At 65.5% G+C, this 113,010-nt stretch carries 105 protein-coding genes and 2 pseudogenes (2 of these 107 only partly in view); 58 read left to right on the top strand and 49 right to left on the bottom strand.

All coding sequences use genetic code 11. From position 1 onward, the window contains the following. The 9 genes in view from QX124_RS15125 to QX124_RS15165 are tightly spaced (at most 39 nt apart) and all read left to right on the top strand, a layout consistent with a single transcriptional unit that may run on beyond the window. On the top strand, positions 1-275 hold the 3' portion of the coding sequence (locus tag QX124_RS15125; RefSeq protein WP_315776971.1) for a (2Fe-2S)-binding protein. Its footprint begins 205 nt before the window's first position; only the last 275 of its 480 coding nucleotides appear in the window; its start codon lies beyond the left edge, outside the window; the stop codon is at positions 273-275. Positions 276-287: 12 nt separating this feature from the next. Next, a complete protein-coding gene (locus QX124_RS15130; protein WP_315776969.1) occupies positions 288-1,862 on the top strand; it encodes a xanthine dehydrogenase family protein molybdopterin-binding subunit in 1,575 nt (524 codons plus the stop codon). Between the two features lies 1 nt (position 1,863). Beyond that, positions 1,864-2,886, top strand: coding sequence for a xanthine dehydrogenase family protein molybdopterin-binding subunit (locus QX124_RS15135; protein WP_315776968.1), 1,023 nt, complete (start codon positions 1,864-1,866; stop codon positions 2,884-2,886). 6 nt (positions 2,887-2,892) lie between these two features. Continuing rightward, complete coding sequence (locus QX124_RS15140; RefSeq protein ID WP_315739539.1) at positions 2,893-3,774, top strand: MoxR family ATPase; 882 nt, start codon at positions 2,893-2,895, stop codon at positions 3,772-3,774. Further along, positions 3,771-4,889 carry a VWA domain-containing protein gene (locus QX124_RS15145; protein WP_315797588.1) on the top strand — a complete coding sequence of 373 codons (1,119 nt, stop codon included), beginning with the start codon at positions 3,771-3,773 and terminating at the stop codon, positions 4,887-4,889. Before QX124_RS15140 ends, QX124_RS15145 begins: the two co-directional genes overlap by 4 nt. Beyond that, a complete protein-coding gene (locus tag QX124_RS15150) occupies positions 4,886-5,773 on the top strand; it encodes an amidohydrolase family protein (protein ID WP_315797589.1) in 888 nt (295 codons plus the stop codon). Before QX124_RS15145 ends, QX124_RS15150 begins: the two co-directional genes overlap by 4 nt. A gap of 39 nt (positions 5,774-5,812) precedes the next feature. Next, on the top strand, positions 5,813-6,661 hold the full coding sequence (locus QX124_RS15155; protein ID WP_315758239.1) for an MBL fold metallo-hydrolase: 849 nt from the start codon (positions 5,813-5,815) through the stop codon (positions 6,659-6,661). 18 nt (positions 6,662-6,679) lie between these two features. Then, complete coding sequence (locus QX124_RS15160) at positions 6,680-8,278, top strand: isochorismatase family protein (protein WP_315797590.1); 1,599 nt, start codon at positions 6,680-6,682, stop codon at positions 8,276-8,278. A gap of 3 nt (positions 8,279-8,281) precedes the next feature. Further along, a complete protein-coding gene (locus tag QX124_RS15165; RefSeq protein WP_315797591.1) occupies positions 8,282-8,908 on the top strand; it encodes an NAD(P)H-dependent oxidoreductase in 627 nt (208 codons plus the stop codon). A 112-nt stretch (positions 8,909-9,020) separates the two neighbouring features. On the opposite strand, the gene QX124_RS15170 is transcribed toward QX124_RS15165, so the two are convergent. The 7 genes from QX124_RS15170 to QX124_RS15200 are packed head-to-tail and all read right to left on the bottom strand — an operon-like array spanning position 9,021 to position 17,912. Beyond that, a complete protein-coding gene (locus QX124_RS15170) occupies positions 9,021-10,019 on the bottom strand; it encodes an FAD:protein FMN transferase (protein ID WP_315797592.1) in 999 nt (332 codons plus the stop codon). Then, on the bottom strand, positions 10,016-10,573 hold the full coding sequence (locus QX124_RS15175) for a nitrous oxide reductase accessory protein NosL (RefSeq protein ID WP_315776964.1): 558 nt from the start codon (positions 10,571-10,573) through the stop codon (positions 10,016-10,018). The genes QX124_RS15170 and QX124_RS15175 overlap by 4 nt, the downstream gene beginning before the upstream one ends. Continuing rightward, on the bottom strand, positions 10,570-11,400 hold the full coding sequence (locus QX124_RS15180; protein WP_315739548.1) for an ABC transporter permease: 831 nt from the start codon (positions 11,398-11,400) through the stop codon (positions 10,570-10,572). The genes QX124_RS15175 and QX124_RS15180 overlap by 4 nt, the downstream gene beginning before the upstream one ends. Beyond that, positions 11,397-12,317: an ABC transporter ATP-binding protein gene (locus tag QX124_RS15185; RefSeq protein WP_315797593.1), complete on the bottom strand. Its 921-nt coding sequence runs from the start codon at positions 12,315-12,317 to the stop codon at positions 11,397-11,399. Before QX124_RS15185 ends, QX124_RS15180 begins: the two co-directional genes overlap by 4 nt. After that, positions 12,314-13,702, bottom strand: a complete 1,389-nt coding sequence (locus QX124_RS15190) for a nitrous oxide reductase family maturation protein NosD (RefSeq protein ID WP_315797594.1) — start codon at positions 13,700-13,702, stop codon at positions 12,314-12,316. The genes QX124_RS15185 and QX124_RS15190 overlap by 4 nt, the downstream gene beginning before the upstream one ends. Positions 13,703-13,705: 3 nt before the next feature. After that, complete coding sequence (nosZ, locus tag QX124_RS15195; RefSeq protein WP_315739552.1) at positions 13,706-15,631, bottom strand: TAT-dependent nitrous-oxide reductase; 1,926 nt, start codon at positions 15,629-15,631, stop codon at positions 13,706-13,708. A gap of 10 nt (positions 15,632-15,641) precedes the next feature. Continuing rightward, positions 15,642-17,912 (bottom strand): 4Fe-4S binding protein, encoded by a 2,271-nt coding sequence (locus tag QX124_RS15200; protein ID WP_315797595.1) that lies wholly within the window; start codon positions 17,910-17,912, stop codon positions 15,642-15,644. A 245-nt stretch (positions 17,913-18,157) separates the two neighbouring features. Between QX124_RS15200 and QX124_RS15205 the strand changes: the two genes are divergently transcribed. Next, the gene (locus tag QX124_RS15205; RefSeq protein ID WP_315797596.1) at positions 18,158-19,027 is read left to right on the top strand and encodes a ferritin family protein; all 870 of its coding nucleotides are present in this window, start codon (positions 18,158-18,160) and stop codon (positions 19,025-19,027) included. Positions 19,028-19,100: 73 nt separating this feature from the next. Here QX124_RS15205 and QX124_RS15210 read toward each other — a convergent pair whose 3' ends face one another. From QX124_RS15210 to gspD, 4 genes are all read right to left on the bottom strand, one after another. Further along, the gene (locus QX124_RS15210; protein ID WP_315739555.1) at positions 19,101-20,222 is read right to left on the bottom strand and encodes a hypothetical protein; all 1,122 of its coding nucleotides are present in this window, start codon (positions 20,220-20,222) and stop codon (positions 19,101-19,103) included. Between the two features lie 230 nt (positions 20,223-20,452). Next, a complete protein-coding gene (locus tag QX124_RS15215; RefSeq protein WP_315797597.1) occupies positions 20,453-22,330 on the bottom strand; it encodes an alkaline phosphatase family protein in 1,878 nt (625 codons plus the stop codon). Between the two features lie 268 nt (positions 22,331-22,598). Next, the gene (locus tag QX124_RS15220; RefSeq protein WP_315781162.1) at positions 22,599-23,147 is read right to left on the bottom strand and encodes a tetratricopeptide repeat protein; all 549 of its coding nucleotides are present in this window, start codon (positions 23,145-23,147) and stop codon (positions 22,599-22,601) included. Then, a complete protein-coding gene (gene gspD / locus QX124_RS15225; protein ID WP_315739559.1) occupies positions 23,119-25,422 on the bottom strand; it encodes a type II secretion system secretin GspD in 2,304 nt (767 codons plus the stop codon). Before gspD ends, QX124_RS15220 begins: the two co-directional genes overlap by 29 nt. A gap of 253 nt (positions 25,423-25,675) precedes the next feature. Between gspD and QX124_RS15230 the strand changes: the two genes are divergently transcribed. From QX124_RS15230 to QX124_RS15275, 10 genes are read left to right on the top strand one after another with little or no spacing between them, the layout of a single operon-like run. Next, positions 25,676-27,331: a GspE/PulE family protein gene (locus QX124_RS15230; RefSeq protein ID WP_315776955.1), complete on the top strand. Its 1,656-nt coding sequence runs from the start codon at positions 25,676-25,678 to the stop codon at positions 27,329-27,331. An 8-nt stretch (positions 27,332-27,339) separates the two neighbouring features. Beyond that, positions 27,340-28,551 carry a type II secretion system F family protein gene (locus QX124_RS15235; protein ID WP_315781160.1) on the top strand — a complete coding sequence of 404 codons (1,212 nt, stop codon included), beginning with the start codon at positions 27,340-27,342 and terminating at the stop codon, positions 28,549-28,551. Between the two features lie 20 nt (positions 28,552-28,571). Beyond that, positions 28,572-29,048, top strand: a complete 477-nt coding sequence (gspG, locus tag QX124_RS15240) for a type II secretion system major pseudopilin GspG (RefSeq protein ID WP_315781158.1) — start codon at positions 28,572-28,574, stop codon at positions 29,046-29,048. Continuing rightward, complete coding sequence (locus tag QX124_RS15245; RefSeq protein WP_315717469.1) at positions 29,041-29,505, top strand: prepilin-type N-terminal cleavage/methylation domain-containing protein; 465 nt, start codon at positions 29,041-29,043, stop codon at positions 29,503-29,505. Before gspG ends, QX124_RS15245 begins: the two co-directional genes overlap by 8 nt. Further along, positions 29,498-29,896 carry a type II secretion system protein gene (locus QX124_RS15250; protein WP_315739564.1) on the top strand — a complete coding sequence of 133 codons (399 nt, stop codon included), beginning with the start codon at positions 29,498-29,500 and terminating at the stop codon, positions 29,894-29,896. The genes QX124_RS15245 and QX124_RS15250 overlap by 8 nt, the downstream gene beginning before the upstream one ends. Beyond that, positions 29,896-30,615 (top strand): type II secretion system protein, encoded by a 720-nt coding sequence (locus QX124_RS15255; RefSeq protein ID WP_315797598.1) that lies wholly within the window; start codon positions 29,896-29,898, stop codon positions 30,613-30,615. Before QX124_RS15250 ends, QX124_RS15255 begins: the two co-directional genes overlap by 1 nt. Then, positions 30,615-31,559, top strand: a complete 945-nt coding sequence (locus QX124_RS15260; protein WP_315797599.1) for a type II secretion system protein GspK — start codon at positions 30,615-30,617, stop codon at positions 31,557-31,559. The genes QX124_RS15255 and QX124_RS15260 overlap by 1 nt, the downstream gene beginning before the upstream one ends. Further along, positions 31,556-32,626, top strand: coding sequence for a PilN domain-containing protein (locus QX124_RS15265; RefSeq protein WP_315797600.1), 1,071 nt, complete (start codon positions 31,556-31,558; stop codon positions 32,624-32,626). The genes QX124_RS15260 and QX124_RS15265 overlap by 4 nt, the downstream gene beginning before the upstream one ends. Beyond that, positions 32,623-33,192, top strand: a complete 570-nt coding sequence (gspM, locus tag QX124_RS15270; RefSeq protein WP_315797601.1) for a type II secretion system protein GspM — start codon at positions 32,623-32,625, stop codon at positions 33,190-33,192. The genes QX124_RS15265 and gspM overlap by 4 nt, the downstream gene beginning before the upstream one ends. Beyond that, positions 33,192-33,815, top strand: a complete 624-nt coding sequence (locus QX124_RS15275) for a hypothetical protein (RefSeq protein ID WP_315797602.1) — start codon at positions 33,192-33,194, stop codon at positions 33,813-33,815. The genes gspM and QX124_RS15275 overlap by 1 nt, the downstream gene beginning before the upstream one ends. A gap of 19 nt (positions 33,816-33,834) precedes the next feature. Here QX124_RS15275 and QX124_RS15280 read toward each other — a convergent pair whose 3' ends face one another. Genes QX124_RS15280 through QX124_RS15300 form a run of 5 tightly spaced genes read right to left on the bottom strand, consistent with a single transcriptional unit; the run spans position 33,835 to position 37,476 of the window. After that, positions 33,835-34,323 (bottom strand): A24 family peptidase, encoded by a 489-nt coding sequence (locus QX124_RS15280; protein ID WP_315797603.1) that lies wholly within the window; start codon positions 34,321-34,323, stop codon positions 33,835-33,837. Between the two features lie 45 nt (positions 34,324-34,368). Beyond that, positions 34,369-34,989, bottom strand: coding sequence for a HupE/UreJ family protein (locus QX124_RS15285; protein ID WP_315797604.1), 621 nt, complete (start codon positions 34,987-34,989; stop codon positions 34,369-34,371). Next, entirely contained in the window at positions 34,986-35,597 is a 612-nt protein-coding gene (locus tag QX124_RS15290) for a HupE/UreJ family protein (RefSeq protein WP_315739574.1), read from the bottom strand. The genes QX124_RS15285 and QX124_RS15290 overlap by 4 nt, the downstream gene beginning before the upstream one ends. Before the next feature lie 17 nt (positions 35,598-35,614). Continuing rightward, positions 35,615-36,595: a HupE/UreJ family protein gene (locus QX124_RS15295; RefSeq protein ID WP_315781140.1), complete on the bottom strand. Its 981-nt coding sequence runs from the start codon at positions 36,593-36,595 to the stop codon at positions 35,615-35,617. After that, the gene (locus tag QX124_RS15300) at positions 36,592-37,476 is read right to left on the bottom strand and encodes a peptidylprolyl isomerase (RefSeq protein ID WP_315797701.1); all 885 of its coding nucleotides are present in this window, start codon (positions 37,474-37,476) and stop codon (positions 36,592-36,594) included. Before QX124_RS15300 ends, QX124_RS15295 begins: the two co-directional genes overlap by 4 nt. 281 nt (positions 37,477-37,757) lie before the next feature. Here QX124_RS15300 and QX124_RS15305 point away from each other — a divergent pair, with 281 nt between their 5' ends. The 3 genes from QX124_RS15305 to QX124_RS15315 all read left to right on the top strand — a co-directional run bounded on the left by QX124_RS15305 (position 37,758) and on the right by QX124_RS15315 (position 40,947). Continuing rightward, positions 37,758-39,782: a hypothetical protein gene (locus tag QX124_RS15305; protein WP_315797605.1), complete on the top strand. Its 2,025-nt coding sequence runs from the start codon at positions 37,758-37,760 to the stop codon at positions 39,780-39,782. A 118-nt stretch (positions 39,783-39,900) separates the two neighbouring features. Beyond that, positions 39,901-40,230, top strand: a complete 330-nt coding sequence (locus QX124_RS15310; RefSeq protein WP_315797606.1) for a hypothetical protein — start codon at positions 39,901-39,903, stop codon at positions 40,228-40,230. 93 nt (positions 40,231-40,323) lie between these two features. Further along, positions 40,324-40,947: a 2OG-Fe(II) oxygenase family protein gene (locus QX124_RS15315; RefSeq protein WP_315739580.1), complete on the top strand. Its 624-nt coding sequence runs from the start codon at positions 40,324-40,326 to the stop codon at positions 40,945-40,947. A 4-nt stretch (positions 40,948-40,951) separates the two neighbouring features. On the opposite strand, the gene QX124_RS15320 is transcribed toward QX124_RS15315, so the two are convergent. Continuing rightward, positions 40,952-43,579 (bottom strand): spermidine synthase, encoded by a 2,628-nt coding sequence (locus QX124_RS15320; RefSeq protein WP_315797607.1) that lies wholly within the window; start codon positions 43,577-43,579, stop codon positions 40,952-40,954. 372 nt (positions 43,580-43,951) lie between these two features. Between QX124_RS15320 and QX124_RS15325 the strand changes: the two are divergent. Beyond that, positions 43,952-44,312, top strand: a pseudogene (locus QX124_RS15325) (Ku protein); the annotation flags it as partial. Between the two features lie 129 nt (positions 44,313-44,441). Here the strand turns inward: QX124_RS15325 and QX124_RS15330 are convergent. Then, positions 44,442-45,140 (bottom strand): helix-turn-helix domain-containing protein, encoded by a 699-nt coding sequence (locus QX124_RS15330; RefSeq protein WP_315797608.1) that lies wholly within the window; start codon positions 45,138-45,140, stop codon positions 44,442-44,444. Positions 45,141-45,337: 197 nt separating this feature from the next. Here QX124_RS15330 and QX124_RS15335 point away from each other — a divergent pair, with 197 nt between their 5' ends. The 11 genes from QX124_RS15335 (at position 45,338) to QX124_RS15385 (ending at position 59,096) form a co-directional block, all read left to right on the top strand. Then, complete coding sequence (locus QX124_RS15335; RefSeq protein ID WP_315797609.1) at positions 45,338-48,082, top strand: MFS transporter; 2,745 nt, start codon at positions 45,338-45,340, stop codon at positions 48,080-48,082. Between the two features lie 11 nt (positions 48,083-48,093). Beyond that, positions 48,094-51,846, top strand: a complete 3,753-nt coding sequence (locus QX124_RS15340; RefSeq protein ID WP_315797610.1) for a nitrate reductase subunit alpha — start codon at positions 48,094-48,096, stop codon at positions 51,844-51,846. After that, entirely contained in the window at positions 51,843-53,363 is a 1,521-nt protein-coding gene (gene narH / locus QX124_RS15345) for a nitrate reductase subunit beta (RefSeq protein ID WP_315797611.1), read from the top strand. Before QX124_RS15340 ends, narH begins: the two co-directional genes overlap by 4 nt. After that, a complete protein-coding gene (gene narJ / locus QX124_RS15350) occupies positions 53,363-54,073 on the top strand; it encodes a nitrate reductase molybdenum cofactor assembly chaperone (RefSeq protein WP_315797612.1) in 711 nt (236 codons plus the stop codon). The genes narH and narJ overlap by 1 nt, the downstream gene beginning before the upstream one ends. A 10-nt stretch (positions 54,074-54,083) precedes the next feature. Then, complete coding sequence (gene narI / locus QX124_RS15355) at positions 54,084-54,806, top strand: respiratory nitrate reductase subunit gamma (protein ID WP_315714236.1); 723 nt, start codon at positions 54,084-54,086, stop codon at positions 54,804-54,806. Between the two features lie 3 nt (positions 54,807-54,809). Next, positions 54,810-55,634: a peptidylprolyl isomerase gene (locus QX124_RS15360; RefSeq protein ID WP_315797613.1), complete on the top strand. Its 825-nt coding sequence runs from the start codon at positions 54,810-54,812 to the stop codon at positions 55,632-55,634. Positions 55,635-55,645: 11 nt separating this feature from the next. Continuing rightward, a complete protein-coding gene (locus QX124_RS15365; RefSeq protein ID WP_315797614.1) occupies positions 55,646-55,939 on the top strand; it encodes a hypothetical protein in 294 nt (97 codons plus the stop codon). Positions 55,940-56,018: 79 nt separating this feature from the next. After that, positions 56,019-56,591 (top strand): DUF2478 domain-containing protein, encoded by a 573-nt coding sequence (locus tag QX124_RS15370; RefSeq protein ID WP_315797615.1) that lies wholly within the window; start codon positions 56,019-56,021, stop codon positions 56,589-56,591. A 336-nt stretch (positions 56,592-56,927) separates the two neighbouring features. Further along, a complete protein-coding gene (locus QX124_RS15375) occupies positions 56,928-58,265 on the top strand; it encodes a hypothetical protein (RefSeq protein ID WP_315797616.1) in 1,338 nt (445 codons plus the stop codon). A 10-nt stretch (positions 58,266-58,275) separates the two neighbouring features. Continuing rightward, complete coding sequence (locus QX124_RS15380; protein ID WP_315776929.1) at positions 58,276-58,785, top strand: DUF2249 domain-containing protein; 510 nt, start codon at positions 58,276-58,278, stop codon at positions 58,783-58,785. Beyond that, a complete protein-coding gene (locus tag QX124_RS15385; RefSeq protein ID WP_315797617.1) occupies positions 58,782-59,096 on the top strand; it encodes a metal-sulfur cluster assembly factor in 315 nt (104 codons plus the stop codon). Before QX124_RS15380 ends, QX124_RS15385 begins: the two co-directional genes overlap by 4 nt. Before the next feature lie 139 nt (positions 59,097-59,235). Here QX124_RS15385 and QX124_RS15390 read toward each other — a convergent pair whose 3' ends face one another. After that, on the bottom strand, positions 59,236-59,868 hold the full coding sequence (locus QX124_RS15390) for a UbiX family flavin prenyltransferase (protein ID WP_315772865.1): 633 nt from the start codon (positions 59,866-59,868) through the stop codon (positions 59,236-59,238). Next, positions 59,865-61,391, bottom strand: coding sequence for a UbiD family decarboxylase (locus QX124_RS15395; protein WP_315797618.1), 1,527 nt, complete (start codon positions 61,389-61,391; stop codon positions 59,865-59,867). Before QX124_RS15395 ends, QX124_RS15390 begins: the two co-directional genes overlap by 4 nt. 143 nt (positions 61,392-61,534) lie before the next feature. Between QX124_RS15395 and QX124_RS15400 the strand changes: the two genes are divergently transcribed. From QX124_RS15400 to QX124_RS15410, 3 genes are read left to right on the top strand one after another with little or no spacing between them, the layout of a single operon-like run. Beyond that, a complete protein-coding gene (locus tag QX124_RS15400) occupies positions 61,535-62,053 on the top strand; it encodes an SCP2 domain-containing protein (RefSeq protein ID WP_315797619.1) in 519 nt (172 codons plus the stop codon). Beyond that, positions 62,044-63,021, top strand: a complete 978-nt coding sequence (locus tag QX124_RS15405) for a peptidase U32 family protein (RefSeq protein ID WP_315797620.1) — start codon at positions 62,044-62,046, stop codon at positions 63,019-63,021. Before QX124_RS15400 ends, QX124_RS15405 begins: the two co-directional genes overlap by 10 nt. 36 nt (positions 63,022-63,057) lie before the next feature. After that, the gene (locus QX124_RS15410) at positions 63,058-63,948 is read left to right on the top strand and encodes a U32 family peptidase (protein WP_315772870.1); all 891 of its coding nucleotides are present in this window, start codon (positions 63,058-63,060) and stop codon (positions 63,946-63,948) included. 243 nt (positions 63,949-64,191) lie between these two features. Here the strand turns inward: QX124_RS15410 and QX124_RS15415 are convergent, their stop codons facing one another. Continuing rightward, positions 64,192-65,127, bottom strand: a complete 936-nt coding sequence (locus tag QX124_RS15415; RefSeq protein ID WP_315772872.1) for a LysR family transcriptional regulator — start codon at positions 65,125-65,127, stop codon at positions 64,192-64,194. Between the two features lie 108 nt (positions 65,128-65,235). On the opposite strand from QX124_RS15415, the gene QX124_RS15420 reads away from it, so the two are divergent. Next, positions 65,236-65,649, top strand: a complete 414-nt coding sequence (locus tag QX124_RS15420) for a hypothetical protein (RefSeq protein ID WP_315797621.1) — start codon at positions 65,236-65,238, stop codon at positions 65,647-65,649. A gap of 538 nt (positions 65,650-66,187) precedes the next feature. Continuing rightward, a protein-coding gene (locus tag QX124_RS15425) for an IS3 family transposase (protein WP_315797622.1) occupies positions 66,188-67,341 on the top strand; the annotation gives its coding sequence in 2 pieces (ribosomal slippage) (positions 66,188-66,437 and positions 66,437-67,341; 1,155 coding nt in all). Between the two features lie 52 nt (positions 67,342-67,393). Here the strand turns inward: QX124_RS15425 and QX124_RS15430 are convergent. Continuing rightward, positions 67,394-68,469, bottom strand: a pseudogene (locus tag QX124_RS15430) (tyrosine-type recombinase/integrase). Between the two features lie 9 nt (positions 68,470-68,478). Here QX124_RS15430 and dusA point away from each other — a divergent pair. Then, complete coding sequence (gene dusA / locus QX124_RS15435) at positions 68,479-69,477, top strand: tRNA dihydrouridine(20/20a) synthase DusA (RefSeq protein ID WP_315776919.1); 999 nt, start codon at positions 68,479-68,481, stop codon at positions 69,475-69,477. Between the two features lie 87 nt (positions 69,478-69,564). On the opposite strand, the gene QX124_RS15440 is transcribed toward dusA, so the two are convergent. The 6 genes from QX124_RS15440 to QX124_RS15465 form a co-directional block, all read right to left on the bottom strand. Continuing rightward, positions 69,565-70,101: a TIGR02281 family clan AA aspartic protease gene (locus tag QX124_RS15440; RefSeq protein WP_315739607.1), complete on the bottom strand. Its 537-nt coding sequence runs from the start codon at positions 70,099-70,101 to the stop codon at positions 69,565-69,567. Positions 70,102-70,129: 28 nt separating this feature from the next. Then, positions 70,130-70,327: a DUF1289 domain-containing protein gene (locus QX124_RS15445; protein WP_315776917.1), complete on the bottom strand. Its 198-nt coding sequence runs from the start codon at positions 70,325-70,327 to the stop codon at positions 70,130-70,132. Between the two features lie 47 nt (positions 70,328-70,374). Then, positions 70,375-71,970 (bottom strand): HAMP domain-containing sensor histidine kinase, encoded by a 1,596-nt coding sequence (locus QX124_RS15450; RefSeq protein ID WP_315739609.1) that lies wholly within the window; start codon positions 71,968-71,970, stop codon positions 70,375-70,377. Between the two features lie 136 nt (positions 71,971-72,106). Further along, a complete protein-coding gene (locus QX124_RS15455) occupies positions 72,107-73,537 on the bottom strand; it encodes a PepSY domain-containing protein (protein ID WP_315797624.1) in 1,431 nt (476 codons plus the stop codon). A gap of 7 nt (positions 73,538-73,544) precedes the next feature. Next, positions 73,545-75,944, bottom strand: coding sequence for a TonB-dependent receptor (locus tag QX124_RS15460; RefSeq protein ID WP_315797625.1), 2,400 nt, complete (start codon positions 75,942-75,944; stop codon positions 73,545-73,547). A 351-nt stretch (positions 75,945-76,295) separates the two neighbouring features. Beyond that, positions 76,296-77,165, bottom strand: a complete 870-nt coding sequence (locus tag QX124_RS15465) for an NAD(P)-dependent oxidoreductase (RefSeq protein WP_315739612.1) — start codon at positions 77,163-77,165, stop codon at positions 76,296-76,298. Between the two features lie 261 nt (positions 77,166-77,426). Here QX124_RS15465 and QX124_RS15470 point away from each other — a divergent pair, with 261 nt between their 5' ends. From QX124_RS15470 to QX124_RS15485, 4 genes are all read left to right on the top strand, one after another. Further along, positions 77,427-77,873: a VOC family protein gene (locus QX124_RS15470; RefSeq protein ID WP_315739613.1), complete on the top strand. Its 447-nt coding sequence runs from the start codon at positions 77,427-77,429 to the stop codon at positions 77,871-77,873. 132 nt (positions 77,874-78,005) lie between these two features. Beyond that, positions 78,006-79,136, top strand: coding sequence for an Mrp/NBP35 family ATP-binding protein (locus tag QX124_RS15475; protein ID WP_315797626.1), 1,131 nt, complete (start codon positions 78,006-78,008; stop codon positions 79,134-79,136). 134 nt (positions 79,137-79,270) lie between these two features. After that, entirely contained in the window at positions 79,271-80,407 is a 1,137-nt protein-coding gene (locus tag QX124_RS15480; protein ID WP_409997703.1) for a TRAP transporter substrate-binding protein, read from the top strand. A gap of 182 nt (positions 80,408-80,589) precedes the next feature. Then, positions 80,590-81,678 (top strand): ABC transporter substrate-binding protein, encoded by a 1,089-nt coding sequence (locus QX124_RS15485; protein WP_315781107.1) that lies wholly within the window; start codon positions 80,590-80,592, stop codon positions 81,676-81,678. 200 nt (positions 81,679-81,878) lie between these two features. On the opposite strand, the gene QX124_RS15490 is transcribed toward QX124_RS15485, so the two are convergent. Both QX124_RS15490 and QX124_RS15495 read right to left on the bottom strand, forming a co-directional pair. Beyond that, complete coding sequence (locus QX124_RS15490; protein ID WP_315739619.1) at positions 81,879-83,480, bottom strand: TRAP transporter large permease subunit; 1,602 nt, start codon at positions 83,478-83,480, stop codon at positions 81,879-81,881. Next, the gene (locus QX124_RS15495) at positions 83,477-84,016 is read right to left on the bottom strand and encodes a TRAP transporter small permease subunit (protein WP_315739620.1); all 540 of its coding nucleotides are present in this window, start codon (positions 84,014-84,016) and stop codon (positions 83,477-83,479) included. Before QX124_RS15495 ends, QX124_RS15490 begins: the two co-directional genes overlap by 4 nt. A gap of 534 nt (positions 84,017-84,550) precedes the next feature. Here QX124_RS15495 and QX124_RS15500 point away from each other — a divergent pair. Continuing rightward, complete coding sequence (locus tag QX124_RS15500; protein WP_315776912.1) at positions 84,551-84,790, top strand: hypothetical protein; 240 nt, start codon at positions 84,551-84,553, stop codon at positions 84,788-84,790. Between the two features lie 138 nt (positions 84,791-84,928). On the opposite strand, the gene QX124_RS15505 is transcribed toward QX124_RS15500, so the two are convergent. The 10 genes from QX124_RS15505 to QX124_RS15550 all read right to left on the bottom strand — a co-directional run bounded on the left by QX124_RS15505 (position 84,929) and on the right by QX124_RS15550 (position 94,742). After that, positions 84,929-85,819, bottom strand: coding sequence for a cation diffusion facilitator family transporter (locus QX124_RS15505; protein WP_315739622.1), 891 nt, complete (start codon positions 85,817-85,819; stop codon positions 84,929-84,931). A 233-nt stretch (positions 85,820-86,052) separates the two neighbouring features. Further along, positions 86,053-86,325, bottom strand: coding sequence for a hypothetical protein (locus QX124_RS15510; RefSeq protein WP_315717640.1), 273 nt, complete (start codon positions 86,323-86,325; stop codon positions 86,053-86,055). A gap of 336 nt (positions 86,326-86,661) precedes the next feature. Next, positions 86,662-88,923, bottom strand: coding sequence for a DUF2235 domain-containing protein (locus QX124_RS15515; RefSeq protein ID WP_315797627.1), 2,262 nt, complete (start codon positions 88,921-88,923; stop codon positions 86,662-86,664). Positions 88,924-89,078: 155 nt separating this feature from the next. Then, positions 89,079-89,468 carry a nuclear transport factor 2 family protein gene (locus tag QX124_RS15520; RefSeq protein ID WP_315781103.1) on the bottom strand — a complete coding sequence of 130 codons (390 nt, stop codon included), beginning with the start codon at positions 89,466-89,468 and terminating at the stop codon, positions 89,079-89,081. Positions 89,469-89,721: 253 nt separating this feature from the next. Further along, positions 89,722-90,402, bottom strand: coding sequence for a spermidine synthase (locus tag QX124_RS15525; RefSeq protein ID WP_315797628.1), 681 nt, complete (start codon positions 90,400-90,402; stop codon positions 89,722-89,724). A gap of 137 nt (positions 90,403-90,539) precedes the next feature. Beyond that, on the bottom strand, positions 90,540-91,361 hold the full coding sequence (locus tag QX124_RS15530) for a DUF2182 domain-containing protein (protein WP_315776908.1): 822 nt from the start codon (positions 91,359-91,361) through the stop codon (positions 90,540-90,542). Between the two features lie 36 nt (positions 91,362-91,397). Next, positions 91,398-92,030 carry a DUF1326 domain-containing protein gene (locus QX124_RS15535; protein WP_315797629.1) on the bottom strand — a complete coding sequence of 211 codons (633 nt, stop codon included), beginning with the start codon at positions 92,028-92,030 and terminating at the stop codon, positions 91,398-91,400. Positions 92,031-92,180: 150 nt separating this feature from the next. After that, positions 92,181-93,212, bottom strand: coding sequence for a GTP 3',8-cyclase MoaA (moaA, locus tag QX124_RS15540; RefSeq protein ID WP_315758957.1), 1,032 nt, complete (start codon positions 93,210-93,212; stop codon positions 92,181-92,183). A gap of 184 nt (positions 93,213-93,396) precedes the next feature. Continuing rightward, entirely contained in the window at positions 93,397-93,789 is a 393-nt protein-coding gene (locus tag QX124_RS15545) for a hypothetical protein (protein ID WP_315739633.1), read from the bottom strand. Positions 93,790-94,055: 266 nt separating this feature from the next. Further along, a complete protein-coding gene (locus QX124_RS15550; RefSeq protein ID WP_315758956.1) occupies positions 94,056-94,742 on the bottom strand; it encodes an HAD family hydrolase in 687 nt (228 codons plus the stop codon). Between the two features lie 175 nt (positions 94,743-94,917). Between QX124_RS15550 and rpiA the strand changes: the two genes are divergently transcribed. The 4 genes from rpiA (at position 94,918) to QX124_RS15570 (ending at position 98,503) form a co-directional block, all read left to right on the top strand. Beyond that, positions 94,918-95,610: a ribose-5-phosphate isomerase RpiA gene (gene rpiA / locus QX124_RS15555; RefSeq protein WP_315797702.1), complete on the top strand. Its 693-nt coding sequence runs from the start codon at positions 94,918-94,920 to the stop codon at positions 95,608-95,610. A 48-nt stretch (positions 95,611-95,658) separates the two neighbouring features. Next, positions 95,659-96,180, top strand: coding sequence for a DUF2059 domain-containing protein (locus QX124_RS15560; RefSeq protein WP_315739635.1), 522 nt, complete (start codon positions 95,659-95,661; stop codon positions 96,178-96,180). Positions 96,181-96,213: 33 nt separating this feature from the next. Continuing rightward, positions 96,214-97,599, top strand: a complete 1,386-nt coding sequence (gor, locus tag QX124_RS15565) for a glutathione-disulfide reductase (RefSeq protein ID WP_315797630.1) — start codon at positions 96,214-96,216, stop codon at positions 97,597-97,599. Positions 97,600-97,744: 145 nt separating this feature from the next. After that, complete coding sequence (locus tag QX124_RS15570; protein ID WP_315797631.1) at positions 97,745-98,503, top strand: DUF4336 domain-containing protein; 759 nt, start codon at positions 97,745-97,747, stop codon at positions 98,501-98,503. 199 nt (positions 98,504-98,702) lie between these two features. Here QX124_RS15570 and QX124_RS15575 read toward each other — a convergent pair whose 3' ends face one another. The 5 genes from QX124_RS15575 to QX124_RS15595 form a co-directional block, all read right to left on the bottom strand. Beyond that, a complete protein-coding gene (locus tag QX124_RS15575; protein WP_315797632.1) occupies positions 98,703-99,338 on the bottom strand; it encodes a LysE family translocator in 636 nt (211 codons plus the stop codon). 173 nt (positions 99,339-99,511) lie between these two features. After that, positions 99,512-99,733: a hypothetical protein gene (locus QX124_RS15580; protein ID WP_315739639.1), complete on the bottom strand. Its 222-nt coding sequence runs from the start codon at positions 99,731-99,733 to the stop codon at positions 99,512-99,514. A 36-nt stretch (positions 99,734-99,769) separates the two neighbouring features. Next, a complete protein-coding gene (locus QX124_RS15585) occupies positions 99,770-100,180 on the bottom strand; it encodes an SRPBCC domain-containing protein (protein WP_315758950.1) in 411 nt (136 codons plus the stop codon). After that, on the bottom strand, positions 100,177-100,500 hold the full coding sequence (locus QX124_RS15590) for a metalloregulator ArsR/SmtB family transcription factor (protein ID WP_315772894.1): 324 nt from the start codon (positions 100,498-100,500) through the stop codon (positions 100,177-100,179). The genes QX124_RS15585 and QX124_RS15590 overlap by 4 nt, the downstream gene beginning before the upstream one ends. Before the next feature lie 138 nt (positions 100,501-100,638). Next, a complete protein-coding gene (locus QX124_RS15595) occupies positions 100,639-102,345 on the bottom strand; it encodes a jacalin-like lectin (protein ID WP_315797633.1) in 1,707 nt (568 codons plus the stop codon). A gap of 194 nt (positions 102,346-102,539) precedes the next feature. Between QX124_RS15595 and QX124_RS15600 the strand changes: the two genes are divergently transcribed. After that, the gene (locus tag QX124_RS15600; protein WP_315739645.1) at positions 102,540-102,680 is read left to right on the top strand and encodes a hypothetical protein; all 141 of its coding nucleotides are present in this window, start codon (positions 102,540-102,542) and stop codon (positions 102,678-102,680) included. A 45-nt stretch (positions 102,681-102,725) separates the two neighbouring features. Here the strand turns inward: QX124_RS15600 and QX124_RS15605 are convergent, their stop codons facing one another. Both QX124_RS15605 and QX124_RS15610 read right to left on the bottom strand, forming a co-directional pair. Then, on the bottom strand, positions 102,726-103,460 hold the full coding sequence (locus QX124_RS15605) for a metallophosphoesterase family protein (RefSeq protein ID WP_315739646.1): 735 nt from the start codon (positions 103,458-103,460) through the stop codon (positions 102,726-102,728). A 699-nt stretch (positions 103,461-104,159) separates the two neighbouring features. Further along, a complete protein-coding gene (locus QX124_RS15610; RefSeq protein ID WP_315739647.1) occupies positions 104,160-105,032 on the bottom strand; it encodes an alpha/beta fold hydrolase in 873 nt (290 codons plus the stop codon). A 170-nt stretch (positions 105,033-105,202) separates the two neighbouring features. Here QX124_RS15610 and QX124_RS15615 point away from each other — a divergent pair, with 170 nt between their 5' ends. From QX124_RS15615 to QX124_RS15625, 3 genes are read left to right on the top strand one after another with little or no spacing between them, the layout of a single operon-like run. Next, positions 105,203-106,591 (top strand): class II 3-deoxy-7-phosphoheptulonate synthase, encoded by a 1,389-nt coding sequence (locus QX124_RS15615; protein WP_315758944.1) that lies wholly within the window; start codon positions 105,203-105,205, stop codon positions 106,589-106,591. Next, the gene (locus tag QX124_RS15620; RefSeq protein ID WP_315739649.1) at positions 106,591-106,944 is read left to right on the top strand and encodes a diacylglycerol kinase; all 354 of its coding nucleotides are present in this window, start codon (positions 106,591-106,593) and stop codon (positions 106,942-106,944) included. The genes QX124_RS15615 and QX124_RS15620 overlap by 1 nt, the downstream gene beginning before the upstream one ends. A 12-nt stretch (positions 106,945-106,956) precedes the next feature. After that, the gene (locus tag QX124_RS15625; protein ID WP_315797634.1) at positions 106,957-108,345 is read left to right on the top strand and encodes a nitrilase-related carbon-nitrogen hydrolase; all 1,389 of its coding nucleotides are present in this window, start codon (positions 106,957-106,959) and stop codon (positions 108,343-108,345) included. Between the two features lie 22 nt (positions 108,346-108,367). On the opposite strand, the gene QX124_RS15630 is transcribed toward QX124_RS15625, so the two are convergent. Beyond that, positions 108,368-109,522: a DUF2865 domain-containing protein gene (locus QX124_RS15630; protein ID WP_315739651.1), complete on the bottom strand. Its 1,155-nt coding sequence runs from the start codon at positions 109,520-109,522 to the stop codon at positions 108,368-108,370. A 153-nt stretch (positions 109,523-109,675) separates the two neighbouring features. Then, positions 109,676-109,984 (bottom strand): hypothetical protein, encoded by a 309-nt coding sequence (locus tag QX124_RS15635; RefSeq protein ID WP_315739652.1) that lies wholly within the window; start codon positions 109,982-109,984, stop codon positions 109,676-109,678. 29 nt (positions 109,985-110,013) lie between these two features. Between QX124_RS15635 and QX124_RS15640 the strand changes: the two genes are divergently transcribed. The 4 genes from QX124_RS15640 to cimA all read left to right on the top strand — a co-directional run. Continuing rightward, a complete protein-coding gene (locus QX124_RS15640; RefSeq protein ID WP_315758940.1) occupies positions 110,014-110,301 on the top strand; it encodes a hypothetical protein in 288 nt (95 codons plus the stop codon). A 72-nt stretch (positions 110,302-110,373) separates the two neighbouring features. Continuing rightward, entirely contained in the window at positions 110,374-111,783 is a 1,410-nt protein-coding gene (gene cysS / locus QX124_RS15645) for a cysteine--tRNA ligase (RefSeq protein WP_315797635.1), read from the top strand. Positions 111,784-111,896: 113 nt separating this feature from the next. Further along, positions 111,897-112,400 (top strand): GNAT family N-acetyltransferase, encoded by a 504-nt coding sequence (locus QX124_RS15650; RefSeq protein ID WP_315781082.1) that lies wholly within the window; start codon positions 111,897-111,899, stop codon positions 112,398-112,400. Next, positions 112,397-113,010 carry the start of a citramalate synthase gene (gene cimA, locus QX124_RS15655; RefSeq protein WP_315739656.1) on the top strand. It continues 1,000 nt past the right edge of the window, so 614 of the gene's 1,614 nt are visible here — the first part of the coding sequence; its start codon is at positions 112,397-112,399; its stop codon lies off the right edge, out of view. Before QX124_RS15650 ends, cimA begins: the two co-directional genes overlap by 4 nt.

Raw genomic sequence — 113,010 nt, forward strand, 5'->3', positions numbered from 1 at the left:
TCGAGGGCCGCGCGGTGGAGACGCTCGACGGTATCAAGAGCGGCCCGACCCTGCATCCGCTGCAGCGCGCTTTCGCCGAGGGTTTTGCCGCGCAATGCGGCTATTGCACGCCGGGCATGCTGATGGCGGCCAAGGCGCTGCTGGACAAGATCCCGCAGCCGAGCCGCGAGCAGGTGGTGGAGGCGATCTCCGGCAACATCTGCCGCTGCACCGGCTACGAGCCGATCATCAATGCGGTGCTGGCGGCAGCCGCGTCGCTGCGCGCGAGCGCCTGAGGGGAGATCGCCATGCTGGAACTGCGCAAGGACATCTTCGCCGACGAGCGCGACGACAATCTCAACGAGGTCGGCAAGGGCACGCAGCGCCAGGACATGCTGGGCCATGTCACGGGGACCTCGACCTATTTCAACGATCACAAGCTGCAGGGCATGCTGCATCTGAGGGTCGTGAGGTCGACGCAGCCGCATGCCCGGCTGCGCCGCATCGACATCAGCGAGGCTGAGCGGAGCGAGGGCGTGCGGCGGGTCATCCGCGGCAGCGACGTGCCGCGCAACCTCAACACGCTGCTCAGCCTGATCAATTTCGGCAAGGACGATGAGCCGACGCTCGCCGTCGATAAGGTCCGCTACAAGGGCGAGCCGATCGTTGCCGTAGTCGCTGACACGCCGCGCGCCGCAGCCGAGGCGGCTGCCAAGGTGCGGGTGGACTACGAGAGCTTGCCGGCCGAGTTCGATGTCGAGGAGGCGTTGAGACCGGGCGCGCCTGTTGTCAACGAGACCTATCCGAAGAACACGTTCACCTATCACGAGCGCTACGATCACCAGAAGCTGCGCTTCGGCGATGTCGAGCGCGGCTTTGCGCAGGCCGACCATGTGCTGGAGCAGCGCTACCAGATGTCGCCGATCGAGCACGCGCCGGTCGAGACCAACGGCTCGATCGCCGCACCCGACACCAACGGCCGCTATGTCGTCTACACCTCCACCCAGGCGCTGTTCTTCTCGCTCGACACCTGCGCCAAGATCCTCGACCTGCCGTCGAACACCTTCCACTTCATCGGCGGCACCGTGGGCGGCGGCTTCGGCGGCAAGGTCGATACGCTGACCGAGCCGCTCGCCATTCTGGCCGCGATGCTGACGGGGCGGCCGGTGCGCTATGTGCTCGGGCGCGAGGAGGAGATGCAGTTCGGCCCACCACGCGGCGCCGAGCGCATCTACGTCAAGGACGGCGTGATGCGCGACGGCCGCATCGTCGCGCGCCAGATCCGCGCCTATTTCGACTCGGGCGCCTACACGCGGCTGTCGAGCTACGCGGTGGTCAAATGCGCCGCGCACCTGCCCGGTCCCTACACGATCCCGAACGTCCATGGCGACATCTACTGCGTCTACACCAACCGCACGCCGGCCACCGCGATGCGCGGCTTTGGCATCACGGGCATGGACTTCGCGCTCGAATGCCAGATGGACAAGCTCGCGCATCTGATCGGCATGGACCCCATGGAGTTCCGCATCCTCAACGCCTATCGCGACGGCGACATGAAGGCGCATCGCCGCGAGGCCAAGAACACGGCGCTGATCGAATGCGTGCAGGTCGCGGCCGAGAAGGCCAAATGGCCGATCCGCGAGGAGTTCCGCCGCATGTCGTCGCGCAAGGATGGCGGCGGGGCCCGGGCGGCTGTTCCCTCCACGCCACGTGAGCCGGTGAGCGCGCGGCCTGCGCCGGCGCAGCAGCGCACGAGCTACGACCGAGGGCTTCCAGTTTCTCCACCTCCTGAGCCGCCGTCACCACCCCCACAGAGCCCGGCACCGGCTCCCGCGCATGGCGCGACGCGGTTCTCGTCGGTGTTCGGAACGAGGAGGCGCTGACATGACCAGGCACCGCGGCCGCGGCATGGCGGCGATCAACTATCCCATCGGCATGAATCTCGGCGGCGATCCGAGCCAGGCACTGGTGCATTCCAATCCCAGCGGCAAGTTCACGGTGGCGCTGTCGTCGATCGATCTCGGGCAGGGCATGAAGTCGGTCACGCGGCAGATCTGCGCCGAGACGCTCGGCGTGCCGGTCGAGGACGTTTATGTCGACACCGCCGATTCCGATACCGGGCCGCACTGCATGGGCTCGTTCGCCTCGCGCGGCACCCATCGCGTCGGCAATGCCGTCATGGCGGCGGCCAAGGAGGCGCGCGGCGTCATGATGGAGGCCGCGGCCGAGGAGCTCGAGGTCAACGCCAGCGATCTCGAAACCGACGGCCGCGGCAACATCCACGTCAAGAGCGCGCCGCATCGCTCGATCTCGGTCAAGGACGTCGCCATCGCCGCCCAGTTCCGACAGGGCAAGACCATCTCCGGTCGCGGCATCTTCCTGGTGCCGTTGTCGGACGTCGATCCCGAGACCGGCGAGATGTCGCCGGCCACCTGCTACGCGCATGCGTGCCTCGTCGCGGAGGTCGAGGTCGATGACGAGACCGGCGAGGTCGGCGTGGTCAGGATGGACAGCGCCTATGAGCTGGGACGTGCGCTCAATCCGCGTCTGGTCGAGCAGCAACTGGTCGGCGGCGCCTGGATGGGCATGAGCCATGCACTCTATGAGACGACCGAGCCGTATTATCCCGATCCCAAACAAGGGCCGCGCGACTTCGTCGAATATCTGATGCCGGGACCCGGCGACATCTGTCCGCACGACATCGCCGTGCTGGAACGCCCCGCGCCGGACGGCCCGTTCGGCGGCAAGGGGCCGGGTGAGATGTGCGCCAATCCGGTGCTGCCCGCGATCGCGAATGCGATCTTCAATGCGGTGGGCGTGCGAATCGACGAGCTGCCGATCACGCCGGAGAAGGTGCTGCGCGCGATCAAGGCTCAGGGCGGCGCGCGGCCGCAGACGCGGCGGTGAAACGATATGGTCGTCCGCAGCAACATCGTCGGCATCGACTCGCCGCAGGCGCTGGAGAAGGCGCTGCGCGCGGCTTATTATCTCGCCGATGAGGGACTCTCCACCGCTGCCTATCTCGCGCTTGCGCTAGGCAAGCCGCTGCTGCTGGAGGGTGCGCCCGGCGTCGGAAAAACCGAGGCGGCGAAGGCAGTCGCCGCGGTGCTCGGCCGCAAGCTGATCCGCCTGCAATGCTATGAAGGCGTCGACGCTGCGGCGGCGCTCTACGAGTGGAACTATCCGCGCCAGATGCTCGCGATCCGCCAGGCCGGCGAGGACAGCATCGACATCTATGGCGAGAGTTTTCTGATCGAGCGGCCGATGCTGGCCTGCCTGCGCGCGCCCGACTCGACGGTGCTGCTGATCGACGAGATCGATCGCGCCGACCAGGAGTTCGAGGCCTTCCTGCTCGAATTCCTCTCCGACTTCCAGATCTCGATTCCAGAGCGTGGCACGATCCGTGCCGCCGAGCGGCCGATCGTGGTGCTGACCTCGAACCGCACCCGTGAGCTGCATGAAGCGCTGCGCCGCCGCTGTGTCTATCATTGGATCGACTATCCCGATGCGGAGCGCGAGGCACGGATCGTGATGATGCGCGCGTCCAGCGTGGCCGAGGCGACCGCGCGCGCCGTCGTGGCGGCGGTGGCGAAGCTCAGGCGTGAGCCGTTGAGCAAGGCGCCCGGCATTGCCGAGGCAGTCGACTGGGCCGAGGCCGCGACGCTTCTGAACCAGACCGGCGCGCGCTGGCCCGACGCCTTCCGGCGCTCGATCGGCGTAGCGCTGAAGGACGAGGAGGATCTGTCCTTCATCGCGCCTCGGCTCGATGCCCTGCTTGCGGAGGCGATGACATGAGCGAGGCGCGCCTGCCGCCTGCGACTGAGATCTTCGTGACATTCGCTGCGCTGTTGCGGCGAAACGGCTTCGCAATTGCGCCGGAGCAGACCACCGCCTTCCTCGCTGCGATCGAACTGCTGGGGCCTGTCAGCATCGAGGATATCCGCCGTGCCGGGACGGCGACCCTCGCGCCACCTCCCGAGCGGCTCGCGACCTACAATCTGCTGTTCGACGTCCATTTCGGTGTCGCCGAGGCGACGGCGTTCAGCGAGAGCGACAGGCAGGACGATGTCGTGCGGCTGCAGGAGGAGGGCGACAGCGCCGTCGATCCCGACATTGCGCAGGACCAGAACGAGTCCGGTCTGGCGGCAACGCGCGCCGAGGCGTTGGTTGCGCGTCGGTTGAGTGCGACCACGGGAGGCGGTCCGCTGCAGCTTCTGGCGCGGCAGGCGCGTGCGAAGCTACCGAAGCGGCGAGGCCATCGGCGCATGCGCACGCGGCGCGGCAGCTTCGTCGACCTGCGCCGAACCTTGCGTGAAAGCGTGCGGCGCGATGGCGAGGTGCTGTCGCTGCGGCGCTTGAGGCGCCGGCCGCGGCTGCGCCGGCTGCTGCTGTTGATCGACGTCTCCGGCTCGATGAAGGCGCGGACCGAGGACAACATGCGGCTCGCTCATGTGTTGGTCCAGGCGGTGCCGCAGGCCGAGGTGTTCACCTTGGGCACGCGGCTGACGCGGGTCACGCGGCCGTTGCGGCTGAAGCGGCGCGAGCAGGCGCTGCTGGCGGCTTCGCATCTCGTCAGCGACTGGGACGGCGGCACGCGCATCGGCGAGGCGCTGCAGGCCTTCCTCGGCGTGCCGCGATTCTCGATCTATGCGCGGGGCGCGGCGGTTCTGGTGATCTCGGACGGGCTGGAGCGGGGTGACCATCAAGTGCTCCGCGAAGCCGTGTGGAAACTGTCGCTGCGCGCCTGGCGCCTGAGCTGGCTGACGCCGCTGGCGACTGGGCCGGGCTTCAGGCCGCAGACGGAAGCGCTGCAGGCCATTGCGCCACTTGTCGATGACATGGTGCCGGGCGGCTCGGACGAGGCCATCGTCGCGCATGTGTTGTCGCTGGCGCAGAGGAGGGCGGCATGACCGGCTATGTCGATGCGCATCATCACATCTGGCGCCAGGCCGACCTGCCCTGGCTGGTCGGCCCGATGCAGCCGCGGATCTTCGGGCCCTATGAGTCGATCCGGCGCGACTACCCGATCGAGGAATATCTCGGGGACATCGCCGGCAGCGGTGTGACGCAATCGGTCTACGTCCAGACCAACTGGGCCAAGGACGGCTTCGAGGAGGAGGCCGCGTGGGTGCAGCGCACCGCCGATCAGCACGGCTATCCGCATGCCATCGTCGCCTATGCCGATCTCGCCGTTGATGACGCGCGGCCGCAATTCGATCGGCTCGCGCGTTATCCGCTGGTGCGCGGCGTTCGCATGCAGCTGCACTGGCATGAGAATCCGTTGTACCGGTTCGCGGAGTCGCCCGATCTCTGCAGTCAACGGAATGTCCGCGCCAACATGGCGCGGCTGGCCGACTACGGCTGGTCGTTCGACCTGCAGGTGTTTGCCGGGCAAATGGCCGGCGCCGCGGCGCTGGCCGAGAGCTGTCCGGCCGTCACCTTCGTCCTCCAGCACGCCGGCATGCTGGAGGACCGGTCGCCGGCGGGACGCGCGCAATGGCGCGCCGGCATGCATAAGCTTGCGGCCTGCCGCAATGTCGTCAGCAAGCTCTCGGGCCTTGGCACCTTCATCCGCCGCAACGATCCCGCTGATGTCGCCGATGTCGTACGCGAGACCTTCGCTATCTTCGGCCCCGAGCGCTGCCTGTTCGGCTCGAACTTTCCGATCGAGAAGCTCTGGACCGACTATCGCACACTGGTGGCAGCCTATGAGGCTGCCATCCACGGCCTCGACAAGCGTACACGTGCGCAGGTCATGGGAGAGACGGCGCGCCGCGTCTATCGGCTGGGATGATACCGCCTGCAACGACAACAAAAGCAACAGGGAACGCTCATGGCGCTGGAAATCAAGATTCTCGACTATGGTGATATCGAGCTCGAATCGAGCTTCCTCGTGCTGGGCCGCGACTGCGGCCGCACCCGCCGGGTGCTGACGCTCGGCTTCCTGATCCTGGGCGGACCGTATCCGGTCGTGGTCGACACCGGCTACCGCTCCAACCAGATCATGGAGACGCTGGGCATGCGCGGGCTGCAGTACCATGAGAACATGATCGAGAACCAGCTGGCGCGGCACGGCGTGCGCATGGGCGACGTCCGTTATGTCTGCCACACCCATCTGCACATCGATCATGCGGGAAAGGACGATCTGTTCCCGATGAACACGACGGTCGTGCTCAACCGCCGCGAGCTTGAATATTCGGTGTCCGGGCTGATGCACCCGCAATATCCGGCGCCGGACATCAAGCATCTGATCGACCGGCTGCACACCAAGAGCGCGCTGCGCTTCCTCGATCTCGAGCTGACCGGACCCGTTGAGCTGATGCCGGGAGTCTATTGCGACGCCGCCAATGCCCACACCGAAGGCTCGATGAACATCCACGTCCACACCGCCGACGGCATCGCCACCATCTGCGGCGACGTGATCTACGACTTCAACGACCAGATCGTGACCCCGTTCAACGAGATCCAGGACGCGGAGCCGCGCACGACCGGCAATCACGGCACCTCGAAGCGCGCCGAGAAGGCGGCGATCAAGAAGCTGCTGTCGAGCTCCCGCTATCTGTTGCCGGTGCATGATCGCCCGGCCAAGATCGAGGGCGGCGTGGTGACAGGGCGGTTGCACGACCAGGTGCCGGGTCCCATCGTGCAGTCGCTGCCGCAGCGGCAATGGTTTCCGGCGTAGTCGGCGCGAGGATCGGCCATGACCCATGTGACCTTGCGCCCTGAATTCGAGAGCTTGATCGACCCCTACGCACCGGTGTCCCAGGTCGCGACCGGCTTCGAATTCACGGAAGGGCCGATCTGGCACCCGATCGAGCATTTCCTGCTGTTCTCCGACATGCCGGCCGACGTCCGCCGCCGCTGGGACGCGAAGCGCGGCGTGGTCGAGATGCGTCGGCCGTCGAACAAGTGCAACGGCATGACCTATGATGCCGACCTCAATTTGATCGTCTGCGAGCACGCGACGTCGTCGCTGGTGCGCGAGCGGCCCGATGGCCGCCGCGAGATCCTGGCCTCGCATGTCGATAACCAGGAGCTCAACAGTCCGAACGACGTGTGCGTCCATTCCAGCGGCGCAATCTACTTCTCCGATCCCTGGTATGGCCGCATGCCGGTCTACGGCGTCGAGCGGCCGCGCCAGCTCGGCTTCCAGGGCGTCTACCGGGTGCCGTCGGGCGGCGGTCCGCCGCGGCTGCTGGTCGATCGTTATCTGTTCGACCAGCCGAACGGGCTGTGCTTCTCGCCGGACGAGGCGCTGCTCTATGTCAACGACACCGTGCAGGCGTTGATCCGCGTGTTCGACGTCGGTAGCGACGGGGCGCTCTCGAACGGGCGCGTGTTTGCTAGCGGCATCCGCTCCGAGCTGGAGCCCGGCGTGCCCGACGGCATGAAATGCGATCAGCGCGGCAATGTCTGGGTGACCGCGCCGGGCGGCGTCTGGGTCTATGCGCGCACCGGCGAGTTGCTCGGCAAGGTGCGCGTCCCGGAACTGGTCGCCAATCTCGCCTGGGGCGGCGCCGATTTTCGCACGCTCTATCTCACCGCGACGCATTCGGTCTATGCGATCGCGACCAAGGTCGGCCCGCGCCACGAGCCCTATATGAAGGCCCAGGCGCGGGGGGCTGCGGCGGGCTCGTCCCCATCCAGCGCGACGTCCGCAGGCGCGCCATCGGCGCCGCTGCTGGCGTCGGGCGACATGCAGCTCGATCCGCGCCGCTGCGCGATGATCATCCAGGATCTGCAGAACGACGTCATCATGGACGGCGGCGCGTTTGCCGATTCCGGGGCTCCCGGTCATGCCAGGCAGCAGCGCGTCGTCGACAACGTCCGCCGGCTTGCCGAGGTCGCGCGCGCACGCGGCGTCGTCATCGTCCACGTCTGGTTCGTCGTCGAGCCCGGTGCCCCCGGCGTGACCTTGAACGCGCCGCTGTTCGAGGGGCTGGTCGACAGCAAGGCGATGGTGCGCGGCAGCTGGGGGGCTGCGCCGGTCGCTGGGCTGGAGCCGCGGAGCGGGGACTTCGTCGTCGAGAAGATGCGGATGAGCGCCTGGGAGGGCACGCGGCTCGAGACCATTCTCAAGGCCACCGGGCGTGACGTGATCATCAATACGGGGGCCTGGACCAACATGTCGGTCGAGCACACCGCGCGCACAGGGGCCGACAAAGGCTACTTCATGGTGGTGCCGGAGGATTGCTGCTCGACGATGAACGCGGACTGGCACAATGCGTCGATCAACTTCGCCATGCAGAACGTTGCTGTCGTGACCAGGGCCGACGCTGTGATCAGGGCGCTGGGGTGAGACATGCCCAAGCTGCTGCATCTCCTCGCCTCGCCGCGGGCAGATTCGGAATCCAGCGCCGGCGCGCACGCCTTCCTCGACCGCTTCAGGCAGGCGCGGCCGGGCTGGGACGTCGACGAGATGAATCTGTGGCGCGAGAAGCTGCCGGAGTTCGAGGGAGAGATTTTGCAGGCGAAGTATGCCCGCATGGGCGGACGCGCCTTCACCGATGGCCAGCGGGAGGCGTTCGCGGTGGCCGAGCGCATGGCGATGCGGCTCGATCTGGCCGAGCGCGTCGTGATCTCGACGCCGATGTGGAATTTCGGCATTCCCTACAAGCTCAAGCACTGGCTGGACATCATCAATCAGCCGGGCCTCACCTTTCGCTTCGATCCGTCGCGCGGCTACCTGCCACTTCTGAAGGATCGTCCGACGCTGGTGATCCTCGCCAGCGGCGGCGACTTCACCAGCGGCGTCAGCCGGGGGCGCACCGATCTCGCGACGCCCTATTTGCGCGAGGCGCTGCGCTTCATGGGGCTTCGCGATCTGCACTTCGTGGCGATCGGGCCGACCAGCGGGCCGGCCGCGCACACCGGCGTGGCGCGTGAGCGGGCGCACAGGCGGCTCGTGGAGATGGCCGCACGGTTTTGATATGACATGAAGAGGCGGGCCCGCTGCGCGTCGCGTCCGAGCTGCCGGTGGTTTCGTCCCTCGACTGGCGTCCTGTGATCGTGCTCTCGACTGATCCAGCCGCAGAAAGAATTCAACCGATAAGGTCGAATGCGGCTCCCGCCGCGTCGATCAGGTGGACACGGTCGACCTCGGTGCGCGGCAGCAGCGCACGGATCTCAGGCTCCGACATCAGACTAAACGCGGTCGAAAGCGCGTCGGCCGCCGTGGCATTGCCGGCGACCGTGGTCACGCTGCGATAGCGCTGCGCGCAGCCGCCGCTGTGCGGATCGAACAGATGATTGAAGCGGCCGTGCGGATCGAAGCGGAGGCCATAGGCGCCTGACGTCGATACGGCCCGATCGATGATCGGTAGCATCGCGGCGATCCGATCGGGAACGTCGGGGTCGGCGATTGCGATCTCCCAGGGCCGGGCGTCCGGCCGCGCGCCGATGGCGCGGGCTTCGCCCATGTCGACCAGGCTCTGCTGCACGCCTTCGCTGCGCAGCAGGTCGACGATCCGATCCGTGACATAGCCCTGCGCGATGCCATTCAGGGTGAGCGCCGTGCCGCGCGGCATGACGATGCGATCGCGGCTGACGCTGAGCCGCTGATGGCCGACCCGCGCCAGCGCCTCTTGTACGGCCGCCTGCGGTGGGCCGTCGGGATTCGCATCGGGGCGCGAAAAATGATCGGCATAGAGCCTCCACAGCGGCTGCACGGTCGGGTCGAAGCGGCCGTCGGTCAACGCGGCGTAGCGCTGCGAGAGCGTGAGGATGTCGACCAGCTCCGGCGCCGGTGCGACCAACACGCCGGTGCGGTTCAATGTGACCAGCGCCGAGTCCTCAAGATAAAGGCTGAACAGGCGCTCGAGTCGCCGTGCTTCGCTGATCGAGACCGTGATCACCCGCTCGGCCTCGCGCCGGTCATGGTGATGAAGCTTGATCGTGGCAACGGCGCCGAGCAACGTGCCGCGCCATTCGACGAGGCCAGCGGTGCTGCCGGCCGCCTGCCTGCCGCAGGGGGCGATCGCAAGGCCCGCCAGTGCGGCGCTGATGCGGATGAAGCGCCAACGCGAGAGCTGATTTGTCATCGTCGCACCTCAGTCGTGCCCTTGTGGTCCGGCTCGTTCGTGCCGGCGTTGTCGTCGGGGGAGCTCAGCACATAGTCGCGCGGCACCTCGGTGAAGCCGACGATGCGACCGCCGTGCTCGGCCGCGAAGCGCTCGGCGGCGCTCCGATCCGAGAACGGCACCGCCTCGTCGCTGCCCATGCCGCTTCTGAGTCGGCTGCCGATCACGAACACCGCCTTGCGGGCTTCGACCCAATTGTCGGCACCCGGATTGTCCCAGCTCGCGGCCTTGCCCATGTCGGAGACGTAGATCGCCTGGATGTCCTTGGGCTCGTCGGGCAGCATCGTGAAGGCGATGGCGTCGCGGGCCGAGGAGAACCACACCGGCTCGATCAGGCTGGCGGCGAAGATCTGTCCCTTGGGACCGGAATGCTCGAGCAGGTTCATGCCGCAATAGTGCCCGATCGCCTCCGCCGTCAGCTTGATCGGCGGCGGCGGCGCGGCGGCCTGCTTGTCGTTGCAGGCGCCGAGAGCAAAGGCGGCGATGAGCGCGCAGGCGAAAGCGAGGCGTTTCATAGCTCCCTCCGTGAGAAGGCCAGCGCGGCGCCGGCGAGCGGTACCAACGTCCACAGCACCAGCGCCGCGAGCAGCGCCTGCACCGACAGCGTGCTGCTGCCGGCGAGCCCGGCCATGCCGGAGAACAGGCTGACATTGGCGAAGCCGGTCAGGTTGAAAAGCCGGTAGGCATCGGTCGGATTGAGCAGCAGCAGCGCGCTGAGCACGCCGCCGGAGACGTTGCGGCCCTGGTCGATCACCAGAAGGCCGAGCAACGCCATGTCGTAGATCAGGACGAGCACGAGCCACAGGCCGATGCTGACACCCGCTGCGGTGCCGCGGTCGCGCACGACGGCGCTGACGAGATAGCCGATTGCGACGAACACCGCGCCAAGCAGAACGGAGGAGCCGATCATCGCCGCGAAGGCCGCGAGCCCGTCGCTGTCGAAGTGGCTGCCGGCGATCAGCAGCGCCACCGCGGCGGCGCCATAGCCGAGGCAGGTCGCGAAGGCGAGCACCGCGAGATGACCGAGGAACTTGCCGAGCAGCACCTGCCAGCGCGCTACGGGATAGCTGAGCAGCAGCAGCATGGTGCCGCGCTCCATGTCGCCGACGATGGCATCGTGCGAGATCAGAAGCGCGATCAGCGGGATCAGGAAGATGGTCAGGCTCGACAGGCTGACGATGACGACATCGAGCGCTCGCGCGCCGACGGTACCGGTCGGCGCGCTGCCGAGGAAGGTCAGCGACAGCGCGAGTCCGGCCAGCAGCAGGGTCGAGGCCAGCACCCAGCGATTGCGGATCGCCTGCTGGATCTCCTTGGCGGCGATGGTGATCACGCTGGTCATTGCGGGTGCTCCGCGTGGCGCAGGAAATGCGCGTAGAGCTCGTCGAGACTGGGTGGAATGAGCTCGAGATCCTGGACGGCGGTGGCGTCGGCCGTCGCCAGACGCAGCAGCTCGATCTTCTCGTCCGGCGCTGCGTCGATCTCGACGATGTGGCCGTTCACCCGGCGATAGGACGCGGCCGGCGGGAGCCAGGCCGGCGGGCCCGACGGTGGCAGGAAGGCGACCTTGACTCGAATCCGGGTCGGCAATCGCGCGAGGCGGCGCAACTCGTCGAGTGTGCCGTCGGCGACCTTCAGGCCGCGGTTCATGATGATGACGCGGCCGGCGCGTTCCTCCAACTCGGTCAGCGCATGCGACGACAGCAGCACCGTCGTGCCCTCGGCGGCGAGCCTCTCGATCACCTCGTAGAAGGTCTGGCGGAGCTCCGGATCGAGACCGCTGGTCGGTTCGTCGAGCAGCAGCACGCGCGGGCGGCCGATCAGCGCCTGTGCCAGCCCAAGGCGCTGGCGCATGCCCTTGGAGTAGGTGTTGACGCGGCGCTTTGCGGCATCGCCTAGTCCGACGACGTCGAGCAACTCGATGGCCTGTCCGACCGGCTCGCGCTTGAGCCGTGCGTAGAAGGTCTGGGTCTCGCGGCCGGTAAGGGCGGCATCGAAGGCAACGTTCTCCGGCAGGTAGCCGAGGCGGCGCCGCGAGGAGAACTCGCCGGCGGCTGGATTTTCACCGAGTACGGCGATGGTGCCGCGGGTGGGGCGGATCAGCCCGAGCATCATCTTCATCAGCGTCGTCTTGCCGGCGCCGTTGTGGCCGATCAGCGCCACCATCTCGCCGGCGGCGAGATCGAACGACACGCCCCTCACGGCTTCGACCTTGCCGTAGTGCTTGGTCACGTCGGCGACATGGATTGTCGCGGTCATCGGGGCCTGCTTTCTGCAGCGGCGCGGCGCGCCGGCGGCGATATCAGGGGATGGCTGTCGACGACTCCGCCGGGCAGGATCGCGGGAAACTGCGCCTGCGCCCAGCGGATCACCTGCACGGCCGGGCTGTTGATCAGGACCTTGGCGGCCGGCGCGGTCCACAATACGCGGTCGATCAGATCATTCGGCCGATAGGCGGTGTCGGCGATGCCGTCGCCGTTGAGGTCGAAGCCCGGGTTGTCGCTCCAATAATTGCCGCGGCCGCTTTTCGACCAGTCGAGATGGCGGGTGCCGACATACTTGATCTGGCTGGCATTGTTGACGAAGGCATTGCCCCTGATGTCGTTGCCCTCGGAGCCGGCGGTGAAGTGAACGCCGATCTCGCACCCTTCGAACCAGTTGTCGGTGATATGGTTGTTGTTGGTGTTGTAGATGAACACGCATTTCTCGGGACCGGGACGGGCGCCGGCGGTCGGCGTGGCCGTGCTCGCATCGGCCTGCGGCACGCCTTCGTCGGTGCCCCGGTTCTCCGCGGTGGCCCAGCGCTCTGCCGGCTGCAGCCCGCCGATCACGCTGTTGCCGGAGATCTGCGAGCCATTGGCCGCGTTGAACAGCAAGCCGCGGTCGCGGTCGTGATCCGAGACGTTATCCCTCACGACGAGCGCCTTGGAGAACATCATCGCATAGCCGATGATGTTGCGGGTCGAGACGTTGCCGGAGATCTCGCTGTCGTTGGTGTACATGAAGTGGACCGCGAAGCGCAGGTCGCTGAAGCGATTGCCGCTAAAGACGTTGTTGCGGCTGGTGATGGCGAACACGCCATCGCGGCCGTACCGGAATTGGTTGTCGATCACCTTGGCGCCCGGCGCGTTCCAGACGGAGACGCCGTTGCCGGTGACGCCGCCGCGCGTCGCGCGCAGGCCGATGATGCTGTTGTGACGGACCATGGCGTTGGCTGATCCGTGCAGATAGACGCCGAACAGATTGCCTTCGATGCGGTTGTTCTCGATCAGTGCGTCGTGCGCGGCCTGCTCGACGAAGATGCCGGAATCCATCTGCTCCAGCGCACGGCCGGATCCGTCGATGGCGAGGCCGCGAATGACGGTGCCCGGCGCCGCCACGGTGATGACGCTGCCCTCGCCGCCACCGCTGATCACGGCGCCTGGAGCCCCAGCCAGCGTCAAGCGGTGGCTGATCCGTAGCGGTCCGCGATAGGTGCCGGTGGCGAGCGCGATCTCGTCGCCGTCGGCGGCGCGGTCGAGCAGGGCCTGCAGGTCGGTGGTTTCAGCTCCGACCTGCAGAGTCGCCGCCTGGGCGCGGAAGGGCAGGCCGGCGACGACGAGCGCCGCCAGCCCCAGAGTCTTGATATGGCGCATGCGCCGCATCGCTCACGCGTTCCGCGGCGAGACCAGCATGCGTCCGCGCATTTCCATGTGCATGGCGTGGCAGAACCATGTGCAGAAATACCAGTACACGCCGGGCTTGTCGGCGATGAACGTCACCGACGAGGTCTGCTGCGGATCGATCTCCATGTTGACGCCGTAGTTGACGATGCAGAAGCCGTGCACCAGGTCCTCGACGTCGTCGATGTTGGTGACATAGACGGTCACCTCGTCGCCCTGCTTGACCTCGAACTTCTCGAGCGCGTAGGCGGGCGCGCTGGACCACATGTAGACGCGCACCTTGTTGCCGTCGCGGATCACCTTGGCGTCGCTCTCCAGTGTGACGCCGTCGGCCGCGGCCTGCTTGCGGGCGTCGGCGAAGAACGGGTCGTCGCGCTTCCAGATCGAGGTCACGCGCCCCTCGAGCTTGGAGCGATGCACGATCACGGCGTCGTGCGGCTCGGCGAAGCTCGGGCCGTCGTGCACCAGCTCCATCTTGTCGCCGGAGATGTCGATCAGCTGGTCGTTCTCCGGCTTGAGCGGGCCGACATTCAGGAAACGGTCCTTGGAGAACTTGTTCAGCGACAGCAGCCATTTGCCGTCGGCTTCCTTGGTCTCGCCCATCGAGGCGTGGTTGTGGCCCGGCTGATAGTGGACGTCGAGCTTCTGGATGATCGGGTTGACCTTCTCGCCCTTGAAGGCGCGCTTGGCGAGATCGAGGCTCCATTTACAGACCTGGCTGTCAAGGAACAGCGTGGTGTAGGCGTTGCCGCGGCCGTCGAAGGCGGTGTGCAGCGGCCCGAGGCCGAGCTCCGGCTCGGCCACGACGACATCGCGCGGCTTGATCTTGTCGTCGAACAGGTTGTCGATCAGGCGGACGTCGATCACGGTGACCGTCGGCGCCAGCTTGCCATTGGCGACGACATGGATGCCGTCGGGGGCCGTGTTGAGGCCGTGCGGGCTGTTCGAGACCGGAACGTAGCGGGTGTAGGGCGAGCCCTTGCGACCGTCGATGACGGGAACGCCGTTCATCTCCTTGAAGTCGCCCTTCTTGACGGCCTCCTCGATGCGCTTGATGTTGAAGATCGTCACCCAGTCCTGCTCGCTCGCGGTCATCTCGGCGAGCGTCACGCCCTTCTCGGAATTGTAGCAGGTCGCGAAGGCGTATTTGCCCTGGTAGTCGCAATCGGTGTTGTCGAGATTGCCGTCGACGATCACCTGCCAGGCAACCGTCATGGTGTCGCCGTCGACGGCAGAGAACATCGACCAGTATTTCGACTTGTCGTCGAGCACCTTGCCGTCGTTCGGCAGCGGCACCTCGTATTCGCCGTTGCAGAACAGGTAGCCGGTGCGCGGGAATTTCTGCGGACGCATGCCGTGGATCGTGTACTGGTTCGGCAGCTCGATGATCTTGTCGCACTTCATGACGTCGGTGCGAATGCGGGCCAGGCGGGTGTTGGCCTTGTCGTTGATGAAGACGTAGCGTCCGTCGTAGGTGCCGTTGGTGAACGACATGTGTGGGTGGTGGCAGTCGCCGTTCATCCAGATGCCGAGCCGATCCTTGAGCCGCTCGCGCGTCTCGGGCAGCAGCCCCTCGGTCATGATCTTGCGGCTCTCGTTGGTCTGGCCCCAGCCGGTGGCGCTGCACCGGTTGAAGACGGGGATACGCATCAGCTCGCGCATCGACGGCATGCCGACGATGCGAAGCTCGCCGGTCTGACCGCTGGAGAAGAAGACGTAGTATTCGTCGAGCTGACCCGGCGCGACCTCGGCCTTGCCCCCGCTCTGTCCAGCTCGCGCCTGCGCCGCGGCCGGTGTCGTCTCGATGCTCTTGCCGAGGCCGATGCTGCCGGCCACGCCGGCCGCGCCCAGTGCGGCGGTGCCGACGATCTGCCGGCGGCTGAGTTTCGTCTGGTCGTCGTCGTGCGCCATCGTCGTCTCCTTATGATGGATGGGTGAGATCGTTGGATTGGGCCGGCGCCGTCGTCGGCCGGCCGGCGTGGGTGATCACGGTCTTCGGACCGGATTTGGCGGCGCGCATCGACGGCGATGACATCGCCTCGAACTTCTCGCGCTTGAGCCGGACTTGGATCATGTGCGGACAGCGCTGGTCGTCGTAGTAGAGCTCCTGGCAATGCATGCAGTAGATGCACTCATTGACGTTGATGTGTCCCTCGGGATGGATCGACTGCACCGGGCATTCCTTGGCGCAGCGCTGGCAGGGCGAGCCGCACTCCTTCCAGCGGCGCAGCCATTCGAAGGTGCGGATGCGACCGGGAATCGCGAGCGCGGCGCCCAGCGGGCAGAGATAGCGGCAGAAGAAGCGTTCGATGAACAGGCCGATGCCGAGCAGGGCCGCGGCATACAGCACGAACGGCCAGCTGCGCGAGAATTTCAGGATGATCGCAGTCTTGAACGGCTCGACCTCCGCGACCTGCTCGGCGAGCGCGACCGAATACAGCGACAGCCCAAACAGGCCGAGGAAGATGATGTATTTGATCGGCCACAGCCGCTCGTGCAGCCCCCAGGGCACCGTGATCTGCGGCACCTTGAGCCATTTTGCCACTGTGTTGGTCAGCTCCTGCAGCGCGCCGAACGGACAGAGCCAGCCGCAGAACGGCCCGCGGCCCCAGAACAGCAGTCCAGCCGCCGTTGCCGCCCACAGGATGAAGATCAAGGGCGCTGCGAGGAAGAACTCCCAATGGAAGCCGGTCAGCAGCGCGTTGATGAAGGTGACGACGTTGACGACAGAGAGCTGGGCGTTGGCGTACCAGCCGAGCCAGACCAGCACGAACAGGAGATAGGCGCGGCGGACCCAGGTGTAGAGCCGGGGACGGCGCACCAGAACGTTCTGGAAGAAGAAGATCCCGGTGAGCACGGTCAGCGCGAGCGCGGTGATGCCGATGGAGACCGTCTGCGAGCGCCAGATGCGCATCCATAACGGCTCTTCGGTGTCGTCAGTGACTGGTTGCGCGGTGGCCGGGGCGGGCTGTGCGGCCGTCGCCGTCGCCGTCGCCGGCGTCGCAGCGGCGCGCGTCTCGTGCTTCAGATAAACGTCTGGAACGGTGTAGTCGACATCGAAAGTCAGGAACGCCTTGTCGTGGCTGCCGGTGCTTCGTTGCACCAGGAGCTGGAGCTGCCATGGCTCGGTCGGGTCGAGCGTGAATTCGGGCGGCGTGACGAACAGTCCGATCTCGCGCAGGGCGGGCGCGCCGGCGGCGGCCAGCGCACCGAGTCGCATGTGGTTCTTGTCGCGGAACCGTGTGCTTCCGCCCTCCTGCAGCACCTCGATACGGTCGAAGATGCCGCCTCGGACATAAGCGGAGCCCTTGAACGAGTAGACACCGTCGCCGGCGACGACGATCGCCTGCTGTCCGGGCTGCAATCGCTGCTTGAGTCGCTGATAGCCCTCGTCGCCGAGCAGGCTGCGGCCGATGGTGGGCACGCTGGCCATGGCCACATAGAGATCGATGAAGGTGTCGCCGGCATCGCCGGGCTCGGGATTTTGCGCGGCCGCCGCATTGCCCGACTTGGCGAATGCGTCGTTGACGTCGCCGATGCTTAGATGCAGGCGCCGCACCGAGCCGTCGCCGAGCAGGCTGCCCCAGTCACGGATCTCGCTCTTGTCGGGATCGACCGTCCTGGTCACGCCCGGCTGTGCTGCGGCGGCGCTCGCCGCAGCGCCGGCACCAATGCGGCCGCTGCGGATCAGGCGCGTAGCGGCGCGCACGATGCTGTCGTGCATCACCAGCACGGTGACCGTGGCACCCGAGACGATGTCGGCCTGCGGCGCATGTTCTGCGCCGTGCGCGATCGGCGTCATGTCCTTGCCGAGCAGGCCGTTGAGTGCGGCAACGATGCGTGGCTCGGGAATGCCGATCAGCACGATCGGCTCCTTGTGATCGACCAGCTTCAGCCCGGAGATGACGCCCTTGGGATCGATGCCGACGAGGATGTGGATCGGCTTGCCCGAATAGCCGACGGAATTGGCGAAATCGGAGTTGAGATAGACGTAACCCTTGAGCTGATCGCCGCGATACACCGGCATGATCGGCGGCTCGCCTTGCGGCACGCCGAAACGATCCGCATCGGGGAAGAGCTCGCCCGGCGTGATCTTCGAGAGGTAGGTTGCGAGATCGCCGGCAGCATGTGCTGCGCGCAGGGCCGCGATCGTGCAGAGCCCGATGAGGATTGCTACCAAGATAGCAGGCATGCGCCACCGTTTGGTGGCGACATCACTCGCAACCATGATCACCTCAAGCGGAACGGCCGGCCCACGAAGGGCCGTATTCCAGTCAGGACTGTTTCGGGGAAGGAAAGGATCGTCGCCATTGACAATCCCGGAGCAAATAGAGTCGGGCTAAATTGACTCCTTATCGTGCCGGTTGTCTAGTGGGTCGCAATCCGACGGACGTTGCGCTGGATCAAACAGGCCAGGACAATCAGGCGGACTATCATATGTTGTTGTCACGCACGCTTTCGCTCAAGTCGGAACCGGCCGGGAACCTGCATTCGATTGACGAGCTGTTCGCGCTCGCCAATGCGATGGAGCAGGAGGCGGCCGATCGCTACGACGAGCTGTCCGGAGAGATGCAGCGTCAAGGCCGGCTCGATCTGGCCGACGTCTTCGCGAGGTTGGCCGCGGCCGAGCGCGAGCATGTCGACAGTGTCGCGCAATGGTCGCAAGCGCGAACGGGGCGTGCCCCCGATGCGTCGCTGGTGCGCTGGCAGCCGCCAGAGACCTTTGAGCCCGGCGCGGCGCGCGAAATCCAGGACTCGCGGCTGATGACGCCGTACCGCGCGCTGTCGATGGCGGTGCGCAACGAGGAGCGGGCCTTCGCGTTCTGGTCCTATGTCGCGGCATTTGCCGACGATCCCGAGGTCAAGAAGGCGTCCGAGGCCATGGCGCGAGAGGAACTCGGTCACGTCGCGACGCTGCGCAAGGAGCGGCGCCGTGCCTATCATCTTGAGGCCGACGCCAGGCGCGCGGCGACGGTGGCGTCGGACACGGGCACGATCGACGTCGGCCGGCTGGAACGCCGCCTCGCGGAACTGCTCGGCGCGATGGCGTCGCGTGCCACGGGCCGACCGGCGGATCGCGTGCGCGAGCTTGCGCGGGAAGCGGCGGCAATGGCATCGGAGGTTGCGGACCTGCTGCGCCTGCCGGCTGCGCTCGCGCAAGCCGATGCAGCCGTGCTGGCGGAGGCGCTCGCGGACGCGTATCTGGAGCATGCGGAGCGAGCAACCGAACCGGACCGGCTCGATCTGATGCAGCGGCTGGCGTCGCAGGCAATCGCACGGCTGGCCTGGCTGCGGTCGCTCGGTTGAGTCCAACTTAAGAGCTGCTTGGCGAAAGACGAGGGTCGCCCAGCCTGGCTGGGCGACCCGATCATGATGAGGCTTAGTTGCGGGTCGGCGCCGGCACGGCGGTGCGGTTCGCCGGCACCGTGACGGGCTGGAAGGAAAACACGTCGCGGCTGCGCGGATCGACGGTCACCTTGACCCAGCGCACGTCGTTGTTGCCGTTGCCCTGATTGTCGCCGAACGTTTCGACACGAACGAAGTTCTCCAGCCGCTGGCCGGCACTGTTGAGGAAGGGCTGGTCGATCCGGAAGTAATGGGAATCGCCGTGGACGTAGGCGACCGGCTTGCGGAACGCCTCGACTTCGGTGCGTAAGGCGGTCAGAAAGCTGATGAAGCCGTCCGGCTGCCCGTCCGTCTCGGCGAGCGTCTTGGGATCGCGCAGCGGCGCGCGCGTGGGATCGGCCTGGTCCCAGCCCGGGTTGCCCTGGGTGATGAACATCACCGCAGCGGAATGGCGCTTCCTGGCCTCTGCGAAGGTCTGCTGCATCCAGAGAATCACGGCTGCATTGCGCGCGTTGTATTCGTCCGGATCTGGATTGGTGTCGCAGAGATTGTTGCAGGAGCCCTGGATGTTCAGCGTCGCATAGGTCACGCGGCCAACGGTCCAGCGGCGATTCTCGACGCAGCCGACCTTGGTGCCGTTGGCGCTGAGACACAGCGGATCGGTCTGCACCTCCTGGCGCAGCTTGCGCTGGCCGAGCGAGAACGGCGTCGAGAAGAACACCTTGCGCTCGTAGTCGAGCCGGTCGCGTGAGTTGAAGCCGCCATTCGAGGGGCGATCGCAATCGACCCAGTCGTTGTCGCCGGGCGTGAACATGGCCGGCGCCTCGAGGCTGTTGAAGAAGGCGAGCGCCTGGGCATAGAGGCCGGCGTCGCAGGCGGAATTGGAGCCCTGCTTCAGGTCGCCGTCATGCGCGGTGAACTTCAGCCGGTGGGCGTTCATGTCCGCGATCAGGTTCGGGACGCCGACGGTGGCCTGCAGCGTGGAATAGGGTAGGTCGCCCCACAGACCGATGGCGTAGCTGTCGTCGTCGTCGTCGTCGAAGCCGTGATCGTGCGCGAGGCTTGGCGCGGCAGCGGCGAACGCGAGCAACAACATCGTGACAGACAATGTGAGCAGTTCGTGAAAGGCAGATTTGAATGATGATCGAAGTGACATTCTACAAGATCCCCCAAGACCTCGGTTGCATCGCGCCGCTTCATTAAGCGGCGGCGGGACGATGCGGAGGGTCGATAACGGGGGCGTGACGATCGGCTGACAATCCGCTGACGGCGTCACGATGTTGCAATTCGGTGCACCATCAATGTCGTCCGCCGCGGACAATGCACAGAAGGGCCCGCCGCAACGTGTGCGGCGGGCTGTTCTTGACAACGGCAGACTCCCGTCGATCAGCGGTCGTCGCCGTGTCCGTGCTCACCGTGGTCGTGATGATGCCAGCCGCCGTCGTGATCGTGATCGCCATCGTTATCGCTGAAGGCGAACAGGTTCATCAGGTCGCCGATCGCCGGACGGTTCTTCGGCACGTAGCGGTTGTCGTCCCGATCATGAATCGGGTTGGGCAGCCGGTCGCGGCTGACGGCGGAGATCGTGGGCAGCCGCCAGTTGCGCTCGATGAATTTCAGCAGCGAGACGTGATCGTAGTAAGTGTGATCGATATGGCCCTTCTTGGCCAGCGGCGAGACCAGGATGAAGGGAATGCGGGTGCCGTCGCCGAGGAAGTCCACCGGCTGGACATAGCCGGAGTCGTAGTAGCCGCCGCCCTCGTCCGTCGTGATGAAGATCGCGGTCTTGGCCCAGAGCTGCGGGTCGGCCTTGACGCGATTGATCAGTGCCTCGAGGAATTTTTCGTAGAGGTCGGTGGTCGAATCGGCGGGATGCCCTGCGAGCGCCTCGAACGGACGCACGAACGACACTGCGGGCAGCGTGTTGCTCTGCACGTCCTTAACGAAGGCGCCGTAGTTCTGCAGCTTGGCTTCCTCGGCGGGGTTCTTCATGATGTTGTTGAAGCCGGTGAGCGGGTCGCAGATGCCGCAATAGGAGTGGAACAGCAGCGGCACGCCGTCGACGCTCTTGGCGAAGGTGGTGGCATCGTCACCGCGGTCGGCGCTGTAATACTTCCATGACACGCCCTTTGCCGTCATCACGTCGGCGATGGTCGGCGCGCTCTGTGGCGGCAGCACGAACTTGTCCGAGCCGAGCGCATTCGGCTTCGCGCTGGTCTGGTTCCAGAACATGCTGTAATTGTTGACGAGATAATAATGGTTCGACGCGCAATTGTTGCTGGTGACGCCGTTCTTGAACAGCTGCTCGTTGATGGCGGCGACGCCGGGCGCTGACGGATCGGAGCAGTTGACGTAGGAGCCGCCGCTGTAGCCGTCCTGCTTGTAGTAGTTGTTGGTGCCGGCAACCGGATCCGGATTTTCGATCTGGTTGGCATAGGGCACGGCCGGGGCGCCGTTCAGCGTCTCGGGATTGGTGAAGAACGCGGCGTGGCCGGTCACGAGGGCCTGGAAGTTGGCGCCGGTGCCGCCCATGATGGCCTGATGATAATTGTCACTGATCGCATATTCGTCGGCGAGCTGCTTGAAGAACGGCGCGTCACCGGGCTGGGCCTTGCCGGAGGCATCGGTGAACGGGTTCATGTTGTAGAAGCCCATCGAGATGGCGCCTTCCATCGGGTTGAACCCGCCGGCCGGATAGGGCTGTCCGTTCGAGCCGGTGCCGATGGTCTGCTCGACCCACACGAACTTGTCGTGCTTGCCGCCGTCGATGTCCTGCCACATCTGGAAGAAGCGGTGCACCGGATCGCCGGTATAGGCGGCGTAGGAGACGTATTTCGAAATCTGATACGGGCCATTGGGAAGATTGGCCGGGAAGCGGGTGTCGAGGACGTTCTGCGGCAGGCCGATTCCATATGTGGTGTAGGGCTGCGGCAGCGTTGCGTAGGCGCCGGTGGACGCCGTCTCGGCACTGTAGCGAGCCTCGGCGCGACCGATCCGCTGTTCCGCCTTCTTGAAATGCCGGCCCGGCGTGCCGTCCTCGTTGACGATGCCCTTGCTGAGCAGATTGTCGATGGCCTGACCAGCTTTCGGCTTGTAGGTGCCGAACAGATTGTCGAAGGTGTGGTTCTCACCGACGATGATGATGACGTGCTCGATCGGGGTGCTGGTCGCCGCGCCGGCGAAGGCTGGTGCGACGGTGGTCGCGGTGAAGACGGCGGTGGTCGCAAGGGCGAGCGCCTTGGACCGCGTGACTGTTCTGGTCATGACATCTCCGGACGGAGTGGGGTGGTGGCGCGCGCTTACGAATTGCTGCTCGCCTGCGGCAATTTATCGCGGCAACAAATTGCAACGTGGTGTCGGTCTTGCTTCGGTTTTGTGAAATGCGCGCGAGACGCGCGTTTGCGTAGATGCAGGAGACGCACGGCTCAGCATCGTGCAGGCCCGGCATCACATGCCGGCGGGCCTTCGCTCATCGCCGCAGGAAGCCGGCTCGCTCTGAACTCTGAAGAAGATCGCCGATCGGCGATGCCGGTCAGAGCTGGCCCGGGATCCAGTCCAGCGCGAGGGCCTGGCCTTGGGCGATCTGGCTGGCCGACATCTTCGAGGCCACGGCGTTGCGAAGCCGCAGGAAGTAGCTGCGCTGGGTCGACTTGGCATGTCCGGCAGCAAGGTTCAGCCATTTGTAGGCGAGCACGACGTCCTGTGGAACGCCATGACCCTTGTCGTACATCAGGCCGAGCATCGCTTGGCCGAACGGATTGCCGGCTGCGGCGGCCTGGCAATAGAGATCGCTGGCGACCTCGTAGGCCTGCGGGGTTCCAAAGCCGTTTTCATACATGAAGCCGAGCATCGCCTGAGCGCGTGGATCGCCGCGCAGGGCAGGCGGGGTCAGCACGCGCACGGCGCGGACGAAGTCGCCGCGCGCATAGGCGATGCGTGCGGTGCCGACCGAATCGGCGCGAACGGGCGAGGCCAGTGCTCCCAGCAGCAGGATGGCTGCGGAGCAGGCGATGGCGAGGCGCCCCATCGTCGGCCGGATCACTTGGCTGGGGTCAACGGGTGGTGCGGACACGCAAATCATCCGTGATGCTCGCTCCGACTGATCCGCGGAGCTTGGAACGGAGTTCTTCTGCGACCTGATGCGCATCGCTGCCGTCGCGAATGATCTGCGGCCGGATGAAGATGATGAGCTCGGTGCGCGTGCCCTTCTTGCCCTGATGCGAGAACGCGTCGCCAAGAACTGGAATCTCGTCGAAGCCCGGAATGCCGTTGCGATTGCCGGTCTGCTGCTCGCTGATCAGGCCCGCCAGCAGCACGGTCTGGCCGTTGGCGACGGAGATGGCGCTCTTGACCTTGCGTTGCGACACCGTCGGCGTGAGACTCGCGGCGGTCTGGGCCGCGACGTTGCTGATCTCCTGCTCGACCTCGAGCCGCACATTGCCGTTGGCGGCGATCCGCGGCACGACGCGCAGGATGATGCCGGTGTTGCGATAGTCGATGGTGTTGACCACCGTGTTGCTCGACGACAGTACGGTCGCGCTGCCGGTCGATACCGGCACGACGTCGCCGACCTGCAGGGTGGCGGTCTGGTTGTTGATCACGACCAGCGAGGGATTGGAGAGCACCTTGACGCTGGTGACAGTATGGAGTGCGTCGAGGATCATGTTGGGCGAGGCTTCGTGTCCGATCAGGAAGTTGAAGCCGGGCAGAGCGCGGTTGATCAAGGCCGTCGTCGCCGCGGATGTCGTGGCCGTGGCCACCGACGTGGTTTGCGTATTGGTGATCGATCCTTTGTCGGTCCCGAGGCCGAGCACCTTGCTCGAAAGATAGGCCTGCACGCCGTAGGACAGCTCGTTGGTGAGCGTCACTTCGGCAATCGTGGCGTCGATCCCGACCTGCAGCACCGGCTGGTCGAGCTGCTGCAGCGTGCTGGAGATGATGCGGTAGTTCTCGCGGTCGGCATAGATGAGCAGCGAGTTGTTCACCGTGTCCGGGGTGATCCGGACATTCGGCATGATGGCCTGGCCTCCGCCGGCACCACTGCTGCGTGGCTCCAGCCCGGTCGAGGACGGCGTACTGCTGGAGGACGACGTGCTCGAAGATGACATGCTCGAGAGACCACCGCCTTGGGACCGGCTCGCCGGATTGGCGCTCGAACTCGATGATCCCGCTGCATTGGTGTTGAAGGAGAGCCGATCGGCGACCGACGTCGTCGTGCCGTCGGACCCCGGCGCGGTCTGGCCGTCGGCGCCGTCGGTGGAGGACGAGCCGGCGCCGCCGAACATGTCGGTGAGCACCTTGGCGAGCTGGCGCGCGTCGCCGTAGCGGACGCGGTAGACGTGGACGCTGGTGCGCCCGGAGTCGGCCTGGTCGAGCCGGCGGATCCAGGTCGCCGCGCTCTGCAGCAGCGCCGGCTTGCGCGTTACGACCATGATCGCGTTCAGGCGATTGACGACCTGTAGCTTGACCAGGCTCTGGCTCAGCCCGTTCTCGCCGGAATCCATGATCTTCTCCAGCTCCGCCATCAACGGCTCCGGCGCCGAATTGCTGACCGGGAAGATGCCGACCGACTGGCCGCGCATCCAGTCGACGTCGAAGCTCATCACTGTTTCGATCGCGGAGCGTCGCTCGGCTCCTGTGCCCTGGATCAGCAGCAGGTTTCGGGTGGTGTCGGCGCGCACGCTGCCGGCCCGGGTCGCGAAGCTGTCCATCAGCTTGAGGATCGTCTGCGCGCCGACATATTGCAGCGGCACGACGGAGACGCCGTAGCCGGGCTCGGCGCGGCCGGCCTCGCCGTCGACGCGTCCGGCGCCGATGGCGTCGCCGAGCGGAGTCAGCTTGTAGCCGCCGCCTTCGCGGACCAGCACGACGCCCGACAGGCGCAGCGCGCTCTCCAGCACGAACAGGATGTCGGATTTCGGCACCGGCCGCGCCGACACCAGGCTGACGCTGCCCTGCACGCGGGGATCGATCGAGTAGCCCGCGCCGAGGATGTCGCCGATCACGACCTTCGCGACCACTGCGATCGGCGTGTTCTCGAAATTGAGGTCATAGCCCTTGCCATCGGCCGCCGGAAGCGGCCTGACCTCGGCGACCTCCTGAACCGTGGTCCCCTGATAGGTCCGCGCGCTCGCCCGCTCGACCTCGGGGCGTCCCTGGATCGATGCGACCGGTGCATTGTCGCGCGGCAGGATATCGAGCGAGCGCACCTTGTCGATGACGTCGACATCGGCCGGCGCGCTGGCCTGGGAATTGAGCGTTGCCATGTTGCAGGACGCGAGCAGCACCGCGATGGTCAGCAACCAGGCATGTCTGACAACCGCAGCGGACTGGCTTCGATTGCCGATACGAAACATGGACTTACCGATCTACTCGTGTTGACCGGCCGAACCAGGATCGCGCCTCGTTCGACCGCGCAGCCTGCATAGCGGTCCAATGTGACACTTATGTATCTTTGCCTGATGCCGCCCGCCTTTGCGCGACATGTGTGTCGGAAATGTCCGCGCCGTCCACATTCGTACAGCCGTCATGTTCGCGATCGATAACGTCGGTCGCCAGTTGCGCCGTGCCGAGACGTAGAGCCGGCACGGGCGCCACCCGGATCACGCCATGAGCGGTACACTGTCGACCCAATTCCATGCCTATCTTCGCGAGCGCCATCCCCTGGCGGCGGGCGAAGGCGGAGCCGCGGGCGAAACGCAGATCGCGCTCTGGGACAGGTTCGGCTTGACCGCCGACGTTTTCGCGGAGGAGGTTGCCGGCTTCACCGGACTGGAGCGCGTCGCGCTGCGCGAGCTGATGGCGGCACTGCCCGCGGTGAGTGAGTTCTCCGATCGCTTCCTGCGCGAAGTGCTCGGCTATCCATACAAAGACTCTGACGGCGCCGCCGTGTTCGCGATGGCCGACCCGACCGATCAGGCCGTGCGCCGGGCCGCCGAGCTGGTGCTCGGCCCGCAGACTCTTTTCAAGGTCGCCTCGCATGACGATATCGCCGTCGTCCTCGACCAACGACTTGGCGATTCCGACGAGGCCGAGATCTCGCCGGCGCAGGAGCTCCGCGACGACGACATCGAAAGCCTGCGCGATCTCGCGAGCGGCGCGCCGGTCGTCCGCGCGGTCAACGACCTGATCGAGAAGGCCGTCGAGATGCGCGCCAGCGACATCCACATCGAGCCGTTCTCGACCGGTCTCGTGGTCAGGCTGCGGGTCGACGGCCTGTTGCGTCCGATCGCGGCGCCTGCGGGCGTGCTGCCGCAGGCGGTGATCTCGCGCATCAAGATCGTCGCCGGTCTCAACATTGCCGAGCGGCGTCTGCCGCAGGACGGGGCCGCGCGCATTCGCGCCGGCCGAGCCGAGATCGACGTCCGTGTTGCGATCATGCCAACCCAGCACGGGGAATCGGCGGTGCTGCGCATCCTGCCGAAGGATCGCTCGCAGCTCGTGGCGAGCCGTCTCGGCCTCTCCACGCGCGATGACACCGCGCTCCGGCGCCTGATCACGCTGCCGCACGGCATGATCGTGATCACGGGGCCGACCGGCAGCGGCAAGACCACGACCCTGGCGACGATCCTGTCGATGCTCAACACGCCGGAGCGCAAGATCCTCACCGTCGAGGATCCGGTGGAATATGAGATCCCCGGCATCAATCAGTCGCAGATCAAGCCGGCGATCGGGCTGACATTCGCGAGCGCGCTGCGCTCCTTCGTGCGTCAGGATCCCGACGTCATCATGGTCGGCGAGGTCCGAGACAGCGAGACGGCACATGTCGCCGTCCATGCCGCGCTGACCGGCCATCTGGTGCTGACGACGCTGCACACGGAAACCGCCGCGGCGGCGGTGCCGCGCCTGCTCGACCTTGGCGTCGAAGGCTTCTTGTTGCGCTCGACCCTGCGCGCGGTGATCGCGCAGCGGCTGGTGCGCCAGCTCTGTGATCACTGCAAGACGCCGCAGCCGCTTGATGAGGAGACGTGCCGCCAGGATCCGCGCCTCGGTCATCTCGGCCTCGTGCCCGGCGACATCACCTGGCATCCGACGGGATGCGAGCGATGCGGTCAGAGCGGCTATCGCGGCCGTGTCGGCGTGTTCGAGCTGCTCGAGCTGACCAGCAGCCTGCGTGAGCTGATCGCTGATAGTGCCGACGGCCTCGCGATCGATCGGCTGGCGATCCGGGAAGGCATGACGACGATGCTCGACGACGGTGTCGCCAAGTGCCGCGCCGGCGTCACCTCGGCCTCCGAGTTGCTTCGTGTCCTCGTGGCGCGGTGAGGTGGATCGTGCCGAGCTACCGCTATCGCGCCCTGACGCAGTCCGGTGAAATCGTCGTCGGATCTCTCGACGCGCCGTCGCGCGGCGAGGTCGAGCGGCGCATCTCCTATCTGCAGCTGCTGCCGATCGAAACCGTCGAGGAGACGAAGGAGCGGACGGGCGGTGCGTCCGGGCTCTCGTTCGGCGCTCCGTCCGCGGCTGAAGTGACCACGTTCACGCGCGACCTGGCCCTGCTGCTCAAGGCCGGCGCGCGACTCGACGACGCGCTCGATCTGCTGTCGAGCGATTCCGACATCGGCCGCCTGCGTCCCGTGGTGGCGCGGCTGCGCGCGGCGATCATGGCCGGTGAAAGCTTCGCCGACGCGGCGGCTGCCCAGCCGCAGCTGTTCTCGCCGATGTATGTCGCGCTGATGCGCGTCGGCGAGGCGTCGGGAACGCTCGATCATGTGCTGACTGCGCTCGCCGGCGAACGCGAGCGTTCGGAGGCGACGCGCCGCAAATTGACCGACGCGATGCAATATCCGGCCTTCGTCTTCCTCGCGGCGATCGGCGTGATGCTGTTCTTCCTCGTGGCCGTGCTGCCGAACTTCTCCGCCGTGCTGCGCGACTTCGGTGGCCGTGCCGATACCGCGCTCGGCTTCTTCATGACGATGTCGGATCTGCTGCGCGCCAATGCAGCTGCGATCACGCTCGGCTGTGCGGCGCTGCTTGCGGCAGGCTGGTGGCTGTTGCGTCAGCCCGCGGTTCGCGCCGGCCTGACCAGCATGCTGGCGGTGACGCCCGGCATCGGCAGCCTCTTGCTGTTCTATCGGACCAGCCTGTTCTGTCGCAATCTCGGCCTGCTGCTCGGCTGCGGCGTCAATCTGAGCGCGGCACTGCGCATCCTCGTTGACGTGATGGCGGTGACGTCGTCGCGCGCGCCATGGTCGGCGGCGGCGGATCGCGTCCGTCACGGTGGCAAGCTGTCCCAGGCGCTGTCGGCCGACAACACGCTGCCGCCGATGGCGCTGCGCATGCTGCGGCTCGGCGAGGAGACCGGCCAACTGCCGACGCTGTCGACCCGGATCGCAGAGTTCTACGAAGCCAAGCTGCAACGGGGACTCGACCGTGTCGTCGGCATCGTCGGTCCCGCCGCCATTCTGCTCATCAGCGTGGTCGTCGGTGGCCTGATCGTCTCGATCATGACGGCCCTGCTTTCGGTGACGCAACTGGTCGGCTGACCGACATCAAGGAGAACGACATGAGATCGGATACGCAGATCGAGCCGGCCACGAGGGCCGGGCGCGAACACGAGCGCGGCTTCACGCTGGTCGAGATGCTGGTCGTGATCACGATCATCGGGCTGATCATGGGGCTGATCGGTCCGCGCGTTCTGAACTATCTCAGCGAATCCAAGACCAAGGCAGCGCGGATCCAGTTGCAGAGCTTTTCGGCGGCGCTCGACCTGTTCTATCTCGATGCCGGCCGCTACCCCTCGACCTCGGAAGGCCTCGGTGCGTTGGCGCAACGGCCGGCCGGACTGAGCACCTGGAACGGTCCTTATCTCAGAGGCGGGGCCGTCCCGAAAGATCCGTGGAACACGGCCTACGTCTACCGCGCACCGGGCGATCACGGCCCGTATGACATCCTGTCCTACGGCGCCGATGGCCAGGAGGGCGGCAGCGGGACGGCGGCGGACATCGTCCTGGGAACGCAGACGAGCGCGCGCAGTGAGTGACGACGGCCAGCGCGGCTTTACGCTGCTCGAGATGGTCTGCGTGCTCGCGATCGTCGCGCTGCTGGCGTCCGTCGCGCTGCCTTACCTGCCGCGGCAGACGTCGCGGCCGCGGCTGCAGGCCTATGCGCTGCAGGCCGCGACGCTCCTGAAGTCGGATCGTGCCTCGTCGATGCGGACCGGCACGCGCGTCGACACCGAGATCGACACGTCGCGCCGCCTGATCCGCTCCGGCAGCGGCGCGGCTGCGCTGAAGCTGCCCGACGATGTCGCGTTTCTGGCAACGTTGCCGCGCAGCTGCCAGCATCGGCCGGTGCTGGCGACGATCAGCTTCTTTCCTGACGGACTGTCCTGCGGAGGAGCGATCACATTGTCGCGCGCCGATCTGAGCCTGGAGATCAGGGTGAACTGGCTGACGGGGAGAATCGACATTGTCTCGCGCGCGCTCGCCAATGGTTGAGACCGCTGATCGCAGCGAAGCCGGCTTCACGCTGATCGAGGTGCTCGTCGCCCTCGCCATCGTCAGCGTGTCGATCATCGCCATCGGCGCCGTGGTGTCACGCAACGCGGCCAGTGTTCGCAAGCTCGAGCAGCATGTCACCCTCGTCACCGACATGAGGCTGGCGCTGGCCACATTGCTGGCCGATCGCGGCCGGCTGCAGCCGGGCAGCACCGATCAGCGCTCCGGGTCCGGCGCGGTGGTGCTGCAGGTCAGGCCGCTCGGCGGTGATTGGAATGAACCGGCCGGACAGACCGGGTGGATTCCGGAGGCGGTGACCTTGCGCGTCAAGACCGGCTCGGGCGCCATGGCCGATGTGCAGACGGTCCGCCTCGCGCGAGGAGCGCGCTGATGATCCTCCGATCCGATCGGCCGCAACAGCAGGGCTTCGCGCTGATCGAGGCGCTCGGCGCGCTCGCGATTGCCGGCATCGTCTTGTCGGCGCTGGCCGCAGTGACGTCGCAATGGCTGCCGGCGTGGAAGCGTGGCCTAGATCGCGTGCAGCGCGCGGAGATGGTGGCCGCTGCGCTGCGGCGGGTCGGCGATGATTTCGCCGCCGCGCAGTTTGTTTCGGCCAATCGCGCGCAGAAGGGGCCGTTGTTCGTGGGTGACGAGGTCTCGGCGACGTTCGTACGCGCCGAGCTCGGCCCCAATGCAGGACATGGTCTCGATGTCGTGCGCATCGGTGAGGAAGGGAGCAGGGGCGAGCGCGCTCTGCGGCGATCGCGGGCCGCGTTCGATCTGGTGTCGGTCGGCCAGCCAGTGACCGAGCATTTCCGGTTCGGCGATCCCGTGGTGCTGTTGTCTGCGCCGTTCCGCATGTCGTTCGCCTATGCTGATAGAACGATGGCGTGGACGACGGAGTGGCGCGATGCGACCAGGCTGCCGTCCGCCGTTCGCATGACGGTGTACGACGACAGCCGCGGCGGCGCCGCCGTTCTCGTCAGCGCAGTCCGTATTCAGGTCGATGCGCCGGGCGGCGGCTTTGCCGATTCGGGAGCGGGCGGCACCGCGAACCAGCCAGCCGCGGCCGAGCCGGCACAGCCGAACAAGAGCGAGCCGATCGACTGATGCCGGCCCCTTCCTTCACCAGAGGTTCTGCCGACGGGCGCGGCGCGCAGGATGGCTTCATCCTCATTGCGGTGCTGTGGATGCTTGCGGCGCTGGCTGCCCTCGTCGTGGTCGTCTCGCAGCAACTGGGAAGCTCGGCGCGATTGCTGCGGCTCGAGGACGAAGCGGTCGAGGCCGATGCGCTGATCTCGGCGGCCATCGAACTCTCGGCCTATCGTCTGCTATCGTCCAAGGACGAGGAGCGGCCGAGACAGGGTGGTTTCCGTCTGGCGCTTGCAGGCAACGACATTGCGGTCTCGTTCGTCAACGAAGCGGCGCGGATCGATCTCAACACCGCGTCGAAGGACATGCTCGAAAATCTCTTTGTCACGTTAGGCGTCGACCGGGATGCTGCCAAGGATCATGCCGAGCGGGTGGTTGCGTGGCGCTCCAAGCCATCCGATCCAGCCAAGGCCCAGGCGGAGGAGGCGCGCTATGCGGCGGCCGGTCTCAAACGGGTGCCGCGCCTGGCGCCGTTCGCGCATGTCGGCGAGCTGCCGCTCGTCCTCGGCATTCCCGCATCGCTGGTCGATCGGGTACTTCCGTTGGTGACCGTTTTCAACGGCTCTCCCGGCATCGATCCGACGATCGCGGCGCCGGAGGTCGTTGCAGCGTTGCCGGGAATGACGCCACTGATCTTGAAGGATTTCCTCAACGCGCGGGCGTCGCTGTCACAGGATGCCGATACGCTTGTCAAGGCACTGGGCCCCGCTGCGAAGGATGCCGCCAAGGGCAGGAGCAAGGCTTACCGGCTACGCATCGTCGTCGGTCCGGCGGGCGGGCTTCGTCATGCGGCGACGGCGGTGATCGTTCCCGGCGAAGGCGAGGAGCCTTATCGGCTGCAGGCGCGGCAGGACGAGGGGCCGCAACCGAGGGGAGCGCTTCGGGCGCAGAGAATGCCATGAAGCTGACCGAAGCGATCGAGCGCGGACTGACGGTGTGGACGGCGAGCGTCGCGACAGCGATCGAAGCCGTGGCCGATCGGCAGCTCAGACGTCCGCGGGTCCTGATCCGCTACGATCAGCCAGAAACCGTCGTCATGACGGTGCAGGCACCGCCGAAGGCGAAACCGACGCTGGCGCCGGCAAGGGTGAATCCGGCCGCGGGCGCAGCGCATGTCGGGCTCTCGCCGGAGTGGCTGCGAACGCTGCGCGGCGCCGCGCTGGAGATTCATCTTGCCGCCGAGAGCGTCCTGATCCGCCCCCTCGACTATCCGAAGCAGGCCGAGCCGTTTCTCGACGGCATGATCCGGACCCAGATCGGTAGGCTGACGCCGTGGAATCTCGAACAGGTCCTCTACGGTTACAGCGCCCCGCGCACTGCCAATGACCGGATCGCACTGACGCTCGCGGCGATGCCGCGGGCTCTGGTCCAGCCCTTGCTCGCCTTGGCCGATCAGGTCGGCGCCGCCAAGCTCGTCATCACGACCGACGTTGGCTCACCCGATGCCGCCCGCATCCAGATCTTCAAGACGTCGCTGCGCTCGTCGCTCGCCGGCGGCCGCGATCTCGGGCGCGTGCTCAAGCTCGGCTGGCTGTCGGTGGCTGCGACCACGGCGATGCTGCTGATCACGACGACATTGATCGGCGGATATGTGGATGGTGAGCTCGATGACGCCCAGGCGCAGGTCGCGCGGCTTCGCGCCGCCTTGCGGTCCGCGATGGGCGCCACCGCCGCCGACGGGCTGCTCGCCAAGCGCAAGCAGACCAGCCCCGCCAGCGTCATCGTCCTCGACACGTTGTCGAAGATCCTGCCCGACGGGACTTACGTCGTCGAGATGCATATCGAGAACGATCGGCTGCAGATCTCCGGCCTGACCCAGGATGCACCCGCGCTGATCCGGCTGATCGAGCAATCGCCGCAGTTCAGCCGCGCCACCTTCTACGCGCCGACGACGCGCACCGCCGGGGAAGCGGGCGAGCGCTTCCATATCGAGGCGCGCATCAACGCCTATTTCGGAGACCGGGCATGAACTGGTCGACATCGCTGCGCCGAATCTTCGTGAACTCGCCGGCCGCTTCTGCGATCCTCTATGCGGTGACCATCGTGGCGCTGCTCTGGCTTGGTGCTGCAGCGGTCGTCGACCTCGTCGCCAAGCGCGACCAGCTCAACGACGCCAACGCGCAGCTGTCGCAGTTTTCCGGACGCAAACGGCCGGCCGGCAGTTCGGCCGCGGGCAGCGCGACGGCTTCGGGCGGATCGGTGTTTGTCGAAGGACGAACGGTCACCATCGCGGGTGCGGCGCTGGTGCAGCGCCTCACGGAGGCGATCAGCAAGGTCGGCGGCAGCGTGCTGTCGACCCAGGTCGAACTGCCGGCGGCGCGCGCCACCGCCAACGCCAACCTGATCAGCATCGTCGCCAGCTGCGAGCTCGAACAGCCGGCGCTGCAGCAGCTGCTCTATGACCTCGAAGCCGGATTGCCGTTTCTCTTCGTCGATCAACTGCACGTGCAGCAGCCGCTGGCGGCTGCTGCCGGCGGTGTGGGGCGGCTGACGGTGCTGGTCACCGTGTCGGGCCAATGGCAAGGAAAGATGTGATGCGATCGTTCGTCCGCTCAGGTCTCGTCACCGTTGCTACCGTGTGCATTCTTACAGCTTCGCTCGGCCGGGCGTGCGGCGAGACGGCGGATGGTCTCGAACCTGCTTCGCCCGTCCAGGCCGCGCCATTCGATTCCAACCGGCCGGCCGCTGCTGCCAGCGTGCAAGTCCCGGCTGGCACGAGCGCCAATCCGCTGTGGGAGGTTCCCATCAGCGCTCTCTCGGCGACGCGCGACCGTCCGATCTTCTCGGCCTCGCGCCGGCCGCCGCTGGTTGCCGCACCCGTCATGGTGATGCGCGCGCCGCCGCCTCCGCCGCCGAGAGAGCCGGAACGACCAAACCTGCAACTCGTGGGCACGGTCATCGGGGATGAGGAGAGCTTCGGCATCTTCGTCGATGCCTCGTCGCAGGCATCGCTTCGCTTGCGGGTCGGCGCCTCGCATGAGGGATGGGTGCTGCAGTCGCTGCGACCGCGCGAGGCCTCGCTGCTGAAGGCACCGGAGACAGTCACCCTGCAGATGCCGCAGCTCGGCACGACGGCAAACAGCGACGTGCAGGCGGCGCCGATGACCCCGCCCATGCCACCGGGCGGACGCGAGCGGATGGCGCGGCGCGCGCGATGAGGACATCGTCCCACGGTATTCAGAAGGTCACGATCAACTCACTGCTGCTGGCTTGCAGGACGAGCACGGCAAGCAGGCCGAGGACGAGGAACGGACCGAACGGCAGTGCCGTCTGGGCTGTCAGCCGGCGGCCCGTGAAGGAGAGCGCGAGCGCCGCGGCGAGTGCCGTCGTCGTGGCAACGAGCAGCAGGATCGGCAGACTCGGCAGGCCGGCCCAGAACGTTGCTGCCATGAGAAACTTGACGTCGCCGAGGCCCAGTCCCTGGCGGCCGCGGGCCATCATGTAGAGTCGGCGCAGCAGCAACAGGGCCAAGCCGACGGCAAGGGCCGCAGCGGCGGTCCATAGGGCCTCGGGCAGATCGACGAGCGTCGCGGTTCTCAGAAAGCCGCTGGCGGCGACCAGCGCATTCATCCAGTCCGGCAGCAGGCCGCTGCGCAGATCCGTCCAGATCAGGCCGGCACAGGTCAGGAGTAGCACGGCGATCGTGGCGATGTTGATGTCGGTCACGCAGCACGGGGATTGGCGGTGTCGGATCGCCTGAGCATAGGCGGCTCAGGATGCGAGCGATAGTCCCGCCATCATCAGGCCAATCGCGGCGACCCAGCCGCCGACCGCGCGCACGGCGATCCCGCGCCAGCTCGACAGCGGCTCGGTGTCGGGACGCCTGAAGCTGAGCGCGAGCGCCATCACGAGGGTGATGGTGGCGTAGCCCGCACCGGCGAGCCCGGCGGCATAGAGGAGGCGGTCGGTCTGCGGCATCAGCTCGCCGGCATTGGCGGCACCGCGCATCACACCGAGCACGAATGCAACCACGCTCAGTAGTACCACAGGAATGCGCAAGGCCGTCGCCAGCAGCAGCCCGAGAATGAGAATGGTCGCGGCATCGACGAACGGGGACACTGCCGTCACGCCCGAGCCGGCGGCGAGCGCAAGCCCCGCGCACAGGCCGACCGGAAACACCACGACCAGCCAGCGTCCGCTCGCCGCGCCGAGCGAGCCGGCCAGCAATCCGAGCGCGACCCAGACCACGACGTCCTGCAGGGTGAGCAGCGGATGCAGGGCACCGGCGTAGAAGTCGCCGAGCCGGGCCGATACGATGTGGGCATCGGCGATCTGCGCTTGCGTCAGCAGCAGCACGGATGCGAGCAGCGCAGTCCGGCGGAACGTGCTCATGCCGCGACTCCCAGGCTGGCGACCAGGAAGTAGCCGCCGAGCGCGGCGATGGCTGCCCCGACGCCCTGGATGATCCGCTCTCCGCCCGGCCAGCGCGCGAGCGCGCCGATGGTGATGCCGCAGGCGTGGAGAAGCCCGGTCGCGACCACGAAGCCGCAGCCATAGGCCAGCGGATTCGCCGCCGTCGGAAGCTCGACGCCATGCGCGTGGCCATGAAAGATGGCGAAGATCGCAACGATGACGGCCGCAACCGCGAACGGGACACGGATGCGCAGCGCGACCGCAAGCCCGAGGACCAGCGCCGAGAGCGCGATGATGAGCTCCGGGACGGGCAGCCCGATCTTGAGGATTCCCAGGACGGCACCGAACGCCATCACCAGCGGGAAGACGACCGGCAGGATCCAGATCGCAGCGCCGCCGAGCTGCGCGCCCCAGATGCCGACTGCAACCATCGCGACCAGGTGATCCAGCCCCGTCAAGGGATGCAGCAGGCCGCTGGCCAGCCCGCCGCCGACGCCCGTCTGCTCGTGGGCAAGGCTCGGATCCGCCGACAGCAGCGAGAGCAGCGCCGCACCCAACATGGTGTGCAGGAGCTTGCGCGCAATCATGTTCGTCCCATTCGTCATCATGCGGCCGCCAGAACCCGCACCAGACGGCCCAGGAACCAGAACATCGACACTGAGCCGATCGCATAGGCCGGCAGCTCGGCGCCCCATCGCGGCAGCGCCGCGCCGAGGCGGCGATGCGCCCAGATCAGCGCCAGCACCAGCAGCACGAACAGGATCTGCCCGATCTCGACGCCGACATTGAAGAAGAGCAGCGCCGCAGGCAGGATCCGCCGCTCGAGCCCGAGCCCGGCCAGCGCGCTGGCGAAGCCGATGCCGTGCACGAGACCGAAGCTGAAGGCGACGGCCCATGGATAGCGGGCGGTCAGCCCGGTCTCGCCGCGCTGCTGTTTGACGATCTCGACGCCGACGAACACGATGCTGAGCGCGATGCAGGCATTGAGCGGCCCCTCGGCAACGCCGATCCATCCGAACGCCGTTGCGGCGAGCGAGGCGCTGTGGCCGATCGTGAAGGCCGTGATCGTCTTGAGCAGGCGCCAGCCGCCCTGGACGATCCAGATCAGCCCGAGCACGAACAGCAGGTGATCGGCGCCGAGCAGGATGTGGTCGATGCCGAGATTGACATAGGTCTTCGCAAGCTCGAGCCAGGTCTCGAGCGTCGGCGCGTCGGTGCCGAGCACCGTCACGACCGGATTGGCCGCCGAGATCGTGTAGCTGCGCGTCTCTCCAGCCAGGGACGTCACACGGATGATGGCTGCCGACATGTCCTCGCCGAGATTGGCGATCGTCATCTGTCCGACGAGGCCCTTGTCGCCGCAATTGAGCTCCGGCAGGCGCAGGTAGCAATGCGGGGGCATCTTGAGATCGATGCGGTTGACGCCATCCTTCGGCAAGGTCGTCCATCGCCCGATATAGACGCCGGAGCGCATCTCGCGAAACTCGAGCACGGCGATCGTCGCCTGATGCGCAGCCGCCGGCCGCCCAGGCAGCAGCGCCGCGAGCGCGAGCACGATGGCGAGCAGGACGCGCGCGCCGGTCACGGCTCGTACCTGATCGTGTAGTTGGCCTTGAGCCGGCTCACCGCCTCCCAGGCCCGTTTGCGCGTCTCTTCGGTGTGCCAGATCTTGGCCGCCTCGGCGCGAATGTCCTCGAGTTTCGCCGGAGCGCCCGGCGTCCGGGCGTCGAGACGAACCACGTGCCACCCGTCCTTCGACTGCAGCAAGGTCCATTCCTGGAGGGGCGCCTTGAGCAGGCCGTCGCTGAAGCCGTCGCCGAAGCCGGCGGCCAGGCTCGGCACTGGTCGGTCGAGAACCGCGCGCGTCTGATCGTGCAGCTCCTCGGATTCGCGCTGCTCGCGAATGTCGTCCAGGTAGCGCCGCGCCGTCGCTTCGTCGCTGGGTGGCGTCATGAGGAAGCTCACACGCTCGGGCTCGTCGAACCGGGCATGATTGTCGGCGAACCAGGCGCGCAACTGCTCCTCGCTCGGCTGTGGCACGCGCACCTGATCGAAGATCAGATATTGCAGCTTGAACGCGACTCGGTCGCGGATCATCTCGTCGCCGCGGTCGACGCCGAGCATCTTGCCTTCGCGATAGAGGATTTCGCTGGCGACCCAGGCCTCGACCATCTTCTGCAGCTCGGCCTCGCTCGGGGTCCGCTGCTTGTCCTCGTCGAACGTGTCGACGAAGGACTGGCGCAGTGCCTTGGTCACGGTGATGACCTTCTCGTCCTTCGCCGGCGGGTGGATGATGGCATCGGCCGCAAAGATCAGGCCACCGAGAACAAGGAAGTGCAGGAGTGGCTCCCTGCTGAGCCCGCGCAGGGCGGTCACGGATAATGATCGCGCAGGGGAAGAGCTGTTGCCATCTTGCTGATTGGAGCGTGCAGAGGCGCTCTCGAAGGTCTGCGCCGCATTCGACATGGCAGGGGCTGACATACGTTCTTTACAACTCGGACCGCGCTCGTTGCGCGGCGCGTATATGCAACGGCACACTTGCCGTTGTCACCGGGCAAACGTCGGTGTCACAAAAATTTCGCAACGACTGCGGACCGCGAATGTTCGTTGGGAAGGCACCGGCAAAAATAAATCCTTCAACAAACTGTCTCCGAGTTTTGGTTTGTTCGCGCCGCGAATGACAACGGCGCATCGGTCGCGTTGTCATCCGGTTTGGAGATCGATCGAATTCTTTAGGGGCGACGATAATGGTTCCATCTGCCAAGAAAATCCTGCTGACAGCGGCCTCGGTCTCGCTGGCTCTGTCGCAGAGCGCCGACGCTGGGGAGCGTTGGGGGGAAGCGAGCAAGAACAATCCGTATGTCGCCGGCGACATGCACAACCACAACACCTGCACCGACGGTTCGGTCGCAGCCGGCTATGCGATCGACCGCTCGGTCGGCAAGGGCACCGCGGCTGCTGGCGGCACCAATTTCGATCTCGACTGGTTCACGCTCGGCAACCACGGCGGTTCGGGCAATCGTGATTGCCGCTTCAGCGATGCGAGCGCCAACATCCCCGGCGACAACACGACGACGTATTGGAGCCAGACGCTCGGCAAGACCATCGACGGCATCACGATCACCAGCCTGAAGGGCACGCCGAACGGCACCGGCACCAGCGCCAAGATGTGGCGCTGGCAGTCGATCAAGGAGATCGAGTATCCGACCATCGTCAATCGCACCGCGACCTACAACAAGGTGCTGGTCGAGGGCCTGGAGTGGATCCTGCCCGGCCACGAGCATGGCGACGTGGCGGTGATCGCCGGCCAGAACCCGCGCGGCTACGGCAATGCCGACAAGATGGCCGAGTTCGAATATCGCTTCGACCGCGGGGACACCGACGCGATCGGTCCGGTCGATGCCAGCAACAACCCGGTCTGGGCCGGCAAGGACAATGTCAACAATTCCGGCACGGCCGGCCACCAGAAGGCCGTTGCCGGCATCGCCTGGCTGCAGGCGAACCACCCGCTGCAATCCTATGTGGTGCCGACCCATACCGAGCGGCAGGGACCGTTCAACCCGAACGGCTCGGCCGGCTACAACATCGAGCACTTCCGTGACTTCAACAATGCCGGCCCGACGGTCGCGTTCGGCATCGAAGCCCCGGGTCACATGGCCGAGGGCGGCGTGAACGGCGGCTCGGGCTCCTATGGCTCAGGCGCAGTCGGGGGCGGCACCTACGGCATGCAGGGCGTCTACACCGCCAAGGTCGGCGGGCTGTGGGATGGTCTGCTCGGCGAAGGCCGCAACTTCTTCCTGTTCCAGAGCTCGGACTGGCACAGCCGCGGCGTCTATGGCGCGCGCGATCCCGGCACGACAGCGGACTTCATCCCCGGCGAGTACACCAGGCTCTACGTGCCGAACGAGCGGCGTTTCTCCCAGCAGTCCATCATCGACGGCATGCGTTCGGGCAACTCTTATTCGGTCAACGCCCACATCATCGACTCCGACATGGAGTTCCGTGCGAAGGGTGAGTGGGACGACGACTGGAAGACGATGGGCGAGACGCTGGTCGTGCGTCCCGGCGAGAAGGTCACGCTCGAGATGGAGATGACCGTTCCGGCCTCCAACAACAGCCCGTACAGCTTCAACAATCCGCTGCTGCTGCCGGTCGGCATCAAGCAGCCGTTGAACAAGCCCTATCTCGACCACGTCGATCTGATTACCGGCGACATCACCGGTCCGATCGCGCCGGGCGCCCCGGGCTATGCGGTGGCCAATGCCAAGGGTGTCGATGGTGCGGCCATCGTCTACAACCCGTCGGCCAAGATCGCGAAGCAGATCCAGGCGACCAAGATGCGGAGCCGCAAGCTGCGCGACGGTTCGACCCGCCTCAGCTTCACGACCACCTTCATCGCCGGCCAGACACCGTTCTACATCCGCGCCCGCGGCACCAACATTCCGCCGGCCACTCCGAACGTGTCCGACAGCGCCGGCAATCCGCTGCTCGATGCCAGCAACGCCACCGTCAGTTGCACGGATCCGGCATGTCCGTCGCACCTCGGCACGGTCGGCGGCGTGAAGAAGGTGACCAACGACGTGCAGGCCTGGTCGAACGTCTGGTTCTATGCGAACCCGATCTTCGTCCGTCCGTACGATGCGCCCAAGTTGCTGGTGGAGAAGAACAAGGAGCTGGCGCGAAAGCTGGCCCACGACCATCACCACTGGCACGACTGGGATCATTGGGGCCACTGGGGCCACTGGGGTCGCTGGGCCTTCAACCGCGACTGATTGATCGGCATCGATCCGGCGGGACGATACCGCCCCGCCGGATTCTGCTCGCTCCGAGCGCCGGTTTGCGAACCGGTGCTTCGTCTTTGAAACCTGTGCCCTGGGGTTCGCCGACGTGATGCCTCGCTTGTCCGCCGTGATTCTCGCAGTCCTTGCCCTCACGACCGTCGTCGCATCGGCGCATGACGAGGAGCCGACGCAGGAGGCCTGCGACGCCGCGGTGGCCGAGGCACGTGCGCAGGCGGCGACCTTGCCGGCGGACGACGTCTCGCGCTATTTCGCCGAGCGAGACATTCAGCAGGCGCTGGTCGAGGCCGGCAATGGCGAGTTCGATGATTGTGTCGAGAAGGCCGAGCGGGCCGTGCTGGAAGTGCGCGACCGGCCCCACAGCCTGAAGCCCGGCGAGCGGCTCAACATTCTTCGGGCCGACGAAATGCCGTCGCGCTGACGGGCGCGCGCCGCGTCTCCACTCTCGTCATCCGGCTGTCATGCAAGTCGGCAATTTGTCGGTCCTGTTGCGGCGCGTGCAAGGCCTTGAGACATGGACCAGATCGAAGCTCTTTTCCCGATACCGTTGTTGCGTTCGCCCGGGCTCTTGAGCGCCGAGCTCAAGGACGCGGCGGTGGCAGCCATCCGCAATTCGAAGATCGAGAACAATCTGCGGTCCGGACAGCTGTTCCACACCGAGGTCGCCGATCCCCGCGCCAACAATCTGTTTCAGACCATCGCCGAACTCGCCGTGCCCAAGCTGGTCGATTTCGGCGAGCTGCTGTTCGGCGAGAAGCTGCGCTGGACGGTCAAGGAGATGTGGACGAACATGCTGGAGACCGGCGGCAACCAGACCCTGCACGCCCACGCCAACAGCTTCATCTCGGGCATCTTCTATCTGACGCCGTCGCATCCCGGCAGCCGCACCGTATTCGTGCGGCCGCCCGGTGGCAGCGATTTCTCGTTCCGCCATCACACGCGCAGCGCCGCAGTCGGCCCGTTCAATGCCGGCAAATACGTGCTGCCCGAGGCGGAGCCGGGCGATCTCGTGCTGTTCCCGAGCTATCTCTATCACGAGGTGCCGCGCAATCAGGGCGATCAGCGCATCACGATCGCCTTCAACGCGATTCCTGATCATCTGGACTGCTGGGGCTACCGCGTCAGCTTCTCGTCCTGACGCGCTACCGTTCGAACTCGCGCGACAGCAGATCGCGTGCGTCGCGTCGCGACGGCGCGGCGGCGTCGATCGCCCGAAGCAGGCGTTCAGCAGCCGCGCGATCCGATGCAAGCAGCGCTTTTGCCATGCTCATCAGCGGCGCATAGGCCGGCTCGAACTCGGCGCTGGCGCGAACGGAATCGAGGAGACCGGGTGCGGCGGCTGCGATGAGCGCCGGCCCGCGCGGTTCGCCGGTCAGCGCGGCGCCGGCCTGGATGAATCGGTTGCGGGCCCGCCAATAGGCGCCGAGCCGTTCCTCCCACATTCCGCGTTTCGAGTCTTCCAGCAAATCGACCGCGTCGGTCTTTGTCTGGCTGAGGACCGTCAGCAGCAATTGCCATGGGGCCGCGGAGAGAGCGTGGACATTGCTGCGCGCGTCGAACGTGACGAACGGGAAATCGTCGGTGTTGCGCGGTCCCGGACCGGCGAAGCTCGCGAGCGCTTTCGCGCCGGCGACATACTGGCCCAGAAGATCGATCGGCTGATCGAAGCCGAGAGGTTGAATGACCGGGTGAAGCTTCCGGTCGGAGAACCGTGCGGCGACGAGCTCGGGGTCGATCGGGCTTGGGGCGCCTGATCCGATCAGAGCCAGCATCGGTGTGCGCACGCTGTAATGGTTCAGCCAGGCGGACCCTTGTGGGAAGACTGCGAGAAAGCTTCTGACGATCGCGCGCAGTGACGGCGTATCGAGCTGATAGAGCGGCAGCCACTGGCAGAACACGCCCTCGGTCGCCAGTCGCCGCTTGACGGCCGCGAAATGTTCGACCGTGTACAGCGCGCCGCTGCCATCGAGCGCCGGGTGGAACAGGTCGGCCACGATCACGTCGTAGCGTCCGTCATCGGCGATGATGAAGCGCCGGGCATCGGCAACGGAGATCGGCGGCCTTTCCTTCTCGGCCGCGGGGTTGTCGAACCAGGGCAGCAGCGCGACGACCTCGGAGGACAGCTCGACTGCGCGCACGTCGAGGCCCGGCATCTGCGCCGCGCCGAGCACGGTCGCGCCGGTGCCGACACCGAGGAAGAGGGCGCTGCGCGGTGCCGGATGCAAGAGCAGCGGCAGCATGGCCTGGCGGAAATCGGATCGCACCGAACTGGTGCCGCCCATGCGGAAGTGGCCGTTCACCTCAAGATAGCGTGCTCCTGAGGCGTCGTCGACGACGCTCGCGGTCGCCATCGGTCCCTCGCGCACGGCCAGAAGCTTGCCGCCCGGTGGGACCTTGATGAGCAGGGGGGCGGGGAGCCACAACAGCGCGAGTGCAAGTAGAGCGGGCGCCGCCGCCAAGCGCAGCGCAGCGCGTTGGGGCTGCAGCAGCAGAAGATATCCGACGGCAACGAGGACCAATGCTCTCCAAGTGCCGAAAGCGGGAATCAGCAGCTGTGCCGCGGTCAGCGGCGCAATGGCTGCGCCGAGGCTGTTGATGCCGACGGCCCAGCCGACCGATCCCCTGACGTTGCGGACATCCTGCATGAGCTGGCCGAACAAGGCGCCCATCGCCATCGCGGGCAACAGGAACAGCGCCAGCGCGATTCCGAGCTCGCCTGCGACACCGAGGCTCGCCGCGCTGTCAGCGACGCCACCAAGCAAGGGCGCCACGAGCGCCGTGCCGAGGCAGACGAGCGCGGTGCTGCTGATCAACGCGGTTCTGCCGAGCGCAACCCTCGGCCCGACGCGCTGCCAGATCATGCCGCCCATCGCGGTGCCCAGCAGGTAGGCGGCCAGCAGACAGGCGAAGCTATAGACCGTGTCCTGCATCATCTGCGCGGCCAGGCGCACGACCAGCACTTCGAACACGATGCCGAGCAGGCCGGTGACGAACAGCGTTCCTGTCAGGCGGAGGTCGGCGACAGCAGGCTCGTGATCATCGCCCGCCCGAGAGTCGACCTGCACGGCTCGGCCGAGGCGGAGCGCTGCCAACGCGCAGGCTGCGTTGATGGCTGCCAGGCAAAGCAGCGTCGTCGACAATCCAAGCGCGGGGATCAGCACGAAGGTGGACAGCAGCGTGCCGGCGACGGCGCCGGCCGTGTTTGCGCCGTAGACGCCGGCGCTGACGGGCCGCGTGCCACGCGCCGCGGACATCATCCGTTCCAGCGCGGTCAGCGTGCCGCCCATGGCAACCGTCGCCGGCAACAGCACCAGCGTCGGCAGCAGGAAGCTCGCGCTCCATAACAAGACGGGGGAGGGCGCCGTGCCGAGCAGCGGCGCCAGGGCGCGCGCGCACGCGGGAAGCAGCCAGATCGCACACAGCCCCCACAGGCCGATGACCGTTTCGAGAACGGCATAGACCCGGTGCGGATTGGCGGCGCGGCGGATCCGGCCATCGAGGACGAAGGCGCCCACCGCCAGTCCGGCGAAAAATCCTGCGATGGCGCCGAGCACGGCCATCATCTCCGTCCCCAGGGCGAGGGCGAGCTGGCGCGTCCATACGATCTCATAGCCCAGCCCGGCGAGGCCGGATGCAGCAATCAGCAGCCTCAGCGCCCTCAGCCGAGCCGTGCTCCGGCAGGCGACGGGACCGGCGCCGAGAGACCCGACGCCTTGCTTCTCCGCGATCAGATCATTGTCGCACGGGCCTGCATGGCCTGCTTCGGTCAAGATTCGGTACCCGCAATTCCCGCGATCGGTCATCGGATGCAGCGCGCCGTGCGGGCGCAGCTCCGAGCACTGGATCAAGCTCGGCTGCCCCGGCCGCCAAGGTCGGGATCGTTTCCTTGTGTTCGCGTTACGTGACGGTGGTTTGACAGAAGCTGCGGGAGCAGCCGTTCGGCGCAGACGGTTGTATCGCATGAGGCCCGTCAGGGAACGATGACCAGACCCATCATCGGCACCACGGAGAAGCGCCAAAGCGTTGATTTCATCATTTTATTTGAGACATCAGCCATTTAGAAGCGTACCAAAGCCGCCCGTCGGAACCCGGCGCCGCCATTCGTCTTGAGTCCGGACCGTTTCAACCGGAGTTCCGCGTACATGGCCCCCCGCGCCAATTGGAAAGGCTTCCTGCGCCCGTCGCTCGTTACGTGCCCGGTGGCCCTCTACCCGGCCACCTCCGAGTCCGAGAAGATCAGCTTCAATCAGCTGAACCGGACAACTGGCCACCGGATCAAGTACGTCAAGGTCGACGCCGATACGGGCGAAGAGGTCCCCAAACGAAGACATCGTCAAGGGCTATGAGCTCGAGAAGGGCCAGTACATCGAGGTCTCGAAGGAGGAGCTCGAGGAGATCGCCCTGGAGTCCACGCGTACGATCGAGATCGACGAGTTCGTGGACAAGGCTCAGCGTCGCCCGCGATCACGGCTTTGCCGGCCGCACTTTCCAGGGCCGATCGGTTTCGGAGCGTCTCAGCGTCTGTCACGCGGACTGGGTGTGCGGCGGAGAAGAACTATATCGACGCTCCGTTTCCGTACTCTGCTGATTTGCCGTTCCCAACAGAGGGGCAGGACCGATCGCCAAAGAAGCCTACGAGCCGGGATCGTCGATCAGGGGCTTGGGCCGGGCAAACAGCTCCAACTGCTCCTTGTGGTCGATGACGATCTCTCGTCCGCGGACGCGAACCCCATGGCTCGTAAGTTGGGCAAGACTGCGTGACAGGTTTTCGCGCGTCGTGCCGATGTGGGAGGCCAGCGTGCCGCGGTCGAATGGGATGACGATATTCGCATGCCCCGGTTCGCGCTGGGCTTCGGCGAGGATCCAGTTGGCGAGGCGCTCGATGCTCGACCGGGCCAGGGTGCCCTTCAGTTTCTTGACAGAAGCGCGATAGGCATACGCCAGCTCCTGAGCAACAATCCGTGCGAATGCGATGTCTTCGTCGAAGAGTGCCCTTACATCGCGGGCGGGGATCAGCAGCACCCGCGACTCCGTCAGCGTGCGGGCTGAATTGAGATACGCCTGATCGACCACGACTGCAGCAAGTATGAAGGTCGACACGGGTCGAAGCAGTGAGATGCCCCACTCGGCCTCGTCCTGCTCGGTGTAGATTTCCACCAACCCGCCAATCAGCACATGCAGGAAGTCGGCCTGATCTCCCTCGCGAGCCAACCGCACCCCGGCCGGAAATTGCTGCAGCAGAGCCGCGCCGAGCAACCGCTTCAGGTTCTCCTCGCTGAGGTCCGCAAACAGCGGCAGCGTCTTCAACTGGGCGAGTTCGTCGGGGCGCAAGCGAAACTCCAGGAGTCACTCATCCGCTATCGCGCCGAACTGTGACAAAAGTCAATTGCATACGTGCAGTCTGACAATCCGATCTGAGACATTTGGCAGATTGTGGCCGACCGGACCGTCCGGTTGATGCATCGCAAAACCTTTTCCTGGTGCCCCGAATAACTGCTGTGGCGTCGAAGCCATACGTCGAGGCCACCATGGACGCCGTAGATTTCAGCCCCGAGCACCGAACGCGAGCACTCTGGCTCTCAACAATCTCGTTCACGATCTGCTTTGCGGTGTGGACGATCTTCTCGATCATCGGCATCCGGATCAAGCAAGAGCTGGATCTGAACGAAACCGAGTTCGGTCTCCTGATCGGCACCCCGATCCTGAGCGGCTCGCTGATCCGGCTGATACTGGGCATCTGGACCGATCAGTATGGCGGGCGCCGCGTCTACACCGTCGTGATGCTCGCCGCGGCGGTCGCGACCTATCTCCTGACCTGGGCGCATACCTATCCGCAATTTCTCGTCGCGGCGCTCTTCGTCGGAATCGCCGGTGGTTCGTTCGCGGTCGGCGTCGCCTATGTGTCGCGGTTCTATCCGACGGCCAAGCAGGGCACTGCGCTTGGAATCTTCGGCGCCGGCAATGTGGGCGCCGCCGTCACCAAGTTCGTCGCGCCGTTCGTACTGGTCGCCTATGGCTGGCAGACCGTGGCCCAGATATGGGCGCTCGCGATCGGCGTCATGGCGATCGTCTTCTGGCTGTTCTCCGAGGAGGACCCGGTGGTCCGCTCGCGAAGGCAGCGCAAGCAGAAGGCCGGCAGCGCCTGGCTCGAGCTCGCGCCGCTCAAGAACATCCAGGTCTGGCGCTTCGCGCTGTATTACTTCTTCGTTTTCGGCGCCTTCGTCGCGCTGTCGCTGTGGCTGCCGCAATACCTGATCAAGGTCTACGGTGTCGGAATCCAATCGGCCGGCATGATGGCCGCCATGTTCTCGTTTCCGGCCAGCGTGTTTCGCGCCTACGGCGGACACTTGTCCGATCGCTTCGGTGCCCGTCGCGTGATGTACTGGACATTTCTGGTCGGTGTCGCCGCGACCTTCCTGTTGTCCTACCCGCCGACGGACTACGTCGTGACGACCGTCAACGGAAAGGTCGGCTTTCATCTGGAGATGGGGCTCGTCCCGTTCGTCGTCATCGTCTTCGTGCTCGGCTTCTTCATGGCGCTCGGCAAGGCCGCCGTCTACAAGCACATCCCCGTCTACTATCCGAACAATGTCGGAGCCGTCGGCGGCCTGGTCGGCATGATCGGCGGGCTCGGCGGATTCGTGCTCCCGATCGCGTTCGGCGCGCTGGTCGATCTCACCGGTCTGCGAACCAGCTGCTTCATGCTGCTCTTCCTGCTCGTCGGGGTCGCGCTGGTCTGGATGCATCTCTCGATCCGGCAGATGGAGCGCGGCGTTGCCGGCGAGGCGCTGAAGAGGCTGCCGGAGCTGCCGGAAATGGAGGAGATCCACCGGCCCGAGCACATCGGAGCCCTGTCCGGCGCGGTTCTCACCGACTGGCGGCCTGAGGACGACACGTTCTGGAGGGAGCAGGGCCGAGCCATCGCGCGACGCAATCTCTGGATATCCATTCCGGCGCTGCTGTTATCCTTCGCGGTCTGGCAGGTCTGGTCTGTCGTGGTTGCGAAGCTGCCTTCGGTCGGCTTCAAGTTCACGACCGATGAGCTGTTCTGGCTGGCTTCGCTGCCTGGGATCTCCGGTGCAGTTCTGCGCATCTTCTACTCCTTCATGGTGCCGATCTTCGGCGGCCGGCTGTGGACCACGCTGGCCACGTGGTCGCTGCTGATACCCGCGATCGGAATCGGCTATGCGGTGCAGAATCCCGCAACGCCCTATCCGGTGTTCCTGATATTGGCTCTGCTGTGCGGCTTTGGCGGCGGCAATTTCGCCTCGTCGATGGCCAACATCTCCTTCTTCTTCCCCCGCGCCGAGAAGGGCAACGCGCTCGCGCTCAATGCCGGCCTCGGCAATCTCGGCGTCAGCGTCGTCCAGTTCGTGGTGCCGATCGTCATCACGGTCGGCGTGTTCGGCTGGTTCGGCGGAGATCCGGCGATGGCGACGAGCGGGTCGCAGCCGATGCCGATCTGGCTTCAGAACGCTGGCTTCGTCTGGGTGCCGTTCATCGTCGCCAGTGCTTTCGCCGCCTGGTTCGGGATGAACGACATCGCCTCCGCGAAAGCGTCCTTCGCTGATCAGGCCGTCATCTTCCAGCGGCGGCACAACTGGATCATGTGCTGGCTCTACACCGGCACGTTCGGCTCGTTCATCGGCTATTCCGCGGGCTTCCCGCTGCTGGCGAAGACCCAGTTCCCGGCCGTCGACGCGTTGCAGTTCGCATTCCTCGGGCCGCTGGTGGGTGCCTTGTCGCGGTCCGCGACGGGCTGGATGGCCGACAAATGGGGCGGCGGGCGCGTGACCGTCGGGGTGTTCCTGCTGATGATGGCCGGCGTGCTCGGGGTGCTCTACTTCCTCGGCATCAAGGATCAGCCCGGTGCATTCTGGGGCTTCTTCGCGATGTTCCTGCTGCTGTTCTTCGCGACCGGCGTCGGCAATGCATCGACCTTCCAGATGATCCCCAACATCATGCGCCAGGAAATCACCCGGCTCATGCCGACCGCGGACGCGGAGACTCGGCTGCGCCAGGCCGAGAAGGAATCCGCCGCCATCACCGGCTTCACCTCCGCGATTGCCGCCTTCGGCGCATTCTTCATTCCCAAATCCTACGGCACCTCGATCGACCTCACCGGCGGCGTGCAGGCCGCCCTATGGGGCTTCTTCGGCTTCTACGTCACCTGCGTGCTGATCACCTGGGCCGTCTACACCCGCAAGGGCGGCGTCCTGCACGACGTCGAACGGCGCCGGGCGATCGCGGCCGCTGCCCAACCCGCTGAATGAGGACGTAAACGATGAGCCATTTTCTCGATAGGCTGACCTTCTTCACCCGGGCCAAGGAGGAGTTCGCAGGCGGACACGGCGTGACGACGACCGAGGACCGTTCCTGGGAGGAGGGCTATCGCAAGCGCTGGCAGCACGACAAGATCGTGCGCTCGACGCATGGCGTGAACTGCACCGGCTCCTGCTCGTGGAAGGTCTACGTCAAGGGCGGCATCGTCACCTGGGAGACCCAGCAGACCGACTACCCCCGGACGCGCCCTGATCTTCCCAATCATGAGCCGCGCGGCTGCGCCCGCGGCGCGAGCTATAGCTGGTACCTCTATTCCGGAAACCGGGTGAAATATCCGCTGGTGCGCTCGCGGCTGCTCAGGCTGTGGCGCGAGGCGCGAGCGCGGATGACGCCGGTCGCAGCCTGGAAGTCGATCGTCGAGAATCCGGGCAAGCGCTCGGACTATGTGCAGAAGCGCGGACTGGGCGGCTTCGTGCGGGCGAGTTGGGCCGAGGTCAACGAGCTGATCGCGGCAGCCAATGCCTATACGGTCAGAGCCCATGGTCCGGACCGCGTGTTCGGATTTTCGCCGATCCCGGCGATGTCCATGGTGAGCTACGCGGCCGGCGCGCGCTATCTGTCGCTGCTCGGCGGCGTCTGCATGTCGTTCTACGATTGGTATTGCGACCTGCCGCCGGCCTCGCCACAGACCTGGGGCGAGCAGACCGACGTACCTGAAAGCGCGGACTGGTACAATTCAGGCTTCCTGATGCTGTGGGGCTCCAACGTGCCACAGACGCGTACGCCGGATGCGCACTTCTATACTGAGGTTCGTTACAAGGGGGCCAAAAGCGTCGTTGTCTGTCCGGATTATTCCGAGGCTGCGAAATTCGCCGATCTCTGGCTGTCGCCGAAGCAGGGCACCGACGCGGCGCTCGCGATGGCGATGGGTCACGTGATCCTCAAGGAGTTTCACATCGACCGGCAGACGCCATACTTCAACGACTATGTGCGCCAGTATACGGATATGCCATTTCTGGTGCGGCTGGTGAAATCCGAGGGACGGCTCGTTCCTGAGCGGTTCGTGCGCGCCTCGGATTTCGCCACATCGCTCGACGAGGCCAACAATCCCGAATGGAAGACCGTCGCCTATGATGAGATCAGCGGGGCCATTGTCGTGCCCAAGGGATCGGTCGGCTTCCGCTGGGGCGAAAAAGGCAAGTGGAGCCTGGAAGAGAAGAGCTCGGCGAACAACGACACTCGGCTGCGGCTGTCTCTGGCCGGCATCGAGGACGACATCGCGCCGGTGGGATTCCCCTATTTCGGTAACCGTCAGCACGATCACTTCAGCGGCACCAATCATCCAGATGTGCTGACTCGCAACGTGCCGGTGAAGCGACTTCGTCTTGCCGATGGCGAGGCGGCCGTGGCCACTGTGTTCGATCTGTTCGCCGCCAATTATGGCGTCGATCGCGGCTTCGGCGGCGACCATCTCGGCAGGAGCTACGACGATCTGGAACCGTACACTCCGGCATGGGCCGAGGCGATCTGCGGCGTGCCGCGCGGCCAGATCATCGCGGTTGCCCGCGAGTTTGCCTCGAATGCGTCCAAGACCCGGGGGCGCTCGATGGTCATCGTCGGGGCCGGTCTGAACCACTGGTACCATATGGACATGAACTATCGCGGCATCATCAATATGCTGGTGATGTGCGGCTGTGTCGGCCAGTCCGGCGGTGGCTGGTCGCATTATGTGGGTCAGGAAAAGCTGCGGCCGCAGTCGGGCTGGACGCCGCTCGCCTTTGCGCTCGATTGGGGGCGCCCGCCGAGGCAGATGAATTCGACTTCGGCGTTTTACGCTCACACCGACCAATGGCGTTACGAGACGGTCAATGTCAGCGAGATTCTCTCACCGACCGCACCGGCCGGTTCTTGGGACGGAGCGCTGATCGACTACAATGTCCGCGCGGAGCGCATGGGATGGCTGCCGTCCGCGCCGCAACTGCAGGCCAATCCGATCGAGGTATCGAAGCGCTCCGCCGCCGCCGGCCTGGAGCCGAAGGACTACGTCGCTAAGGCCTTGAAGTCGGGGGAGCTGAAGCTCTCCTGCGAGGATCCCGATCATCCGAAGAACTGGCCCCGCAACCTCTTCGTCTGGCGCTCCAACCTGCTCGGCGCCTCAGGCAAGGGCCACGAATATTTCCTCAAGCATCTGCTCGGCACCAAGCATGGCGTGATCGGCAAGGATCTTGGCGACCAGGGCCACAATAGACCGGTCGAGGTCACTTGGCACGAAGAGGCCCCGGAAGGAAAGCTCGATCTGCTGGTCACGCTCGACTTCCGGATGTCGACCACATGCATGTACTCGGACGTCGTGCTGCCGACGGCCACTTGGTACGAGAAGAACGACCTCAATACGTCCGACATGCATCCCTTCATCCATCCGCTCTCGGCGGCGATCGATCCGGTGTGGGAATCGCGCAGCGATTGGGACATCTACAAGGGGATCGCGGAGGCCTTCTCCAGGGTCGCGCCCGAAGTGCTCGGGGTCGAGAAGGACGTCGTGCTGACCCCGATCATGCATGACAGTCCGGGCGAAATCGCGCAGGCGTTCGACGTCAAGGACTGGAAGCAGGGCGAGATCGATCCGATCCCCGGCAAGACCATGCCGGCGGTCACGGTGGTCGAACGTGACTATCCGAATCTCTACAAGCGCTTCACCTCGCTTGGACCGTTGATGAACAAGCTCGGCAATGGCGGCAAGGGGATGGCCTGGAACACCGACCATGAGGTCGAACTCCTGAAGCGCCTCAACGGCGTCGTCGCTGACGACGGGCCGACCCAGGGGCTGGCTCGCATCGACAGTGCGGTCGACGCTTGCGAGGTGATCCTCAGCCTGGCGCCGGAAACCAATGGCGAGGTCGCAGTCAAGGCGTGGTCGTCCCTGGAGCAATTCACCGGCCGCGACCATGCTCATCTCGCCATTCCGAAGGAAGACGAGAAGATCCGATTCCGCGACGTCGTCGCGCAGCCGCGCAAGATCATCTCGTCGCCGATCTGGTCGGGGCTCGAGTCGGAGAAGGTCTGCTACAACGCCGGCTACACCAATGTCCACGAGCTGATCCCGTGGCGGACGCTGACCGGCAGGCAGCAGCTCTATCAGGATCACCTATGGATGAGGGCCTTCGGCGAGGGCTTCTGCGTCTACCGGCCGCCGATCGATACCAAGACCGTCAAGCCGGTGATCGATCGCAAGCCGAATGGCAATGCGTCCGTCATCCTGAACTTCATTACGCCTCATCAGAAGTGGGGCATCCACTCCACCTATACCGACAATCTCCTGATGCTGACCCTGTCGCGCGGCGGTCCCATCGTGTGGATCAGCGAGATCGACGCAAAGGCTGCCGGTATCGCCGACAATGACTGGATCGAGGCCTACAACACCAATGGCGCGCTGGTTGCGCGCGCTGTGGTCTCGCAGCGGGTCAAGCAGGGCATGTGCATGATGTATCATGCTCAGGAAAAGATCGTGAACGTGCCGGGCTCCGAGCAGACGGGGCTGCGCGGCGGCATCCACAATTCGGTGACGCGTGTCGTTCCGAAGCCGACGCACATGATCGGGGGCTACGCTCAGCAGGCCTATGGCTTCAACTACTACGGCACGGTCGGCGCCAACCGCGACGAGTTCGTCATCGTCCGGAAGATGTCGAAGATTGATTGGCTGGACCAGCCGACTGCTGACCGGTCGGCCACGACCCCCTCGGAGGCTGCAGAATGAAGATCCGTGCTCAGATCGCAATGGTGCTCAATCTCGACAAGTGCATCGGCTGCCACACCTGCAGCGTGACCTGCAAGAACGTCTGGACCAGCCGCGAGGGGATGGAATACGCGTGGTTCAACAACGTCGAGACCAAGCCAGGCGTTGGCTATCCCAAGGATTGGGAGAACCAGTCCCGCTGGAAGGGAGGCTGGTCGCGCAATCGCGACGGGTCGATCCAGCCGCGGATCGGCGGCAAGTGGCGGGTTCTGGCGAATATCTTCGCCAATCCCGACCTCCCCGAGATCGATGACTACTACGAGCCGTTCACCTTCGACTATCAGCACCTGCAAAGTGCGCCCGAGGCATCTGCGATGCCGACGGCACGGCCGCGCTCGCTGGTGTCTGGGGAGCGGATGGAAAAGATCGAGTGGGGACCGAACTGGGAAGAGATCCTGGGCGGCGAATTCGCCAAGCGCTCTCAGGACATCAATTTCGACGGCGTGCAGAAGGAGATCTACGGCCAGTTCGAGAACACCTTCATGATGTATCTGCCGCGGCTGTGCGAGCATTGCCTCAATCCGGCATGCGTCGCATCCTGCCCGTCCGGTGCGATCTACAAGCGCGAGGAGGACGGCATCGTCCTCATCGATCAGGACAAGTGCCGCGGCTGGAGAATGTGCGTCTCCGGCTGTCCATACAAGAAGATCTATTATAACTGGTCCTCGGGAAAATCGGAGAAGTGCATCTTCTGCTATCCTCGGATCGAGGCGGGGCAGCCGACCGTGTGCTCCGAGACCTGTGTCGGGCGCATTCGCTATCTCGGTGTCGTGCTGTATGACGCGGACCGCATCGCAGAGGCCGCGGCCAAGCCCGACGAGGGCGATCTCTACCAGGCCCAGCTCGACATCTTTCTCGATCCGAGCGATCCGAACGTGCTTGCGGAAGCCGAGCGCCAGGGCATCCCTCATGCATGGCTGGAGGCGGCGATACGGTCGCCGATCTGGAAGATGGCGATGGAATGGAAGGTCGCCTTCCCCTTGCACCCGGAGTATCGGACCCTGCCGATGGTCTGGTATGTGCCGCCGCTGTCGCCGATCACGTCGGCGGCCTCGTCCGGCAAGATCGGGCACGATGGCGAGATGCCCGACGTTAAATCCTTGCGCATTCCGATGCGGTACCTCGCCAATCTGCTGACTGCGGGCGACGAGAAGCCGGTGACGCTGGCGCTCGAGCGAATGCTGGCCATGCGTGCCTATATGCGGGCCAAGACCATTGACGGCGTGGTCGACGAGGCGATCGCGAGGCGCGTCGGCCTGAGCGGCCCGCAGATCGACGACATGTACCACATCATGGCGATCGCCAACTACGAGGACCGCTTCGTGATCCCGACCGCGCACCGCGAGCTCGGTGCCGACGCGTTTGATATCCGCGGCTCCTGCGGCTTCTCGTTCGGCAACGGCTGCTCCGGGGGCGAAAGCGAAGTCAACCTGTTCGGATCGCCGCGTAAGGCCAAGAACCCGATGGAGGTCGCCTGATGAAGACGTTCAAGGTGCTGTCGGCATTGCTGAACTATCCGAGCGGGGAATTGATCACGGCTATCCCGGAGCTCGCGCGGGTGCTCGACCAGGAAGGCCTCGTCCAGCCTGGCATTCGCCGGGAGCTCGATGTGCTGCTGCAGGAGATCGCCACGGGCGACGTCTACGACCTGCAGGAGCGCTACGGCCTGCTGTTCGACCGCAGCAAGACCCTGGCGCTGCATCTGTTCGAGCACGTCCATGGCGAAGGCCGCGACCGCGGCCAGGCCATGGTCGACCTGCGGGCCATGTATGATCGTGCGAACCTCGTCATCGCCGGCAACGAGCTGCCGGATTATCTGCCGCTGTTCCTCGAATTTCTCGCCACCCGGGAGATTGCGGACGCGCGCGAGTTGCTTGGCCAGACCAGCCACATCATCGCCGCGCTCGCGGAACGACTGGGGCGTCGGCAGTCGAGCTATAGGGCGGTGTTCGATGCGCTGCTCCAGATCGCCGCGGAGCAGCCCCGCGCGGAGATCGTCGATGAGCTGCTGAAGGCGGCGGACGTGGATCCGATGGACCTGCACGCGCTCGACGCGGCCTGGGAGGATGAAGAGGTCAGGTTCGGCCCGGGAGGGGGCGACCAGGCAGCCTGTGGGCACGACAATCTGATCGCAAAACTGCGCCACGCCAAACGTGCGGTCAACGCGCCGCCGTCACAGTTGCAATGAGGGATTGGCCATGCAAACACTCAATGCCATCGTCTTCGGCTGGTATCCCTATCTCTGCCTGACAGTCTTTCTGGTCGGCAGTCTGATTCGGTTCGACCGCGAGCAATACACGTGGCGCTCAGGCTCGAGTCAGCTGCTTCGGCGGCGCCAATTGATCTGGGGCTCGAACCTTTTCCATGTTGGGATCCTCTTCATTTTTGCGGGTCATTTCGTCGGGCTGCTGACGCCGATCTGGGTGTTTGACATGCTCGGCGTGTCCCACGGCTTCAAGCAGATGCTCGCGATCGTCGCCGGTGGCGGCGCCGGACTGATGTGTCTGGTCGGCATTTCACTCCTCGCGCATCGCAGGCTTTTCGATCCCAGGATTCGCGCGACGTCGTCTTTTGCTGACACGGGTATCCTTCTGGTGCTGTTCGTCCAGCTGCTGCTTGGCTTGGCGACCATCCCCGTGTCGCTCGGTCATCTCGATGGTCATGAAATGGTCAAGTTCATGGCCTGGGCGCAGGGCATTCTCACGTTGCAGCCCGGAATCGCCGCCAACATTGTCGACGTCCATCCGATCTTCAAGGCGCATCTGGTCCTGGGAATGACTATCTTCCTGCTCTTCCCCTTCACCCGCCTGGTCCACATCTGGAGTGCGCCGGTGTGGTATCTCGGCCGCCGCGGCTATCAGGTGGTGCGCAGCCGCGACGGGCGCCGTCATCTTGTGCAACCAATTCAGCCCGCGGAGTAGCCGATGGACTGTTCATTGGGCGCGGCGCTTCCAAAGCCGAAGCCGGTCAGTGTGAACGGGGTCGTGATCGAACGCGACGTCATTGCCCGGGAAGTTCAGAACCATCCGTCGGACAAGCCGATCCTCGCCTGGCAAGCGGCGGCGCGCGCGCTTGCGGTGCGCGAATTGCTGAGACAGGAGGTCATGCGGCTCGGCATAACGGCCGCTCCCCTGCGCGATGCCGAAGGTCGCAGCGAAACCGAGGAAGAAGCGGCGATGCGGGCGCTGATCGCACGCGAGGTTCTGATACACGAGCCGGACGAATCGGCGTGCCGTCGCTTCTACGATCAGAACAGGCAGCGGTTTCTGGTCGGTGAACTCTACGAAGCGTCTCACATCCTGCTGATCGCGCCGAGCAGCGATTCGATGGCTCGATCGGCTGCGCGAGACGAGGGGCGGACGATCGTGGAGGCCGTGCGGAGAAGCCCGGAGCTGTTCGAGACCATCGCGCGCGAACGCTCCGGTTGCAGGGTCTCGGCGGAGAATGGTGGCGGGCTCGGGCAGCTGTCGCGTGGGCAGACGACCGCAGAGTTCGACGCCGCGCTGGCCCGGATGTCGGTTGGAGAGGTCGGTCTGATTGAGACACGCTTTGGTATCCATGTCGTGCGCCTCGACCGACGGGCCCTTGGACAAGTCCTGCCGTTCGACATGGCAAGGGCGCGCATTTCGCAATATCTCACCGAGCGTGTGCGGCATCAGGCGCTCGCGCAATATGTAGCCAATCTGGCAGGCCGCGCGGAGATCGTTGGCGTGACGTTGCCGGCGCCGCAATCGGTACTGCCGCAGTAGAGGGGGCGATCATGCTGCTCGGGGATCTCATTCACGATCTCAGTGACGACGCGAAGTCGAGTGCGGTGTTGCAGGGGTGTGGCGACCTCACGCTCCTGGTGCGCATCAGCTCTGTCGCGGATCGCCTCGGCGAGGATATCGGTGAGTATGCGTCGGCTGCTGTCCGGCGCTTTGCAAATCTCGCAGAGAACGAGGATTGGCTCGGGTTGATGAGCTCTATCGACAGCGCCGCCGACCCCGCGATCGTCTGTCTGACGTCCATGATCAAGTGGTCGCTGCAGAGGGATGAAATCGATCACTCCTAGAACGGATCCACCGCAGGCCATCTGTGCTGGAGGGGCGGGTTAAAAATTGTCGAGGCATCAAATTGATGTTGGGATTCGCATGCACGATGAGACGGTAGAGAAAGTCGGCGTTGCGGCCGCGCCGCTGGTGGCGCTCGTATACGACGACGGGAAGTATCCCTACGAGACGTTCGATCACCTCGTGGATCACTCGCGTCGAGCGCGATTGAAGGTCGCCGGCGCACTGCAGCGAAGGCTGTTCCTCGACGAAAATCGCAGGTGCGACGTCCTGCTCGAGGAGATCGACACGGCAAATCAAACCCCGATCTTCGAGGATCGTGGATCGGGAGCGACAGGTTGCCGGCTGGATGAATCGGCACTTGCAGAGGTGACAGTTCGAGTCCTCGCCAGCCTGGATGCGCGTCCAAACATCTTGGTGTTGAACAAATTTGGTAAGGCAGAGTGCGGGGGAGGCGGAACGCTTGATCTGATTGCCCGCGCGTTGGACCTTGCGATACCGACGCTTGTCGCCGTGCCGCGCAGCAATATCGATGCCTGGAGAGGTTTCGCCGGAGATATGGGGGTTGAGCTCGAAGCCCGCGGAGACGTGGAGCGGTGGCTGGAAAGTGTTCGGCAGGATCGAACCATAGACTCAGCCAGCCAGCTGCGCTGATTGCGATTGCGAGCAATCGAGGGGGCGGGGGACACAGAACTGCCAAGCCAGACCCCCGAAGATATCTGCCGGCTGACATGGATGTTCCTCGACGCGACAGGGAGTCCGTCGGTCGAGCTGGAGTGGTCATCACGACGCTGATGACGCAGAATGTTGCGCTCCGACAAAGAATGGCCGGTCGGGCCAGTTTAGCATCTTTCCGATCGCCGGGGATCGTATGGCGCAAGCTCATTGTTCGCGTCCCCTTGGCTGCGTTCCTCCGGGCGCCACGGCAACTGCCGAATGGCGCATCGTCGTCGCGAGTGCTGCGTCCGCGATCAAGAACTGGAGCCGCTCATGATTGGGGCGAAAATCTCGCGCTGGACGATGAGCTATTTCGCGGCAGCGCTGGGGTGGCTGCTCGTTGCCTTGGCAATGCTGGTCGGCGGACTCGGTTACCCCGCCGCAGAGCTCGGCGCTCCCGATACGCTTGTCGTTGTGCATGCGGTCTGTATCGGTTGGCTCAGTCTCTCGGTATGCGGCGCCTTGTTCCAGTTCGTTCCCGTTCTCGTCGCAAGGCCGCTCCCCTTCGACAAATGGGCCTTGCCGGCCTTGTTCCTCATCAACGTCGGTCTGGTCTGCTTGATATTGGGCTTCCTCTCACTGGCCGGACGAATTGCTCCAGCCGTTTGGCTTCTGCCGGCCGGCAGCGTGGTGCTCGGCGCGGGTCTGGCGATGGTCGCGCTCGATCTGGGCCTGACTCTCTTCAGCCAGCCGAAGGGATCTGCTCTATTTGTCATCGCCGGACTTGGCGCGTTATGCGCAACTGTCGCGCTCGGCGCCGCGTTCGCGTTTGCCCTCGCCGGATCGGCGGGCGCCTTCGGCGACGCGCTCCTGGCCGCGGCGATTCCGATCCATGCGATTGCCGGGCTGGGAGGCTGGCTGACCCTGACCGCCATGGGGGTGAGCTATCGCCTGCTAGCCATGTTCATGCTCTCGGCGGACCTCGGCGAGCGACAGAGCACATCCGCGCTGAAATTCGGTGCGCTCGCGCTATCGGTAGCAGTCGTGGGCGGATTGTTCGCAATCGGCCTCGGGGCCGAGCTCGGAGCCGTGCTCATCCTCGCCGCCGTTCTTGGGGTGATCTCGCTTGCGCTCTATGGATGGGACATCGCGACGATCTATCGCTCCCGCAAACGGCGCCAGCTCGAGCTGAACATGCGGATGGCAACCGTGTCTTTCGCCAATCTGGCGGCGACGGTGACGCTCGGCACCGTCATCATCGTCACCGGAAAGGTCGGCGTTCATGTCGGCGCGTTCGCGTTCTTGGCCGTGTTCGGCTGGCTGTCTGGTCTCATATTCGCGAAGCTCTACAAGATTGTCGCCTTTCTGACCTGGCTCGAAACCTACGGTCCCGTGATGGGGCGCGCCCCGACGCCACGGGTTCAGGACCTGGCGGTGGAACGTCGGTCCGAGAAGTGGTTCATCATCTATTTTCTAGGCGTCTGGGCGGCGACCATCATGTTGATGATGGGCGAGGGCCAGGCGTTTCGCGGCGCCGCGGCGGTCATGGCCGTGGGCAGTCTTGGAATCATACACGAGCTTGTGCGAGTCCGACGTCTTTCCGATGTTGCGGGCTCCCGGAGGCTTCCGGCCGGAGCCATCGCGCCAAGCCTGTTGTTCGCCAGAAACTAGGAGGAGAGCCATGACCGCGTACATTGACGTCGACGTCCGACCGATTCTCAGGGCCGGAGGCGAACCGTTCTCCATCATCATGGACGCGGTCGACCGGCTTGCGCCAGGCCAGGGTGTGCGGCTGATCGCGAGCTTCAGGCCGGTTCCGCTGCTCTCCGTCATGGCAGGAAAGGGCTTCGCCCACACCGATCGCCCGCTCGACGATGGCGACTGGGAAGTGCTGTTTTCGCCGTTGGCTGCCGAGGACGCCGGTCAGGAAGACGCTGGTGCCAGCCTCGCATTCGAGCGATGGCCAGATCCCGTAGTCACGCTCGACAACCGAGAGCTCGACCCACCCGAGCCGATGGTGCGCATCCTTGCGGCCGCGGAGGAGTTGGGCCCTGGAGAGACCTTGTCGGCACTTCTGGGCCGCGAGCCGGTCTTCCTGTTCCCTGAACTTGAGAAGCGTGGCTTTCGCTGGCTCGGCGGGTTTACGCCGGATGGATCGACCTACGAACTGTCGGTGAGGGCTCCGCTATGAGCCGCGACGTCATCGACCGCATCCGCGACGCAATGCGCGTGGTCATCGATCCGGAGCTGGGGGAAAACGTGGTCGATCTCGGCTTCATCTATGAGATCACGGCGACGGATGGCGTCGTGCATGTCACGATGACGGCCACAACACCCGGGTGCCCCGCAACAGGTTTTCTCAAGGAAGGGGTCGCAAGCAGCATTGCGGAGATTGCGGGCGTCGAAGCCGTGGACGTGACGATGACATTCGATCCGCCTTGGACCTCATCCAGAATTGATCCGGCCGTTCGTGCTGCGCTGGGTTTCGACAACGTCAACTGACCGAACGAAAGCGAAAAGCTGGCAGCGGCTCGGCCGGAGAGGCGGCGTCGTTACGCCCGCTCGTCGAAGAACACGTCAACCGCCGTGGACGCCTTCGGTCCATCGCCCGAGTGCGTCTGTCGTGTTCTGTCTTCAAATCCTATCGTCTGTCTTGCTTCGCCATCTCAACAAGATTGCCTGCTTCGGTCGTCCGCTCCGGAAGCCACTCCCGCGCGTTGGCGTGGAGCCCGGGGACGCCGAGCAGGTTGATCGCGCGACAGGCGATCTGCTCGATGACGTCATCGAGCGACTGGGGCTTCAGGTAGAACGCCGGCATTGGCGGCGCGATGATCGCGCCGATCTCGGTGGCCTGCGTCATCGCTCGGAGATGACCGAGATGCAGCGGGCTCTCCCGCACCAGGAGTATCAGCCGGCGGCGCTCCTTGAGTTGAACGTCGGCGGCGCGGACCAGCAGGTTGTCGAGCTGGCCCCAGGCGATCGCCGAGAGGGTGCGGATCGAGCAGGGCGCCACGATCATGCCGGCTGCAGAAAACGAGCCGCTGGCGATGCTCGCGCCGATGTCGGCGACATCATGAGCATGCGCCGCCAGATCGCGCAGCCGCGCCAGGCCGCCCTGGCCGACCTCCTCGTGCAAGGTGCGCATGGCAGCGTCCGACACCACGAGATGGACCGTGCATTGCGGCTGCTCCGCGAGCCGTTCGACGATGCGCGCACCGATCGCGGCGCCCGAGGCGCCGCTGATGCCGACGATGACGTGATGCCGCCCGTTCATGCCGAGGCCGTTCGGTCGGCTATGGCATCGCCGAGGCCGAGGCTCGGCCACATCGCGTCGATGCGCGCGGCTACAGCGGGGTTCATCGCCAGCACCTCGCCCCAGGGGCGTTCGGTCTCGACCCCGAGCTTGGTTGTGGCGTCGATGCCGAGCTTCCCGCCGAGGCCGGATTTTGGCGAGGCGAAGTCGAGATAGTCGATCGGCGTGTTGTCAATCGACAGCAGGTCGCGCGAGGAGTCGCAGCGCGTTGCGACGGCCCACATCACCGCGCGCCAGTCGCGGACGTCGATGTCGTGGTCGACCACGATGAGGAGCTTGGTGTAGCTGAACTGCGGCAGCATCGACCACAGGCCGAGCATGATGCGGCGGGCCTGGCCCGGATAGCGCTTCTCGATCGCTACCACGGCGATCCTGTAGGAGCAGGCCTCCGGCGGCAGATAGCAGTCGGCGACCTCCGGGAATTGTCGTCGGATCAAGGGGACGAACAGCGTGTTCAGCGCCTCGCCAATTCGAGACGGCTCGTCCGGCGCGCGTCCCGTGAACGTCGACAGATAGAGCGGGCTGCGACGCGTGGTGATCGCGGTGACCTGAAGCACCGGAAAGCTCTCGACGGCGTTGTAGTAGCCGGTGTGATCGCCATAGGGCCCCTCCGGCGCGGTCTCCGTGGCCGACACGATGCCCTCGATCACGATCTCGGCGGCCGCCGGCACCGTCAGGGGCACGGTGAGGCATTCGACCAGCTCGGGACGGTCGCCGCGCAGGATGCCGGCGAAGCGCAGCTCGGAGATGGTCTCGGGCAATGGCAACACGGCGCTGAGGATGGTGGCGGGATCGGCCCCGATCACGATCGCAATCGGCATGTCGCGCCCCTGCGCCTGCCACAGCTGGTGGTGGCGGGCGCCGCCGCGATGGGCGAGCCAGCGCATGATGGCGCGATCGCGGCCGAGCACCTGCATGCGGTAGACGCCGACATTTTCCTGCTCGCCGGCGGACGCGTCCGGCGGCACGGTGATGACGAGCGGCCACGTCAACAGCGGCGCCGGCTCGCCCGGCCAGCAGATCTGGGCCGGCAAGGTGGTCAGGTCGATGTCATCGCCCATCGTGACACATTCATGCACCGGCGCGGCTGATCGCAGCCTCGGCCGGGTCGACAGCGCTGCGCGTGCCAGCGGCAGCTTCTGCAGCGCTTCCCTGATGTCGCGCGGCGGCTGGGGGGCGCGCAACTCCGCCATCATCTCGCCGAGCTCCGCCAATCGTTCCGGCTGCACGCCCATGCCCCAGGCCACTCGCTCCACGGTGCCGAACAGATTGGTGACGAGCGGCATTGCCGAGAGCGATCCGCATGCCTTGATCGGTCGTTCGAACAGCAGCACGGGCCCTTCGGCGGAGATGACGCGGCGATGGATCTCGGTGATCTCGTGGACGACCGAGACGCTGTCGCGAATGCGTCGCAGCTGTCCCCGCTCGTCGAGAAAGCGCAGGAAATCCGACAGCTCGCGGAAGCGAGGGACATCACGTCGCAACGATAGGCTCCGTTCAAAAAACGCCTCGTAGCTGGAACAATCAGTGTGATCTTTGTTCCGGGTCAAATACTTCCCCCGCCGATCCGGCCAGAGCTTGTGCCATGAGCTCTCTTCAGGACGCGTCTTCGACCTCACTGCCCCTGTTGCCGCCACTGCTCAGGCAGGTGCTGCGTCCGTTGCCGTTGCTGCCCCTGCAGATCGCGCTCGGCGCTTTCCTGCGTGGGCTCTTGCGCCGGCATCCGCATCTGCTCGACCGGCTCGGGTCGCATCGCGGAAAGCGCTTTGGCATCAAGCCGACCGATCTGCCGTTCGCTTTCGTGATTCAGGCGGGCCCACAGCAGCCGCAACTCGCGGCGGTGCGCGAGTTGCCCACCGGCCTCGATGCCTCCATCTCCGCGTCGATCGTGAGCCTGTTGGCGCTGGTCGAGGGCCGGCTCGACGGCGATGCGCTGATGTTTTCGCGTCAGCTCGTCATCGAAGGCGATATCGAGGCGGTGCTGGCGCTCCGCAATGCGATCGACGATGCCGGTCTGGATCTGGTCGGCGAGATCGCAGCGCTTTCGGGGCCGTTCGGCGTGCCCGCGCAACGCCTGCTCGCGGCCGCGCGTGACTCGCTGCTGAGATCAACGACGAACGACAGCGGGATGCGACCATGGAGCTGATCTGTCCGGCAGGGACGCCGGCGGCGCTGAAGAGCGCGGTCGAAGCCGGTGCCGATGCCGTCTATTGCGGCTTCGCCGACGAGACCAATGCCCGCAACTTTCCCGGGCTGAATTTCAGCCGCGAGCAGATGCGCGAAGGAGTAACGTTCGCGCATCGGCGCGGCGCCAAGGTGCTGGTTGCGATCAACACCTTCCCGCGCGCCGGCGCCGTCGAGCTGTGGCGTCGCGCGGTCGACGATGCCGTCGAGGCCGGGGCCGACGCGCTGATCCTTGCCGATGTCGGGCTGATGCACTATGTCGCGCGGCGCCATCCCGAACAGCGACTGCATGTCTCGGTGCAGGCGGCGGCGGCGAATGTCGACGCGATTGCGTTCTATGTCGAGAATTTCGGCGCCCGCCGCGTGGTGCTGCCGCGCGTGCTGAGCGTGCCCGAGATCGCCGAGATCACCCGTGAGACGGCATGCGAGACCGAAGTGTTCGTGTTTGGCGGACTATGCGTTATGGCCGAGGGGCGTTGCTCGCTGTCCTCCTTCGCCACCGGCAAGTCGCCGAACATGCAGGGGGTATGCTCGCCGGCCAGTCATGTCGTCTATCAGGAGACGATATTGGGCACGACCTCGCGGCTTGGCGCTTTCACAATCAACCGTTTCGGACGCAACGAACCTGCCGGCTATCCAACGCTGTGCAAGGGGCGTTTCTCGACCGCACAGGGTTCTGGCTACATCTTTGAGGATCCGGTCAGCCTCGATGCCACGACCCTGCTCGCAGGCTTGCGCGAAGCCGGCGTCACCGCGCTCAAGATCGAGGGCCGCCAGCGCGGCCGCGCCTATGTCGACGGGGTCGTGCGGCATTTCCGCAGCGTGCTGGCAGCGCTCGATGCCGGCCGGTCCGCCGACGCGTCCGACCTCACGGCGTTCACCGAAGGGCAGGCCACCACGCAGGGCGCCTACCGCAAGACCTGGCGCTAGGACGACATGACAATGGCGGAACAAGGCGCAGGCCGAATGCAGCTCACTCTGGGGCCCGTGCTCTACAATTGGCAGCCCGAGCGCTGGCGTGATTTTTACTTTCGCATGGCCGACGAGGCCCCGCTCGACCGCGTCGTGGTCGGCGAGGTCGTCTGCTCTAAGCGCGCACCGTTCTTCGAACCCCATTTGCCTGAAGTCATCGAGCGGCTTATGGCTGCCGGCAAGCAGGTGCTGCTGGGTTCGCTGGTCCTGGTGTCGTTGCGACGCGAGCGCCGGCAGACGGCAAGCCTCGCCGAGTTTGGCCACGGTCTGGTGGAGGTCAACGACCTCACCTGCCTCAAATCGATCGCCGGTAGGCCGCATGCGATCGGGCCATTCGTCAACATCTACAACGAGGCCAGCGCCGCGTTTCATGCCGCCCAGGGCGCTACCCGGATCTGCCTCCCGCCGGAGCTGCCACTGTCCTCGGTTGCCGCGATCGCCGGCGCCGTGCCGCAGGTGGCGATCGAAGTGTTCGCCTTCGGCCGTGTGCCGCTCGCGATCTCCGCGCGCTGCTATCACGCCCGCCTGCACAAGCTCGCCAAGGACAATTGCCGCTTCGTGTGCGAGCAGGATCCGGACGGCCTCGTCGTGACGACGCTGGACAATGAAGCGTTCCTCACCATGAATGGCGTGCAGACGTTGTCGCATGGTTGCTGCAACCTGCTCGGCGATCTCGATCGTCTGACGCAGAGCGGCGTGAGATCGCTGCGGCTGTCACCTCAGGCCTGCGACATGGTCGCGGTGTCCGAGCAATTCCAGGCGGTCCTGGCGGGCCGCGTGGAAGCTGAGGCCGCCAGGGGCCGCTTGCGCGAGATCTATCCGGACGTTCCATTCGCCAACGGCTTCTTGCACGGCGCCCCCGGTGCCTCCTACGTCTCGGGGTAGGTACTGCCGTGTCCTTCTGTCGAGGTGAACTCAGATGTGCCCAGTCTGCATGTTGACTGACCACGGATGGACGAAGTTGAGAGACGACGCGCAGCCCGTTCTTGCCGGCATGCTGCAGATTGCTGACCGAGCCAAGGCGGAAGCCCAGGAAGCCGGGGAAATCGTGGTCTGTCCCCGATTTCCCCTCCCAAGCCGGCTGGCGTCCTACGCGCCGACCGCAAAGCCCAGCTGACGGCCGACGCCTCATCCCGATTTGTCACTGAACGCGGCGGGAAGCGTAGCGAGGAACGCCATGACGCGCTGCGTGCGCAGGGGCGGCCGGCGGTCCGAGGTGCGCAGCATCCATAGGGGCTCCGCCGGCGCGCGCCACGGCTCGAGCACTTCGACGAGCCGACCTGTGCGCAAGTCGTCGTGGACGAGCCATGCCGGGCCCCAGCCAATGCCGAACCCATTCGCGATCAAAGCGACCGAAGCGTGCGCGTCGTCGCAAATGTGCTTGGGCTTGGGCGCGACGCGAACGAGTTTTTTGCCGCGCGGGTCGGTGAAGCGCCAGGTCAGGATCTGCCCGCTCGCGGGATTGCGGAAGCCGACGTGGTCATGTTCGGACAGCTCGTATGGAGTCGCCGGCGCGCCGCGCGCGTTCAGATAGGCGGGCGAGGCGCAAGCGATCCAGGAGAACGTGCAAAGCCGCCGCGCCAGATGACCGGGCGCGCGATCGAGGGGTCCTGAGCGGATGGCGATGTCGACGCCTTCCGCTGCGAGATCAAGAATCTCGTTGCGGAATTTGATCTCGATCTCGATTTCCGGCCGCTCCCGCAGGAACGCAGGCAGTCGCGGCAGGATGCAGGCACGCGCGAACGAGGCGGGGGCGGTCACTCGCACCCGTCCGCCATCGTTACGCGCGGCTTCGCCGAGCGCGGATTGGACGCGATCGAGACTTTCGGCCAGCGCGCGTCCCGCCGCCATCAGCCGCTCGCCCTCTTCGGTCAGCGCCAGCGAATGGGTGGTGCGATGCAAAAGCCGTATTCCGCGAGCCTGTTCGAGGCGGGCGACCGCCTTGGACATCGCCGAGGTGGTTGTCCCCGCCCGCCGCGCGGCTTCGGCGAAGGAGCCCGCCTCGACGACGCGGACGAAGGCGAGGAGACGCGAGAGGTCGGGAGGCAAGGCTGTTGTGGACATTCAGTCCACATAGTCATGGCGACGGGGTCGCTACAAGAGGCCGTTCCGATGGGCCAAATGGGGAGCGTTAGCGCGCATGCTGCGCCGCTAGAAACCGCGAGAAGTCCCATGAACGCCATCGAAATCACGCTGCAAGCCCTCGACGCCGCCGAGCGCGCGATTCCCCCCGGCCAGCCGGTCTACATGCTCAATCTGCTGCGCTACCGCGCGTATGCGCGTTACGAGGACGGCTTCGACGCCGCGCCCTGTTCGGGCCGCGAAGCCTTTAACGAACGCTATAGACCGGCCTTCCGGCGTCTCGCAGCCGGTAAGCCGCTGGTGCGGATGTTTTCCGGGCCGGTCCTGGCGAGCCTGGTCGGCCCGCAAGGCAAACGCTGGGACGAAGCGGCGATCAATGAATACGGCGATTTCGCCGCCTTCCGCTCGATCGTCGAAACCGAGACCTACCAGCGCGAAGTCGCCCCGCATCGGCACGCGGCGCTCGAGGATTTCCGGTTGTTCGTGCTCGCCAAGGCGATGTGAACGCATTGAGGCGGCGGCCTTATGCATTCGCCTTAACCAAACGTGACGCTACGACGAGCCCGGGAATCCGTTCCACCGATCGCAAGAATTGGTGTCGCGGGCCCCGGGATTGGGACTTGTTCATTGGCATTTGGGCTGCCCGCCGACAAGAAAACAGGGCTTCCGAAATAGTGGGTCTAGCGATGTAGCGGACCCCCGACTCGAACCACCGATGCCTCAGGATGGTGGCTCCTACATGTTGGATCGCGGGCGCGCCAACCATGTTTTCAGGCATAGTGACTATCTCTGGCCCGTAGGCGAGGGGCGATCTTTGGGCCCGCTTCAATCAATCGGCAATCCAGAAAAGCTATGTCAGTTCAATCGCGCCTAGAGCTGCGTTTTGTCCGAACGCACCTTGAAAGTATTCAAATGCCGAAACCCTTCCAAGCTGAGTACGATGTTCGACCTTTCATCGCTCCAGATGAAGTTTTCACTTTCTGAGCTGCTGCCGGTTTGATGGACACCGAGATTGGGTGTTTCATGAAGCCGGAGGTGGGCGATGAAGAGACGGAAGTTCAGTCGCGAGTTCAAGGTCGAGGCGGTCAAGCTGGTCAGGGAGCGCGGGGTATCGGTGGCGCAAGCCGGCCGCGATCTGGACGTTCATGAGAACGTGCTGCGCAAGTGGGTCAAGGAGTTCGGCTCCGACCCGGTACGGGCCTTTCCCGGCCATGGCCAGATGAAGCCTGAGCAGCAGGAGATCGAGCGGTTGCGCCGTGAGGTCGCCAAATTGAAGGCCGAGCGGGATATTCTAAAAAAGGCCGCAGCCTTCTTCGCGAAGGAAGCGACATGAAGTTCGTCTTCATCGCGAAGCACCGGGCGATCTGGCCGGTGGCATGGCTATGCAATGCGCTGGGGGTGTCGCGGTCGGGCTTTCATGCCTGGCTGAACCGCTCTCCCAGCGCCAGATCCCGCAGCGACGAAGAGCTCGGCGGCAAGGTCAAGGCCAGCTTCATGGCTAGCGACCGCACCTACGGCGCGCGCCGGGTGTGGCGTGATCTGCTCGCCGACGGGGTGGACTGCGGCCTCCACCAGATCGAACGGCTGATGCGCCTGCAGGGCTTGCGGGCGCGGCCGCGACGCCGGTGTTTACCGAAGGACAGTGGCGATCGGCAACTCGAGACAGTGCCGGCGAACCTGCTGGACCGGCAGTTCGCCGCCGAGCGGCCGAACCAGAAGTGGATCGCCGACTTTACGTATCTCTGGACGGCCGAGGGCTGGCTCTACGTTGCAGCAGTGATCGACCTGTTCTCGCGCCGGGTGGTGGGCTGGTCGATGAGCGCCGCCATGACGGCTCAGCTGGTGACCGATGCGTTGCTGATGGCAGTCTGGCGACGGGGCAAACCGGATGCGCTGTTGCACCACTCCGACCAGGGGAGCCAGTACACCAGCGAGCAGTTCCAGCGCCTGATGGCCGACCACGGCATCGTCTGCAGCATGAGCCGTTCCGGCAATGTCTGGGACAATGCGGCGATGGAGAGCTTCTTCTCGTCGCTCAAGACCGAACGGACGGAGAGCAAAACCTACAGGACCAGAGACGAGGCGCGAGCCGATGTGTTCGACTACATCGAGAGATTTTACAACACGACCCGCAGGCACTCGACCATCGGCTACGTCAGCCCGGTTGAGTTCGAGCGCAAGGTGGGATTAGCTTGACCGGGTGTCCATCAAACCGGCAGCAGCTCATTCTTCTTGTTTTCGGCGCCTGTCAGGCAACCCGCACCGAACGGATGGAATGGAGAGTCTCTGGCTTTAGATGCGTGTAGCGACGCAGCATTTTCCAATCCTTGTGCCCGGTGACAAGCGCAACCTGTTCAATGGAAAATCCAGCCTCGAAAAGACGACTCGTGCCTTCGTGGCGCAGATCGTGGAAATGTAGGTCATCGATCTTCAATTGTTGGCACTGACGGCGAAATACCGTTCCAACGGATCGTCCTGCAGGGGAATTCGCTGATCGTTGCCCTTCTTCTTTCGGGGATCTTTCCGATTGCGAATGAGGAGCATTCGGTTGCCGGCGTCGAAGTCGCGCCATTCGACTCTTGCAATTTCATCTTGCCGCATAGCCGTTGCGATCGCGAATCGGATCACACGACCGACTGGGATCTGTTGCCGACTGTTTAATTCGAACGCTGAGATAATACGATCGAGTTCGTCTTGCGTGGGACGGCGGTTGCGCTCATCGCCTTTTCCGACGAGCCCGAGACGTCGAAGAGCGATCCGGGCGTGGTCGAGTGGTTCGGTTGAAACAACGATGCCGTGTACTGCGGCGGCGTGAGACAGAATCGTTTTGATGTATCCAAGATCGATACCGACGGTCACCGGGCCGACCCCCTCCATCGCGCGCTCTTTTCCAAATTTGATGAACCGCTCTCGATCAAGCTCTGGAAGACGAAGATGCCCAAGTCTTTCGTTCAGGAAGATGAGGCTCGCAGTTTTGGAGCGACCAATGTCCTTTCCCACCTCGGCCAAATCTTGACGATGAAGCGTGACGAGATCGCCGAAGAGTTGGACGTCGCGGGACTTTTGCGTCGTTGTCGGTTCTTGGCGATCGATCCGCCGCTCGATATCGATGGCCCATTCCTCGGCATCCTTTCGGCGGAGAAACGTCCCGTTGACATATTCCCCCTTTCGTCGGACTTGGGCTCTCCAAGAGCCGGATTTCAGTCTGGTGATAGTTGCCACGCGTGTGCGCTCCGTGTGCACTGAGGCGGCAAAAAGCCCAAAAAAACATCGCGCTGTGGCGTAGAATAGAGTGCATACGAGGCGACCTAACGAGTTGAACATGCTCGAAAAATGAAGCAATATCAATCACATAGATTTGCCGTGGCGCCCATGATGGATTGGACCGACCGGCACTGCCGCGTGTTCCATCGGCTGCTGTCGCGCCGGGCGTTGCTCTACACCGAGATGGTCACCACCGGCGCCGTGATTCATGGCGACCGCCAGCGGCTGCTCGGCTTCGATCGAAGCGAGCATCCGGTGGCGCTGCAGCTCGGCGGCTCCGATCCCGGCGATCTCGCGACGTCAGCCAAGATCGGCGAGGAGTTCGGCTACGATGAGATCAATCTCAACGTCGGCTGCCCGTCGGACCGGGTGAAGGACGGCCGCTTCGGGGCCTGTTTGATGGCCGAGCCTGCGCTCGTCGCCGCCTGCGTCGCCGCGATGAAGCGCGCCGTTCGCATTCCCGTCACGGTGAAGTGCCGCATCGGCATCGACGATCAGGATCCGGAAATCGCACTTGATGTGCTGGCGGATGCGGTCGTCGACAGCGGCTCAGACGCGCTGATCGTGCACGCGCGCAAGGCGTGGCTGGACGGCTTGTCGCCGAAGGAGAACCGTGACATCCCGCCGCTCGACTACGACAGGGTGTACCGGCTGAAGGCGAGGCTGCCGCACGTGCCAGTCATCATCAATGGCGGCATCGGCAGCATCGAGGCTGCGCAAGGTCATCTCGCGCATGTCGATGGCGTGATGCTCGGGCGAGCTGCCTATCAGGAGCCGTGGCGGCTGCTCGATGTCGATCCCATGCTGTTCGGTGAGGCCGCGCCGCATCTGTCGATGCAAGAGGCGCTGGCGGCGCTGGAGCCTTATATCGAACATCAGCTCGGGCAGGGCACGCGGCTGCACGCGATGACGCGGCATCTCGTCGGGGCCTATCATGCGGTGCCGGGGGCGCGCGCCTTCCGCCGCCATCTTGCCGAACGTGGAGTCAAGCCGGACGCCGGCATCGAGGTGCTGCGCGAGGCGGTGGCAATGGTCGAGGATCGTCCGGCGGTTGCGGCGCTCGCCTGAGCGGATCAGGCCGGCGGCAGCAACTCGGTGACGGTCTGTCGCGCGAGCGCATTCTCCTCCGGCAGGGCTGCAACGAGGCGCTGCCCCTCAGCTGCGGTCGGGAAAGCCGTGCAGCATCAGCCGGTCGGAGCGCACTTCCCAGCGCTCCAGCCGGTCGAGGAAGCTCATGCCGAGCAAATTGGTCTTCATCTGGCCGTGCGGCACTACCAAGGCCGGAACCGAGCGTTCCACCAGTTTGCCGATCGCAAGCCGGTCCAAGGTCAGGCGCGCCGCCTTGGTGTGACCGCCGGCGGTCTCGACGTCGACGTCGTAGGCGAGCAGTTCGAGCGGCAGGCCTGCGGCCTTGGCGGTCTCGTAGGTCAGAACTACCGATGTGGCGCCGGTGTCGACCACCATCGGCGCGGTGACGCCGTTGATCTTGGCGCGCAACGCGAACTCACCGCCTCTGGTGCGCTCGATCTCGACCGCGTTGGTCGGAGGGCTCGCCTTGGCTCTGAGCACGCGGCTGCGCAGAACCTCCGACACGGTGTCGCTTGCGAGCGCCGCCTGCTCGGGATCCTTGTAGACGATCACGGCGCCCGCGGTGAGCACCATGGTGACGAGAACGAGCGCGATCTTGTTCATGCCGCGCCTCCCGTCGGCACGGAGGCGCTCAGTCGCGCCGACGCGCCAGCGCGGGCAGGCCGGCGTCGTGCATGCGGGACGGCAGCCCGTCCATCAGCGCCAGCCGCTCGTCGCGCGACATGCGGCCCCAGCGGGCGATCTCCGGCAGCGTGCGTCCGCAACCGAAGCAGAGCTTCGTCTTCGGGTCGATCATGCAGACGGCGATGCAGGGCGTATCCTGGCTCATGGAGCGAGTTTGAAAGGTTCTGCCACTGTCGTGCAAGTGCAATCATCTCACAGTCCCGTTCCGGCATTCATGATCGGCTTGCGCACCCGGCGCTTCTCCTTAGCGGGGGCGATCGCATGCTCCGGCTGCAATGGCGGGGCCTCGTCCGACAGCGGAGCGAGCGCCGACATCACCCGCTCCGGCGGGAAGGTGACGATCACCTCGGTGCCGATGCGGACCTTCGATTTCAGCGTGAACGTGCCGCCATGCATCTCGATCAGGTTCTTGGCGATGGGCAGGCCGAGCCCGGCCCCCTGTTCGGCCGACTTGATCGAGTTGGAGCCCTGGCCGAACGAGGCGAGCACGATCGGAATCTCGTTCTCGGGGATGCCCGAGCCGGTGTCCTTGACGCTGAGATATTGCCCGCCCGAGGCCGTCCAGCCGGCCTTGAGCCAGATGTCGCCGCCCTGCGGCGTGAACTTGATGGCGTTGGAGAGCAGGTTGAGCACGACCTGGCGGATCGCGCGTTCGTCCGCCCACAGCCGCGGCATCTTCCGCTCGAACACCTCGTGAATGGTGATGCCGCGGCTCGTGGCGCGCAGCTTCAGGAGATGATGGCAGTCGGCGATCACGTGCACGAGCGCCACGGCTTCCTCGTTGAGCTCGTAGCGGCCGGCCTCGATGCGCGAGAGATCGAGGATCTCGTTGATCAGGTTGAGCAGGTGGACGCCGGAATTGTGGATGTCGGCCGAATATTCCTTGTAGACCGGCACCGCGTGCGTTCCGAAGATCTCGCTCTTCATCACCTCGGAAAAGCCGAGGATGGCGTTCAGCGGCGTCCGCAGCTCGTGACTCATCTGCGCGAGGAAGCGCGACTTGGCAACGTTGGCCGCTTCTGCCCGGTAGCGCGCCTCGTCGGAGATCGCCTTGGCCTGCTCGAGCTCGCCGATCAGGGCGTCCTTCTCGGCGCGTGCTTCGAGCGTGGCGAGCGTGGTCGAATGCAGCTGATGGGCGAGCAGCACGAAATAGCCTTCGGCTGCGACCGCAAATCCGGCCAGCAGGTAATTGTCGAACGTGCCCGACAGCACGAGGCTGAGGGTGATCGCGACCGTGACCGGTGCGGTGACCGCGACGGCGGCGACGGGCAGGTTGGCAGCGAGCATGCTGGAGACGGCGATCACCAGCAGCATCAGGAACATCATCAGCGTGCCTGACACCGCCGCGAGTGCGGGGTGGATCAGGATCGCCATCCAGCACACGCCGTAGAGCAGGTCGAGCAGCACGAAGCGCGTGCGCCAGCGCCGCGTCGCCGCCATCGACGGCTGGTCGGCGAGAAAGTTCGAGCAGTTGCGGACGATCGCAGCATGGATGCAAAGCACGCCGGCCGTCCATGCGCCGGCCGCCAGCGTATGGAGCCAGGCGCTCAGCATCAGGCCGGTTGCGACCACCAGCAGCACGACGATGTAGGAGGCGGAGATGCGGGTCTGCGCGTATTGGCGCAGCAGCTCGCGATCGAAGGCCGGACGCGTTCCCGATGTCGACGTTAACCGGTCGCGCGCCTCGCGCACCCGCTGCTGCGCGGCCCGGCGCTGGCTTGCTGGTGCAAGCGCCGGCGGATCTGCCGGAAGCTCGACGACCTCAGGCTTTTCAGCGGGTTTACTCATCAAACAACACAAATCCTGCCCGGGACGCACGGGCTGCTTTCTGCATTGTCTATAACTGGGCCCAAATCCTTAAGACGGATTATAGACAACGAAAAATTTGCGTTAACCGCGCGTTAAATTAACCATTGTGCGAGGTTCAGCGGAGCTTCATTCGCAGGCGGCGCCAGCCGATCACCACGCCCGTGATGCTGAAGACGAGGCCGATCGCGCAAAGGCCGACGATGAGAACCGTGCGCAGCGCCGCATGGGCGAGCAGGGCCGGAAAGTCGAGCGTGTGCAGCGCCTGATAGAGCCACCGATAGGCGCGTCGGGACGGATCGAGCTTCTCGAGCACCGCGCCGGAGGCGGCGTCGACATGATACCAGGTGTCGCCGCAGATCACGCGATGGACCGGCGCGCCCGGCACATCGGAGACGAACGGATAGTCCTCGCCCGGCTCGACTTCGGTCGAGCGCGCGCAATCGTGGCCCAGGCGGGACGTTGCGGCATTGACGTCGGCCGGCTGCAGGAAGCGTCCGATGATCCTTGCCGAAGCGCCGTCCAGCACCGAAATCTGCTGCTGGCCCGGCGCTCGCCGGGTGCGCTGATGGAGGCGGCCGCCGAAGGCGAACCACTCGATCTCGCGAACCTCGCCATGCACCGCCGCGAGTGCAACCGCGGTCAGGCGGCTCCAATCGGGTGTGCCGACCAGGATGGCTTCCTCGGACGGCGTCAGATGGCCGGTCGCGAACAGCCTGCCATGGTCCATCGACAGCCAACCGCTGACCATCCAGGTCAGCACGAACTGCATGCAGAGCAGACCAGCCCAATGATGCCACAGGTGCCAGCCGCGGTAGCGCGAGCACAGCTGCGCCTCGCGAGGTCGCAGCCTCATCGGACCGAGCAGGGCGCCGGTCACGGCGGCGATGACGGCCGCGAGCGATAGCCACCACACGACGATGTTCCAGGCCGCCCAGTCCTTGCGCAGGACGGTTGGATAGATCCAATGGACAACGCTGCCGACGTAGTTCCAGGCGCGTTCGAAGCGTGTCGTGTCGAGCACGACCTCGCCGGTCTTCGACGACACGTACAGCTCGGTCCCGTCGGGATCGTGGAGCGCGATCCGGTGCAGAGGACGATGCACATCGAACCGGTTCGGCACCGTCCATTGATCGTAGCTGTCCAGCGCCGCGATGGCGGCGCGATCGGCCTCGAGCCCGCGTTGCTGGGCTGCTGCGCGTGCCACCGACAGTGCGAGACCGGGATCGTTCATGTCGGCCGCGGCCAGCGTGTCGGCATGAATGGCCGCGCTGAGGCCGGCGGCCGAGATGACATAGACCGGACCATCCACGCGCTGAAACAGCCGGATGCGGGCGGGATGATCGATGCCACCAGCGGCGAGGGCCTCCGCGGGACTGCGCAGCGACACGGCGATGTCGAGCACCGGCAGCGCGGCGAAGCGATCGCTCTCGGTCTGCGCCGGGAATGGCACGTAGTGCATCACGATCCCGGTCGCGAACCACAGCACGAACAGCGGACCGAGCGGGATGCTCAACCAGCGGTGCATGAGGATCAGCGCCTGGATCATGCTGTCATCAGAACTTGAACGAGGCCTCGACCTCGTAGGTGCGCGGCGCGCCGAGGAAGATCTGGTCGGGATAGAACGGATCGCTCCAGGCCGCGTAGCGCCTGTCGGTGACGTTGCGGATGCGCAAGGCGAGGCGCGTGCTGGTCGCGGTGGCGAACATCGGCACCTTCGGCAGATCGACGAAGGCGAACAGGTCGGCGGTGGTGTAGGCGTTTAGCTTCACCGTGTTGGCATCGGTGCTCCATCGATCGCCGACATGGCGCACCGAGAAGCCGAGCTCGACCGGCCACCAGCCGGGATTGAGGAAGCGGTAGGAGCCGCCACCATTGACGATGATGGCGGGAATGTTGGGCGGCGTGTTGCCCGAGAACGAGCCGCCGCCCGCGAGATCATAGTCGGCATAGCGGGCGCGGACATAGGCGACGTTGCCCCATAGCTTGCTCTCCGGCGTCGGCCGCACGGCGGCCGCGACCTCGATGCCCTGCGATTTCACCTTGCCGGCGAGGTTGAGCTGCTGGCCGGCCTGGGCGCTGTAGACGTTGTTGCGCGCGATGTCGAAGGCCGAGAAGGTCCACTCCGCGCGCCCGTTCCACAGCAGCTGCTTGACGCCGGTCTCGTAGCTGCGGGAGTCGGACAGCGCGAGGTTCTGCGTCGGACTCAAGATAAAGATGCTGTCGGCCGAGATGTCGGTGGCCGTCGCATATTGGCTGTAGAAGGTGGTGCCGGGTAGCGCCTCCCACGTGTAGCCGATGCGGCCGGTGACCGGCTGCCAGCTCTTCGAATAGGGGAAGCCACTTTTCACCGCGCCATTCCTGTCGATCGAGTTGCGATCGAGCGTGAACGGATTGTAGCGCAGGCCGCCGACCAGGGCGAACGTGTCGGTGAGCTTCAGCCGGTCCTCGAGGTTCAGGGCGACGCTGTCGATCGTGGCGGTCTGCAACTGCGTTCCGAGCTGGCCATAAACACCGCGGTCGAAGCCGACCAGGGGGACCGCGTCACCGGGAAAGTTCGCCGCGCCGGGCCGCGTGAAGTCGGTATGGGAGCTCTCGACCGAGGTGACGAGACGGTTGGAAAGGCCGAAGATGCTGCCGTTCCAGGTCATGTCGGTGGTGTTGCCGACCATGTTATGGTTGTGGTGGACGAAGAAGCGCTCGCGATCGACCGTGTTGGTGGTCGCGTTGAACGCCGAGACCTCGTTGTTGTACCAGTCGCGGCTGGCATTGTAGTTGTAGATCTGGCTGCGCAGCTTGACGTCGTTGCTGAGGTCCCATTCGAAGCCGCTGCGCACCCAGGACTCCTTGATCGTCTTGTGGCCGTCGACGACGTTGTAGTTGGTCGACAGCGTGCGGCCGTCGATCGTGACGGCGCCGAGATCGCTGCCGTTGTAGGCGGATATCTTGGTGCCCGACACGATGCCGCTGGTCGCGTTCGCGCCGCTGTAGGTGACCGGCACCAGCGGCGTGCCTTCGTAGGGCTTGGCCTTGTAGTCCTTGAACTCGGCGGCAAAGAAGGTCTTGAAACTGTCGGACAGGCGGTAGTCGAGCTGGCCCGAGACATGGACGTTCTTGAACTCGGTGTCGTCGATGAAGCCGACCTCTTTCGTTCGGCTGATATCGAAGCGATAGTCCAGGCCCTCGATCGCGGTGCTGCCGCCGGAGCCAAAGCCGCTGCGGAACGTGCCGCGCTGGTCGAAGCCTATGAAAGCCTCGTTCTGGACCGGTCCGGTGTGCGGCGCCTTGGTCGCGAAGTTGATGGTGCCGCCGACCGCGCCCTGGCCGGAGATCAGCGAGGAGGGGCCTTTGAGAAACTCGACCCGGTCGAGGTTGAAGGTCTCCATCGTCAGCGCGGTGAAGCCGGTCGGCCCGATGTTGATGCCATTGTAGAGGACGTTGACCTGGTTGCCCTGGAAGCCGCGCATGGCAAAGCCGACGTCGTTCGGGGCATCGCCGGCGCTGACGCCGGTGGCGCCTTTCACCGCATCGACGGTGGTGTGATAGCCCTGCTCGCGCAGCGTCGCTGCACCCACGACCTCGATCGATGCCGGCGCCTCGCGCGCGATCAGGCCCAGCCGGCCGCCGACCGCCGGAGCCGCATTGCCGTTGAGCGGCGTCGCCGCTGGGGAGGCGGAGGCGTGGGGCGATGGCGCGACTGCCGGCGGTGGCGTCGCTGTCCCTCGGGGCATGGGGTGTACCGTCCCGCTGGCTGTTCTGACCGGTGACGGCGAACGGCCGGCAGCCTGTCGCTGGCGCGGCGCATCGACGGTGACGTCTGGCAGCAGCGTGTCGGCCGCCGGCCTCACGCCAGGATTTGCTGCCTGCTGCGCATGGGCCAGCGGAACGGCTGCGCAGAAGACCGCCGCAACGAGCCCCGCCAACGCAATCAAACCCCGGACGTCCCGCATGCTCATTCCGATTCCCCCACCCGCGGTCCGGCCATGCCGGTGTCCGCGCCCCCTCCAGCGCTCTTGTGACCGGGACGAGAGCTAACGCAGAACGTTAGATATGTAATGTTATAACATTACATATCTTCTCTTCTGATCAAACCTGTCTCTATTCGGCAACACATGCGAACGATTGGCGATTGCGACGGGTATCAGCGAGTCGGAGGGTGCGCAATGGCGCCGGCTGATACGGGTCAGATAGGGCGCGCGAGGTCCCGGCCGACGGCGATGACGAGCCAGTTGGTCGTCACGGGGCAGAAATAAACGTGCCGCCGCTCGAAGCGCGCGGCGGCACGTTCATCGGATCGCGATCGCGGATTACTTCTCCAGGCGGGCCAGCAGGCTCGACGTGTCCCAGCGCTTGCCGCCGAGCTTCTCGACCTCGGAATAGAACTGGTCGACCAGCGCGGTCACCGGCAGATGGGCGCCGTTGCGGCGCGCTTCGCTGAGGCAGATCGACAGGTCCTTGCGCATCCATTCCACCGCAAAACCAAAGTCATACTTGCCATCGTTCATGGTCTTATAGCGGTTCTCCATCTGCCAGGACTGGGCGGCGCCCTTGGAGATGGTCTCGATCACGGCGGGCACGTCCAAGCCCGACTTCTTCGCGAAATGGATGCCCTCGGACAGGCCCTGCACGAGGCCGGCGATGCAGATCTGGTTGACCATCTTAGTCAGCTGGCCGGAGCCCGCCGGTCCCAGCAGCTTGCACATCCGGGCATAGGCCGCGATTACCGGCTCGGCGCCCGCATAGGCGTCCGCGGTGCCGCCGCACATCACCGTCAGCACGCCGTTCTCCGCGCCGGCCTGGCCGCCGGACACCGGCGCGTCGATGAATTTGAAGCCGGCCTTGGTGGCTGCGGCATCGAGCTCACGTGCCACTTCAGCCGAGGCCGTGGTGTGGTCAACGAAGGTCGCGCCCTTGGTCATGCCGGCGAAAGCGCCGTCCGGGCCGATGGTCACCGCGCGCAGATCGTTGTCGTTGCCGACGCAGCACATCACGAAGTCCTGGCCCTCGGCGGCCTGCTTCGGCGTCGCGGCGGTCTTGCCGCCGAACTTGTCAGCCCATTCCTTCGCCTTGGCCGCGGTACGGTTGTAGACCGTGACCTCGTGACCGCCCTTCTTCACGAGATGTCCTGCCATGGGGAAACCCATGACGCCGAGACCGATGAAAGCGACTTTAGCCATATGAGCTACCTTGACCTTGGGGTTCTGCCGACAGCCTTGAGAGGGCCGGGCCGTTCTTGACGGAAAACATCAGCGGCCGGCCGGGTTCCGGCGGCGGCGCTGGACGCCGCACCATAGCCGCTTGCGAAACAGGGGCAACGGCTTCGTGACGGATGCGAAAACGTCCGCCCGTGCTAAAGAGGCATCATCATGACGGCTTGCAAAGCCGTCATCCGGCAACGAAATCCAGTCAACCAACGAACCAGCCAGGGAGTATCTCGCATGGGCGTCAGCGTCGGCGTGCTCGATCATTTCAACATCCGGACCCGCAACCTCGCCGAGACCGTGCGCTTCTACGAGGACGTGCTTGGGCTCGAGAACGGCGCCCGGCCGAACTTCGCCTTTCCCGGCGCCTGGATGTACAGCGAGGGCCGCCCGGTGGTGCACCTGGTCGACATCTCGCCGACCTCGGAGGCACAGAAGCCGGACTCTGGCGTCGTCCACCATGTCGCCTTTGTCAGCCGCGGCTTTGCCGGCATGAAGGCGCGGCTCGTCGCCAAGGGCATGCCGTTCGACGCGCGGCAGGTGCCGGGTGGGGACCTGTGGCAGATCTTCGTGCGCGACCCCAACGGCGTAACGATCGAGCTCAATTACGAGGCGGCCAAGGAGCAGGCCGACGACGCGCCGGTGGAGACCGCCGGCGACATCGGAACCAAGGTGGCGTTTTGAGCCGGCCGGCCTTATGAAGCAGCGCAACGCAGGGCCGGGGCGGTCCCGTCGCGGACGACGGAAGATCATGTCCGGTCAACAGGATAGGGCGCGACGATGTGGCGCGTTCTGAACTTCTTCAGGAGACGCGCCGTGAGCGTGACGCAGCAGCAGGTTATCGAGGCACTCAAGCGGGTCCGCTCGCCGCGCGGCGTGGCGCTGCCGGACGCCGGCGTGCTCTCGCCGATCACGGCCAATGACGGCAAGGTGTTCTTCTCGATCAATGTCGAGGCCAGCGAGGCCCGCGCCTGGGAAGACACCCGCGCGAAAGCCGAAGCCGCCGTGCGCGCCATTCCCGGCGTGACCATGGCGATGATCGCGCTGACCGCCGAGCGCAAGGCGGGCGCTGCCGCCCCGCCGCCGCGGCAGAGCGGCGTGCAGCCGGTCGCGGCGCATCGTCCGCATCAGCACCAGCATCCGGCCGACTCGCCGATGTCCCGGCAGGCTCCGATCCCGGGTATCGCTGCCGTCATCGCGGTAGCCTCGGGCAAGGGCGGTGTCGGCAAGTCGACCACCGCGATCAATCTCGCGCTGGGCCTGCGCGATCTCGACCTCAAGGTCGGGCTGCTCGACGCCGACATCTACGGCCCCTCGGTGCCGCGACTGACCGGCCTGCAGGAAAAGCCCAAGCTCACCGACGACAAGAAGATGATTCCGCTGTCGCGGTTCGGCCTGTCGATCATGTCGATCGGCTTTCTCGTCGACGAGGACAGCCCGATGATCTGGCGCGGCCCGATGGTGATGTCGGCCATCAACCAGATGCTGCGCGACGTCGCCTGGGGTACGCTCGACGTGCTCGTCGTCGACATGCCGCCGGGCACCGGCGATGCCCAGCTGACTCTGGCGCAGAACGTGCCCCTGAAGGGCGCCGTGATCGTGTCGACGCCGCAGGACCTGTCGCTGATCGACGCCCGCCGCGGGCTTGCGATGTTCCGCAAGGTCAACGTGCCCGTGCTCGGCATCATCGAGAACATGAGCTACTTCCAGTGCCCGCAATGCGGCACCCGGTCCGACATCTTCGGTCATGGCGGCGCGCGCCACGAGGCCGAGCGGCTCGGCGTGCCGTTCCTCGGCGAGATCCCGTTGCACATGGACATCCGCACGACGTCCGATGCGGGCAATCCGTTGGTCGAGAGCGAGCCGAACGGTCCGCACGCGGCGATCTACCGGAGCATCGCCGCGTCGGTGCGGGATCAGCTCAAGGACGCCATCGCCGCTGCTTGATGCACTGCAGCGAAGCGCGTGCGACTATTGGACCGTTTGTCATTCCAACGTCGCGTTTTCGCTTAACCGGTTCCGTGCTAAAGCCCGGCCCGGATCGCCTTCGACCGTGTGCGGCCAATCGCATCGGCGGATAAATGCTTTTTCAACGGGAAACGCCCCCAACAAGGAGATGCCCTAATATGAAGCGTCGTGATTTTCTGAAGGTTTCGGCCGCCGGTGCCGCGGCGACGGGGGCCATCGCCTCGCCGGCGATCGCGCAGTCGTCGCCCGAGATCAAGTGGCGGTTGACCTCGAGCTTCCCGAAGTCGCTCGACACGATCTATGGCGGCGCCACCGAGCTGGCCAAGTACGTCGCCGAAATGACCGACAACAAGTTCCAGATCCAGGTGTTCGCGGCCGGCGAAATCGTTCCCGGCCTGCAGGCGCTGGACGCGACCGCCAACGGCACCGTCGAGATGTGCCACACGGTGTCGTATTACTACGTCGGCAAGGACCCGACCTTCGCGATCTTCGCTTCGGTGCCGTTCGGCCTCAATGCCCGGCAGCAGAACTCCTGGCTGTATCAGGGCGGCGGCAACGAGCTCGCCAACGAGTTCTACAAGAAGTTCGGCGTGATCGGCTTTCCCTGCGGCAACACCGGCACCCAGATGGGCGGTTGGTTCCGCAAGGAGATCAAGACCGCCGCCGACCTCTCGGGCCTGAAATTCCGCATCGGCGGCATCGCCGGCCAGGTGCTGCAGAAGCTCGGCGTCGTGCCGCAGCAGCTCGCCGGTGGCGACATCTACCCGGCGCTGGAGAAGGGCACCATCGACGCGGCCGAGTGGGTCGGCCCCTATGACGACGAGAAGCTCGGCTTCCAGAAGGTGGCCAAGTACTATTACTATCCGGGTTGGTGGGAAGGCGGTCCGACCGTCCATGCCTACACCAACCTGGACAAGTGGAATTCGCTGCCCAAGAGCTACCAGGCGATCCTGACCAACGCGACCATGGCCGCGAACACTTGGATGGCGGCGCGCTACGACATGCAGAACCCGTCGGCGCTGAAGCGCCTGGTCGCCGGCGGCACCCAGTTGCGCCCGTTTACCAACGAGGTGCTGGAAGCCTGTCTCAAGGCGACCAACGAGCTTTGGGGCGAGATCTCGGCCAAGAATCCCGACTTCAAGAAGTCGATCGATGCCATGCAGGCCTACCGCTCGGACGAATATCTGTGGTGGCAGGTCGCCGAATACACCTACGACAGCTTCATGATCCGCTCGCGCACCCGCGGCTGATCTTCAGCATTTCGATCGGCGGATAGACATTGAGCCCGGCCTCGCAAGAGGCCGGGCTTTTGCGTTGCATTGCGACATCGTTTTGCAATGGCACTCCGACGCACTTTGATCCACACTGGAACTAAGCCTCGCAAGAAGGCTGCCCAGGAAACGAACACAATCACCACAAGGGAGGAAAGAGCATGAAGCGGAGAGACTTCATCAAGGTCACCGGGCTCGGCGCTGCAGGCGCCGCCGCGATCGCATCGCCCGCGATCGCGCAATCGATGCCGGAGATCAAATGGCGCATGACCACGAGCTGGCCGAAATCGCTCGACACGCTGCATGGCGGCGCCGAGATCATGGCCAAGATGATTGGTGAGGCCACCGACAACAAATTCCAGATCCAGACCTTCGCCGCCGGCGAGATCGTGCCCGGCCTGCAGGTGCTCGACGCCGTGCAGAACGGCACCGTCGAGATGGGCCACACCGCGTCCTACTATTATTTCGGCAAGGACCCGACCTTCACCTTCGGCTCGTCGGTGCCGTTCGGCCCGAACATGCGCATCAACCAGGCCTGGTACCTGATGGGCGGGGGCAAGGAGATCCTCAACGAGTTCTACAAGAGCTACAACGTCACCTCGCTGCTGGCCGGCAACACCGGCTGCCAGATGGGCGGTTGGTTCCGCAAGGAGGTCAACTCCGTCGACGATCTCAACGGCATGAAATTCCGCATCGGCGGTTTTGCCGGGCGGGTGCTGCAGAAGCTCGGCGCGGTGCCGCAGCAGATCGCCGGCGGCGACATCTATCCGGCGCTTGAGAAGGGCACGATCGACGCCGCCGAATGGGTCGGTCCCTATGACGACGAGAAGCTCGGCCTCTACAAGGTCGCGCCGCACTACTACTTCCCCGGCTGGTGGGAGGGCGGGCCGATGCTGCTCGCCATGATCAACCTCGACAAGTGGAACGCGCTGCCCAAGCACTATCAGAAGCTGATCGAGCAGGCCGGCCACTACTCCAACAACTGGATGATGGCCAAGTACGATTCCGCCAACCCGCTGGCGCTGCGCAAGCTGATCGCCAGCGGCGCCAAGCTGCATCCGTTCCCGGCTCCGGTCATGGAAGCCTCGTTCAAGGCCGCCAAGGAGCTGCATGCCGAGGTCGCCGCCGGCAATCCAAACTTCAAGAAGGCGCTGGACTCGCTCACGGCCTATTCGGGTGCGGGCTATTCCTGGTTCCAGGTCGCCGAGGTCGGCTACGACAACTTCATGGCCCGGCGGTCGCAGAGCTGAGCGAGATTCCGTCGTTGCGAGCGCAGCGAGGCAATCCAGGGCTGCGCGCGTGCCCCTGGATTGCTTCGGCGCAAGGGCGCCTCGCAATGACGCGCTGATAGAGACGGCCCCAAACAGGTCCCAAACAAAAGAGGCGGCCCCAAACAAAAACCCCGGAAGCGGAGCTTCCGGGGCTTTCTTCATTCGGTCGGAGCCGCCGTCTACTGCTTCGGCGCGCCGAAATCCAGCGGCGGCAGATCGATCTGCGGCACCTCGATCTTGACCTTGTCGAGGTCGACCTGGACCGGCTTGTCGAGCAGGCCGGTCACCGTGACCGGGAACGCGATTACGAGCAGCACCATGATCGCCTGCAGGCCGATCCATGGCATCGCGCCCCAATAGATGTCGGAGCTCTTCACTTCCTTCGGCGCGACGCCGCGCAGGTAGAACAGCGCGAAGCCGAACGGCGGATGCAGGAACGAGGTCTGCATGTTCACGCACAGCATGACGCCGAACCAGATCAGGGCGGCCTCCGGGCCGACCACCGGCGCCAGGATCTTCTGCGCGATCGGTGCGATCATCGGCAGGATGATGAAGGCGATCTCGAAGAAGTCGAGGAAGAAGGCCAGGAAGAAGATGAAGACGTTGATGAAGATCAGGAAGCCCCAGACGCCGCCGGGCAGGGAGGTGAGCAGGTGCTCCAGCCATTCGCCGCCGGAGACGCCCTGGAACACCACCGAGAAGCAGGTCGAGCCGATCAGGATGAAAGTGACCATGCAGGTGATGCGCATGGTTGTCTCGTAGCCCTGCTTGATCAGGTCGCGCAGGTCGGGGAGGGCGACGGCGCGGATGCAGAGCCAGGCAACCGCGAGATAGGTGACCGCGAAAGAGAGCTTGAATGCGAGGTTCTCGGTGAACAGCATCGCGATGATGGTGCCGATGCCGGCGGCGACGACGCCGACGATCAGGATGCTGCGATCGCTCTTGGTGAACTCCTTGTGGTGGATCACCGCCAGCACGATCGCGCCGACCGCGCCCATGGCGCCGGCTTCCGTCGGCGTGGCCAGGCCCATCATCATGGTGCCGAGCACGACAAAGATCAGCACCGCCGAGGGAATGATGCCCATCAGGCACTTCTTCCACAGCGCCCAGCCGGTCAGCGTACGCGCCTCCTTCGGCACCGGCGGCAGGTGGCCCGGCTTGACCAGGCCGAGCACGAAGGTGTAGCCGGCGAACAGCACGACCTGGAAGATCGAGGGGCCCCAGGCGCCGAGATACATGTCGCCGACCGATTTGCCGAGCTGGTCGGCCAGAACGATCAGCACCAGCGACGGCGGCACCAGCTGGGTGATGGTGCCGGACGCCGCGAGCACGCCGGTGATGTAGCGCATGTTGTAGCCGTAGCGCATCATCACGGGCATCGAGATCATCGCCATCGCGATCACCTGTGCCGCCACCGTGCCGGTGATGGCGCCGAGGATGAAGCCGACGATGATGACGGAATAGCCGAGGCCGCCGCGGATCGGCCCGAATAGCTGGCCCATCGAATCCAGCATGTCCTCGGCGAGCCCGCATCTCTCCAGGATCGCACCCATGAAGGTGAAGAACGGGATCGCGAGCAGCAGGTCGTTGGCGAGCACGCTGCCGAAGATGCGGCCCGGAATCGCCTGCAGGAAGTTGAGGTCGAAGAACCCTAAGTCGATGGCGAGGAAGCCGAACGACAGGCCGACGGCGGCGAGCGTGAACGCCACCGGGAAGCCGATCAGCATCGCCAGGACCAGGCCGCCGAACATCAGCGGCGGCATCATCTCCAGCGTAATCATTGCGTCGGCCTCTCGTATTTGGCGTCGATCGTCACTTCACCGCGCAGCGCGGCGGCGCGCTTGATCACCTCGGAGAGGCCCTGCAGCGCCAGCATCACGAAGCCCGCGGGGATGGCGAACTTCACCGGCCAGCGAAGCAGGCCGCCGGCATTGGCCGACATCTCGTTGACCGAATAGGACTGCATGAAGAACGGCCAGGACAGGTAGGCCAGCAGCAGGCAGGTCGGGATCAGGAAGAACAGCGTGCCGATCAGATCGAGCCAGAGCTGGCCGCGCTCGGACAGATAGAGATAGAGCAGCTCGACCCGAACATGCTCGTTGCGCCGGAAGGTGTAGGAGGCGCCGAACATGACCAGCAGCGCGAACATGTACCACTGCAATTCCAGCCAGCCGTTCGACGAGTAGCTGAAGGCATAGCGGATCATGGCGTTGATCGCGCTGACCAGGCAGGCCAGCAGAACCATGATATTGCAGACGTAACCGATCTTTTCGTTGAGCTGATCGATGGCGTTACTGATTGCCAACAAGGGGCGCATCATTGTCTCCGCTGCGGGCGCTGTCAGACGAGCGCGCCTGAGCTCTCAGGAGGCACGGCTTCGCGATCACGCAGAACGTGCATGTCGTCATGACGGCGCGCTTGAAGCGAATCCAACGAAACGTCCTCCCCCTCGATGCCTTCAGCTCTTGTTCGGCGCTTGTATGAAGGGCGAGCGCCCATCGGCCGCGCTGGGCCTGAAAGCGGGGGCACCATTTCAGCGCGCCGTCCTGCCGTCAATCGGAAAATGGACACATTGACGCGCCGGCAACAGTCTGGCGGCGCTGGCTAAACCCGGGTCCGGGGGGCGGCGTCCGGCCTGCCGAAAGAGCGGGCAGTTCGCTGCCGGCCGTCCATCGCTCCGATGGGGGCGGCCGTGGAGGATGGTCGCGTGGGCTGTCTGGGGCGGAGTGCGGGATCAGAATGTGGTGTGCTGATCCGGCGAGGCGTCTGATCCCCGGCAAGGGAACGTTGGCGTGGGGCCACAAGCTGGATAAAAGCGTCGTCGTGGACGTTTGATGCAGGGAACAACCGGATGAGCAAGCCGAGCAAGACCGAAGCCGAACTGATCGCGATGGCGGTGGCCGAGCTGAAGGCTCATACCGAGTACGCCGAGGGCATTCGCATCGCGGTCGTGCGGGACGGAAATTCCTGGGAGTTTCGCGCCAGTGCCGATCAGGAGACGATCGGCAGGCCTGGCTATCCCGAATGCGTCGCCATGTTGGTCCAGATTGGAGACCATCTGTCGAAGCAGTACGCGCTCCAGGAGAAGTGAAATGGCTTCGTGACCGCTGGCGGCGGGCACTCCGACACCGTCGAACCCGCAGGCATCTGCGGGATGCCAGGGGCCTGACCCGACGCGGCGAGCCTCCTCAAAAATCAAAAAACTGGCCGCGCCGCCTGATGTGCGGCGCTACAGCACCACCACGCCGGAATGCTTGGCCTTGTTCTCGGGTTCGACGTGGATGGTGATCCAGCTGTGCTCGTCGTGCTCGCGCAACGCTGCCTCGATCCGATCGCAGATTTCGTGCGCCTGGTTGACCGACATCTCGCCGGGCACCACGAGGTGGAACTCGATGAAGGTCAGCTTGCCGGCATGGCGGGTCCGGACATCATGCGCCTCCAGCGCGCCGCCGGCATGCTGACTGATGATCAGGCGAATGCGCGCCAGCGTGGCGTCCGGGACCGCTTCATCCATCAGCCCGCTGGTGGATTCCTTCAGCACCTGCCATCCCGACCACAGGATGTTCACGGCGACCAGCACGGCCAGCGCCGGATCGAGGATCGGCAGCTGCAACATCACCGCGAGGCCGAGGCCGACCACGACGCCGCCCGAGGACACGACGTCCGTCAGCAGATGGCGTCCGTCGGCCACCAGCGCCGGCGACCGCAGCCGCTTGCCCCGCGTGATCAACAGCCAGCACCAGACCGCATTGATCGCGCTCGCCAGCCCATTCACCGCGAGCCCTTCGACGGGCGCCGAAAACGGCCGCGGATTGAAGAAATTCCCGTAAGCCTCATGGATGATGAGCAGCGCCGCCACGACGATCATGACGCCCTCGATCACCGCGCTGAAATACTCCACCTTGTGGTGGCCGAACGGATGGTTGGCGTCGGCGGGCTTGGCTGCGATGCGCACCGCGACGAGCGCGACGGCGGCGGTGACGACGTTGACGATGCTCTCGAGGGCGTCCGAGTACAGCGCGACCGAGCCGGTGATCCAATAGGCAAGATACTTCAGGCCGAGCACGATCGTTCCGACCACGAGGCTGCCGATGGCGAGCTTGAGCGATTGCGAGGCCATGATGTCCTGATCCGATCCCGCGCTGGGGTACTCAACGCTGCGGCGGAACGCAACCTCCGCTGCCGGCCGCTCGCTATCGGAAAAGCTGATATCCTCGGTTCATCGCCGTTGCGAATGCGCCGGGCGCGGCGTTGCCGCGAGCGCAATATGATCTGTGGAAAACAGAAAGGCCGCGCCCACGGACATGGACGCGGCCTTGTCGCGGCAAGCGCCGATAGCAATGACGCCGCCGACTACTTCTCTTTGATGACCGTGGTGGTGCTGGTGGAGCTGCCGACCGTGCCTTCGTCCTCGCAGACCTTGGTCTGGCGGATGCGGTCCTCGGCTTCCACGCGGCTGGTGAACGCCATCGGTCCGATCTGCGTGACGACCTCGCGGTCGGCGGGGCGAGTGGTGGTGATGGTGCAGCGATGGCTCGGTCCCTGCACGATGTAATACTCGTCCGCGAGCACTGGCGCGACCGATCCGATGATCACTGCGCCGGCTAGAAGAAGGGGTGCTTTCATTGTCGCCTCTCTTTCCAAGAACAGCCAAAAGGGGAGCGGGATTCGATGAGGAGTTGTCTGCCTCATCGTTCGATGCTCCGCCTTTGCAACTCGGCCGGCTGGTCGGGGTTCCGGTACGCCACGCGCAGCCTGTGTTGATGCGATGCAGTGTCGGCAGCGATGGACGCGAGATCCCGTCAGGATCCAGCGACACGCGCGCACGCCCGCCGTGGCGCGCTTGCCAGTGTCCCAAGCGCGTCGCGCCGCGGTTGGCAGGCGAACATCGATCACGACCTCGTCCGTGCATCGACGGACGTCGCGATATCGACGAGCCGGCGCACTGGCGGCGGTAGCGATTCAGAGCAGCCTGACGGTCACCTTCGCCTTGCCGGTATTGTTCGGATAGAATGCATCGTACACCCAGGGCAGCCCGATCACGGCGTCGTTGACATAGAGGAACAGCTCACCGCCGCGCTCGGCCTTGAACCTCGCCTTGTAGGCCTGAGGCGTCGTGTTGGGGGCGGGAACGGGGTCGAGGAAATATTCGTCGACTCCCGTCTCGCCGACCCTGGCGATCAGCCGATACCAGGGCCGGAAGAGAACGCGGCGCAGCAGGATGCCTGCGTAGAACGTCCCGCGGGCGTAGCCCCGGACCGTCGAGGTGCGATAGCCGGCGGGCGTGACCGGATGCCCGGCGTCCTCCCACGGGTCGGTCATGGTGACGACGATCTCGTAGGAGAAGCCGGGACGGACTCTCAACCCGGTGGGAGCGCAAACCGCATCGGTCGAGAAATCCCTGGCATCCTGCGGAATGCCTTTGTCGACCGCGACGAGCTCGTGGGCAGGGGTGCCATGGCAGAAGGCGCCCATCGAGTCCGCGGCGTTGAACAGGACATGGCTGATCAGCGTGGCCGCGAGCCAGACGGTGCCGAGCGCGAGCAGCAACGGGCCGACATGCCGCTTGCCGTTCCTGATGGCGAACTGATAGGCGCGATTGGTCCGGAGGGCGTAGATGGCTTGATGCATCGGGCCGGACAGCATCGGGGGCGCTGCTCGTTCGCGCCAGATCACGCGCATCAGGTCGCTGATGCTGTCGCTGAGGAATGTCCCGGCCGCAATCAGCGCGACGAGGATGATGATCCCGCCGGCGAACCATTCGGGATTGGCGGCATACCAGTCCGTCCACCAGTGCAGCGATGTCGGCAGGAACGATTCGACCAGCCGGACCGCCTCGGAGACCATCCTGATGCGCGAGTCGTATTCGTGCGTGCGATCGAGGTCGTGGAACAGCCAGAAGGCCGCGAGGTGGAGGGAGGCCGCCAGCGTCGCGAAATAAGCGAGACGTCTGAACCACACCAGATTCCACAGCTTTTCCTGGGCCGCGAACCGGGCGGCCGCTCCGGCCGGCGTTTCGAACGTGGTCGGCCCGAGAGGCGCCAGCGTGCCGTCGTAGCGGACGATGACGTAGGTGTCCGGCAAGCCGATGGGCGCATAGGCATTGCAGCCGCTGTCGATGCGGTCGAAGACGCTTTCGTGAATCTTCGGCATCGACACCTGGACGCCCGCCGCCGGGTCGTTGCACAGCTCCGACACCTTGCGCGGGCCGTATCGATAATAGGAGCCGAGCCCGGAGCGCGAGTTGTAGAGTCGGCCGTCCTTGTCCTGTGACGTGACGATCGACTTGATCGCATCCGGATCGGCCTCGGGCGCGGTCTTGAAGACCAGGCCGCGTTTGACGGCCTCGTCCAGGAGCCAGGTCAGGGGGACGTAGGAGAGGGAATCGTCCGGATAGCCGCCGCCGACATTGGCGTGCATGCCGACGAACCAGACCTGCACCAGTCTTTCGTCATCGATCGTTTTGGCATCCTGCGGCTTGGTCTCACCCGCCTCGGTCCAGAGCACCGGATGGAAGGTCGTCCTCTCGTCGTCGAGCGCGAGTGCGTGGCGCGCGCATGTCACCCGCGGACTGAGCACGCGATTGGGGAGCTCGAGCGGCCACACCCAGTTGGAGATGCCCCGCGTCATCTCGTCGATCGGAAGTCCATAGGCCGCGACGGTGTCCCACAGCCCGATGAACTCGATCGCCGGGAGGCTTTTTCGCACGATGAGGTCGAGCGATTTGCGGCCCATGATGCGGTCGATCACCGGCACCAGCACATGATCGCGAAGCCAGCGGAACAGCACCTCGATCCGCCAGATCGAATGGTATCCCTTGGCGCGATAGGCGCGATAGGCCTTCACGGCGCCGTCGTGCAGCTCAGCCTCGGTGTCGGCAACGATCAGCCCCTGATCGAGCATCAGCGCGGCGAGCACCCGGACGGTGAAGGCGCCGCGGCTGAAGCCGAACAAATAGATCTTCGAGCCGTCCGCGTGGTCGTAGTTGCGGCAGACGAACTTATAGGCATCCAGGATGTTGCGCTTGAGGCCGAAGCCGAACGCGCCGCCGAGCAGGGCGAGCGGAACGAACGACGATGTGCCGACGCCGTCATCATACTTGGCCGCCTGGGCATTGCCCTGCAGGTCGAGCGCCTGGAATATGCGCCAGACGTTGGTTCGCCACACGCTCGAGGCGGCGTTGCCTGTCCCGTCGGACAGGATGATGATCTTGGGACTCGCCATGCAAAGGACCCCGCTCGACATTCAGAGCCGAGGAGCGGAAGCGTAAACCGCGCGGGGGAGAAATCAACCTGAGATGGTATGGCGCCTTCTGCTGCGTGGCGGGAGGCTCGGGTGCGCCGCTGGAGCGACGCGGCGGGCGGGTAAAAAATGCACTGTCACCGAAATGCTCCGACGTGCTCGACGAGATGCGCGCGCGAGGGCGCTGCGTCGAAGGGATCACTGAAATATTGCGTCTCGTGCGCCACTCCGCCGTCGCGGAACTCCATGATGCTCACCACGTAGGAGGGTGCGCCATCATAGGTCAGGACCAGTTCGGTCACCCAAAGATCGCCGCTGCCCAGGATCCGCCGCACTGAGAAGCGCTTGTGGTTGGGCTGCACGAAGCGGCTTTCCTGAATGTTGCGCCGGCCGTGGATCCGCTCGCCCGATTGCGGATAATCCAGCATGGCATCGTCGCGATAGATGGCGTGCTCGGCCTCAAAATCATTTGCGTCCGATGCATCCCAATGGTGCTGCAGGGCAGCGCGCGTGGCGCGGTCATCCATGGCAATCTCCCATTCAGCTGCGCGCTCTCGTTGCAGAGCTACAGTCTGCGGGCCGGAGAATGGAGCATCCTCGAGGCTTTCGCGCGTGGATGCGGGCATCCGCAGGCCTCGCAGCCGCTGACGCATCATAGGACGATGGCCGACGTGTCACCACTCCGATCCGAACGGGAGATGTGAGCGAGGTGACCCAGTCGCTGGAGAGAGTTCTCCGGGCCAGTAGCACCGCGCTGAGCTACGCGCGGCAACGACGCTGTCACGCTGGACGGGTGGCAATCCAGATCACGTGGCGGGCGCCGCCGCCACCGCGGCCGGTGGCGCGGATGTTGATCTCCTCGGCCGCGAAGCCGGCCTTGCGCAGGCGCGGGGCGAAACGATCGTCGGGATGTGACGACCACACCGCCAGCACGCCGCCGGGACGCAAGGCGGCGAAGGCGGTGCGCAGGCCGGTGGGATCGTAGAGCGCGTCGTTGGATTGCCGTGTCAGTCCCTGCGGGCCGTTGTCGACGTCGAGCAGGATCGCGTCATAGGCGCCGCGTGCGGCGGCGATCAGCTTCACGACGTCGGCCTCGCGGATGTCGACGCGCGGATCGGCAAGGCTGGCGCCGGACAATTCGGCCATCGGCCCGCGCGCCCAGGCGATCACTGCCGGCACCAGCTCGGCGACGGTGACGCGGGCCTGCGGACCCAACACTTTCAGTGCCGCCCGCAACGTGAAGCCCATGCCGAGGCCCCCGATCAACAGCCGTGGAGCGGGCTCGGCCTTGATGCGGGCGCAGCTCAGGGTCGCCAGCGCCTCTTCGGATCCGTGCAGCCGGCTGTTCATCAGCTCGTTCGAACCGAGCTTGATCGAGAACTCCTTGCCACGCTGCATCAGCCGCAGCGGCTCACCGCCGCCGGGCACGTCTGCGGTGTCGATCAGCTTCCAGGGAATCACGGGCGTCTCGCGTTAATTCGGTTGCGGCATTCCAGGCGACAGAGTCGCCACGCTGGAGCCTGCTTACCATGTTGCCCGCATCCCGTGCCAAGGGGCAGTCGCCACTCTCGCGACGACCTGCATCGCGTCGTTGCGCGTCATTGCGGTGGGGACACCAGCATCCAGGCGCCCGCGGCACTGCAAGCAATGCCGGCCGCGCGCGCGATCCATCGTCCGACCGGAGTCAGTTTCTCAAACAGCACGAGCAGGGTCAGAATGGCAATCCACATCACGCTCATCACCCCGCCGACGAACAGCAGCGCCATCAGAGCCCAGCAGCAGCCGACGCAATAGCCGCCGTGTCGAAGGCCCAGCAGCAGGCAGCCCTGCAGGTCGCCGCGAAAGCCGCCGTGGCGCATCAGGAACATTAGCGGCGACTGGCATTGGGCAAGGCAGGCGCTCTTCAGCGGCGTCCACTGATAAACGCCTGCCGCGATCAGCACGATGGCGCCGAGCAGATGGTTGTCGATCGCCATCCGCGAATCCAGCAGCGCAGTCCGCTCCACAACCCATTGCAGGCAGGTCGCCACCAGCGAAAAGCCGCTCCAGGCGAGCAGATAGCCGGCCGCAAACCAGCCGGTCGCCGCGAACGGCTGGCCCCGCGCGCGGCCGTGTCGACCCACACGGGCATACATCAGGACCATGGGCGCGGCCGAAGGCGCCATCATCCCGACCATCATCACCGCCCACATCAGGAACACATAGGCGAATTCGATCGCGCGCCAGGGCTCGCTGGCCGGCAACATGATTCCGATGCCGGCCGGGATCATGCGAAAGCCGGTCATGTCCATGCCGCCCATGTCCATGTCGTTGGCGAGCCAGAGCACATAGGCCCATGCCAGGGCAACCATGATCGCGATCGCGCCGCCCACGATCCAGCGATCACGCCGCAGTACGGCTTCCAGGGCGCTGCCCGTCATCTGCAAGGTGGGTTGGCGGCCTTGCCGCACGTCGCATCAGGCCTGGTTGGACCAACTGATCGACGCGTACAGGCCGTTCTTGCCGGAATTGTCCCAGCGCATGCCGTGATCGTTGTAGGTGTTGCCCGCAGCGCCGACGGCCAGCGCCATCCGGTCGGGGCTGACGGGATGGCCGATATTCACCCACATCTCACCGCTCGGATGCATGGTCGGCAGCGGATCGACGGACATGTGCAGAATGTCGGCGATGTCGGCGGACCGCGTCTTGCCGTCGATCCGGAAGGTGATGGCGACCTTGCGCACGCCGAGATTGGTGCTGATCAGCGGCGTGAACGCAGCCATCGGGCCGCCGGCAGCCCCGGTGAAGATCGCGGCCATCGCCTCGGTCTGCGGATCGTCGGCGCGCTGATCGATATAGGCGGCGATCGACCAGTCTCCCTCCGCCATCACGCCGGGCGCATGGAGCATCACCGCCGCGTTGAGGCCATCGAGCGCGACATCGCCATAGCGGCCGGTTTCGATGTGGAACAGCAATGGTACGTTGCAAAAGCCCTCGGTCGGTTGCGCGGTCAGGGGAGGGGCGGCCGACATGAGGCACGGACACAGCAGGCTGCAACTGCAATTCTCGAAATAGTCACCGGACAGGTGCCATGCGACTGGGTCTGCCATCGCTGTCTCCCGCTAGGCCGAACCGACAAATTGCTTTCGAATGCGCGATCTGCAGTTGAAAGCTACGCCGCACGGGGACGTGCCGCAAGCCTAGAAACGATGAGGTTCCGACTGCGATTGATCGCAGGGCCCGATGGTTATGGACGCCGATTACCCGCCCGTCACGCTCATGTGCCGGCTGACGCTCGGACGGTTGTGGCGGCGGTCGATGATGAAGTCATGGCCCTTCGGCTTGAGGCCGATGGCGCGGTCGATCGCGGCGCTGAGCTCCTCGTCGCTGGCCGAGGCACGCAGCGGCTTGCGCAGGTCGGAGGCGTCCTCGTGGCCAAGGCAGGTGTGCAAGGTGCCGGTGCAGGTGACGCGCACGCGGTTGCAGCTCTCGCAGAAATTATGCGTCATCGGCGTGATGAAGCCGATCGTGCCGCCGGTCTCGGCGACGCGGACGTAGCGGGCAGGGCCCCCGGTGGTCTCGTCGAGATCGGTCATGGTGTAGGTCTGCGCCAGGCGCGCGCGCAGCAGCGACAGCGGCAGATACTGGTCGATGCGGCCTTCGCCGATCTCGCCCATCGGCATCACCTCGATCAAGGTCAGCGCCATGCCCTTGCCGTGCGCCCAGTCGATCAGCGAGGGGATCTCGTCCTCGTTCATGTTCTTCAGCGCGACCGCGTTGATCTTCACGGCGAGACCTGCGGCGCGCGCCGCCTCGATGCCGGCCAGCACGCGGTCGAGATCGCCCCAGCGGGTGATGGCGCGGAACTTGTCAGGGTCGAGCGTGTCAAGCGAGACGTTGATGCGGCGGACGCCGCAATCGGCGAGCTCGGCGGCATATTTGGCGAGCTGCGTCGCGTTGGTCGTCATCGTCAGCTCGTTGAGCGCGCCGCTCTTCAGATGCCGCGACAGCGAGCGGACCAGGCCCATCACGTTGCGCCGGACCAGCGGCTCACCGCCGGTGAGACGGAGCTTCTTGACGCCCTTATGGATGAACGCCGAGCACAGCCGGTCGAGCTCCTCAAGCGTCAGCAGGTCGGCCTTCGGCAGGAAGGTCATGTCCTCGGACATGCAGTAGAAGCAGCGCAGGTCGCAGCGGTCGGTCACCGAGACGCGCAGATAGCTGATGCGGCGACCGAACGGGTCGGTCATCGGGCGCGTCAGGGCGGTGTCACTCAACGTCTCTGCGGTCATGAAAAGCCTTGGCTGGTGGCGGCCCAGGTGGCGGCGATGCCACGCGGCGGCCGCGCAAGCGCGGCCGGATGTCGGTCTCATGACAATCTAATCATGATCGGCGCGCCTCACAATCATCGACGTGGATCCGTCGATGCTGCAATGCAGCTTCGCCCTGGCAGGTGGCGCGCGGGACGATGGTCCGCTACTGGCGTCCCGGCGCCGGGGCGGGGAAGGCTGAACCGGTGGTCGCGGGCGCCGCCGGCGCAGCGGCCGATTTCTGCGGCTTCGGCTTCTTCGGCCGCATGTGCTTGACGGCCTTCGGCGGCGTACCCGGCATCGGCTGCAGCTCGGCGACCACCGGGCTCGGGTCCATCACGACGGGCGGCGAGCTGTTGAAATCCCCGGTGTTGCGGATCACCTGCACCGGGATGGTCGCGGGCTGGTACCTGTCCATCGTGAAGGTGACGCTGAAGCCGGCATCGGGCGCCGGCACCGAGACCGAGCACGGCGTCTTGCAGCCCGGTCCGAGCGAGGTCTTGGCGTCGGCGCCCGGCGGCACCGAGTCGAGCTGCACCGGCACCTCGGGCGCTGCCATCTTGAAGCTGTCCATGGAGAAGGATGAGCATCCGGCCAAGCCGGCTCCCGCAACCGCAATTGCGATGACACGCCGCATCATGATGTCCGCCCCACAACCCTGCGGCCATCGGCCGCAATCCCAGGGCGACCATAGGAGCGTCAGAACAGCGGCGCAACTGCGGTCAACCCTATTCTCAACAGAACGTTAATGCACCGCAAGGTGCGGATTCAGGTCGACAGGGCAGTGGGTTAGGTTGCGATGCGGCAGTGGAATCGCAAGTCCGCTCAGGCGATCCTGAGCGATGGGCTGAGGGCCGTGACGGCCGCCGGCAGCTCGCGCATGTGGTCGATCAGGTGGTCCGGATTGAGCTCCGCGATCGGTACGTCGGTATAGCCGAAGGTGCAGCCGATCACCGGCACGCCGGCGCGGCGGGCGGCGCCGACGTCGGTGCCGGCATCGCCGACCATGATCGCGGCCCCGATCTCACCGCCGGCCTGCGCGATGGTCTGGCGCAGGATCGCCGGATCCGGCTTGGCGACCCCGAACGTGTCGGCACCGCAGATCGCGGCGAAGCGGGAGGACAGGCCGAGCTGGTCGAGCAACCGCTTCGACAGCCATTCCAGCTTGTTGGTGCACACCGCGAACTGGCAGCCGCGCGCGGCGAGGTCGTCCAGCGCCGACTCCAGCCCCTCGAAGGGACGCGATTCGACCGCGATGTTGTCGGCGTAGAAATCGATGAAATCGGTGGTGAGGCGGCCGATGTCATCGGTGCTGGCCAGGCGACCCTCCGCCTCCAGCCCGCGCTCGATCAGCTTGCGGGCGCCGTGGCCGATCATCTTGCGGGCCGAGGCCAGCGGCACCGGCCGCAGACCCTCGCGCTGCAGGATGTGGTTGAGCGCGCTGATCAGATCCGGCGCCGTGTCGACCAGGGTGCCGTCGAGATCGAAGACGATGGTGCTGGAGATGGGCATCGGTATCCGCTAGCGGCCGGCTCATGTCCTTGCAAGAGGCCCGCAATGGCTTTTTGTCCGATTTCGTGGCCGGCGAGAGCTAGGCCCCGCGTCAAAACATCGCTAGATATGCGCCGGCTTTCGGCCCCCGTCCGTGGGGGTCTCGGGGTGCGAAAGGGCGGGTTCCTTGGTCGACATGGATGCATTGAAGCGGCAGGCGGCGGCGCGTGCGCTGGAAGAGGTCGAGAGCGGCATGAAGCTCGGTCTCGGCACCGGCTCGACGGCCAAGCATTTCGTCGATCTGCTCGGGGAAAAGGTGCGCGCCGGCCTCAAGATCGTGGGCGTGCCGACCTCGGAGGCGACAAGGGCGCAGGCGCAAGCGTGCGGCGTGCCGCTGACCACGCTCGATGAGATCGACCGGCTCGACATCACCATCGACGGCGCCGACGAGATCAATCCGGCGCTCGACCTGATCAAGGGCGGCGGCGGCGCGCTGCTGCGCGAGAAGATCGTCGCCAGCGCCTCGGATCGCATGATCGTGATCGCCGACGACAGCAAATGGGTGGCGCGGCTCGGCCGCTACCCGCTGCCGGTCGAGGTGGTTCCGTTCGGCCTCGCCGCGACCCAGCGCGAGATGAGTGACGCCTTCGCCACGGCCGGCGTGTCCGGGCCGATGAGCCTGCGCAAGTCCGCAGACGGCCACGTTTTCGTCACCGATGGCGGCCACTGGATTATCGACGTCCGCCTTGGGGAGATCGTGGATCCCCCGCGCCTGGCGGGTCTTTTGAGCGCAATTCCGGGCGTGGTCGAGCATGGGCTGTTCATCGGCCTCGGCAGCACGGCGATCCTGGCAGGCGCACAGGGAATTCGCGTTATCCAGCGGCCCTGAGCGCGGCACGAGGCTGTGCTCAGGGCGGCAACTCACAGGAGACTTGGAATGAAGAGCGTGTTCAGAATCTTGCCGGCCGCCGGAATCGTACTGGCCTTGGCCTCGGCAAGCCCGGTTGCGGCGCAGGGGCAGGCACCGGCGCTGAAGCCGGCCTCGCCCGCCTGCATGGCCGGCGCGCGCGAGATTCTGGGGATGAAGAACGCGGCTGCGATGTACGCCAATGCCGTCCCGGGCATCGTGCAGCAGACCAAGCAGGCGCTGCTGCAGTCCAATCTCAACTACCAGAAGGACCTCGACGAGGTCGCCGTCTCGGTCGCGCAGACTTATGCCGGCAAGGAGAAGGAGATCGGCGAGAAGATGGCGCAGATCTACTGCAACGAGTTCTCCGACCAGGAGATCGCCAACCTCGTCGCCTTCTACAAGTCAGCCATCGGCCAGAAGCTGCTTGCGGCGGAGCCGAAGGCGATCCAGATGAGCATGCAGGCGATGAACCTGTGGGCGGCGGAGTTTTCCGACACCGTCACCGCGCAGTTCCGCGCCGAGATGCGCAAGCGCAACAAGCCGATCTGAGGCTTGCGGCCGAAAGGCCAGGTCGGGGGAGAGATGGCTGAATTCGACGTCGACCTGTTCGTGATCGGTGGCGGCTCGGGGGGCGTACGCGCCGCCCGCATCGCCGCCGGCTATGGCGCCCGCGTGATGGTCGCCGAAGAATACCGCATGGGCGGCACCTGCGTGATCCGCGGCTGCGTGCCCAAGAAGTTGTTCGTGATCGGCTCGCATGTCCGCCAGGAGATCGCCGATGCCGCCGGCTTCGGCTGGACCATCCCGACTGCGACCTTCGACTGGCCGACGCTGATCAGGAACAAGGACAAGGAGATCGCGCGGCTCGAGGCGGCCTACACCAGCAACGTCGAGAAGTCTGGCGCCAGGATCGTCAAGACCCGCGCCGTGCTCGAGGACGCCCACACCGTGCGGCTGACGACCGGCGAGACCGTCCGCGCCAAGTACATTCTCATCGCGACCGGCGGAGCGCCCAACCACGGCACGCCGATTCCCGGCATCGAGCACGTCATCTCCTCCAACGAGGCGTTTCATCTCGACGAGCTGCCGCGCCGCATCGTGATCCAGGGCGGCGGCTACATCGCACTCGAATTCGCCTGCATCTTCGCCAATTTCGGCGCCGACGTGACCGTCGTCTATCGCGGCGACAACATCCTGCGCGGTTTCGACGAAGACGTTCGCCGCCACGTCCGCTCCGAGATGGAGAAGGAAGGCATCACCATCCTGACCGGCTGCACGGTGACGAGCGTCGACAAGCACGGCCAGGACTACACCACGCATCTGTCGAACGGCTCCAGCATCGCCTCCGACAAGGTGATGTTCGCGATCGGCCGCCATCCTGCCGTGGCCAATCTCGGCCTGGAGAAGGCCGGCGTCGCCATCAATCCGAGGAACGGCGGCATTGCGGTGGATGCGTTCTCGCAGAGCTCGGTGCCGAGCATCTACGCGATCGGCGACGTCACCCATCGCTTCAACCTGACGCCGGTCGCGATCCGTGAGGGCCACGCCTTCGCCGACACCGTGTTTGGCGGCAAGACCGTTCGCGTTGATCACGCGGACATTCCGACGGCCGTGTTCTGCCAGCCTGAAGTGGGCACCGTCGGTCTCACCGAGACGCAGGCGCGCGAGCTGTACGACCGCGTCGACATCTACAAGACGAACTTCCGCCCGATCAAGGCGACGATGTCCGGCCGCGACACCCGCGTGCTGATGAAGCTCGTCGTCGACGGCGCCAGCGATCGCGTGCTTGGCTGCCACATCGTCGGCGACATGGCCGCCGAAATCACCCAGGCCGTGGCGATTGCCATCAAGATGAAGGCGACCAAGGCCGATTTCGACGCCACTATCGCGTTGCATCCCTCCGCCGCCGAGGAGCTGGTGACGATGCGCACGGTGACCGAGCGCCACATGCGGCAGGCGGCGGAGTAGGGCGCCAACTGCTTTTGGGGCTCGTGCGCGGCCGGCGCCCGTAGCGACTGCGGTGGGCCGGTGCTCACGGTCTGACGACGGTCCACACCGTGGCCGATCGGGCTTGCTGCCGTTGGAACCGCTCAGCGGTTGGAGAGCGACCAGCATGTCCCAAGATGATTGCCTTGCGACCTATCCGCCGCTGAACACCCTGAAGCCCGTTGCCGAGAACATCTGGATCGTCGACGGGCCCGTGATCCGCTTCGGCATTCCCGGGCTGAAATTTCCGTTTCCCACCCGCATGACCGTGGTGCGATGCGCCTCCGGAGATCTGTTCATCCACTCGCCCACGCCGCTGACGCCGGCGCTGCGGGCCGAGATCGACCGGGAGGGCCGCGTGCGCGACATCATCGGTCCGAATCGCATCCACTATTGGTGGATCCCCGACTGGCAGGCGGCCTTTCCCGACGCGGCGATCTATCTGGCGCCGGGCATTCGCGCGAAGGCGAAGGGCCGCATCGAATTCGAGGGCAGGCCGCTGGATCGCAGCGGTGGCTATCCCTGGGATGATGAGATCGCGACCTTGCCCGTCGTCGGCAGCTATATGACGGAGGTCGTGTTCTTCCATCGCCCTTCGCGCACGCTGATCCTGACCGATCTGATGGAGAATTTCGAGCCGGCCAAGATCGGCGCCGGCTTGGCGCGCTACCTGAGTTGGATCGGGGGCGTCGGTCCGCCGCATGGCGGCCTGCCGCGCGATCTCCGGCTGACATTTACCTGGCGGCACCGACCCGAGTTGCGGGCGGCCGTGGAGACCATGCTTGGGTGGCACCCCGAGCGGATCGTGATCGCCCATGGCGCCTGGCACCGGACTGACGGCACCGAGATCCTGCGCGAGGCATTCTGCTGGTTGTTGCGACCTTGAACCGCCGGCTGGGCTTCACGAGACCGGCCTTCGTGATGCCGTGCTTTTCTCGTCCCGCGACGGACGTATAAGCTCGTGCGATTGAGGTTGGCGCCAGGCATCCCTCGGCCGCGGAGGAGCTGGTGACGATGCGCACGGTGACCGAGCGCCACGTGCGGCAGGCGGCGGAGTAGGTGGACGACCGCGACGCGCGGACGGGTCAGAGGCCGGCTCGCCGGTAAAGCGCAAGGGCGCCGGCAAGGCTCAGCAGCGCGCTGCCGCAGATGCGATCGAGCCAGAGGGCACCGGAGCGCTTGAGGAAACGCATCGCTTGCGAGCCCGCGCTCGCGTAGGCGAGCATGATCAGGACATCGAGCATCGCGAAGGTGAGGGCCAGCGTGAGATATTGCGGCAGCTGCGGCGCGGACGGCACCACGAACTGCGGCAGGAATGCCGAGAAGAACAGATAGCCCTTTGGATTGGTGATCGCGACGAGGAAGCTTTTCAGAAACAGCGCGTGCGGCTGTCGTGACCCGTCCTTGCCGTCTGCGGACGCCGCAAGGTCGATCGACCCGCTGGACCGCAGCAGCATGAGCCCGAGATAGGCGAGGTAGGCCACGCCGATCGACTTCACGACCGAGAACCAGAATTCGGAAGCGGCCAGCAGCGCGCCCAGGCCGACCGCGACGGCGCCGATGAGGATGAAGTCCGAAGCCACCGCGCCGGCGATGCCGGCCCAGGCGCGGCGTACACCGACACGCGAGCCGTTGGTGAGGGCCAGCAGCACCGTCGGACCGGGGGTCGCGATCCCGATGAAGGCGACGATGGCGAAGCTGAAGAGCGTAAGAGCGTTCACGTCAGAATGGCCTCGTTGGCGGAAGACGCGCCAGTAGGGCGCGGTTCGGCCGCGAACGCAAGACGTTCCTTGGAGGCGGCCAGCGATCGTCTTCGCTGACGCACGCTCGACCTGCCGGATCGCCAAGAGGCTTGACTCCCTCCCGGAAAACACCGCTGGGCGCGATTGCCCGTTCAGCGCTCCACCCGCGAGGCGGTCAACTTCGTCGCGACGTAGGGCAGCGCGAACAGATACAGCCCCGTGCCGAGCAGCACGATGAGCGGAATCAGCGCCAGCAGGCCGACCCACAGCGGGGCTTGCGTCTGCGTCATCGCGGCGATGTTGACGATGACGGCGACCGTGAAGGCGATCGATACCCAGCGATGGACCTGCCGGACGGTGTTGTTCCAGTTCAAGTGCTTCTCCCCTGATGACGTCGTGATGCGCACGCCTCAGCCGAGGCGCGCGACGCTCTGTTCGAGCGCATCGAAGAATTTCGGCCAGCCATAGCGTGCGCCCTGATAGGCGCGGGTCTGGTCGGCTGCGAAGCCGGTCTGCTCCATGCGCAGGTGCGTGCCCAAGGCGGTCGGCGTCAGCGTCCAGGTCACGACGCTGTCGAGGCCAGCCGCCGCCCAGGTGTAGGACAACGTCTTGTGCGGCTCGATGGTCACGACCTGGCAGTCGACGACGCCCCAGTCGGCCTTCAGCTTGAAGCGATGATCGACCGCCGGCGCGAAATCATTCGTCATCAGCCACTCTGCGATCAGATGCGGCTGCGTCAGCGCGCGCCAGAGTTTTTCGGGCGGATGCGCGAATTCGCGCTCGACGACGACGGTGCGGGTTTCTGGCGCAGGTGAGCTCATTGATCCATCCTGTTGAGCAGAGTGTCGAGTTCGTCGAACCGGCTCTCCCAGAACGCAGCCATCCGGCTGGTCCAGTCGAGCAGCGGCGCCAGCGCCTTCGGTTGCGCACGGTAATGCGTCTGGCGGCCTTCGTGACGCTCCCGCACGAGGCCCGCCTGCTTGAGCAGGCCGAGATGCTTCGACACCGCCGGCTGCGATACGCCGGCCTTGGCCGTCAGCGCCCCGACGGTCTGCTCGCCATGCCGGCACAGGCCTTCGAAGATGGCGCGCCGCGTCGGGTCGGCAAGCGTGCGGAACAGCATGTCGGGAGAGCGCGGCATTCAATCCATAACTCGTTGGTTATGGGTTTATCCATAACCGAACGGTTATCGATCGGTCAAGCGCAAGCTTCATCCTTGATGATCGATCGGGTGATCCGGACGGCATGCCGCCCGGATCACCGCTGCGTCACGATGCGATCAGGGCGTCAGCGTCCACAGCTGAGATCCCGCTGCCGCGGCGGTCAGCAGCTGGTTGCCGACCGAGGTGCCGTTCTGGCTGACGACCTCGACCGGATAGCTGCGCAGCGCGATCGTGCCGGTCGCAGCATCATAGCGGAAGCGCTGGTTGTTGTTGCCGGTGCAGGTCCAGATGATCAGTTGTGCACCATCGCCATAGGTGCCGTTGTTGTCCAGGCAGTAGTGCGGATCCTGCATGCTGCGGATCATGCCGCTGGCGTCGTCGTAGCTCCAGGTCTGGTTGGCGGCGCCGGTGCAGTACCACTGGATCACGGCCGTGCCGTCGGCCATCGCGCCGCCATTGACGTCCATGCACAGCGCGGACGTGCGGTTGACGATGCGGACAGGCTGGCGCGATGGTGGCGCGGCGCTGGAGACCGGCGCGTAGACGACGCCGAGCTTGTCGATCCCGTCACCGGACCGGCCATGGAAGCCGGTGATCTGCCAGCCGCTCGGCGCGGCGTAGCTGGTGCAGGTCGCGGTGGTCGTGCCGCCCGCCAGCGTGCGGCCCGTGCTGGTGGTGAACGCAATCCGGAAGATGCGCGTATGGCCCTGGTACTGATCGCTGCACAGACCGACCGAGGTGAGATATTCGCCGCTGCCGAGCGTCAGGCTCTGCGCCGTGCCGCCGGTGCCGCCATGGCTGTAGACATAGCCGTTGGAGAGCGTCAGTTCGACCTGGTCGACCCGGCTTCCGGTGCGGATGGTCAGCTTGCTGACCGCGGGATCGGCGGGCAGCGCCGATGAATCATTGTAGCTCGTGCCATGCGGGCCGCCGAACTGATCGCTCAGCCTGCGGTTCGCGGCCGTCGAGAAGCTCCACTTCACCTCGATCGGGTGATGGTCGGAGAGCTGCGCGCCGCTCGAATCGAGCGCGTCCTGCCGGTCGACATAGGACGTGGCCTGCAGGTTGAGGACGCCGTTGTTGCGCCACAGCACCTTGTCGACGATCTCGCAATCCGGCCGTGCCGTCTGGGGATCGCCGCAGACCAATGCAGCGCCGATCGGAGGCACGCTGCCGCCGCGCATCGTCTCGATCCAGGCATCGCTGAAGCCGTGATGCAGGAATTCCCACATGTTCTGGCCGGCCCGCGTGTAGCGCGTGTTGGTGTCGCCCATCACCATGACGGCATTGCCGGCGGAATTCGCCTCGATGTAGCTCAGGATCTGCACCACGTCGGACTCGCTATAGGCGAGATCGGTGGAGGACGTGCCGGACTGGGCGTGCAGGTTGTAGAAGTCGAGATAGACGCCCTCGGCGAGGCGGGTGCGGACCAGGGAGAATCCCTTCGGCGTCAGCGCGTCGGAATCGGCCCGCTTGGTCCAGGTGACGCGATCGAGATCGTCGAACGCGTAGGTGCTGAGCGTGTTCATGCCGTCGCCGATTCCGGCCGTGCCCGAGGTCGGCGTGCGATACGGATGGTTGTCGCAGGTGTCATAGAGCGCGGCGTGCCAGAGAAAATCCTCCTGCACGTTGACGATGCCGAACTGGCGCAGGTAGCAGCTGATCACGCGCGAATGTGCGTCGCTGCCGCCGTTATAGGCGGTCGGCGTTTCCGCCACGTTGTAGGTCAGCGTGCTGAACGTTCCGTCGGCTGCGTGTAGCGCGCTGCCGAGCAGACTGGCGCATCCAAGCGCGATTGCGCCCGCCCATAGGCGAAGTGTCATTGGTCGAATCCCCTCGATGATGCCGGATAACGGGGCGCGCGATATCATCTGTCGCGTGTCGGCCTGATGACGGATCGATGCATGTTCTCTGCGCGGCGTGTCGGAACAGCGGGTGCAAGCTGGAGTTGCTGCGCTTCCGCACGGCCCTTTCGCCTGCGCTCTCCGATCGTCGGCGGCCATAGTGGCGGTTCGGGATGACGAGCGGAGAAAGGCCGACCAACCCCGCTTCTTCCGGCTCGCTGGGCGTCCTTGTCTTCCGTGAGATCAACGACGCGCTGTTCAGGAAGATCATCCTGAGCATTCTGCTGGCGTCAGGGCTGCTGCTGGCCGTCTGACGGGAGGGACGTCGTTGCTTGCTGAGCATTGCGGGTGATGGCCGATCACTCCACCCATCCCGTCGCGATGGCGTTGGCCCAGTCCGGCCGGCCGCCGCGTCGGGCAAGGGCGGCCATCGCTGTGCCGTCATAAGGCACGTAGCGAAACGTCAATGACCAGCATCCATCTCGGCGCTCTGCGATCGCATAGCAGGCGTCCGGCGTGCCAGTCTGCACGTGATAGCGCTTGGGCGTGGAGATCCGATAGCCCGGCAGCCCGACGCTGCCGGGATTGACGATCAGCCGGCCATCGCCGAGCCGGACGATGCGCGGAATGTGGCTGTGCCCGCACAAAATCAGCGAGGCATCGATGCCGGCGGCCCGCGCTTCGATGCTGGCAAGATTGCTTGGACGCGGTGTGTCGCCCTCCGTGATCCCTTCGAGCCAGAACGCCGCATCGTCGTCCGGGGCGGCGTGACACAGGAACACCTCATCGCGATACAGCAACGTCGCCGGCTGTGCCGCCAGCCACGCGACTTGCTCCTGCCGGAGCGCACGTACGTCCCCGCGGGACAAATCTCCGGCACGATGCCGATCGATCATATGCCGGTCCTGATCGCCCCTGACCGACGGGAAATCGCGTGCCATCAGCATCTCGGCCGTCTGTATCGGCGCGAGCGGGCCGCTGAGATGGTCGCCGAGATTGACGACGTCATCAATGCCAAGCGAAGCGATGTCGGCCAGCACGGCCGCCAGCGCGTCGCAATTTCCGTGGATGTCGGCGATGGCCGCAAACCGCATGAGAGCCTCCGTTCAGGAACGGCGGGCAGGGCGTTGCCATGCAATGAACCGTTCGCTTTAGCTGCACTTTGAGACGCGCCCGCAAGCTGATGGTCAAATCGGCGCTTGGCACGATCAGTAGCACGCTGCGGATGAGGACGACAATCAGTGGGCCGAGGCCGGATGTCGCTACGCTCGCGGTTCTGTCGACGGCAAAAGCGGTCGTTCCGACGAAGATTCTTCTTTACGAATATCAGAAATCATGCTCTATTGCGCGCATCCCGCCTCACTCGGAGGGGCGTTGCGCGCGATCGTCACGACACGCGGGGCGGGGAGCGATGGCCGCGAGTAAGCCGCAGCGTGTCTTCGGACACGCGGACGAACGGCTTGGCGCGGACGTGAAGTCGCAGCGTGCTGACACCCCGATGCTGGTGTCCCACGCAAGGCGCGTAAGCGCGTTGCGTGCATGGTGGCCAACAAGCCCGGCGCACCAGGCAGACTGCGTATAAGCGTTAAGACTGTCGCGCGGGGAATGCCGGTTGATCGGCTGCACCTGTGGTACCTGCCGCCTGCACTTTCTTCCGCAGGCGGGCCATGGGTGAGGCCTTCACCCGGCATTCCCTGCGCCCTCCGACTTGATGAGGGTGAACGACATCAGCACAGCTCGGGCAGCACCTGCCGCGGGAGCGCTCGCTCATGGGCCATGACGAACCAATCGCGTCAGCTTTCGAGCAGCCACTCCGTCGCGCTGCGCCACAGCGTGTCGCGATGCGCCGCGCGGAAGAAGCCCATATGGCCGATTGCGGACGCGCCGACGTCCTGCGGCGCGATGCTGAGCAGCTCCGGCGTCGTGCCCGTATAACCAGCGCACAGCAGCTCGACCGCCGGCCGCGTCGCCCAGGGATCGTCGGCGAGGCACAGCGCCCGGACGGGACTCTTGAAGTTGGCGTAGTTGGCAAGCGGCAGCGATGCGTCATCGAACAGATAGCGCGGGCTCATGATCCAGCGCACCCATTGCAGGAAGACACCCTTCGGCAGGTCCTCGCCGACGCCACTCCAGCCCGGCGTGTAACCCAGCGCATGAGTCAGCGGGACGCCAACGCCGTTGAGCATCGTCGCCACGCGCCAGCGTTCGCCCGGGGCCATGAGCTTCCAATAGCCGGCCTGCGAGGCGATGAAGAGGGCGCGCGACACCTCGGTGTTGTTGGCGAGCAGGCCGAGCGTCTGGCCGCCGAAGGAGTGGCCGACATAGCGCAGCGGCAGCGCACCGTAGCGCGCACGCATCCAACCGACCGCGCCGGTGATGTCGAGTGCGGCCCAGTCGGTCATCGAGGCCGCAAAGCCCTTCAGGGAGAGGGGACGGCTGCCGCCGATCCCGCGATAGTCGTAGGTCAGAACCGCGCAACCCTGCTGGGCAAGATGAGCAGCGAAGCCGCGATAGATCCGGCGCGGGATCGCCGCCCCGGAATTGATCAGCACGGCATGCGCGGGTGTGCCGCGCGGCGCAAACAGGGTGCCCGCGAGCTCAAAGCCGTCGATGGCCGTAATGGTCAGATCCTCACTCGAAACGCCATTGGATCCCGTCTCGCCCACGCCTCGTCCTCCCATCCCGCGCCGAGCCGCAGCAAAGTCAAATTCGGCTTGCGGTGCAAGCCCTTGTGTCTGCGCCTTAAATTCCAAGTGGCGGCGCGGAGGCAGGCTGTGTATAAGGCGCGCGCCGCAGTAGGGGATGAACGCGCGGTATTCGCAAGGGAGTTGAAGCCATGACCGAGCGCTGGAGCCCGGAGAGCTGGCGTTCCAAGCCGGTGCAGCAGGTGCCTGACTATCCCGACCAGAAGGCGCTGGCCGAGGTCGAGGCGCAGCTTGCGACCTTCCCGCCGCTGGTGTTCGCCGGCGAGGCGCGCAACCTGAAGAAGGCGCTGGCGCGGGTGGCGGCCGGCCAGGCCTTCCTGCTGCAGGGCGGCGACTGCGCCGAGAGCTTCGCCGAGCACGGCGCCAACAACATCCGCGACTTCTTCCGCGTGCTGCTGCAGATGGCCGTGGTCATGACCTATGCCGGCGCGGTGCCGGTGGTGAAGGTCGGCCGCATCGCCGGCCAGTTCGCCAAGCCGCGCTCGTCGCCGACCGAGAAGATCAATGGCGTCGAGCTGCCGAGCTATCGCGGCGACATCGTCAACGACACCGCGTTCACGCCCGAGGCGCGCATTCCCGATCCGCGCCGCCAGCTCGACGCCTACCGGCAGTCGGCGGCGACCTTGAACCTGCTGCGCGCGTTCGCCACCGGCGGCTTCGCCAATCTCGGCAGCGTGCATCAATGGATGCTCGGCTTCGTCAAGGATAGCCCGCAGTCGCGCCGCTACAAGGAGCTGGCCGACCGCATCTCCGAGGCGCTCAACTTCATGCGCGCCTGCGGCCTCGACCTCGAGAGCCATCCGGAGCTGCGTGCCACCGACTTCTACACCAGCCACGAGGCGCTGCTGCTCGGCTATGAGCAGGCCTTCACCCGCGTCGATTCCACCACCGGCGACTGGTACGCGACCTCGGGCCATTTCATCTGGATCGGCGACCGCACCCGGCAGCTCGATCACGGCCATGTCGAGTATTTCCGCGGCATCAAGAACCCGATCGGCCTGAAATGCGGCCCGTCGCTGAAGCCGGACGAGCTGCTGAAGCTGATCGACATCCTCAATCCCGACAACGAGCCGGGCCGGCTGACCCTGATCAACCGCTTCGGCGCCGACAAGGTCGGCGATCATCTGCCGGGACTGATCCGCGCGGTGCAGCGGGAAGGGCGCAAGGTGGTGTGGTCGTGCGATCCGATGCACGGCAACACCATCACCTCGACGTCGGGCTACAAGACGCGGCCGTTCGATCGCATTGTATCCGAGGTGCGGGCGTTCTTCGCGGTGCATGCCGCGGAAGGCACCCATGCCGGCGGCATCCATCTCGAGATGACCGGCAAGGACGTCACCGAATGCATCGGCGGCGCGCGGGCGATCACCGACGAGGATCTCAACGACCGCTATCACACGGTGTGCGATCCCAGGCTGAACGCCGAGCAGTCGATCGACATGGCGTTCCTGATCGCCGAGCTGCTGAAGCAGCAGCGCGGCGGCAAGTCCGCACCGATGCCGGCCGTCGCGGGCTTCTGATGCTGCGCATCTGGCGCGCGACGCTCAACTCGCGCAACGGCCTGGCCTTCGCGCTCCGCTCCGAGCAGGCGGTGCGCGAGGAGGTGGTCGCGTTCCTGCTGGCGCTGCCGCTGGCCTATGTCGTCGGCGCGACGCCGATGCGCAGCGTCGAGCTGGTCTGCGCGGTGGTGCTGGTGCTGGTGGTCGAGCTGCTCAACACCGCGATCGAGAAGCTCGCGGACCGGCTCACCACGGAGCATGATCTGCAGATCGGCCGGGTCAAGGACCTCGGCTCGGCCGCGGTCGGCGTCGCGCTGCTGATGTCCGGCAGCTTCTGGCTGTTCGCGATCGCCGAGCGGCTCGGGCTGCTTTGAACGGGTTGAGCGATGGCCGCTGACATCTTCAGGATCACGCTGGCCCAGCTCAACCCGACGGTCGGCGACATCGCCGGCAACGTCGCCAAGGCGCGCGAGGCGCGCGCGAAGGCTTCGGCCGACGACGCCGATCTCGTGGTGCTGCCGGAGCTGTTCATTGCGGGCGATCCGCCGCAGGACCTCGTCCTGCAGCCGGCATTTCAGGCCGCGTGCCGGGCCGCGGTCGAGGCTCTCGCGCGCGAGACCGGCGATGGCGGGCCGGCGGTGCTGATCGGTACGCCCTGGATCGAGGACGGCAAGCTCTACAACGCCTGCGCGCTGCTCGACGCCGGCCGCATCGCCGCGACGCGCTTCAAGGCCAACCTGCCCGATGGTGATCAGAAGCGCCTGTTCACGCGCGGCCCGGCTGCCGGCCCGCTCAGCGTGCGGGGCGTCCGCATCGGCGTCGCGATCGGCGACGACATCTTGCTCGAAGAATCCTCGAACGACGAAAACGTCATCGAGACGCTGGCAGAAACCGGGGCCGAGCTCATCGTCGTGCCGAGCCGCTCATGCTACCTGCGCGGCGGCGGCGACCGGCGCCTGTCGGCCGCCGTGGCCCGCGTCACCGAAAGCGATCTGCCGCTCGTCTGGCTCAATCAGGTCGGCGGTCAGGATGACGAGGTGTGCGACGGCGCGTCCTTCGCGCTGAACGCCGATCTCTCGGTGGCGGCACAGCTCCCCGGCTTCGTCGCTGAAGTCACGACCTTGGCATGGAGCAGGGGAGACGATGGCTGGCAGTGCCGGGGACCGGTCACCACGCTGATCGAGGGCGACGAGGCGGACTACGCGGCCCGCGTGCTCGGCCTGCGCGACCATGTCGAGAAGCACGGCTTCACCGGCATCGTGCTCGGCCTGACCGGAGGCATCGAATCCGCGCTGTCATTGGCGATGGCCGTCGATGCGCTGGGAGCTGCGAGGGTTCGCGGCGTGGTGCTGTCCGGGCCCGACATGCCGCAGGAGGCGCGGGCTATTGCAATCGCGGCGCGGCTCGGCGTCACCGCCGAGGTGTTGCCGATCGCGGCGGCAGTGGCCGGCTTCGAAACGGTTCTGCCCGGTCCGCTGGCGAGCGGCGCCCGTCACGCCCTGCTGGCGCGCGTGCGCGGCACGCTGCTGCTGGGCTTGGCGAGCCTCTCCGGTGCGCTCGCCGTCGTGCCGCTCAAGAGGTCGGACCGATATGGCTGTGAGATCGGTGACGCGGCCGGCGGTGTCACTCTATTCGACGACATGTCCCAGGCCGAGATCGTTCGTCTCGCAGCGCTTCGCAATCGTTGGAAGCCTGCGAACGCGCAGGGACCGTCGGGCGAAGTCATATCGCCCGATCTCGCTGGCCGCGCGTTCTCAGATGCGTTCGAAGGATGACCCGATGACCCGGCGATCTCGCTCAGCGCGCCGGGATGAAGGTCGGTCCGACCGTGCGGATCTGCTTGTCGCCACCGGCGCCCGTGGTGTCCGCGGTCGCGGGCGCTGCGGCCTCGGCCGGCGCGGCACCCTTCCGGGCGGCGTTCGCCGGCGGCTTACCGGTCTGGCGCTGCTGCATCCGCTTGGCGCTCTCCTCGGTGACGATGATGTCGCCCTGCTGCTCGGCTGCGGCCTTGTCATCGATCGATTTCAGCGCGTCGGCCCAGGTCTGTCCCGCGGCCTTGCAGGAACAGCTCGGGTTGAACTCGGTGCGATACTTGAAGGCGTTCGGCAGCGCGGTGTAGGGCTGGCCGTTGACCGAGACCGCCTGGTTCATGTCCTCGCCGGGATTGCGATAGGTGAACAGCGTCGCATCGGCGGCGGGGCATTGCGCCTTGCAGGCGCGCTCGTCGTCGGCGAAGCGGCCGGGAACGGTGGCGAACGAGATCGGGAAATAGGCGCCGTCGCAGCTACGTACGCACACGGTCCGGTAGGTGCCCTGCGGCGCCGCGAGATCGGCGCTCGGCGGGGGCAGCGATGCGGCCGGATTGCTGTCGGCGCCGCCGCCGAACAGGCTGGTCAGGAAGTTGCCGCCGCCGCCGCGATTGGCGTTGGCATATTGCTGGTACTGCGGGCCGCAATTGTTCTGGCCGAGCGCTGCCAGCACCGAGCGGCGCTGATTGTCGCGCTCACCACCAAACCCGCCGCCGCGCAGCCGCTCCAGGCTGTTGGTGATCTGGTCGAGATTGGTTCGCATCTGCTGGATCTGGTTGTTGACCGGAGCGCATTCCGCGGAACGGCCATTGAACAGCGAGAAGAAGCCGGTGCTGTCGCAGCCCATGCGCTTGGCCTGCATGCTGACGCGGTCGAGCTCGCCTTGCTGCTTGGCGGCCGCGTCCTGATAACGCCGGATCTGGTCCTCACGCGCGGGATCGCCGCCACCGCCGCGATCGATCGAGGCGAGCTGCGCTTCCAGACGCGGGCAGATCGGATTGACGCCGGCCTGCGGCCCGGGCTGGCCCGGCGGCATCTGCGCATAGGACTCGGAGCTGGATTGCGCCAGGGCGTGCGAGCCGGTCAGGGTCAATCCGAGCAGCGCAGAGACGGCCAACAGGCGCGGAGACAAGGATGCGATCAAGATGCGGTATTCCGGTCCATGGGTGCAGCCGCGGGACTAGCACAGAATTCGGAAAAATCGCGGCAGCGGCGGGCTTCCCATAGCCGCTTTGTCGGGCATCGTCACGTCGTTTCCGGGGCGCCGGGGTGGCGGGAACAGCCGTTCCCGGCCGTCTCAGCGCTGGCAGGTGATCGCGACGAAGTCGCTACAGCCGCCGTGGGCACAGTTTGCGCCAGCTTTCGGCACCGATCCGGTGATTTCATCGGGGTCGACGCGGCGATAGGAGGAGGCCTGTGCAAAATCCCGTGATTGGCAGTACGACCGCGCGGCCGAGGCGCCGCATCGGTCGCCCTTGGCGAGGCACTGGTCGACGCCGTAGCCGTCGGCTTCGTTGGCGATGATGAAGATGCGGCTCTCCGCCGTGGCGGTGGTCGCGGCGGCGAGGAGAACACAGCAGGCGAGCAGCGCCGAGGAGATTCGCATGGTGCACCGGTGGGTGTAGGAGACAACTCATGGTTAGGCCCAAAAGGTTAAAAATGATTAACCATGAGGCGGGGCGCGAGCATTTGGGCAGTGAAAACGGCCGTTTTGCGGCTCTTGACGGAGACAGCCTGCTGCAGCATGGTGAGTTTCATGAACGGTTTCCTCGCCATCTGCTGCATTTGCCGCGAGATTACGCGCTAGCGATTCGCTGGCTGAGGCCGTCTTTTCTCAACAGAGATGATCAGGACGCCCGGCCGGCAGGTCGGAAGCGTGATTCGTGCCGTGGCGGCCCGCTCGCGGGCGGTCGTGCGGCGTAGGACACCCGTTGCGCTTCGTCATGGACTGTCGGTCCGGCGGGGCGGTGAGCACAGGGCATTCGGGGACGGACCATGGACTTGCGTTTGTACGACACCGCGTCGCGGGAGAAGCGCCCCTTCGTGCCGCTCGATCCCAACAATGTCCGCATGTATGTCTGCGGACCGACGGTCTACGACTTCGCCCATATCGGCAATGCGCGGCCCGTGATCGTCTTCGACGTGCTGTTCCGGCTGCTGCGGCATCTCTACGGTGCCGATCACGTCACCTACGTCCGCAACATCACGGACGTCGACGACAAGATCAACGCGCGCGCTGCGCGCGACTTTCCCGGACTGCCGCTGAACGAGGCGATCCGCAAGGTCACGGAGGTGACGGCCAATCAGTTCCACAGCGACGCGACTGCGCTCGGCAGTCTGCCGCCGACCTTCGAGCCACGCGCCACCGAGTTCGTGCTGCCGCGCCCTGATGGCAAGGCGGATATGGTGACCCTGATCAAGCAGCTGATCGCGCGCGGCCACGCCTATGAGGCGGGCGGCGAGGTGCTGTTCGACACCCGGTCGATGCCGGACTACGGCGCGCTGTCGGGCCGCAGGCTCGACGAGCAACTCGCCGGCGCGCGCGTGGCCGTCGATGCGCACAAGAAGAATCCTGCCGACTTCGTGCTGTGGAAGCAATCGTCGGAGGACGAGCCGGGCTGGGACAGCCCGTGGGGCCGCGGACGGCCGGGCTGGCACATCGAGTGCTCGGCGATGAGCGCGGCCTTTCTCGGTGAGGTCTTCGACATCCATGGCGGCGGGCTCGACCTGATCTTCCCGCATCATGAGAACGAGATCGCGCAGTCGCGTTGCGCGCACGGCACGTCCGTGATGGCGAACTACTGGCTGCACAACGAGTTCGTCCAGGTCGAGGGCGCGAAGATGTCGAAGAGCCTCGGCAACTTCGTCACCATCCGTGACCTGCTGGCGGACTGGCCCGGAGAGGTGTTGCGCCTCAACATGCTCAAGATGCACTATCGCTCGCCGGCGGATTGGACGGTCAAGGGCCTGGAGGAGAGCGCGAAGACGCTCGACGACTGGTATCGCGTCGCGGCCGATGCGCCGGGCGAGCAGCCGGAGCCTGAGATCATCGCCGCCCTCGTCGATGACCTCAACACGCCGCTGATGATCGCAGAGCTGCACGCGTTGCGGAGCCGTGCGGCGTCCGGCGGCGAGGCGGATCGCGCTGCCTTTGCAGGCTCGCTTCGTTTTGCGGGCTTCCTGTCAGAAACCGTCGCGCAATGGGAAGCGCGAAAGCAGCAGGCCAAAGGCGTCGACGCCGCCAAGGTCGAGAGCCTGATCGCCGAGCGCACCGCGGCTCGCGCGCGCAAGGACTTCAAGGAGTCCGATCGCCTCCGCGACGAGCTCGCGGCGATGGGTGTCGTGTTGAAGGATGGCAAGGGCGCCGACGGCAAGCCGGTCACGACCTGGGAGATCGCGCGATGAGCAAGCCCGACACGCCGTTTCCGCGGCACTGGCTGTACTACATCCTGCTCAAGCTGGTTCTGATCGCGGGCGCAGTGGCGCTGGTCACGAAACTCTACGGCATGTGGTGACGCATGGGACAGGCTCTCCCGAGGCCCGCGCTGCGGCCGTTTCTTCCCGCGGATGCGCCGGTTCTGGCCGCGATCTTCGTCGCCAGCATCCAGGAGCTGACCGGTGACGATTACAGCGAGGAGCAGCAGGAGGCCTGGGCGTCCGCTGCTGAGGATGAGACGGGTTTCGGCAAGAGGTTGGCGTCCGAGCTCACCTTGATTGCGACCCTGCAGGGCTCACCGGTCGGCTTCGCCGCGCTGAAGGGAAACGATCACATCGACATGCTCTATGTCCATCCGAACGCGGCGGGGCAGGGCGTCGGGGCCCTGCTATGCGACGCGCTGGAAAAGCTGGCGGGCGCGCGCGGCACGACCGGTCTGTCGGTCGACGCCAGCGACACGGCGGTCGAATTCTTCCGCAAGCGCGGCTACGTCGCGCAGCAGCGCAATAGCGTCTCCATCAATGGCGAGTGGCTCGCCAACACCACGATGAAGAAGACGCTCGGCTCCGGGGGAGCACAGGCATGAGCACGGCAGGCACAAGCAGGGAACGACTTTATCTGTTCGACACCACTCTGCGCGATGGCGCGCAGACCAACGGTGTCGATTTCACGCTGGCCGACAAGCAGGCGATCGCGCGCTTGCTCGACGATCTCGGCATCGACTATGTCGAGGGCGGCTATCCCGGCGCCAATCCGCTCGACACCGAGTTCTTCGCCGCCAAGCCCAAACTCGGCCACGCCCGCTTCACGGCCTTCGGGATGACGCGCCGGGCGGGACGCTCGGTATCCAACGATCCGGGCGTAGCGGCGTTGCTGGAGGCCAAGGCAGACGCGATCTGCTTCGTCGCGAAGTCATCCGCCTATCAGGTGCGCGTCGCGCTGGAGACTACCAACGAAGAGAATCTCGCCTCGATCCGCGACAGCGTGACGGCTGCAAAGGCTGCGGGGCGCGAGGTGATGCTCGACTGCGAGCATTTCTTCGACGGCTACAAGGAGAATGCGGAGTTCGCGCTGGCCTGCGCACGCGCGGCACATGAGGCCGGCGCGCGCTGGGTCGTGTTGTGCGACACCAATGGCGGCACCATGCCGCACGAGATCGAGGCGATCGTCGGCGAGGTCGTCAAGCACGTGCCGGG

The sequence above is a fragment of the Bradyrhizobium sp. SZCCHNRI3043 genome (assembly GCF_032377735.1).
In the GTDB taxonomy this organism is placed as follows: Bacteria; Pseudomonadota; Alphaproteobacteria; order Rhizobiales; family Xanthobacteraceae; genus Bradyrhizobium.

What these genes read in the sequence shown, in the direction of transcription:
- QX124_RS15130 (WP_315776969.1), top strand. Translation starts at nt 288, where the DNA reads ATGCTGGAACTGCGCAAGGACATCTTCGCCGACGAGCGCGACGACAAT.
- QX124_RS15135 (WP_315776968.1), top strand. Translation starts at nt 1,864, where the DNA reads ATGACCAGGCACCGCGGCCGCGGCATGGCGGCGATCAACTATCCCATC.
- QX124_RS15140 (WP_315739539.1), top strand. Translation starts at nt 2,893, where the DNA reads ATGGTCGTCCGCAGCAACATCGTCGGCATCGACTCGCCGCAGGCGCTG.
- QX124_RS15145 (WP_315797588.1), top strand. Translation starts at nt 3,771, where the DNA reads ATGAGCGAGGCGCGCCTGCCGCCTGCGACTGAGATCTTCGTGACATTC.
- QX124_RS15150 (WP_315797589.1), top strand. Translation starts at nt 4,886, where the DNA reads ATGACCGGCTATGTCGATGCGCATCATCACATCTGGCGCCAGGCCGAC.
- QX124_RS15155 (WP_315758239.1), top strand. Translation starts at nt 5,813, where the DNA reads ATGGCGCTGGAAATCAAGATTCTCGACTATGGTGATATCGAGCTCGAA.
- QX124_RS15160 (WP_315797590.1), top strand. Translation starts at nt 6,680, where the DNA reads ATGACCCATGTGACCTTGCGCCCTGAATTCGAGAGCTTGATCGACCCC.
- QX124_RS15165 (WP_315797591.1), top strand. Translation starts at nt 8,282, where the DNA reads ATGCCCAAGCTGCTGCATCTCCTCGCCTCGCCGCGGGCAGATTCGGAA.
- QX124_RS15170 (WP_315797592.1), bottom strand. Translation starts at nt 10,019, where the DNA reads ATGACAAATCAGCTCTCGCGTTGGCGCTTCATCCGCATCAGCGCCGCA.
- QX124_RS15175 (WP_315776964.1), bottom strand. Translation starts at nt 10,573, where the DNA reads ATGAAACGCCTCGCTTTCGCCTGCGCGCTCATCGCCGCCTTTGCTCTC.
- QX124_RS15180 (WP_315739548.1), bottom strand. Translation starts at nt 11,400, where the DNA reads ATGACCAGCGTGATCACCATCGCCGCCAAGGAGATCCAGCAGGCGATC.
- QX124_RS15185 (WP_315797593.1), bottom strand. Translation starts at nt 12,317, where the DNA reads ATGACCGCGACAATCCATGTCGCCGACGTGACCAAGCACTACGGCAAG.
- QX124_RS15190 (WP_315797594.1), bottom strand. Translation starts at nt 13,702, where the DNA reads ATGCGGCGCATGCGCCATATCAAGACTCTGGGGCTGGCGGCGCTCGTC.
- nosZ (WP_315739552.1), bottom strand. Translation starts at nt 15,631, where the DNA reads ATGGCGCACGACGACGACCAGACGAAACTCAGCCGCCGGCAGATCGTC.
- QX124_RS15200 (WP_315797595.1), bottom strand. Translation starts at nt 17,912, where the DNA reads ATGCCTGCTATCTTGGTAGCAATCCTCATCGGGCTCTGCACGATCGCG.
- QX124_RS15205 (WP_315797596.1), top strand. Translation starts at nt 18,158, where the DNA reads ATGTTGTTGTCACGCACGCTTTCGCTCAAGTCGGAACCGGCCGGGAAC.
- QX124_RS15210 (WP_315739555.1), bottom strand. Translation starts at nt 20,222, where the DNA reads ATGTCACTTCGATCATCATTCAAATCTGCCTTTCACGAACTGCTCACA.
- QX124_RS15215 (WP_315797597.1), bottom strand. Translation starts at nt 22,330, where the DNA reads ATGACCAGAACAGTCACGCGGTCCAAGGCGCTCGCCCTTGCGACCACC.
- QX124_RS15220 (WP_315781162.1), bottom strand. Translation starts at nt 23,147, where the DNA reads ATGATTTGCGTGTCCGCACCACCCGTTGACCCCAGCCAAGTGATCCGG.
- gspD (WP_315739559.1), bottom strand. Translation starts at nt 25,422, where the DNA reads ATGTTTCGTATCGGCAATCGAAGCCAGTCCGCTGCGGTTGTCAGACAT.
- QX124_RS15230 (WP_315776955.1), top strand. Translation starts at nt 25,676, where the DNA reads ATGAGCGGTACACTGTCGACCCAATTCCATGCCTATCTTCGCGAGCGC.
- gspG (WP_315781158.1), top strand. Translation starts at nt 28,572, where the DNA reads ATGAGATCGGATACGCAGATCGAGCCGGCCACGAGGGCCGGGCGCGAA.
- QX124_RS15250 (WP_315739564.1), top strand. Translation starts at nt 29,498, where the DNA reads ATGGTTGAGACCGCTGATCGCAGCGAAGCCGGCTTCACGCTGATCGAG.
- QX124_RS15255 (WP_315797598.1), top strand. Translation starts at nt 29,896, where the DNA reads ATGATCCTCCGATCCGATCGGCCGCAACAGCAGGGCTTCGCGCTGATC.
- QX124_RS15260 (WP_315797599.1), top strand. Translation starts at nt 30,615, where the DNA reads ATGCCGGCCCCTTCCTTCACCAGAGGTTCTGCCGACGGGCGCGGCGCG.
- QX124_RS15265 (WP_315797600.1), top strand. Translation starts at nt 31,556, where the DNA reads ATGAAGCTGACCGAAGCGATCGAGCGCGGACTGACGGTGTGGACGGCG.
- gspM (WP_315797601.1), top strand. Translation starts at nt 32,623, where the DNA reads ATGAACTGGTCGACATCGCTGCGCCGAATCTTCGTGAACTCGCCGGCC.
- QX124_RS15275 (WP_315797602.1), top strand. Translation starts at nt 33,192, where the DNA reads ATGCGATCGTTCGTCCGCTCAGGTCTCGTCACCGTTGCTACCGTGTGC.
- QX124_RS15285 (WP_315797604.1), bottom strand. Translation starts at nt 34,989, where the DNA reads ATGAGCACGTTCCGCCGGACTGCGCTGCTCGCATCCGTGCTGCTGCTG.
- QX124_RS15290 (WP_315739574.1), bottom strand. Translation starts at nt 35,597, where the DNA reads ATGATTGCGCGCAAGCTCCTGCACACCATGTTGGGTGCGGCGCTGCTC.
- QX124_RS15300 (WP_315797701.1), bottom strand. Translation starts at nt 37,476, where the DNA reads ATGTCGAATGCGGCGCAGACCTTCGAGAGCGCCTCTGCACGCTCCAAT.
- QX124_RS15305 (WP_315797605.1), top strand. Translation starts at nt 37,758, where the DNA reads ATGGTTCCATCTGCCAAGAAAATCCTGCTGACAGCGGCCTCGGTCTCG.
- QX124_RS15310 (WP_315797606.1), top strand. Translation starts at nt 39,901, where the DNA reads ATGCCTCGCTTGTCCGCCGTGATTCTCGCAGTCCTTGCCCTCACGACC.
- QX124_RS15315 (WP_315739580.1), top strand. Translation starts at nt 40,324, where the DNA reads ATGGACCAGATCGAAGCTCTTTTCCCGATACCGTTGTTGCGTTCGCCC.
- QX124_RS15335 (WP_315797609.1), top strand. Translation starts at nt 45,338, where the DNA reads ATGGACGCCGTAGATTTCAGCCCCGAGCACCGAACGCGAGCACTCTGG.
- QX124_RS15340 (WP_315797610.1), top strand. Translation starts at nt 48,094, where the DNA reads ATGAGCCATTTTCTCGATAGGCTGACCTTCTTCACCCGGGCCAAGGAG.
- narH (WP_315797611.1), top strand. Translation starts at nt 51,843, where the DNA reads ATGAAGATCCGTGCTCAGATCGCAATGGTGCTCAATCTCGACAAGTGC.
- narJ (WP_315797612.1), top strand. Translation starts at nt 53,363, where the DNA reads ATGAAGACGTTCAAGGTGCTGTCGGCATTGCTGAACTATCCGAGCGGG.
- narI (WP_315714236.1), top strand. Translation starts at nt 54,084, where the DNA reads ATGCAAACACTCAATGCCATCGTCTTCGGCTGGTATCCCTATCTCTGC.
- QX124_RS15360 (WP_315797613.1), top strand. Translation starts at nt 54,810, where the DNA reads ATGGACTGTTCATTGGGCGCGGCGCTTCCAAAGCCGAAGCCGGTCAGT.
- QX124_RS15365 (WP_315797614.1), top strand. Translation starts at nt 55,646, where the DNA reads ATGCTGCTCGGGGATCTCATTCACGATCTCAGTGACGACGCGAAGTCG.
- QX124_RS15370 (WP_315797615.1), top strand. Translation starts at nt 56,019, where the DNA reads ATGCACGATGAGACGGTAGAGAAAGTCGGCGTTGCGGCCGCGCCGCTG.
- QX124_RS15375 (WP_315797616.1), top strand. Translation starts at nt 56,928, where the DNA reads ATGATTGGGGCGAAAATCTCGCGCTGGACGATGAGCTATTTCGCGGCA.
- QX124_RS15380 (WP_315776929.1), top strand. Translation starts at nt 58,276, where the DNA reads ATGACCGCGTACATTGACGTCGACGTCCGACCGATTCTCAGGGCCGGA.
- QX124_RS15385 (WP_315797617.1), top strand. Translation starts at nt 58,782, where the DNA reads ATGAGCCGCGACGTCATCGACCGCATCCGCGACGCAATGCGCGTGGTC.
- QX124_RS15390 (WP_315772865.1), bottom strand. Translation starts at nt 59,868, where the DNA reads ATGAACGGGCGGCATCACGTCATCGTCGGCATCAGCGGCGCCTCGGGC.
- QX124_RS15405 (WP_315797620.1), top strand. Translation starts at nt 62,044, where the DNA reads ATGGAGCTGATCTGTCCGGCAGGGACGCCGGCGGCGCTGAAGAGCGCG.
- QX124_RS15410 (WP_315772870.1), top strand. Translation starts at nt 63,058, where the DNA reads ATGCAGCTCACTCTGGGGCCCGTGCTCTACAATTGGCAGCCCGAGCGC.
- QX124_RS15415 (WP_315772872.1), bottom strand. Translation starts at nt 65,127, where the DNA reads ATGTCCACAACAGCCTTGCCTCCCGACCTCTCGCGTCTCCTCGCCTTC.
- QX124_RS15420 (WP_315797621.1), top strand. Translation starts at nt 65,236, where the DNA reads ATGAACGCCATCGAAATCACGCTGCAAGCCCTCGACGCCGCCGAGCGC.
- dusA (WP_315776919.1), top strand. Translation starts at nt 68,479, where the DNA reads ATGAAGCAATATCAATCACATAGATTTGCCGTGGCGCCCATGATGGAT.
- QX124_RS15440 (WP_315739607.1), bottom strand. Translation starts at nt 70,101, where the DNA reads ATGAACAAGATCGCGCTCGTTCTCGTCACCATGGTGCTCACCGCGGGC.
- QX124_RS15445 (WP_315776917.1), bottom strand. Translation starts at nt 70,327, where the DNA reads ATGAGCCAGGATACGCCCTGCATCGCCGTCTGCATGATCGACCCGAAG.
- QX124_RS15450 (WP_315739609.1), bottom strand. Translation starts at nt 71,970, where the DNA reads ATGAGTAAACCCGCTGAAAAGCCTGAGGTCGTCGAGCTTCCGGCAGAT.
- QX124_RS15455 (WP_315797624.1), bottom strand. Translation starts at nt 73,537, where the DNA reads ATGATCCAGGCGCTGATCCTCATGCACCGCTGGTTGAGCATCCCGCTC.
- QX124_RS15460 (WP_315797625.1), bottom strand. Translation starts at nt 75,944, where the DNA reads ATGAGCATGCGGGACGTCCGGGGTTTGATTGCGTTGGCGGGGCTCGTT.
- QX124_RS15465 (WP_315739612.1), bottom strand. Translation starts at nt 77,165, where the DNA reads ATGGCTAAAGTCGCTTTCATCGGTCTCGGCGTCATGGGTTTCCCCATG.
- QX124_RS15470 (WP_315739613.1), top strand. Translation starts at nt 77,427, where the DNA reads ATGGGCGTCAGCGTCGGCGTGCTCGATCATTTCAACATCCGGACCCGC.
- QX124_RS15480 (WP_409997703.1), top strand. Translation starts at nt 79,271, where the DNA reads ATGCTTTTTCAACGGGAAACGCCCCCAACAAGGAGATGCCCTAATATG.
- QX124_RS15485 (WP_315781107.1), top strand. Translation starts at nt 80,590, where the DNA reads ATGAAGCGGAGAGACTTCATCAAGGTCACCGGGCTCGGCGCTGCAGGC.
- QX124_RS15490 (WP_315739619.1), bottom strand. Translation starts at nt 83,480, where the DNA reads ATGATTACGCTGGAGATGATGCCGCCGCTGATGTTCGGCGGCCTGGTC.
- QX124_RS15495 (WP_315739620.1), bottom strand. Translation starts at nt 84,016, where the DNA reads ATGCGCCCCTTGTTGGCAATCAGTAACGCCATCGATCAGCTCAACGAA.
- QX124_RS15500 (WP_315776912.1), top strand. Translation starts at nt 84,551, where the DNA reads ATGAGCAAGCCGAGCAAGACCGAAGCCGAACTGATCGCGATGGCGGTG.
- QX124_RS15505 (WP_315739622.1), bottom strand. Translation starts at nt 85,819, where the DNA reads ATGGCCTCGCAATCGCTCAAGCTCGCCATCGGCAGCCTCGTGGTCGGA.
- QX124_RS15510 (WP_315717640.1), bottom strand. Translation starts at nt 86,325, where the DNA reads ATGAAAGCACCCCTTCTTCTAGCCGGCGCAGTGATCATCGGATCGGTC.
- QX124_RS15515 (WP_315797627.1), bottom strand. Translation starts at nt 88,923, where the DNA reads ATGGCGAGTCCCAAGATCATCATCCTGTCCGACGGGACAGGCAACGCC.
- QX124_RS15520 (WP_315781103.1), bottom strand. Translation starts at nt 89,468, where the DNA reads ATGGATGACCGCGCCACGCGCGCTGCCCTGCAGCACCATTGGGATGCA.
- QX124_RS15530 (WP_315776908.1), bottom strand. Translation starts at nt 91,361, where the DNA reads ATGACGGGCAGCGCCCTGGAAGCCGTACTGCGGCGTGATCGCTGGATC.
- QX124_RS15535 (WP_315797629.1), bottom strand. Translation starts at nt 92,030, where the DNA reads ATGGCAGACCCAGTCGCATGGCACCTGTCCGGTGACTATTTCGAGAAT.
- moaA (WP_315758957.1), bottom strand. Translation starts at nt 93,212, where the DNA reads ATGACCGCAGAGACGTTGAGTGACACCGCCCTGACGCGCCCGATGACC.
- QX124_RS15545 (WP_315739633.1), bottom strand. Translation starts at nt 93,789, where the DNA reads ATGGCAGCGCCCGAGGTGCCGGTGCAGCTCGACTCGGTGCCGCCGGGC.
- QX124_RS15550 (WP_315758956.1), bottom strand. Translation starts at nt 94,742, where the DNA reads ATGCCCATCTCCAGCACCATCGTCTTCGATCTCGACGGCACCCTGGTC.
- rpiA (WP_315797702.1), top strand. Translation starts at nt 94,918, where the DNA reads ATGGATGCATTGAAGCGGCAGGCGGCGGCGCGTGCGCTGGAAGAGGTC.
- QX124_RS15560 (WP_315739635.1), top strand. Translation starts at nt 95,659, where the DNA reads ATGAAGAGCGTGTTCAGAATCTTGCCGGCCGCCGGAATCGTACTGGCC.
- gor (WP_315797630.1), top strand. Translation starts at nt 96,214, where the DNA reads ATGGCTGAATTCGACGTCGACCTGTTCGTGATCGGTGGCGGCTCGGGG.
- QX124_RS15570 (WP_315797631.1), top strand. Translation starts at nt 97,745, where the DNA reads ATGTCCCAAGATGATTGCCTTGCGACCTATCCGCCGCTGAACACCCTG.
- QX124_RS15585 (WP_315758950.1), bottom strand. Translation starts at nt 100,180, where the DNA reads ATGAGCTCACCTGCGCCAGAAACCCGCACCGTCGTCGTCGAGCGCGAA.
- QX124_RS15590 (WP_315772894.1), bottom strand. Translation starts at nt 100,500, where the DNA reads ATGCCGCGCTCTCCCGACATGCTGTTCCGCACGCTTGCCGACCCGACG.
- QX124_RS15595 (WP_315797633.1), bottom strand. Translation starts at nt 102,345, where the DNA reads ATGACACTTCGCCTATGGGCGGGCGCAATCGCGCTTGGATGCGCCAGT.
- QX124_RS15600 (WP_315739645.1), top strand. Translation starts at nt 102,540, where the DNA reads ATGACGAGCGGAGAAAGGCCGACCAACCCCGCTTCTTCCGGCTCGCTG.
- QX124_RS15605 (WP_315739646.1), bottom strand. Translation starts at nt 103,460, where the DNA reads ATGCGGTTTGCGGCCATCGCCGACATCCACGGAAATTGCGACGCGCTG.
- QX124_RS15615 (WP_315758944.1), top strand. Translation starts at nt 105,203, where the DNA reads ATGACCGAGCGCTGGAGCCCGGAGAGCTGGCGTTCCAAGCCGGTGCAG.
- QX124_RS15620 (WP_315739649.1), top strand. Translation starts at nt 106,591, where the DNA reads ATGCTGCGCATCTGGCGCGCGACGCTCAACTCGCGCAACGGCCTGGCC.
- QX124_RS15625 (WP_315797634.1), top strand. Translation starts at nt 106,957, where the DNA reads ATGGCCGCTGACATCTTCAGGATCACGCTGGCCCAGCTCAACCCGACG.
- QX124_RS15635 (WP_315739652.1), bottom strand. Translation starts at nt 109,984, where the DNA reads ATGCGAATCTCCTCGGCGCTGCTCGCCTGCTGTGTTCTCCTCGCCGCC.
- QX124_RS15640 (WP_315758940.1), top strand. Translation starts at nt 110,014, where the DNA reads ATGGTTAGGCCCAAAAGGTTAAAAATGATTAACCATGAGGCGGGGCGC.
- cysS (WP_315797635.1), top strand. Translation starts at nt 110,374, where the DNA reads ATGGACTTGCGTTTGTACGACACCGCGTCGCGGGAGAAGCGCCCCTTC.
- QX124_RS15650 (WP_315781082.1), top strand. Translation starts at nt 111,897, where the DNA reads ATGGGACAGGCTCTCCCGAGGCCCGCGCTGCGGCCGTTTCTTCCCGCG.